Below are 115,343 nucleotides of genomic sequence, written 5' to 3' on the forward strand. Positions count from 1 at the left end.
CGCAACCGCAACCGCAACCGCAACCGCAACCGCAACCGCAACCGCAACCGCAACCAGCAAATGTATCGGTTTTTCGATTCCTGAGGTGTTAGCAGTAAAAAAGCGAAGCAGCCTGCAAGCTGCCCTGCTTTTTTTCTGAACTCGCCAGAGTTAGTGGCTCAGTGCTCAGTTTTCCTTGAACTGCAGCCAGCCGTCATCCAGCCAGGCATTCAGCATTTCGCGTTCATCTTCATCCAGGGCTTCAAAACTGTCGCCGGGAATCAAGAGTTCACGTTGGTCGGCCAGTTGTTTCAGGGCCCGGCTGGCGGGGCAGGAGGCGACCTCACCGTTGATATACAGCTCATCGCCGCGATACATCATGCGCGAGCAGCGATCCAAAACCAAGCGACCTGCAGGCAGCTCGGGATCGTGCAGGTCAACCGGGTCTTCGGCAATGTCGAACCAGCTATTGCTGGGCAATTCGGTCAGCCAGACGCCCAGGAACCGTGAGGCCAATGCTTCGTCAAAACGAATGGCGTTCAAGGCATCCAGCGACTTCTGAACAAGATTCTCCGGCAAGGCGGCAGGTGTGGTGCTGGCCTGTGCATCCGGGTCTGTGTAGCGCTGCTGCAGGCTCTCGGGCATGGGCATCGGTGGGTCGGCATACAAGCCAAAGCCTTCGCCGCTGGCGGCGGCCAACTGATCCGAGGCGGCATCCATCAAACCACGGGCCAGTGTTGCCTGGGTAGGCGAGCGAAAGCCGATGGAAATCGTCATGCAGTCGCCAATTGCAATCCCGTCATGTGCCACGTGCGGGGGCAGATACAGCATGTCGCCGGGTTCCAGCGTGAACTCTTCTTCTACCTGGAAATTGCGCAGAATCTTCAAGGGCAGGTCGGGCACCAGGCTCAGGTCTTTTTGCTGGCTGATACGCCAGTGACGTTTGCCGTGGGCTTGCAGCAGGAACACATCGTAGCTGTCGAAGTGTGGGCCTACGCCACCGCCGTCTGAAGCAATGCTGATCATGGCGTCGTCCAGACGGGCATCGCCAATGAAGCGGAACTGACGCATCAGGGCGGCGGTGTTGTCGTCGTGCAGATCCACGCTTTGTGCCAGGGCGGTCCAGTTGGGTTGCGAGGCGGGTGGCAGCTCGTCAAAAGGCCCGGTTTCCATTTCCCAGTCTTCGCCGTCATGGATGATCAGGCGCGACTCGACTTCTTCACGCGTTACCAGCTCGCGGATATTGTCTATGCTCAGCGAGTGCTTGAAATTAGGGATGGCGCCGCGTATCAATAAAGGTTTGCGTTGCCAGTAGGTTTGCATGAACTCATGCGCGCTGATGCCGCCCAAAAGGGTCAATGGCTGGTCGATAATCATGGACTGCCCGAACAAGAATTAAATTAGCCCGTAGCTTAACTGATCCGGCCTGCCCCGGTGTATGGCTAGCCTGCGTATCAGGCGTATCCAGCGCAAAGAATCCAGAGAAATACTCGCGAAATAGAGTGATTGACTCACGGTGGGGAGGCTAAGAATGATTGATTGTCGATCTGCTCGCCAACGGCCCTCGGAAAACTGCATAAAGAAGGGAGCCTCTTGGGCTCCCTTCTGGACTGTTTAACCCGTCGCCTTCATCTCTTTTTTCCAGCGATACAGCAAATCCAGAGCGTCGCGTGCGCTCAAGTCATCCACATCCAATTGCTTGAACTGATCCAGCAAGTCCAGTGCTTTTTCTGTGGTCGGATCAGGCTCGGCGACCGTGACCTCCGGAGCGCTGCCTGCATTGAACAAATCCAACTGTGCGCTTGGATCGTTTTGTGCTTCCAGACGGCTCAGTTCACGACTGGCCTGACGAATGACCGCAGAGGGAATGCCGGCGCGCTGTGCAACCTGAATCCCGTAGCTGCGGCTGGCGGGGCCTTCCTGAACTTCGTGCAGGAACACAATGCCGGAGGCCGATTCTGCGGCGGCCAAGTGCACGTTGGCGGCGGCAGGTAGCTCGTTGGGCAGGCGCGTGATCTCGAAGTAGTGCGTGGCAAACAGGGTCAGAGCCTGATTGTGGCTGAGCAGGCGATGCGCGATGGACCAGGCCAGGGCCAGACCATCATAGGTGGAGGTGCCGCGACCAATTTCATCCATCAGCACCAGGCTGTAGGGGGTAGCACCGGCCAGAATGGCTGCTGCTTCGGTCATTTCCATCATGAAGGTGGAGCGGCCACCAGCCAGATCATCCGCCGCACCGATACGGGTAAAGATACGGTCGATCTGTCCAATACGGGCTGTGCTTGCCGGTACAAAGCTACCGATGCGGGCCAGCAAGGCAATCAGGGCAACCTGACGCATATAGGTGGATTTACCGCCCATATTCGGGCCGGTAATCAGCAACATGCGACGTTGCGCGTGCATTTCACAATGGTTGGGCGTGAAGCGCTCGATGCTGTGCTCCACCACAGGGTGACGGCCTGCTTCAATCCAGATGCCAGCCTGCTCGGTCAGCTCGGGAGCGACCCAATTATTGTCCAGTGCGTGCAAGGCCAGGGAGGACAGGGTATCCAGTTCGGCCAGGGCGCTGGAGCACAAGGCCAAGGGGCCTGCGTAGCTTTGCAGCTTGTCCAGCAACTCATCGAACAGGAACTTCTCGCGGCTCAGGCTGCGGTCCTTGGCGGACAGGACTTTGTCCTCCCACTCTTTCAATTCAGGCGTGATGAAGCGCTCGGCGTTTTTCAATGTCTGGCGGCGGCGGTAGTCGTCGGGTACCTTGTCGGCCTGACCGCGACTGACTTCAATAAAGAAGCCATGCACACGGTTATATTCGACGCGCAAGGTAGCAATGCCGGTGCGTTCGCGTTCGCGGGCTTCGATCTTCACCAGCACATCGCCGCTATCGCTGGCCAGGCTGCGCAGCTCGTCCAGATCCGCGTCGTAACCATCGGCAATGACACCACCATCGCGTATCAGCAAGGCGGGCTCGGAGGCGATGGCGGACTGCAGCAAGGAAGCCAGCTCCGGGTCCAGAGCCAGACTTAACAAATGTCCATGCAAGTGTTCAGACTGAGCAAAGTTCTGTTCCAGCTCCCGACGTAGTTCAGGCAGTGTTACCAGCGCATCGCGCAAGCTGGCCAGCTCCCGAGGACGCACGCTGCGTAGCGAAATACGCGTGGCAATACGTTCCAGGTCCGGGAAGCGACGCAGGGCATGACGCAGCACACCCAAAGGATCGCCTGCATTCAAGCTGGCGCTTTGCTGGGTTTGGAAGAACAGGGACACCACATCCTGACGCTGCTGAACGGCGTGGTTCAGGCGCAAGGGGTGATGTAGCCAGCGGCGCAGCAAACGACTGCCCATGGGGGTCTGGCAATGATCCAGCGTGGAGAACAAGGTCGGGCTGGTTTCACCACTAATGGTTTCGGTAATTTCCAGATTTTTGCGCGTGACGGCATCCAGCACCAGAAAGTCCGAGCTATGTTGAACGCGGATAGCGGTGATGTGAACCAGAGACTGGGATTGTGTGCTGCCTACATAACGCAGCAAGGCTCCGGCTGCCGCCGTCGCCGCAGGCAGATCGTCCAGACCAAAGCTGGCCAAGGAATCCAGATCAAAATGGTCCAGCAGGGTTTCGCGCGAACCATCTTGCGCAAAGTGCCAGTCTGGCAAGGTGTGGCAGCTGGCTTGCGGCAGTTCCGGGGCAGGGCGCAGCGATTCGGGATAGACCAGTTCTACCGGGCCGATACGGTTCAGTTCCGTATCCAGCATGTCCGGTTCGCACTGGCTGACCAGAAATTCGCCACTGGCCAGGTTCATCCAGGCCAGTCCCACCATTTCCTGACGTTGCACCTTGATTAGTGTGCAGGCGGCAATCAGGCGGTCTGCCTTGGGAGGCAACAAGGCGTCATCCGTCAGTGTGCCGGGGGTGACCACACGCATGATCTTGCGCTCCACTGGGCCTTTGCTGGCAGCCGGGTCACCGACCTGCTCACAGATGGCGACGGACTCGCCCAAGGCCACCAAACGCGCCAGATAACCTTCCATGGCGTGAAAAGGCACACCGGCCATGGGGATAGGCTCGCCGTTGGAGGAACCGCGCTTGGTCAGCGTCAGGTTCAGCAGGCGTGCGCCGCGTTCGGCATCGGCGTAGAACATCTCATAGAAGTCCCCCATCCGATAGAACAGCAGATGCGAGCCAGCCTCCGCTTTGAGCTGAAGGTATTGACGCATCATGGGCGTGTGGGCGGACAGATCGGCAGCAGAAGTCATAGCGCAGTACAGGTCAGGGAATTCAACAACAAGGCCGCCCAGAAGGCGGCTGAGTCGATATTGTAGCGAGGGCAGTCAAGTGGGGGATAGGGAAGCGGCTGATTTAGTCCCGCGTGTTTCCCCTTAAGGTGCAGGGATAACCCGATTTTGAGCGTGGAAGTGCTTAATGCAATAATACAAATGATAATCACTTCTATTTCTAACACGGGATATTGAAATGTTCACACGTCGCCTTGCTTTGTCTGTCTTGTCTGCCGCTTTGCTAAGTGCCGGATCTCTTGCCCATGCACAGCCGTCCGAGTCGGTCTCGCTGCCCTTGACGCCGGAGCTGGCGCAAAAGACTTCTATTACGGCAGAAGGGGCTTTGCGCAAGGATCTGGCTTATGGGGTTTATCAAACGGTTTACAGCCCGTTTGATAAGTCCTTGTATGTGGCCTCGGCAGAGCGTGCGCCTTCGGTTCGGGGAGGTGTGATCTATAAACTGGACCCGATCACCCTGGATGTGAAGGGGACGATTTATACCGATGAAAGTAACTTCGGCCTGGCGACGAACGCGTCGGGCGACACCCTGTACGTCACCAATAGTCTGGCTGCTGCCGTCTCCAAAGTTGAGTTGAAAGAGGACGGGAGCCTGGAGCGAGTCCGCTTCAGCAATACCAGTTTTGATGACACCAAAATGGGGCCGCGCACGATTCGTCACGATCCCCAGCAAGGTCGTGTGTATGTGGGAGCTGTAGGTGCGCCGGCCGTGATCTGGGTGCTGGATGATCGTAATCTGGAACTGATCGACACCATTGAAAACGCGGGCAAATGGGTTACCGGCCTGCTGATAGATTCGGGATCGCATCGTCTGTATGCCGCGAACGGGGACGGCGAAGTGATGGTGATCAATACCCAAACCAACAAGATTGAACAGCGCTGGAAACCGGCGGGCGTCAAACCTGCCTTGCTCTTGAATTTCGCGCTGGATTCCAGCCGCAATCGTCTTTACGTGACCGAGACCAAGGATCAGAAAACCGTGTATGTGCTGGATGCCCGTAACGGCAAATTGCTGCAGGAACTGCCGGTGGGGGACGCCATGGATATTTTGTATAACGCTGATCGCGACGAGCTGTATTTGACTCACCGCGAGCAAGGCAAAGTGTCTGTGCTGGATGGCGGCAGCTATGCGATCAAGGCGCAATACAACTTGCCTGATAACCCCAACAGCCTGGAGCTGGGCCCGGACAGCCAGTTGTACGTCACCGTTAAAGCTCCTTCCACTCCGCAGTACAAAGCCAGCAAGCGCGAAAGTGTGGTGCGTATTGATCTGAAGAACATCAAGGCTTGATAGGTAATCGTGATGACCAGCTTATTCAAGCCTTGCCTGGGACGCTCTCTTGTCCTGTCTCTGTTTGCTCTTCATTATCAGGCTCAGGCGCAAGACCAGAGGGATGTTGCCCAGCCGCAGGAGTTGTCCACCATTACCGTTAATGCCAGTGCGGATGCGTCGCGTCAGGGCTTGTTGCCGGAGTATGCGGGCGGTCAGGTCGCCAGCGGCGGGCGAGTGGGGATATTGGGTTCTCTTGAAAACATGGACTCGCCTTTCAGCGTCAATAGCTACACCAGCCGCTATATCGAGCAATTGCAGGCGTCCACAGTAGCCGATGTGGTACGCCATGATCCTTCTGTACGCGTAGCCCGTGGTTTTGGCAATTTTCAGGAAAGTTTTTTCATTCGGGGCTTTTTGACGGCGTCCGATGATATTGCCTACAACGGTTTGTTTGGTTTGCTGCCCCGGCAAGCGACGGCTGCCGAACTGGCCGAGCGTATTGAGGTGCTGCATGGCGCGGGTGGCTTTCTGTACGGTGCCGCACCTTCCGGCGGTGGTATTGGGGGCACGATCAATGTGCTGCCCAAACGGGCTGGTGAGAACCCGCTGACCAAGGTCGGTGCAGGTTATGGCAGTGGCGGACAAAGCCAGATCAAGGCGGATATTGCGCGTCGTTTTGCCGATGATGCGGCTGGCATTCGCATCAATGCCATCAAACGCAGTGGTGATACGGCGGTCGACAATGAGCACACCAGTCTGGACCTGTACACGGTAGGGGTGGATTGGCGTGGTGAGCGTGTACGTTTGTCGGCTGACTTGGGCTATCAAGAGCATAAGCTGCGTGAAGTTCGGCCTAATGTGGCTTTAAAGGCGGGCTTGTCCGCTTTGCCGGGCTTGCCCTCGCACACGCGCAACTTCGCCCAGCCCTGGACCTACTCTAATGAGAAAACCATTTTTGGGACGTTACGCGGGGAATACGATCTGAATGATTCCATAACCCTGTGGGCTGCTTTTGGCATGAAAGATGGCAAGGAAAAAAATCAGCTTGCGACCCAGACGGTAACGGATGCCGTTTCTGGAAAAACCACCTTTTCGCGTTTCAACAACTCCCGACGTGATGACGTGAAAACAGGCGAGTTGGGTTTGCGTGCCAGTTTTGAGACCGGGTCTGTGTTGCATGAGCTGGTCGCTGCTGCTTCTTTGTATGACCACAAAGAGAAAAATGCCTGGGCTATGGGCAGCGTGCAGGAAAGTAATCTTTATGATCCTGTGAACCACGCCTTGTCACCCTTCGCCTATACAGGGGGAGATTTGGGTTCACCCGCTTTGGTGGGCCGCAGCAAATTGACCAGTTATACCCTGGGCGATCTGATGTATCTCTGGGATGACAGGCTGGAAGTCATGTTGGGGCTGCGCCATCAAATTATGGAAACGCGCAGCTATGACTATGGCACCCAGGCCTTGCAGCGCAAAGATCGTCAGCAGCACACCAGCCCTGCTGCGGGTGTGGTGTTCAAGCTGACTGATGAATGGGCTTTGTACGGCAACTACACGGAAAGCCTGGCGCAAGGCGATCTGGCACCGACTCGCTTTAACAATAAGCCGGTTCAAAACGCCGGGCAGCGTTTGTCGGCCTTTGTGGCCAAACAAAAAGAGCTGGGGGTCAAGTACGACAATGGTTCCATGGGTGGTGGGCTGACCTTCTTCACCACGACCAAACCGCGTGGTGTGGTGAACGACGATCTGCGCTTTGTGGAAGCCGGCAAGGATCGCCATAACGGGTTGGAGCTGAGCTTTTACGGCCATTTGACGGACTCCCTGCGCATTCTGGGTGGGGTGACCGCCTTGGATACCAAGCAGAAAAACACGGGTGACCCGCTGAGCGAAGGTCAGCGCGTGATTGGCGTGCCGCGCTGGCAAGGCAGTCTGGGCCTAACCTGGGATGTGCCGCAGGTGACAGGCTTGTCGCTGGATACGCAATTGTTGGCAACCGGGGCCCGTTACGCGGATTCGGCCAATTCAATCCGTGTGCCAGGTTGGGTACGTTGGGATCTGGGGGCCAGCTATCAGCGCAAGGTCTCCGGTGTGCCCATGACGTTCAGGGCCAGTGTCGAGAATGTGGCCGATACGGCGTATTGGGCTTCGGTCGGTGGTTATCCCAATAATGGCTATCTGGTCTTGTCGCAGCCACGCACGTTCATGCTGAGTGTCTCGGCGGAGTTTTAAGGAGAGGACCGGGCAGGGGGCACACTCCTGCCTGTTCTCCACCACATAGGGTGTCCAGCCAATGTTTGACGCCCTTATTTCAAGCCCATCGCTATAACTTTTACAAAATAAATGTCCGGAAAGTGGGCTCTCAAACGTCTTTATAAGGAAGGCCTGGAAAAGGACCTCCTGCCCTGTCCGCTTGAATGCACGGTTTGGGTGGGAACCTCCTTGTCTGCTAAGCGGCGTGGAGCCGGTTTTGGTCTAAGCAAGTACCTGCCTTCTTGACCACTTTTGTTTTTTGATCACCTGCCGCCCATGATACGGCGGGTGCGGATCTACGGTTTTTTGGGATTAGTTATGAAGTCCAAAGCAGTAAAGCGCCGCTGGGCGTTGGCCCTGGTGGCGGTGCTGGTGCTGGGGGCGCTCGCCGCACAGGCTGGGCGCTCTTCAGAGCAGTTTGAAACGGTGGCCGTGGAGCAAAGTGATATACGCGCTACCGTTGCTGCGGTGGGAACTTTGAAGCCCAGTCGCTATGTGGACGTGGGTGCACAGGTGTCCGGGCAAATTACGGCTTTGCCGGTAGCGCCGGGCGATCAGGTCGAGCAGGGCCAGTTGCTGGTGGAAATTGACCCCAGCGTACAGCAGGCCACGGTCGATGCAGGCCGCGCTTCCTTGGCCGCGTTCCGGGCCCAGTTGGCCGAGCAGCAGGCTCAGCTTTTATTGGCGCGTCAGCAATTGGCTCGCCAGCGCCAATTGGAGCGCCAGCAGGCCAGCCGTCAGGAAGATATTCAGATTGCCCAAGCCAATCTGGCGACTGCGCAGGCTCGGGTAGCACATGTGCAAGCGCAGATGGAGCAGACTCAGGCTACGCTGAAAGCTGATGAGGCGCGCTTGGGCTATACGCGCATTTATGCGCCCATGAGTGGCGCGGTCATTGGCGTGCAGGCGCGTGAAGGCCAGACGCTGAATGCCACGTATCAAACTCCCAACATTCTGCGCATTGCAGACCTGAGCACCATGACAGTATGGACCAGCGTGTCCGAGGCTGATATTCGTCGTATCAAGCCCGGTATGGCCGTTACCTTCACGACTCTGGGAGAGCAGGGCGAAACGCAGGCGCGTCAATGGCAGGCCAAGGTTCGCCAAATCATGCCTGCGCCAGAGGGCAGCACTCAGGATGAAAGCACGGCGGCGGCACCGACTGCCACGCAGGCCATCATGTATACGGTGCTGTTTGATGTGGACAATGAGGACGGCGAATTGATGCCGCAGATGACGGCGCAGGTGCTGTTTGAGATTGATCGTGCCGACCAGGCCTTACTGATACCCCTGGTGGCTTTACGTCCAGACCCTGATCGTGGTCCGGATGCTTTTACGGTGCCGGTGCTGGAGCGGGGCAAGGTGCAGGAAAAGCCGGTCGACCTGGGAGTGCGCAATCGTCACCAGGTACAAGTCGTGAAAGGGCTGGCTAAAGGAGAGCACGTTGTTCTGGCGGTGCTCACTCCCGAGCGTGGCTGGCGGTGGCTGCAATGGTAGGGTCTGCACCTCCTTTGATTGAGCTGCGGGACATTAGCCGTATCTATGGCGGCCCGCCCAGCACCAAGCCGGCTGTGCAGGTTCTGTTCGATGTCAGCTTGAGTATTGAGCCGGGCGAGTTTGTGGCGATTGTGGGGGCCTCGGGGTCCGGTAAATCGACGCTGATGAATTTGCTGGGTTGTCTGGATAAACCCAGCAGCGGCACCTATCTTTTTCAAGGTCGGGATGTCGCGCAGCTCAGTCCTGATGAACTGGCCCAGTTGCGCCGTGAGACCTTTGGTTTTGTCTTTCAGGGCTATCACCTGATTCCGACTGAAAGCGCCAGTGAAAATGTCCAGATGCCTGCCATTTACGCGGGAATGGATGAGGGCGCGCGCGTGGCACGGGCCGCAGAGTTACTCAGTAGCCTAGGTCTGGCGGACAAGCTGGATAACCGGCCCAATCAGTTGTCGGGCGGCCAGCAGCAGCGGGTGTCGATTGCTCGTGCCTTGATGAACGGTGGCCGTGTCATTCTGGCCGATGAACCCACGGGTGCGCTGGACTCGCGCAGTGGCGCAGAAGTGATGGCCTTGCTGCGCAAGCTCTCGAACTCTGGTCACACCATTATCCTGATTACGCACGATCATGAAGTCGCGGCGATGGCAGACCGGATCATTGAAATTCGTGACGGCTGCATCCTCTCGGATAGCCGCCCAGAAACGGCCACCGAGCCCAAGCTTGAACAGCCCTTGCCGTCGCCCGAGCACCGCCGCTCGCCCTGGGTTTCGGAGATCAAGGATGCCACCCGCAGCGCCTTGCGCAGCATGTTCATTAACCGCCATCGCACGGCCTTGACCTTGTTAGGTGTGATCATCGGGGTGGCCTCGGTCATCGTGATGCTGGCGGTGGGCGAAGGTGCCCGCCAACGGGTCATGGATCAGATGGGCACGATGGGGACCACGATCATTTACTTGAGCAGTTCATCGCCGCCCAATGGGGTCGCCAAGGGACAGCTGACAGAAGAGGATCTGGAGGCGATTGGCGAGCTGCCGCTGATACGACGTGTCATGCCGGTGATTGGAGATCCGATTACCGTGCGGCGTGGGAGCGTGGACCGCCAGGTGTATGTGTTTGCCGCCAATGAAACCATGCCGGATATTCACCGCTGGAAGCTGGCACAAGGCCGTTACTACACCGACGCCGAGGACAGTGATCTGGCTCCCCTGGTGGTTCTGGGACATCGTGCCGCCAAGCAATTCTTCCCTGATATGGACGTGCCTTTGGGGCAGCAGCTCCTGATCGGCAATTCACCTTTTGAGGTGGTCGGGGTAATGCAGGAGCGCGGTGCCGATTCGGGCGCGCAGGCTTACGACGATATGGTGTTTGTGCCTTATCACGCGGCGCGTGCCCGTGTGTATCAGGCCCAGACGCAGCCCGATTACGTGGTGATTGACGCGCAGGACAGCTCCACCGTTCTGGAGGCGGAACAAGACATGCGCCAGTTGCTGACACAGCGTCATGGTGGGCGAGAAGACTTTTCAATCGGGAATGCGGCGGCTCGCTTGCAGGCAGAGGCTTCCACGCGTCAGGCCATGAGCATGATGCTGGGCCTGATTGCCGCCGTGTCTTTGGTGGTGGGCGGTATCGGGGTCATGAATGTGATGTTGATGACGGTGCGTGAACGTACACGGGAAATTGGCATACGCATAGCAACCGGTGCGCGGCAAAGTGACATCATGCGCCAGTTTCTGACCGAGGCGGTTTTGTTGACGATTACAGGCGGTTGCCTGGGCGTGCTGGCTGGTGCTGTGGTGGGCATTGGCCTGATTTTTGGTGGGGTGGATGTGGTGTTTTCCTTGCGGGCGGCCTTGGGCGCCTTTGGCTGCGCCGTGGTGACGGGCATGGTTTTTGGCTATATGCCAGCACGTACGGCGGCCGCACTGGACCCCGTTCAGGCTTTGGCAGGAGAGTAAGCATGGCTCATTACCGATGGATAGTAGGGGCCATGAGCACGCTCCTGCTGCAAGCTTGCGGCTCCTTGTCCTCTGATCTGGACAAAACCCCGCCGACGCTGCCCCAGGCGTATCAACAGCAAGCCAAGGCGACACCTAGTCCTGTACTGGCTCAGGTAGAGCCGGAGTGGTGGCGTGCCTATAACAGCCCCGCCTTGAACAGCCTGATGCAGGAAGCCTTGAAGGACGTGGCGGTGCTGCGTCAGGCACAGGCCCGGATCTTGCAAGCGCAGGCTCAGGCACGCATGGCCGGAGCCAGTTTGCTGCCGGAATTGCAGGGCAATGTCTCTGCACAAAGAGATTCGCCGTTTTCTTCATCTCATGGCGATTCCCGCTCGCAATATGTGGCTGGTGTGTTCATGAGCTACGAACTGGATGTGTGGGGACGCAATCGTGCTCAGGCCGACAGCGCCGTGTTCCTGGCTCGGGCGGCGAATTACGAGCTGGATGTGCTGCGTGTCAGTGTGCAGGCGCAGGTGGTGCATTTAAGCCTGCAAGCCTTGGGCGACAAACAGCGCGTGGCCATTGCTCGTCAAAACCTGGCCCTTGCGCAACGCTTGTTGAGTCTGCTGGAAGCACGCTTGCAGGCGGGGGCGGCTTCGCCTTTGGAACTGGCACAGCAACGTCAATTGCTGGCTTCGCAACAGCGCAAATTGTTTGTGATTGAAGAGCAGGCCATTCGTACGCGGGTAGAGTTGGCGACCTTGTTGGGCCGTACTGAAATCATGCCTGAACCGCAGGAAGATATTGCCAGCTTGCAGGTGCCGGAGCTGGAGGCAGGTTTGCCTTCACAGCTACTGTCGCAACGTCCTGATATTGCGCGCATCGAGGCCCAGTTGTCAGCGGCTCATGCCGATGTGCATGTGGCGCGCGCTGCCCTGTATCCCAGCCTGACCTTGGGGGCGCGGGCAGGGGCATCGGGCAATCATTGGGAAGAAAGCTTGCGCCATCCGGTCTACAGCCTGATCAGTGGGCTGGTGGCGCCCATCTTCAATGCTGGTCGTCTGCAGGCGGGCAAGGATTTGAGCGACGCCCGTTTGCAGGAATGGTTGGCGCAGTATCGTCAGACCATTGTGCAGGCTTATATGGATGTGGAAGGCGTGCTGGCACAACTACATAGCCTGGATGCTCAGGCGCAGACCATGGAACTGGAGTGGGAGCAAGCCAGGCTGGCGTTTCAACTGGCCGAAGCACGTTATCGCTCCGGCTCGGAAACCTTGCTGTCTTTACTGGATGCGCAGCGTACCTTGTACGCCGCTCAGGATGTGCGCGTCAGCTTGATGCAGTCGCGTTTGCAGTCCCGCGCGGCGCTCTTCCGAGCGCTGGGCGGGGGCTGGCAAGCCAGTTCAGGCAGCCTGACTGATCAGGGGACGGTGGCAGAGGTTGGGGTCTAGCAGGCTGGCAGCCGCCTCATCCAGCAGGATGTGGGTGTTGGCGTGTTGCTTCAAGGCCGTGAAAGGCAGTTCGGGCGTGACACCGCCTTCCTGATAATTGAGCATGGTGCGAGCCTTGTGCTCGCCCGTCACCACCAGGGCAATTTCACGAGCGCTCAGAATATCGGCAATCCCCATGGTGATGGCCGATGCCGGCACTTCGTCCATGGAATCAAAAAAGCGGCTGTTGTCGATACGGGTGCGCTCGGAAAGGGCCACCACATGGGTGCGGCTGTCAAAGGGAGTGCCGGGCTCGTTAAAGCCGATATGGCCGTTGGTGCCTACGCCCAGCAATTGCAAGGCGACGCCCCCACTGGCTGCAATCGCTGCGGAGTAGTCCTGGCAGTGCTGTTCCAGTTCTTTGGTCAGGCCATTGGGCAGATGCAAACGGGCGGCATCAAAAGGCAGTTGGCCGAACAGGTGCTGGCGCATGTAGTAGGCGTAGCTTTGTTCGTGCTCTGCCGCCAGACCCACATATTCGTCCAGATTGAAGCTGTTGATCTTGGAGACATCCAGCCCATTGGCTCGTACGTCCTGTACGAAACGGGCGTAGACGGGTTCCATGGTCCCCCCGGTTGCCAGACCCAGAGTCGCTTGTGGATCCTGACGAATAATGTCCTGAAGACGGGCGCTCAGGTGTGCCGCAATGGCGGCGGAATCGGGGAAGACTAAAAACATAATCTTGTTCTTCGTATGGGCTGAATAAGTTGAAAAAAACTTCGCCGCAAGCACGGCGAAGTTTGATCTTCCGAAATTCTAATGGGACAAAGACGTAACGTCAGTTTTTTTTTGCAAGCAAGTGACACCTTTTAGACATCTTGCTTGCCGGTCTCTCCCAGGAATCCGCCACTTTGACGTGCCCACAAACGAGCATACAAACCACCTTTTTCCAGCAACTCCTGGTGGCTGCCTTGTTCGATGATGCGGCCCTGATCCAGCACAATCAAGCGGTCCAGAGCCGCAATGGTGGACAAGCGGTGGGCAATGGCAATGACCGTCTTGCCGTGCATCAGGGTGTTCAGGCTTTCCTGAATGGCGGCTTCCACTTCGGAATCCAGTGCGCTGGTGGCTTCATCCAGTAACAGGATGGGGGCGTCTTTAAGCATGACGCGGGCAATCGCCACACGCTGACGCTGGCCGCCAGACAGTTTCACACCGCGCTCGCCCACATGTGCCTCCAGGCCTTCGCGGCCCTGGCGGTCATGCAGTTGCGGGATGAAGTCGGCAGCAGCGGCACGCTCAACCGCCATATGCAGCAGCTCGTCGTTGGCATCCGGGCGGCCATACAGAATGTTGTCGCGCATGGAACGGTGCAGCAAGGAAGTATCCTGCGTCACCATGCCAATGGCGGCACGCAAACTGTCCTGCGTGACGTGGGCAATGTCCTGGCCATCAATGCGGATGGTGCCGCTATCCACATCATGAAAACGCAGCAGCAAGTTGACCAGCGTGGACTTGCCCGCGCCAGAGCGTCCAATCAGACCAACGCGCTCGCCTGGTTTGATCACCAGATTGAGCTTGTCGATCACCTGACGGCTTTTATCGCGGTAGGCAAAGCTCACGTCCTGGAATTCGATGCGACCTTGCTCGATTTGCAGGGGCTTGGCGTCGGGAGCATCTACCACTGTGGGTTTTTGCGTCAAGGTGTTGATGCCGTCCTGAATCGTGCCTACGTTCTCGAACAGATTGGTCAGCTCCCACATCAGCCAATGGGAATGGCCGGACAGACGCAGTGCCATGGCAATGACGGCCGCCACCACACCGGCTGTGGATTGATCAATCGACCACAGGTACAAGGCCAGGCCTGCCGAACTGATCAGCAAGACAGTAGCCAGCACATGGTTGGTCACTTCAAACATGCTGATCAGACGCATCTGGGCATGGCCGGTTTCCTGGAAGCGGCGCATCGCGTTCTTGGCATGGTCAGCTTCACGGCGTGTGTGGGCAAACAGCTTGACCGTGTTGATATTGGTGTAGGCGTCGGTAATACGGCCTGTCATCAGCGCACGGGCGTCGGCCTGTTCAGCCCCGACTTTGCCCAGACGGGGCACAAAGTACACGCAGGCCAAAGCGTAGCCCACCAGCCAGAGCAGGAAGGGCAGGATCAGCAGGCGGTCAAAGCTGCCCGCCAGAATCAGAATACCGATCAGGTAGGCGCTCATGCCCACGACCACTTCCACGGCCATGAACAGAGTTTCACGCACCGCCAGAGCGGTTTGCATGATCTTGGTGGTGATGCGACCGGCAAACTCGTCCGCGTAAAAGGACATGCTCTGATTTAGCATCAGCTTGTGAAACAGCCAACGCAGGCGCATGGGGAAGTTGATGGCCAGCACCTGGTGCATGACCAGTGTATGCAGGCTGATCAGCACGACGCTGCCCAGCAGAACAGCGGCAATGGTCAACAGCGTGCCACCCTGCTGGCTCCAGAACTGGGCAGGTTCAATCGAGGGCAGCCAGTCCACGATATAGCTGAGCAGGGCAAACAGCATGGCCTCGTAGGCCGACAGGCCAATCGAGGTTAGGGTCATCAGGCCAATCCAGCCGCGTGAATTTTTCGTACAGGCCCAGATGAAGGGGAAAAATCCTTTGGGAGGAGGGGCGGCGTGTTGTTCGGGATAGGGATCTAATCGACGTTCAAAGAATGACAGCACCGAATGGGCTCCAGCGTACGGCCCTCTGGATGACAGGGCCGTTTAGACAAATAGAAAACCGCTTCCGGGGTATGAAGCGGCAATTTTTGATGGTACAGCAGTCATTCTGTCTGGCTGAAGAAAACCTGATAAAAACACAGTCTTTGTGTAGGGAAAGTGTCAGATATTGACCACGGTGTACGTTTAGTGGGCCAAGCTAATGTTGGCGTCTGCTTTGGCAGAGCATGGCTCTTTGGTGGATAGTGCAGAGCGTTGAAGGAGACTGAAGGGATAGGGCCTTGGGACGCGTGTCTTTGTTCCGTTGAGCGGATTGTCTACATAGAGATAAGGAGGCCCAAAGGTATTTGGGGTCTGGATAAGGATATCCAGACCCCAATCAGAGAGCGGCAGTGATCTCTTGAAGGTAAGCAGGCTTAGTAAGCCACCACCTGCCCGTCTTTACGCGGATCGGAGCCACCCACGTAATGATTGCCCTGACGCAGAATCAGCTGTGCACCGCCAAAGGCGAACACACCGCTGCCGGGTTCAACGACGACTTCATGACCGCGCTCGCGCAAAGCCTGAACCAGGGCTGGATCGAAAGTGGGTTCTACCGCCACCCCACGGCCACCCGTCACGCGCCAGCGTGGGGCATCGGCAGCGGCCTGCGGGTTTTGACCGTACAGCAGAACACGCAGTGCCATTTGCATGTGGCCTTGCGACTGGAATGGGCCACCCATCACACCAAAAGACATTTGAGGGGTGCCATCGGCATTCATGGCAAAGGCCGGAATGATGGTGTGCGAAGGGCGCTTGCCACCGGCCACTTCATTCACATGACCGGGGCGCAGGGTAAAGCCATGACCACGGTTCTGCATACTGATGCCGGTGCCGGGAACGACCACGCCGGAACCAAAACCCATGTAGTTGGACTGGATCAGGGACACCATCATGCCGCTGGAGTCGGCGGCGGTGACATAGACCGTGCCGGAGGGGCCAGGCAGACCGTGCTTGGGGTCGCCTGCCTTGTCCATCTGAATCAGGGCGGCGCGCTCGCGCAAATAGGCCGGGTCCAGCAAATGCTCGGGATGATGAATCATGTGCTCCAGATCTGCGTGGTGCTCGTACAGATCGGCAAAAGCCAGCTTCATGGCTTCAATGCTCAAATGCACCGTGTCGATATGGTCCAATGGCTGCTGGCCCACACCAGCTTGTTCCATGATGCCCAAGGCCATCAAGGCCGCCAGACCTTGTCCATTGGGCGGGATCTCGTGAATCACGGACTGGGCAAAAGGATGGCTGATGGTGCCGCACCAGTTCGCGCGGTGCTCGGCCAGATCCTGCTCGTCCATGGCGCCGCCATGCTGGCGGGAGAAGTCGGCAATGCGTTTGGCCAGCTCGCCGGTATAGAAGTCCTGACCCTGGGTGGCCGCAATGCGTTCCAGCGTATTGGCCTGGTCCTGGTTCTGATACCACTGGCCAGCGACTGGGGCTTTGCCATCACGTAAGAAGGCTTCGGCAAAACCGGGTTGATCGCCCAGACGCTGACGACCTAGCTCCCACAAGCGCGCGATTACGGGCGAGACCGGGAAGCCTTCTCGGGCGTAATGAATCGCGGGGGCGGCCACTTGCTCCAGACTCAGACGGCCCAGCTTGCTGGATAGCTCGGCCCAGGCAGAGACCGCACCGGGCACGGAGACACTTTCCCAACCCTTGTCGGGGATGGCATCGTGACCTTTGAAACGATCCGGCGACCAGCCACGGGGCGAGCGTCCGGAGGCGTTCAAGCCATGCAGCTCCTTGCCGTCCCAGACGATGGCAAAGGCATCACTGCCTATCCCGCAACCCGTGGGTTCGACTACAGTCAGTGTGATGGCGGCTGCCAGGGCGGCATCGACGGCATTGCCACCGGCCTGCAACATGCGCAGGCCCGCTTGCGCAGCCAAGGGGTGGGAAGTGCTGACCATGTTCTGGCCAAGTACCGCAGAGCGGGCGGACGGGTAGGGGTTGTTCCAGTCCATACAGGTGTCAGTCTTGTTCATTGAATCTGTATTCCAGTCAGTTGGATCAGGCCTTGCCAGCGTGCGCTGTCCTCGCGGACCAGAGAGATAAATTCTTCTCGGCTGGTGCTGCGGGGTTGGTCCACGCCCAATGTTTGCAGGCGTGAACGTACTTTGGGGTCCTGAACGGCATGTGAAAAAGCCTCATAAGCCTTGTCACGAATTTCGTCGGGCAGGCCTGCGGGGGCGTACAGACCAAACCAGGTTACCGACTCATAGCCCGGCAGGCCGGACTCCTGAAAGGTGGGCAAATCGGGTGCCAGCGGCGAGCGCTGCTGGCCGGTTACTGCCAGAGCGCGCAACTGGCCGCTGTTCACATAGGGCATCCCGGTGGGGATGGCGTCCAGTAAAACATGAATGGAGCCGCCCAGCATATCGTTAATGGCCTGACCGGTTCCGCGGTATGGAACGTGGGACATGACGATATTGGCCTGATTCAAAAAGGCTTCGGTGCCCAGGTGCACGATGGTGCCATTGCCACTGCTGGCGTAGTTCAACTCATCGGGATGGGCGCGCGCGTATTCAATCAGTTCCGGCAGAGTTTGCGCGGGTACGGACGGGTTCACCAGCAGGACGCTGGCGGCATCGCCCAAATGAGCGATGGGCGTGAAGTCTTTTTCTGCATCGTAGGGCAGGGACTTGTACAGGTGCGGAGCAATCGCGTGGGTGCTGCTGGTGGTGAACAGGAGGGTGTAGCCATCGGGCTTGCTGCGAGCGACTTCGCCTGAACCAATCGTGCCGCCTGCGCCCGTGCGGTTGTCCACAATAATATTGGCGTTCATCGCTTTGGCCGCGCTTTCGGCAATCAGGCGGCTGATGACGTCGGTGGCACCGCCAGTGGGGAAGGGTACGATCAGGCGAATGGGACGATCAGGCCAATCGCTGGCATGGGTCGCCACGCTGCTGACGGCCAGAACAGCACCTAGTAAGGTTTGGGCAAGACGCCGCCAGGGGCGACGGGTCGATGGGGGCTGCACGTTGCTTGCGGCGTTGCTGGGTCTTGTCATGGCTATCTCCTCAATCAAGAGATGATAGGAAAGGCGATGATGCCGAACCAGCAACAAATAAGCAGGACAGCGTTGCTATTTTGGCAAGGCTTGCGGGTCGACTTCAAGCTGCGGCAGCAACTCGTCCAGAAAGCGGCGAACAATAGAGGGCAAGCGGCGGCCAGCCAGGGCCTGCACTTCAATTTGACGATTCAGCAAGCCGCGTTCATGGATGAAACTGGCTTGCAGCAAACCTTGCTCAATCAGGTGACGAGCCGAGAGCAAGGCCGACACCGTCACGCCTGCGCCGGACAAGGCAAATTGATGCAGTGATTGCATGTGATTGCTGCTGAATACCGGGTCCAGACTCAGGTTCTGTGCGCTGCAGGCCACATCCATCATTTGCCGCACGGTGGTGTCGGGGCCGGGCAAGGCCAGAGGGTGTGCCAGAAGGCTTTTCAGGCTGATGCGTTCGGTACGGGTTACCGGGTGGCCGGGAACCGCCAGAGCCATGACGGGCGCATCGCGGCGGAACAAGGTCTTGATGTCTTTTTCAGCCGTCTGGGTGAATTTGATGCCTATATCAATCTGGCCGCTTAGCAGCAGCATGGTGATACGGTGTGGTGGCAGTACGTCCAGCTGAAAGCGTATGCCCTGATGCTTTTCACGAAATTGTGCGATGCACTGCGGCAGCAACTGGGCGGCCAAACCTTCAGAAGAGGCGATGCGTATCAGGCCGGTTTGCAGTCCTTGCAAGGCGGCAATATCGTGCAAGGTGCGCTCGGCATCCATAGCGCTGCGACGAGCATGGGCCAGCAGCAGTTCTCCCGCAGCGGTCAGATTCATGCCACGGGCATGGCGCTCGAACAAGGCCATGCCCAGGTTTTCTTCCAGTCCGCTGATCTGGCGGCTGATGGCCGATGTGGCCACATGCAGATTGCTGGCCGCTTGCGAGATAGAGCCACAACGCGCTACTTCCTGGAAGTAGCGCAGTGCAGTCTCTTGAAGGTGGCGTGGGTTCATACCAGACTGCCGCGCAGCTCGGCGGCAATCTCGTAGGAGCGCAAGCGCTTGTTGTGGTCAAAGATATTGGCGTTCAGCATCAGCTCGTTGGCGCCGGTCAGTTGAATGAAGCCTTTCATCTGTTCAAGCACTTGTTCCGGATTGCCAATGGCCGTACAGCTGAGCAAGGAGTCCAGCAGATGCTGGGCCGGTGGGCTGCATTGCTCGTAGTAGTCGCGCACGGGGGGTGGCAGTTGGCCGGGACGACCACTGCGCAGGTTTACAAAAGACTGTTGCCAGGAGGAGGCCAGTAGTTTGGCTTCGTCTTCCGTCTCGGCGGCAAAGACGTTGTAGCCCAGCATGACATACGGTTTTTCCAGATGCACGGAAGGCTGGAACTGACGGCGGTAAACCTCAATAGCATCCATCAATTGAGCAGGTGCAAAATGCGAGGCAAAGGCATAGGGCAAACCCAAGGCGGCGGCCAGTTGAGCGCCAAACAGGCTGGAGCCCAGAATCCAGACCGGCACATTCAGACCACGACCGGGCACGGCCATGATGCGGTTGCGCGGCTCGTCGGACATATAGTCCATCAGCTCCAGCACGTCGCGCGGAAACTGGTCAGGGTCGCTGTTCAGATTGCGGCGCAAGGCGCGGGCGGTTTCGGGGTCGGAGCCAGGGGCGCGACCCAGGCCCAGGTCAATACGGCCGGGGTACAGGGAGGCCAGCGTTCCAAACTGCTCGGCAATCACCAAAGGTGAGTGGTTGGGCAACATGATGCCGCCCGCGCCTACACGAATGCGGCTGGTTTGGCCGGCAATGTGCCCGATCAGAACCGAGGTCGCTGCACTGGCAATACCGGGCATGCCGTGGTGTTCGGCCAGCCAGTAACGGTGATAGCCCCACTGCTCGACATGATGGGCAATGTCCGCCGAACAGCGAAAGGATTGGGCCGGGGTGGAGCCCTGAACAATAGGGGACAGGTCTAGTACGGAGAGCGGATAGCTAGGCTTCATGGCATCAGATTCAAATTGGACTCAGGATATAGTCGATCCATCGTTAGGCAGCGTCAAGTAAACCCATAGCATAGGCAAGGATGTTCAGATGAAAGAAACCAGTCGTCGCACCGTCAATCATTACCAGGACCATGCGCAGGCCTATCGGGACGGCACGTGGGACCATGACGTCAGCCAGAATCGGGATGCTTTGCTGGCGGCTATCGGCTTGCCAGGACCTGTGGATATTCTGGATCTGGGCTGCGGACCGGGGCGGGATCTGGTCGCGTTTCAGGCCATGGGTCATCACCCGGTGGGGCTGGATGGCTGTGCTGCTTTTGTGGACATGGCCCGTCAGCAAACCGGCTTGCCGGTGCTGCACCAGGATTTTCTGGATTTGAACTTGCCCGCTGCGGCTTTTGATGGCGTGTTTGCCAATGCGGTTCTATTCCATATACCCAGCGCGGAGCTGCCTGCTGTTTTGACCGCTTTGCGGCACAGTCTGCGACCGGGCGGCGTGCTGTTCTCCTCCAATCCGCGTGGTCAGGGACAAGAAGGCTGGAATGGTCAGCGCTACGGTTGTTACTACAGTTGGGAGCAGTGGTCGGAGCGTTTGGAACAGGCGGGCTTTGACTATATAGATCACTTTTACCGACCCACAGACAGGCCGCCGCAGGAGCAACATTGGCTGGCTTCCCTGTGGCGCGTACCGGCTTGAACAGGTGCAAAATGGTGAATCCCTGACCTGACTACTTAGATGATTGTTTTATAAGTCTATTTTTTGCTAATACAGGGGTTTTCCCTATTTTTATGCACATCTTTTGTGGATAAGCCGGTTTTCAACGAGCAGAGGCTTGCCCGAGGAAAAAAATGGTAAAGAATTGTCGATTCTCTGCTCGCTATTTCTAAGTCCTTGATTGTGCGGGGATAAGTGCAGTGATTCACGGTTTATCCTGTGACTTGTCCACATTTTATGGGGATAAGCTGGCGTCTGTTTCCGGATTTGGATGTTTTCTGTTCTAGGTTTTCAAGTGGCTGATACTACGGAAGATTTTTCTGATTTGCCCAGTTTTTCCTATGAGCTATCCACAGTTTTCGGGGATAAGATGGCGGGCTTGCTCAACTTGGGTTCAGACCCGTCCCAAGGCTATGATGCGCACTAGCAATGTTTACCCTTGGCGGCCAGTCCCTTCGGTGCTTTGCCTTTTAATTGAGGAGATTGAAACGTGGAAAAATTGCAAGCCTGGATGACAGAGTTTCCAGCCGTTGTCGCGATTGCGCTCAACGTCGTGATTGCTTTTTTGATTCTGATTATTGGCTGGTGGCTGTCTGCCGTCGCTGGTCGTGCCATCAAGCGCATGGCAGCCCGCTCGCCTCGAGTGGATCCGACGATTGTGCCTATGGCCCAGTCCGTAACGGTCTGGACAATCCGCATCTTTGTGCTGATTGCCGTGTTGGCCCGTTTTGGTGTGCAGACCGCCAGCATTATTGCGGTACTGGGTGCCGCTGGTTTGGCGGTGGGCTTGGCCTTGCAGAACACACTGCAAAATATCGCCGCCGGCATCATGTTGCTGATGCTGCGTCCCTTGCGTGCGGGCGAGTTTGTGTCGGTTGTTGGTAAAGGTGACGGCACCGTGCAGGAAGTGGGTTTGTTCCTGACCCGCTTTGAGCAAGTGGATGGCATTCAATTCACGCTGCCCAACAGCCTGATCTGGGGCAACCCTATCATCAACTACAGCCGTAACACCACTCGTCGTCTCGACTTTGGTGTGGGCGTACGTTATGGCGATGATCTGGACCTGGCCATCAAGCTGCTGCAAGACCTGCTCAATGAACATCCTCAGGTGCTGAAAGACCCTGCTCCTTTGGTCATGGTCATGGAGTACAAGGACAGCGTAATCACCGTCAATCTGCGTGCGTGGATCAATGCGGCTGACTTCTGGGATGCCCGTTTTGATCTGTTCCGCCGTGCGGTCCAGGTGCTGAATCAGGCTGGTTTGCAGACGCCCGTTCCCGTACGTGAAATCGTGCAAACGGGTGGCGAGAAAAAGGCTGCTTAAGACTTGGGTTCAGGGCCTGATTTCCAGATCCTGAACACGATCTTGCCGGGTTCAAGCCCGTGCTGTTCTGACCTGACATAGAAATGCCCCAAGCCTTGCTTTTAGCGGCTTGGGGCATTTTTTTCGGGTTAGCCTGCATTGGACTTACTGCGGGCTTCTCCCATACTGTACTCTTTGCTCTTGCGCTGTTTTTCCACCTGCCCTCACGATGTTTCTAATCGACGAAAAAATCACGGTACGACGCCTGGAGGTTCTGCTGGCTTTTCTGGAAGCCGGCACGATTGCCCGTGCCGCTGAACAATTGGGCACCAGTGCGGTGAGCGTGCATCGGGCCTTGAAAAGCCTGGAGGAAGGGTTGCGCTGTCCCCTGTTCTTGCAGGAAGGCCGCAACCTGGTGCCACAGGAGTCGGCGCGCGAGCTGGCCGAAGCGGCCAAGGAAACTATACGTACCTTGCAGCACGGCATTGATGCTGCCCGCGAAGCCGGGGGATATTCGTCGGATCAGTTGCGCATAGGCTCCATGTACTCGCTGACGATACGTCTGGTGCCGCGCCTCTTGGTAGAGCTGAAGGTTCACAAGCCTTTATTGCAGATTGATCTGGTGCTGGATTCCAACGAGAAGCTGCTGCAAAAGTTGCGGGGCGGTCATATCGACGCAGCCCTGATCGAGTTGCCACAGGAGCAACCGGATGATCTGGAAGTACTGCCCATTTTTGATGATGAACTGATGTTTGCTGCTCCCATGGATTGGCAAGGATCGGACTCGTCCGTGGTGGATCTGGAGCGTTGTTCCAAGGAACGTTTTGTGTCGCTGACCGATGATTTTGCAACGGGACGGGACATGCAGCGCATGTTGGCCAAAGCCGGGTTTGATGCCGATATTGTGATGCGCACCGGAGACATCTTTTCCTTGATGAGCCTGGTCAGTGGTGGTGTGGGATGCTCCCTTTTACCTGCGCGAGCCAAAGCGGTTTTTTCTGACAAAATTCAGTGGCTGAGCCTGGAGCCGAAGTATCGACATTCACAGCGTATCGGCCTGGTGTGCATGAAGTCGCGCGAGCGCAGCCCGAATGTGTTGAGCTTGTTGCGGGCTTGCCGGATTGTGCGTACTCAGTTGGAAAAGGAAGGGCCGACGTCGGGCTGATGCGGGTCTGCGCAAGCCGCTGTCGCCCTTTTCTTCGTACTTTCTGATAGCTCGTTCCTGGTCATCCACGGTTGGCTGGGGCGCATTGTGGATATTATTTTCAGCCCCTGCATTGCACCAACGGTTTACTGACTTTTGATGCGTGAATTCCGAGAGTCGACGAGATTGAACACATTGTGTTGGGTTTATCCGGCCCAGCGAGACAGCCAGCGCTGCAAGCCATCCAGGGTTTGGAACTCGTCTACACTGCGCGCAGGAGTCTCTGGATAGCGTTGATTCCACATGGTCGCCAGACTGCGGCCCGGACTAATCTCCAGCACCACATTGGGCTGTCGCTCTTCAATCTGCTCCATGCAGGAATCCCATTGCACGGTTTGCATCAACTGCGCTGATAAGGCCTGGGCAGCGGTAGTGGAGTTATGCACCCATACACCGGCATTGGTGGGCCAAGGCAAGGTTGGGGCAGTCAGTTCGCTTTGATTTAGTTGCTCTTGAAAGGCCTGGGCTGCGCTGCTCATCCAATGGGTATGGGACGCAATATTCACAGCCAGGGGTGTGCAGCGTGCCCCTTGTTCTTGAGCGAATTTTTCCAGGGCAGCAAGCTTGTCACGTGGTCCCGCACAGACAGCACTATCAGGACCATTGCGTATGGCCAGGGCAGCGCCGTGCGCTTGGCACCATTGCTCAATCGTCCGGATTGAAACCCCACTTATGGCCACCATGCTGCTGTCCTGTCCGGCCCCGGCTTGATCCATCAAGGCGGCTCTTAGTCCGGCGAGCTGGATGGTATTGCTGGCAGATAACACACCCGCTACACAAGCGGCTGCCAGTTCACCAATGCTGTAGCCCGCCACGGCCACCAAAGATCGCCTGGAGGTTTGCAGAGCAGGGACGTGCTCCTGCAATTCCTGCCAAGCGGCCAAGGCGCAAGCTGTCAGCACAACTTGGGCATGGGCATTGGTGCTGGCCCAACGGTTATCGCGCATGGCAGCGCGCCAATCGGGAACGTGCAACTGTTCCTGCATTTGCAGCAGCAAGGGATTGGCCGGATTTATCCAGGGCAGCATGTCTGCGTATTGCATGCCTTGCCCGGAAAACAGCAGGGCGATTTTCATAGTCAGGCTCCAGTAGGGCGACGCTGGCTGGCACTGCCGGGTGTATAGGCTTGCAAGCGATCCAGCCAACAGCAGGCCGACAAGGTGTCGGCCGCGCCGCCGGGGGACAGGCGACGCTTCATGAAGGCTTGATGCAAGGCTTGCGCGCGTTGCACCGCATCGGGGCTGAACGCACTGCCTGCTTGCAGGTAGTGCATGGCGCAGCGGCGCGCGTAGTGTAGCCCCTCCAGTCCGCCACGATGGGCCAGATTACTATCGTCAAGGACCGCCATAACAGAAAAGAAGGTATGCAGACCCACGGTTTGCAACTGCTGTTCTGCCACTGGTGTGCTGTGCGGAGACAAAGTTTTGACAGCGACTTGCCAGGCGGGCCAGGCCGTTTCAAACAAGGTGGGAAAGCCCTGGGCTGCTTCCTGGTTCGCGCCTTGCAAGCCATAGCGGCGTACCGCCCGTCCACCCGGCAGTGCGGACGAAGCTTGCAGGCTGCGGGCCTGTAAAGCCGCCCCCCATAATGTTTGAAGTTGGTCCCGAATCGTGGCGGGAGTCAGGGTGCGAAAAGGTAGGCAAGCGCCTGCGGCTGCGCACAACAGGCCCAGCATGAAGATGGCGCCACGGTGGGTATTGATGCCCCCGGTTGCCGCCTTCATGCGAGCCTCCGCTGCAATCCCGCGAGTTTGCAGCTGGCTGAATGGAACACGCTGTTGGCCCAGGGCCGCCATGTCAGAAAAATAATGGCGCAGAGCAAACAGACTGCGATAAAAGGTGCTGGCATCCATATCGTCATGGCTGCCGCTGTCGATCAGGGAAACCAGCCCCGGTTTGGGGGCCAGAATCAGCTCGTCATACAGCGCCAGAACGGCTGCCCGGCCTATGGCTGTGCAACTCCAGGAACGGGATGGGTCCATGGAGTAGGGGGCAGTGGGTAACTGCGCCAATGCCCTTGTTTCAATTGCATCAAGCAGCATGAGAAGACTCCAGGGTAGGGGCGTGCTCGGGCCAGTCCGAGTGCGCCTGAATACGTAAACCATGTGTGTGTTTGATCATGACTTTGCTGCTGGCACCACTGCGCCATTGCTGCCATTCACGCCAGGCGATGGCGGCGTCATCCGGAAACAGCAGCTCGCCATCCAGACGGGGCAAACCGGGTAATTCGCTGGCCGCACGTACTAGCTGCACCAGACGATCGGCTTGCGTGGCGCACTGCACGGGCAGCAGCAAATCCAGGTCCGAGCCTTCACGCACATAGTCTTGCCCCGTGATCAGCTCCCAGCCATAACTGCCATAAACCTGAGCCGTGCAGCCGTGTGCCTGCATCTGCTGGCATAAGCTCAGCCAGTCTTGTGCCAGGGAAACCGGCAGCAAGGTTTGGGCTTCGTGGGCGGGGGGAAAACTGCCCCAAGACAGGCTCTGGTTCTGGGGAACGATCAGGGACAGACGTTGCCGCCCCCAATCGCTCGGTAAAGGAATGCCCACTTGCAACTGCCCGCTACGTAATTCGCCTGGCTGACGGCTGACGACCAGCGGCCAGCCCCGAGTCTGCCATTGACGCAGGCTCTGGCAGGTGTGGCTGGTCGGCTCCAGATCAGCCAGCACCTGATCCCAGGCTGTGTTGTCCAGCGTGATCAGGTGGTGACGGCGAGCGAGCAGTTGGGCTGTCATCAGGATGCCTGCAAAACCTGTTCAATGATCTGGGCAGCCAGACGGCGGCCGCCACGTTCGGCACCATCGCTGGCGCGGCGATCCTGATCATTGGATTGAGCCAGTGCCGCCCGCAAGGAAGCACGCAGTTGCTCTGGCGAGCTGCTGTCCCAGACAGACTGAATGCCTCCCATGGCCACATAATTGCCTACGCCGGGCGCAAAGACCGGATTGGACTGCGCCAGCTCTTCCAGCATGGCTTCGGACAGCTTGGTGACGCGGGCCATGGCAGGAATGCGCATGACGCGAATTTCGGCTTCGGGCACGGCATAGCAGGCATCGGCAATCAGGCCGGAGGTGATGAAGCCACCGGACAGGGCCTGGTCGTACACCAGCCCAATGACCTTGTGGCCTTTGCGTCGGGCCAGATCCAGGCACATACCCAAGTGAGCCATGGCGCGGTTGATGCCCAGCAGCTCATCGCGGCGGCGCAGTTGCTGGCCTTGGGTATCGACCAAAAGCAGCAGACTGCGGCCAGGATGGTTCTTGATAGTGTCCAGCACAGCTTGTGCCTGGGTCAGTGCCAAGGCGACGCCAATAGGGGCGTGTTCCGTCGTGCCGATCACAGCCAAGGTCTCGCCATCAAACTGGGCATCACCCTGCAAAAATAAATCCTGTTCGCTAATACTGTGCTGCGTATCGAACAGCGATTGCACCAGTGTTTCCCATTTCATGACAGCGCCTCCTGGCTACGTAATGCTTTGACGGCTGCAGCATCCATCTGCCCGACTTCATCGCTTTGCTCCAGTCCTAGTGCTTGCCACAAGGCTTGGGCCTGATTTTCAGTTTGGTCCCATTGCTCCTCAGGCAGCAGGGCTGCGCGGTGTGTCAGCAACTGATGTTCCTGTTCCAGCTCTTCCAGGGTGACGGGGCCACGGGCCGGATTCTTCAAACCTTGGACGGCAGCGGCGCGGAACGCAGCCACGGTGTCAGGTACAAGGTCGTCGCAATCGGCGGTCAACCAGCGGTGTTTTCCGCCACTGGTTTGCCAGACCAAAGCACGGTCCTTGGAGTCGTATTCCTCTACTCCGTGGGAGGCTTCAATCACTTCCGGGCCGGACATGGCCAGACGGCCTACGTCACTCATGATCAGGTGGTTGGTGCAGCGGGCCACAATGCCCATGCCACCAAAGCAACCGTTTTGCCCGCCTACCAAAGCAATCACAGGCACTCCGGCATTACGCGTATCCAGCAAGGCGCGCATCACTTCCGAGACGGCAATCAAACCGGCATTGGCTTCGTGCAAACGCACACCACCGGACTCCAGCAGCAGCACCACACCTGCAGGGCGGTCGATCATGGCTCGACGCAGCAGGCCCACCAGCTTGGCGCCGTGGACTTCGCCCACACCACCGCCCATGAATTCGCCTTCTTGCGCCGCCACATAAACGGTCTGCCCCTCCAGCAAAGCACGGCCGATAGCCACGCCATCATCAAAGGAAGAAGGCACTCCCAACTGCGCCAGATGGGGGCTGCTCAAGCGTTGGGCAGGGGGCAGCCATTCGTGAAAGCTGTTGGCGTCAAACAGAGCCTGAACGCGCTGGCGGGCAGAACATTCCAGATAACTGCTCATGACTGTGTTCCTTGTGCTTGGCTGCGTGCCAGGGCTTCGCTGGCCGCCTGGTCCAGGCGCAGGCTGACCACGGCAGGGGTGGCCCCCATATCGTTGATGTCAAAGTGAATACCGGCCAGCGGATGGCGCTGATGAAAGTCCCGCACCACCGCATCCCAGATCGTGGAGAAACCACGTGCCGAGGTATGAATATGGATGGTGCATTCTGGGCTGTCCTTGGGCTCGGCCAGCACTTCCAGATTGCCCGAACCTACCACGCCCACCAGCACAGGCTGGAAGGTGCCAATAGGCTCTTGTCCTTTGAAGCTATAGGCCAGGGTTTCCAGGCCGTGAGGAATGTTTGTCATCGTGATCTCCTAATGCAAATAGCGTGGCGGGCCATTACCAGTTACGGAAGCGTGCCGGAGGTTGATACAGCCCACCGGAGGCTTGAACCAGATCCCGCATGCTGCGTGCGGCCAATAGATTGCGGGTGGCCTGGCGTGGGTCTATGCCCAGATCCTGAGGGCGACGGATAATGCCGCGATCACGCAGGTTCTCCACCATGCGGGCATCTCGGCCCAGGCCTACTTGCGTGTAGCCGGCAACGCCCCGTATGGCTTGCTCGCGTTCTTCGTCGGTACGGCACAGCAAGAGATTGGCGATGCCTTCTTCAGTCAGGATATGAGTGACATCATCGCCGTACACCATGATGGGCGGCAGATCCATGCCGGTCTGTTCCTGCAGGGTCCAGGCATCCAGGGTGTCCACAAAAGCGGGCGTCATGTGCTCGCGGAAGGTTTCCACAATCTGCACCACCAGCTTTTGACCACGCGGCGTACCGGCTGCACCTTGGCGTCCTTGGCGTGCCTCTTGCCCGGCTTTCAACCAGGCGGGGCTGGCGTGGCGACGACCGCGTGCATCCGCGCCCATATTGGGTGCGCCACCAAAACCGGCAATACGGCCCAGCGTGGCGGTGGAGCTGTTGCCATGCAGGTCAATCTGCAAGGTGGAGCCGATGAACAGGTCACAGGCGTAGTGGCCAGCCGCCTGACAGAACGCGCGGTTGCTGCGCATGCTGCCATCCGGGCCGGTGAAGAACACATCGGAGCGGGCGCGCAGATAGTTTTCCATGCCCAGTTCGGAGCCGAAGGAGTGCACCGATTGCACCCAACCGGCTTCAATGGCCGGGATCAGGGCAGGATGCGGATTCAAGGCCCAGTGCTGGCAAATCTTGCCTTTCAGGCCCAGTGATTCGCCGTAAGTGGGCAGCAGCAATTCAATGGCGGCGGTGTCAAAACCGATGCCATGGTTCAGGCGTTGCACGCCGTATTCCGCGTAGATGCCCTTGATCGCCATCATGGCCATCAAGACCTGGATTTCGCTGATCTGGGCTGGGTCGCGGGTAAACAGCGGTTCGATAAAGTGCGGGCGGGGAGCGGGCACGACAAAGTTCACCCAGTCGGCGGGAATGTCCACGCGCGGCAGGCGGGTGGTCTTGCTGTCGACCAGCTCGTTGACCTGGGCGATGACAATGCCGCCGGAAAAAGCGGTGGCTTCCACGATAGCCGGGGTGTCTTCGGTATTGGGGCCGGTGTACAGATTGCCGTGCTCATCGGCGGCCTGGGCCGCGATGAGCGCGACATTCGGGGTCAAATCTACAAAGTAACGGGCAAACAACTCCAGATAGGTATGAATGGCACCGATGTTCAGCCGTCCTGCCGAGGCCAGCCTGGCCAGGCGCGCACCTTGCGGGCCGGAAAAGCTGAAATCCAGGCGGTTGGCAATACCTTTTTCAAACACATCCAGATGCTGGGGCAAGGCCAGTACGGATTGCACCATGTGCAGGTCATGAATCTGCGCTGGGTCGACGCCCACCAGTGCGTCGGCCAGAAAGTCGGCCTGCTTCTGGTTATTGCCTTCCAGACATACTCGATCTCCTACTTGTAATACGGCTTCCAGCAAGGAGCTGGCTTTATCCGTGCTGCATATCTTGCCTTGCAAAGAGTCTCCCAGTGCGCGGCTGGCACGTTGCAGTCTTTGCTGGCGGGCTTGATTCTTAAGATTCCAGTTGCTGTCCGTCATTGGGTTTCCCTGTCCTACCTCTGTCGATGTGATCCGTTGATTAAGCTGCCCGACCCTTCAGGATCGGAGTTCAGGCAGCGCGATAGTTAATGTGCCCAGGCGATGGGCAATGCGGGTGGCCGCCTCCAGTAGCAGGTCATCTTGCCCAGGGCGGGCAGCCACTTGCAGTCCTAAAGGAAGCCCGTGGCTGCCAAAGCCGATGGGCAAGTTGATGCATGGAATGCCCAGTGCCGTCCAGGCGCGGCACAGCACGGGATCGCCCGTGGTGTCGCGCTTGGGGGCCTCGCCCAAGGCGGCTGCGCTCAGGATCAGGTCCGCGTCGCCGAAGATCAGTTCGGGTTGGCGCTTGACCTGATTGATCAGGCCTTGGGCCTGGATCAGTTCGGCGGGCTGGGTCTGCGCGCACTTGTCCAGATAGGTCTGCAAAGCAGGCGAGAGCAGTTCCAGGTGCTGCTGGCGCTCATGGCTTAAATGGGCCAGTACTTCAGCTCCCATGATGGCTTGCTGCGCGTGGGTCAGTTCACCAAACAGACTGTCCCTGTCGCTAAGCTGAACTTCAAACTGGCCGTCATCTGTTTTCAGGTGAGTCACGGTCGCCTCCAGTCGATCACGTAGTTCCTCGGCAATATCCTCCCACCAGGGTGTGTGCAAAAAGCTCAGGCGCAAAGGGGCTTGCTGCAGGACTTGCGATACTTCCGGCGTGCTGCGTAGTGCGTTGAACACACGGCGAACATCCTCCAGACGCTGGCCCAAAATTCCCAAGGTGTCCAGAGACGGGCTGATGGTTTTCAGGCCGCTGCTGGGCAAGGCGCCGAAGCTGGGTTTGAAGCCATAAATTCCGCAGAACGTGGCGGGGCGCACCACGGACCCCGCTGTCTGGGTGCCCAAAGCTACCGGCACCACATTGGCAGCCACGGCAGCGGCCGAGCCGGACGACGAACCGCCCGGCGTGTGCTCCAGATTCCAGGGGTTGCGTGTCTTGGGTGGACTAAACAGCGCAAATTCTGTGGTGACGGTTTTGCCAAAAGGCACGGCACCGGCCGCACGCAGGGCCTGCACAATGGCAGCGTCCTGGGTGGGGCGGTTGTCGCGATAAATGGGCGAACCATAGGTGGCTGGAGCGTCCGCCGTATTGATCAAATCCTTGATGCCGATGACCAGCCCCTTCAAGGGGCCGGTGTTGTTCTCCTGCTCTTGGGCGACATGCCGTACCTGCTCCTTGTCCAGATGGGCAAAGGCCTGAATCAGATCCTCGGTTTGCTCGTAGCGGGCAATTGCTGCCTCTGCAGCCTCCTGGCTGGATGTCCTGTTTCGGGTAGCGAAATCATTCACAGACATGGCAAGTCCTTAGAGCGTGAAGGGTGCGATAAGAATAGCAATCGTCAAAATGACGGTGCCAATCAGAAAGGCCACCACGGTAAAGCCCATCACTTGTCGTACATTCAGGCGCGCAATGGCCAGCACAGGCAAAAGCCAGAAGGGCTGGATCATATTGGCTACCGCTTCACCAAAGGCCACGGCCATGGACATCAGGCCCAGGTAGGCGGGTCCGTCCTGACCAATGGCCAGGGCCGATTGCACGGCGATGGGGCCTTGCACACCCCAGTGTCCGCCACCGGAAGGAACAAACAGCGAGATGATGATGGAGGCGATAAAGGTCAGGAAGGGCAGGGTGTATTCATTGGCCCCGGTCACCAGCGCGGAGGACAGGATTTCTTCCAGGGCACGACCGCCTTCCATGGGGATATAGGCCAGCAAGCCCATGATGCCGCCATACAGCGGGTACTGCAGAATCAGCGGGCCTGCCGTTTTGGCGGACTCGACAAAGGATTTGATAAAGCGGATAGGCGTCCAGTGCAGCAGGGCACCGGTGACGGTAAACAGCATGATCATGGATGAGATGTTCAGCGCAAAACCGCTGCGCACGAAGTAGTACATACCCGCGGCAAAGAACAGCACATTCAGAATCCACAGGTTTTCCAGCTTTTCAGCTGGGGTGCTGGGCTTGGTTTTGGGCAGGTCTTTTTCGATGTCAGCAAAGACGGCGGGGTCGGGCGGCAAGGCGTAGTCAGGCTCCATGCGCCAGATCGTCAGAAACAGCAGGATGATCAGGGCCGCAACTGGAATCCAGCTATAGGGCTGGAAAATGGTCAGGCTGAACGGCACCGTCATGCTGGTCAGTTGATGGATGACGTTGATGGGGCTGTTGGGGTCGGTATTGGCCAGGGCAATCGAGCTGGACAGACCTTGAGTCCAGAGCAGGTAACCCATATAACCCGAGGCAATCAGATAACCAAAGTGCACATTGGGCAGACGGCGGGCAACCTGGCGTGCAACCAGGGCACCGGCCACCAGACCCAGGCCCCAGTTCAGCAGGCAGAAGATCGCGCCCACGGCAAAGCACAGCAGGGCACCTTCAACTTGTGTGCGGGCACGGGAGGCCAACCAGATGATGGCGCGTTTCAAGGGCGGTGCTTCGGCCAGGGTGTAGCCCGTTACCAGAATCAGCACCATTTGCAGGGCAAAGGTGAAAATGCTTTTGGGGCCCCATACCCCGCGATACCAGGCATCCACCATTCCTCCGGGGGTGGCGCCATCGACAAACAGGGCAATCAGTCCTACAACCAGCAAGCTCAGGATGACGGCGAACAGATACGGGTCCGGCATCCACTTTTCTACGTAACGCACGCAGATATTGGTAAAGCGGGTCAGCAAGTTTGGCCTGGGTTTGGCCGAGAGGGTAGCAGTGGTGTTCATGATGAACTTATCCTTGTTTTTGTCTCCCCGACCTGGCTAGTGGGTCGGCTGATGGATGTGGATGCTGGATACACAGTCCCGCTAGCGCGTACTCCTCGGTAATGACTGTTGCCTGTATCTCGCCTTCCTTTTTTATGGTGTGCCCCTTAGGGGGCTTATCGTTGTGCCCACAAGATAGCGACAGGCTAGTGCGTGGATCAATAAAGCAAATGTTGTTTTATTTACGCGCGGCGAAACGATGGCGCGTTAACCCTAGGGAGAAAAGGGCGAGTGCGCGCCGCGACAAGCGGCTTTCGATATAAAGCCGACTGTTTTTTGAGAAATGGGGATATTTAGCTAAAACGAACTGATTAGAGGATCAGTTTGAATGACGGATAGGGCACTGTTTGAAACGGCACTGCTTTTTTCAGAAGCCAAGCTGGGATGAGTGCGGCTTGGGAAGGGACCAGGCTTATCGCCAGCGTAGTTTCCCTTGTTTTGACAGGCTGAGTCTGGAAGATCCACCTGCGTTGATGATGAAAGCAGGCGGAGGGGGGAGGTTCGAGGTGTAAAAAAGCACACAGGGCAGACTGTGTGCGGATGAGGGTGTTAACGGTCCCGGCACCGTTCAGGGGGAGAAATCCGCTCAGATTTAAAACTTGTCGGCGACCGAATCCAGCGCGTCGCGCAGCAAACCGGCAATTTCTTTTTGCCGTGGCGCAGGCATGCGCTCGGTAATGGCCGTGACACTCATGGCCAGAATGGGGCGGCCTTTGTGATCGCACAGCGCGCAGCCCACACCCAAAGCACCGCGTACGGCGTAGTTGCCTACAACCGAGTAGCCCCGGATACGGGTGTTGGTGACCAACTGGCGCATCTCGCGCTGAGTCATGCCACCGTACTGATCCAGTTGATTGGCATTTCGTTCGATAATCTGCTCGATTGCTTCGTCCCCAAGTGTGGCCAGATAGGCCATGCCACCCGAACCCACGCCCAAAGGCTGACGCTTGCCTACATAAGTGGCCAGAATCTGTACCGGGTAGGGGCCAATTTCGCGCCACAGGCTAACGGAGTCGTCGCCATCGCGGCCCACCAGAAAGACCGCGTCGCCAGTCTGTTGAGCCAGCTCTTGCATGATGGGCTGCATGATGGTGACACGCGGGTCCAGTCCAAACAGGCCCTGATCCTGGCGCGTGGCGCTGTAGCGACGGCTATGACTGCTGTTCTGGACCAGACCGTGATCGATCAGGGCGGCCAGCAGCCGGTAGATGGTAGGGCGCTGTAACTGCGTGGCGCGTGACAGGTCGGTGACGCTCAGCCCTTTGCCTTGATGATTCTGCAAAGTCTTGAGCACCAGCAGGCCGCGTTGCAAGGTACGCGGCCCGGCCTGATCCTGCGGTTCTACGGTCTCGGGAGTGTTCATGCTTGAAAACAGCTATTGCTTACCGAAAAAGTAACTTAGTAAGAATATACGCCCGCCAAGAAAGTGTCCACTGTGTGATCGCTCATAAAAGACAATGCCCGCTGGGTGCAGCGGGCAAGAGGGGTAGCGCGTTTGAATGCAGGTTTTAGCGATGTTCCGGGCCTGCCGATTCGTCTTTACGCTGTTCGGGGATGGGGTGGCCCGCTGTTTTGGCGGTTTTGATCATGGCGGTACACAGGCCGCGCAACATATCCACTTCGTCCAAACTAAGCTGGGCGCGCCCGAACAGGTGCTGCATGCGGGGCACCAGTTTCTTGGGGTGCTTGGGGTCCAGGAACTTGACGCTTTCAATGGCCTGTTCCCAGTGTTGCAGCAAGGCTTGCACCTTGGCTTGAGGAGCCAGCTCCTTGCCGGGGTCTGCCTTGCCCTCCGTATTGGGCAGCAGGCTGGCACCGCTTTCAGCCAGCAGGGCGTAGCGCAATTCCCAGGCGGCCAGTTGCAAGGCCTGGGCGACATTCAGGGAGCTGTACTCAGGATTGGCCGGAATATGGCAGACGTATTGGCACTGACTGATGTGATCGTTGGTCAGGCCCACGCGTTCGGTCCCCAGCACAATGGCGACGGTTCCGGCGTGCTGGCGCAGATGCTCTCGGCTCAGTTCGGCAGTCTGACGTATATCGGCGGCTGGCGGTCCCAGGTAGCGGGGGCGGGCCGTCAGGGCAAAAGCCAGAGTGACCGGTTCCAGTGCATGCGCCAGAGTGGGAACAATAGTTGCTTGCTCCAAAACGTCGACGGCACCGCTGGCCAGCGAGATTGCCTGAGGGTTTTGTGCAACGTCCGGGTCTAGCGGGTCGACCAGACATAAGTCGCCAAAGCCCATGGTTTTGATCGCCCGCGCTGCTGCGCCCACGTTTCCAGGGTGGCTGGGTTGCACCATAATGAAGCGAACCCGGTGAAAATTATCATCAAATGCCGATGCTTGCGTCTGAGTCATTTAAAATAGCTACTTTGAAGCTACGCTTCCTGTGTCTGCTCACGCGATTTTGCCCTGCCACAGGGCACGCCAGGCAGGCTCAATTATTGTTAAAAAAACGGAATTTCCATGCACCCGATGCTCAATACCGCCATCAAGGCGGCTCGCCGTGCCGGCACCATTATCTCTCGCGCCAGTCTGGACCTCCAGCACCTGTCGGTTGCGCGTAAAGGCCCTAAAGATTATGTCACGGAAGTGGATCGCGCAGCAGAGGAAGCCATCATTGAAGTGTTGAGCGAAGCCTACCCCGATCACGGTTTTATCGGAGAGGAAACGGGCGAGCGACCACCGCTGGAACCCGCAGGTGAAGGTACTCCCGAATACCAGTGGGTCATTGATCCTCTGGATGGCACCACCAACTTTATCCACGGCTTTCCGTGCTACGCGATTTCGATTGCCTTGATGCACCGTGGTCAGGCTGCCCATGCCGTTATTTACGACACCAACCGTAATGAAATGTTCACGGCCAGCCGTGGCGGTGGTGCTTTCCTGAACGACCGTCGTATTCGTGTCTCGGGCCAGACCCGTTACCACGATGCCTTGATCGGTGCACACGTGCCGGATTCGGGTGCAGGCGTGAAACCCACCTCTCCATTTGCCGATATGCTGGCCGAATGTGCTGCAGTGCGTCGCGTGGGTGCAACGGTTTTGGATCTGGCTTATGTGGCTGCAGGTCGTCTGGATGGCTTCTGCGCCGTCAACCTGCAACCTTGGGATCTGGCTGCCGGCACTTTGCTGGTGACCGAAGCCGGCGGTCTGGTGGGCGACTTTGAAGGCGAACAAACCTGGAAAGAGACTGGCAATGTGATTGCCGCCAGTCCGAAGATCTTTATTCAGATGCTGTCGCACCTGCAAGATTAAGAACCTAGACCCCGGCATTGCCGGGGTGTTCTTTTAATCACAGCGCCAAGGAGCTGAGATGGAGTGGTTGATGGACCCGACCGCCTGGGTTGGGTTACTCACACTGGTAGTTCTGGAAATTGTGCTGGGCATCGATAACCTGGTGTTCATTGCAATTTTGGTCGACAAGCTGCCTCCGGCGCAGCGTGACCGGGCTCGTGTGTTGGGCCTGTCACTGGCCTTGCTGATGCGCCTTGGCTTGCTCACGGCCATGTCCCATCTGGTGCAGCTGACCGACCCCTTGATCTCCATATTCAGTCTGGATTTTTCAGGCCGTGATCTGATCATGATCGTGGGTGGTTTTTTCCTGCTGTTCAAGGGCACACTGGAGCTGCACGAACGTATTGAGAACCGCAGCGCTCATGCTTCCGGCTCGCGCATGTATGCCAGCTTCTGGGTCATCGTGGCGCAGATCGTGGTGCTGGATGCCGTGTTCTCCATCGATGCGGTCATTACTGCGGTGGGTATGGTCGAGCACCTGCCCATCATGATGGCGGCGGTGGTCATTGCCATTGGCATCATGCTGGTTGCTTCCAAACCCTTGACGGCTTATATCAATAGTCGCCCCACAGTGGTGATCCTGTGCCTGGGCTTTTTATTGATGATCGGCTTCTCCTTGCTGGTGGAAGGCTTTGGCGTACATGTACCCAAGGGTTACCTGTATGCGGCCATTTCCTTCTCCATTCTGATCGAAATGTTCAATCAGCTGGCGCGTCGCAAGTTGCGTATGCTGCAGGCAGGTCGTCCCATGCGTGAGCGTACGGCCGAGGCTGTGCTGCGCATGTTGGGCAAGCGTCCCGCTTCCGGTGAAACGGCCATCGGGCCGGATTTGCCCGGTGCGGCGGCGCAAATGGTGTTCGGTCAGGAAGAGCGCAATATGGTCAGTGGTGTATTGACCTTGTCCGAGCGCACGGTGCATTCGGTGATGACGCCACGCAATGCGATTACCTGGGTGAATGTGCAGGACGATCCTGAGGTCTTGCGCGAAAAGATGACACATGAGCCTCATAGCATGGTGCCAGTGTGTCGTGGTTCGCTCGATGAGGTTATTGGCATTGGTCGAAGCAAAGAGTTACTGGCAGACCTGCTGATTCATGGTCATATCCGTCTGGACCAATTGCGTCAGCCGGTTTTTGTGTATGAGTCCATCGGGATTTTGGACCTGATGGAAACCATCAAGCAAAGCCGTGGGCAACTGGTTATGGTGACGGACGAGTTCGGAACCATTGAAGGTTTGGTCACGCCTTTGGATATTTTCGAGGCGATTGCCGGCGACTTCCCCAGTGAGGACGAGACACCCGATATTGTTCAGGAGTCCCAGGACCATTGGCTATTGGATGGCTCTACGGACTTGCATCATCTGGAACAGATGCTGGGCGTGGATGGTCTGGTGGATGAAGAGGAAGAATATGCCACCCTGGCCGGTTATCTGCTGACGCGTTTCGGACAATTGCCCAAGGTGGGCGATGTGTGTGTGCTTGAGCAAAGCGATGCGGTGTATCGCTTCAAGGTGGAAGAGCTGGAAGGGCGTCGCATTGCCCAGGTCAGCCTGGAACGTGTGCCTTACGATGATGAACAAATCGATCCATTTCTGGCATCTTAATTTTTATTGGCTTTGATTCGGACAACATGACTGAGCAAACTCTCTATTTGTTGAAAGCCCTGTTTCTGGGGATTGTTGAGGGCATCACGGAATTCATTCCGGTTTCCAGTACGGCGCACTTGCTGATCCTGGGTTCCTGGATTGATTTTTCCTCCGGTGATGCCAAGGTCTTCGAGGTTGTCATTCAGTTTGGTTCGATTCTGGCCGTGATCTGGATTTTTCGCGCCCGTTTGATTCAGCTGATCACCGGGGTCTTGCGCGGTGATCGCACCGAGCTGATGTTCACTCGCAATCTGCTGATTGCCTTTTTGCCCGCTGCCGTTATTGGTGCCTTGACGATTCAGTACGTTAAAGCGCTGTTCCATCACCAGATTGTGTTTGTGTTCACGCTGGTATTGGGTGGTTTGTTGATGCTGTGGGTCGAGCGCAAACCGCAGTACGCGAAGAACACGTCGGAGCTGGATCAGGGTGAAACCGCTACCTCGCAAAAGGCCACCGCCTTTGCCTTGGAAGAGATCACCTGGAAGCAGGCTTTGGTGGTTGGTTTTGCCCAGTGTATTGCCATGGTGCCAGGTACTTCACGTTCGGGTGCCACCATTATCGGCGGCATGCTGGCCGGTATTCAGCGCAAGACTGCCACGGAGTTTTCTTTCTTTCTGGCCATGCCCACCATGCTGGCCGCCACGGTTTACGACCTGTATCGCAACGGCGCGTCCTTGAGTGCAGATCAAAGCACCGCGATTATTGTGGGCTTTGTTGCTGCTTTCTTTAGCGCCTTGTTCCTGGTGAAGGCCGTGCTGCGCTTTGTGTCCAGCCGTACCTATCGTCCTTTTGCCTGGTATCGGATTGCGTTGGGCGGAGTATTGTTTGTGTGGCTGATGACTTAGGTCTTTGCCGCCTTAGAGGTTTTGAAATCCCCGCTTGGTTTATCTGCCAGCGGGGATTTTTCTTTTCAGGGAGGCTCGGTAAATGTCGTCTTTCACTTACATACTTTGCCTACCTACCTACCTACCTATCTATCCGTCTGTCTGTTCGCTTATCTAGCGATGTACCAACTTGATAGGCACTTTTCGGTGACTATTGTGTTCTGGGGTTTGTTAGTAAATAGCGGGTTTGTCGCCCGTCATTTAGTCTGGCCTGGTTTGTCTTGTCTTGCCTTTGATACGCTGCGGTTCATTGAAGGGAGCTTGGTCTCAGCAAGACGCCTCTCGGTTCGTCTGCCCCGGTATCCGGGCTGACTACTTGCCGGTGCTGTGCACCGGTGCCCTTGTCGGTGTTCGGATACGGGCGCGCCCTTAACTCGCGGGGTGTCTTGTCCCCCGGACAAGACACAAGCGCCCCGCTCAAACAGAAGGGCGCTTGCACCCCGTATCCGAGCACCGCCTGCGGCAAGCAGTCTGAACCGCCCCGGATACCGGGGCAGACGAACCGAGAGGCTCACAGTGAGGAGGGGACAAGCAGCCTTGCTGATCATGGTGCTGATGGATTGTGTTGGGGCCCGATACCAGTTTTCGGTGGTTCTCTTTAGTAGCCGCGAGTGAAAGTATCTTGTTGGCAAAAATCACGGTCTCTTTTGCGTTTTTGAGGGGGCAATTGGGCTCGACGGGCGAGTCAGGGCTCTGGCCGCAGGCTCTTGCAGTATCCAGGATGCAAGCCCTGTGCTGTTTGAGCGGGGCGCTTGTGGTTCGTCCGGGGGACGAACCACCCCGCGAGTTCACAGGGCGCCTGGATACTGCAAGAGACCAGGGAACCCGTGCGTAGCACGGGCCGGAGACCCGCCAGGTCGAGCCCAATTGCCCCCTCAAAAATGCTTATGCAGCCACCTTGATTCCTGCCACCAGCACCGTGTGAGGAAAAACAGGTTTTATCGCAAGAAGGTATAAAAAGACGCGGAGCTCAAATTTAGCTGGCTGTAGGTGAAGTCACTCTTACTGAGGTCCCAGTGTCTGACACTGATCCTCTTGCCCCCACTGGTGCAAGCAGATCTGTACACCTTCAATGCTGATATAGCCGCCCCGTCGTCCTCCTTCCGAGGAGTCAGATTCCCAATCCGGGAGTACCCAGCGGCGTACCGGCTCAAAGCCGGGAATGTCATGTACTGCAGGGCGATGTGTATGGCCATGAACCATGGCCTGCACAGGATGCGCCTCGCAGGCTGCCACAATAGCTGCAGGCTGCACATCCATAATGTCTTTGGACTTGTATTGCTTGCCGCGCTGGCTACCCGCACGGGCAGAGTCGGCAATGCGCTGGCGAAGACTTAACGGACAGGCCAGGTACAGCTTTTGCAGCCAGGGTTTGCGTACCCAATAGCGAAAGCGTTGATAGGCCAGATCGTCCAGGCAATACTCATCGCCGTGTGACATCAGAATCAAACCGGCCGAGGTGTCCAGGATGACTTGATCGGGCAATAGCGTGGCATGGACATGGCGGGCGTAGGTTTGGCCCAGCAGGAAGTCGCGATTGCCGCGCATCAGATAAAGCGGGTGCTGCTGCGCGAATGTGCGCAGCGCCTCACTGACTTGAGCAAGCCAGGGAGCAGGGTGGGCGATTTGATCGTCACCAATCCAGGCATTGAAAATATCACCGCCCAGGATCAAGGCATGAGCTTGATGCTGGGCGGAGTGCAGAAACTGCAGGAAATCCTGGACGGTGTCTGGATTGTCCGGACCCAGATGCAGGTCCGCGGCAATCCAGATGTTGCCCGCAAGCGTGAGCTTATTCGACAAGCGTGGCTTTTTCCAGAACGACGTCCTCAACAGGCACGTCTTGGTGGAAGCCCTTGTTGCCGGTGCGCACGGTCTTGATCTTGTCGACCACGTCCATACCTTCGATCACGCGGCCAAATACGGCGTAGCCCCAGCCATTGGCGGTAGGAGCGGTGAAGTTCAGGAAGTCGTTGTCAGCCACGTTGATGAAGAACTGAGCCGTAGCCGAGTGTGGGTCGGAGGTGCGAGCCATGGCCAGGGTGTACTTGTCGTTCTTCAAACCGTTGTCGGCTTCGTTCTTGACAGGAGCGTTGGTCGCTTTTTGCTTCATGTCGGCCTCAAAGCCGCCGCCCTGGATCATGAAGTTGTTGATCACACGGTGAAACACGGTGCCATCGTAAAAACCGCTGGACACGTAGTCCACAAAGTTGGCTACGGTGTTGGGGGCTTTTTCTGCGTTCAGTTCGATCAGGATGGTGCCCTGGTTCGTCTGCAGTTGGACGCGTGGAGAGGTGCTCATAGAAGTGCCTTCAGAAGAAGTGGAAGAATCTGCTGCCATAGCCGGACTGCTCATCATAGGCATAGCCATACAGGCAGCAATAAGCAGGGTGCGCAAGCTGCGAGCCTGATCACACCATTGAAATGTGCTTGCAAACATAAGATAGGGACAACCCAGTCAAGGAAAAAATCTTATTGTTGCAGAATTTGGCCAGTTTGTTGCGCACGCTGGGCTGCTTTGGGCACACCACTGGCGGCGGCCTGACGGTAGGTGTCATTGGCCAGCATCAGTTGGACTTCACCCATATTGGCGCGGGCCAGTGCGTAGGAGGGATCGGCGGTCAAAGCCATTTTCAGGGCTTCCAGGGCCAGGTCCAGCTTGTCCTGCGCAATGTACTCGGCTGCCAGATTATTCCAGGGTTCGGGCAACTCCGGGTAATAGGTGGTCATGTTCTGGTAGAGGCTGATGGCGCCATTGTGGTCACCACTGGCCGACAGGGCGCGTGCCTTCAAAAACAGCAGTTGCACATTGGCACCGGGCTCGCCCCGGTCCTTGCGTTGCTCCAGCTGTTTTTCGATCGCCTGCAAGGCGTCGGCATGGCGACCCTGGGCAATCAAGGTGCTGATGCGCTGGCTGACTTCAGCGGCGCTAAGCGGCAAAGAGGTATCGACGCTGGGGGCCAGCACGTCCAGGGCACGGGCCAGACCTTTCCAGCCACGTTCAGGTTCGGGGGCGATATCCAGCAGGGGATCGTTCACTCGCGCGCTGGACGGGGGCGAATCGGGCAGGGATTGGGCGCTCACGGCTTGACCCAGGGCCAGAAAAAGGGCCAGGGTGCAAGGAGCGAGAAACCGAGTCCGTCTAGGTGTACTGAACACAGAGGGGGCGCCTATAAAATCTGGCTTGAAGACCAGGAAGGTTGGTAGATTGCTGCCTTTAACGAGGTCTGCTTGCTATACTTATTGACCATCATTCTAACCTTGCCTCTTGCCGGGCGGGAAATACGGAACCTGATCCAAGGGCAATTGTTCTGGCACAAGGTTCCGATTTTATGACGATTACAGGCCATGTTGCGCATTTATAACTCGTTGTCACGCTCTAAAGAGGTGTTTTCTCCGGTTGAACCGGGCCACGTACGTATGTACGTCTGTGGCATGACGGTGTACGACTTCTGTCACCTGGGACACGCTCGTATGCTGGTCAGCTTTGACATCGTGCAGCGCTGGTTGCGAGCAAGCGGCTACCGCGTCTCCTATGTGCGCAACATTACCGATATTGATGACAAGATCATCCGCCGTGCCGTCGAGCGCAAGCAATTGATGTCTCAGGTGACGGACTTCTATATTGCAGCCATGCATGCCGACGAAAAGGCGTTGGGCGTGCAAAGCCCCGATTCGGAGCCGCGTGCCACACAGCATGTGCCCGATATGCTGGGCATTATTGCCAAGCTGGAAGAAAACGGACTGGCTTATCAGTCCGAAGACGGTGATGTGAACTACGCGGTGCGTCAGTTCCCCGGCTACGGCAAGCTGTCGGGCCGCTCCCTGGATGATCTGCGTGCCGGTGAGCGTGTTGCCCTGAACTCGGCCAAGCGTGACCCTCTGGATTTTGTGCTGTGGAAGTCGGCTAAAGAAGACGAGCCCGCTGAATCCAAGTGGGAATCCTCGTACGGCCTGGGTCGTCCAGGCTGGCACATCGAGTGCTCGGCCATGAGCAAGGCACTGCTGGGTCTGCCCCTGGATATTCACGGCGGTGGCCCGGACTTGAAGTTCCCTCACCACGAAAACGAAATTGCCCAAACGGAAGGCGCCTTTGGCGGCCAGTTGGCCAATGTCTGGATGCACTGCGGTCCCCTGATGGTGGACTCGGAGAAAATGTCCAAGTCCCTGGGCAACTTCCGTCGCATTCGCGATACCGTGGCCCCCGAAGGTCTGGCCGACGAAGAAAGCAGCTACATCGCCAATCCGCGTGAAGCTGAAATGCTGCGCTTCTTTATTGTGCGCAATCATTACCGCAGCTTGCAAAACTACGCGCCAGATAATCTGCGCGATGCTCAGCAGGCTTTGGACCGTCTGTACCAGACCCTTCAACACGTTCCTGCCGCCGATGTCCAGATTGACTGGACTCAAGGCCCCGCTCTGGCGTTTGCCGAAGCCATGAACGACGATTTCAATACGGCTGGCGCTGTTGCCGTTCTGTTTGAACTGGCAGGGCAAGCCAACCGCGACAAGGATGCGCAGGCCGCCGGTTTGATGCGCGCTCTGGGTGGCGTGATTGGTCTGTTGCAAGTGGACCCGGCCGTCTACTGGCGAGCCAGCACTCGCTTTGGTCAGGCGGCCAGCGTGGCCGGTGCCGATTCCTTGAGCGACGCTCAGATTGACGAGCTTCTGGCTGAACGCGGCCAGGCTAAACAGAACCGCGACTTTGCGCGCGCCGACGCCATCCGTGAGCAGCTTAAAGAGCAGGGCGTAGAGCTGGAAGATCGGCCAGGTGGAGCAACACAATGGCGCAGGGCCTAAGCGGCGTTCAATCCGGCCCTCAAGTTCGTTTGGTGGGCAAACCTGATTACTGGGACGACGCGTGCGCCCAGCTGATGAAGCGCGATCGTATCTTGCGCAAGCTCATCCCCCAGCATGGCGACTACTGGCTGCAACATCAGGCTCCGGCTTTCACCACTTTGGTGCGTTCCATCGTGGGCCAGCAACTGGCCTCGCGTACGGCGGACCAGCTGTGGCGCAAGCTGCTGGACGGCTGCGGCCAGGCGCTCTCGCCTGAACTTATTTTGGAGCTGGGTTACGAGGCCCTGCATGGTTTGGGTTTGCCCAAACGCAAGGCCGAATATATTGTTGATTTGGCGACTCACTTTGATGCTCGTAAAATCGACCCCCAGGCATGGCAGTCCCTGTCTGACGAAGCCGTTATTGCGGACCTGTGCGCCATTCGTGGCGTCGGTCGCTGGACGGCTGATATGTTTCTGATTTTCAACTTGCACAGGCCCGATGTTCTCCCTTTGGATGATGCGGGCCTGCTCAAGGCAATCTCTCAGCACTATTTCAGCGGCGAGCCGGTATCCCGGTTCGAGGCGCGTGAAGTTGCTCAAGCGTGGGCACCGTGGTGCACGGTGGCTACCTGGCATCTGTGGCGCAGTCTGAACACAGTTGCGGTACGATATTAAATTAGGCCTAAACCTTAAGAACCGACATGCGAAATACATTCCTGGAATTTGAGCAGCCTTTGGCCGAGCTCGAAGGCAAAATCGAAGAGCTCCGCTATGTGCAATCTGATTCCGCTGTGGATATTTCAGAGGAACTCAGCCGTCTGCAGCAAAAAAGCCAGACGCTGGCCAAGAACATTTACGCCAAGCTCACGCCTTGGCAAACGGCCCTGGTTGCTCGCCATCCACAACGTCCATACACCCTGGACTATGTAAACCAGATCTTCTCGGACTTTCACGAACTGCATGGCGATCGCATGTATGCGGACGACCTGGCAATTGTGGGTGGTCTGGCCCGTTTCAACGGTACGCCTTGCATGGTGATTGGTCACCAGAAAGGTCGTGATACCAAAGAGCGTGCCCGTCGCAACTTCGGCATGCCGCGCCCCGAAGGCTACCGTAAAGCCCTGCGCTTGATGAGGTTGGCGGAAAAATTTGGTATCCCTGTCTTTACCTTCATTGATACTCCCGGCGCCTACCCTGGTATTGGCGCTGAAGAGCGTGGTCAGTCCGAGGCAATCGGTCATAACCTGTTTGCCATGGCCAAACTGCGTGTACCTATCATCTCCACCATTATTGGTGAAGGCGGTTCGGGTGGTGCGTTGGCGATTGCCGTGGGTGACGTGGTCTCCATGCTGCAATACTCCACCTACGCCGTGATCTCGCCCGAAGGTTGTGCCTCGATTCTGTGGCGTAGTGCGGACAAGGCGCCCGTGGCGGCTGAGGCCCTGGCCATTACCGCTCCCCGTCTGAAAGAACTGGGCCTGGTCGATCGCGTGATCAACGAGCCCATTGGTGGCGCACATCGCGATCCCACCATGATGGCGCGCCAATTGGGCCGTGCCCTGGCTGATGCCTTGCGTCAGGTCTCGGGCCTGAGCACCGAACAGCTGCTGGCGCAGCGTATGGAACGTCTCCTGGCCTACGGCCGTTATCAGGAAGCTCGTGCCTGATCCATTGCCTTCCAGTCAGCTGGGGGGCTTTAGCCCCTCACCCCCGCTGCTGGAGGCGCTTAACCATCACCTAAGTTTTAAAAGCGGCGACACAGTCGCGGTAGCCTTGAGTGGTGGTGCGGACTCGGCAATGCTGGCGGTACATGCCCATTTTTGGGCCAGCCGCCGCAAAGTCACACTTCATTTTTTCCATATTCATCACGGCCTGCAAGCCATTGCCGATCAGTGGCAAGCGCATGTGCATGACCTGGCTGCGCGTTTGCAGCGACCCTGTCACAGCTTGCGGGTCCAGGTACAGTCCCGCCGTCTAAGCGCTGATGGCATGGAATCCGCCGCGCGTGATGCCCGTTATCAGGGCCTGGCTGAACTGGCGCGCTTTGTTGGCTTGCAGCATGTACTGCTGGCTCATCATCAAGATGATCAGGCCGAAACAGTTCTGATGCGTTTGCTGCGTGGCACGGGTACAACCGGTCTGGGGGCGATGGCACCCCGTATGCAGCGCGATCAATTGCAGTACTGGCGACCCTGGCTGGAGCAGCCCAGGGCACTTATTCTTCAAGCCAGTGATGCGTTTGCCGCAGCCACGGGCTGGCATGCGGTACAAGATCCCACCAATATCAATCCTGATTACACCCGTGGCGCAGTGCGCGATTTGCTCACGCCTGTACTCGACGCGCGCTGGCCGGGCTGGCAAAGCCGTTTGCAGCGTCAAGCCCAGCTAAGCCGCGAAACGCAGGAAGTATTGGATAGTGTGGCCAGCCAGGACTGGCAGACACTGGAACCTGATGAAACAGGACGCAGTTTCAGTTTGGTGGCGTGGCGTAGCCTGGAGCCAGCGCGGCAAAGCCTGGTGCTCCGTTATTGGTTGCAGGAGCAGGGCGCTGGCTTGCCTACGCACGCGCGTCTGGCAGAACTGCTCAAGCAACTGCGCGGGCTGCATGCCCGGGGGCACGACAGAAATTTGATGTGGAAGCATGGACAGAACCTGGTGCGCTGTGTGCGAGGCCGGGTGCAGATCGAATCTGCCGGTCCAGGCGACCAGCAAGCAGGCCTGGTGGCCGATCAAGCAAGTAAGTAGTTTGGGGTGGCCTGTGGCAGGAGCGTGGGCTATGGTGTTGAGTCGACAAAGTATGTGTTTTTTTGCGTGTGTATGTGGTAGAGCCTGCGCTTGGGGCACAGAAAGTCGTTAGAATAGTTGGGTTTTGTGTCTATCCCAGACCTTAGCCCTTTGATGCAGAGTAAAAGATGTCCCTGATCGTACATAAATATGGCGGCACGTCGATGGGCTCGATCGAGCGCATCCAGAATGTGGCGCGTCGGGTTGCCAAATGGCATGCCGCCGGGCACCAAGTTGTGGTGGTTCCTTCGGCCATGTCCGGTGAAACCAACCGTTTGCTAGGCCTGGCCAAAGAACTGAGCATTCAGCCTGATCCACGCGAGCTGGATATGCTGGCCGCTACGGGCGAACAAGCCAGTAGCGCTTTGTTGGCCATGGCCTTGGCTGCCCAGGGCGTTCCCGCCCGCAGCTATGCCGGTTGGCAAGTTCCCGTCAAGACCGACAATGCCTACACCCGTGCCCGCATTAGCTCTATTGATGACACCCGCATTCGCCAGGATCTGGACGCAGGCCGTGTGGTCGTTGTGACCGGTTTCCAGGGTGTGGATGATGAAGGCAATATCACGACCCTGGGTCGTGGTGGCTCGGATACTTCCGCAGTGGCTGTTGCCGCTGCCATGAAGGCCAGCGAATGCCTGATCTTTACCGATGTGGATGGTGTCTACACCACCGACCCGCGCGTCGTGCCCGAAGCACGTCGCATGAAAGTGCTGTCCTTTGAAGAAATGCTGGAAATGGCCTCTTTGGGCTCCAAAGTTCTTCAAATCCGGTCTGTAGAATTTGCTGGCAAGTACAAGGTGCCTGTGCGCGTCTTGTCCTCCATGACCGACCCCATGATTTCGCTCGAAGAAGAAATGTCTTCGGGTACGCTGATTACTTTCGAGGAAGACCAAAAAATGGAAGCTGCCGTTGTCTCTGGCATCGCCTTCAGCCGTGATGAAGCCAAGTTCACCCTGCGTGCCGTTCCCGACACTCCCGGCGTGGCCTATTCCATTCTGGGCCCCATCGCAGCGGCCAACATCGAAGTCGACATGATTTTGCAGAACCTGTCGGTTCAGGGCACCACAGACTTTTCCTTTACCGTCAGCCGCAATGACGCGCTGCGTACCAAGGAACTGCTGATGAACCAGGTCGGCCCGGCTGTGGGTGCTGGCGAAATCGTATTTGACGAAGCCGTGTGCAAAGTGTCCATCGTCGGTATCGGCATGCGTAACCACGCTGGTATTGCCAGCTCCATGTTCCGCGCCTTGTCCGAAGAGGGCATCAACATCCAGATGATCAGCACCAGCGAGATCAAGACCTCGGTGATTATTGCCGACAAGTACATGGAATTGGCGGTGCGTGCTCTGCACAAGACGTTCGAGCTGGATCAGGAAAAATAATCCCTTTAGCTATTTGCATTGGTTTTTTAAAAATGCTATAGTTACTTCTTTCCTAGAGCTGGAGACGTGGCCGAGAGGTTGAAGGTACTCCCCTGCTAAGGGAGCATACGGCTTATACCCGTATCGAGGGTTCGAATCCCTCCGTCTCCGCCAGCTGGAATTAAATTAAGCCCTTGTTTTCAAGGGCTTTTTTTATTGTCTGGCGCATAGCGCTGCCCGTGTTCGGACCCGCGCTCAAGTTTGGCTTTGTGCAAACCTGGCTCTGGTTCAGGCAGCAAGAGCGACAACAGGACGGGCATTACGCCTTACCAAACACAAGAACAAAAAATAATTGTTACTTTTTTATTTTTGCCAACTCAGGCGAAGTGAAATCGTAGAGAGTCCTTGGCGGCAGCGTTTCAAACAGCATGAATTTTTAAAGTGCAAGGCTTTTCAATCCAGGGCGGTTGAGGATTGAAAAGGCTGTGTCGTTTTTGGCACAGGCAAAGAAAAGCAGTCATTCCCGTGCTTACAATCGACGAATGTGTTTTACGTCGTTCAAGACGGGTGGTCTTGTTTTTTAGGGCGAGCGATGATTAAACGAGTCCTCTGTATCTGTAGCATGGCCTTGATGGGCCTGCCTTTTTTGGCATCGTCAACTGAGCTGGCATTGGATGACCAGGTCGTGACTCGTTATGTGCAAAGCCTGGGTGAGATCTTGCCGGTGCTGCAAACCGTGGAGCGTAGCGAGCCGGTTTGGGATGGCGGTCTGCCAGACGGCTTCCCACCCATGCTGGAGGTGGATCAGGTCGAGCGCGGTTCGGACATTTATCGTCAATTGAACAGCCTGACGCAAAAGTATGGCTTTGCCGGGCTGGAGCAATGGGATAGCGTGGGACGCCATATCTGGCTGACTCGTCTCTATATCCAGGAGCGCGAAGATCTGGACTCGGTTTACGAGCAACTGGATGCGCTGGAAGCGGCTTTGCGCGATAACGCACGCCAATACTCCACGGCTGAACTGGAGCAGTTGATGCGTACCTTCCAGATCAGTAAAAACCATATCCTGCGACTGGTTGCAACCCGTAGCGATGTACCGCCGGTACAGGCTCATCTGGCTGAGCTGGACGCTGCCCTGGCTTCCCTCGAATAAGCAACGAATCCGCTTTTTCCATTTTCACGGGCGTCGCCATGGCGCCTGTTCAAGATTTGTTACCAGCAATACTGTCCATTTGTCATATTTTGACGCTTCTTTTCTGAGCGTGACAGAAGGAATCGGGGATAATTGCGCTCTGACTGAAATCTAGTGGGAAGACTGAAGCGTCATGCGTATCATCTTGATTTTGTTGGGGGCCGCTGTGCTGGCCTACCTGATTGCCAAAGGCATACGGCAACTGATGGTGGAACGTCGTCAATTAAAAGACCAGACGCGTCAGCCACATAAAGGAAGCCGTGATGAGCACTGATAAAAATCCATTTACGAAACTGGCTGCTAAAACAAAGCCAGAAGGTGGCACTGCCAACTACTCCAAGGGACTGGGTTTCCTGGGAGCGGCGGTTGTTATTTTCCTGATCCTGATCGTGGCCTCCATGGGCTCGTTCTTGCAGGTAGACCAGGGTGAACGTGGCGTGGTGCTGCGTAACGGTAAGCTGGTTCGCGTGGCCGAACCTGGCCTGGACTTCAAGGTTCCGTTCTTTGACACGGTACGTACCATTTCGGTACGTGATCACACGGTTCGCATGCAGCTTGAGGCGTATAGTTTTGACCAGCAGTCCGCCTCCATGGTGGCTTCGGTAACGTACCGCGTGCCTGAAACTGATGTGGCTCAGCTGTATTCCGAGTACGGTTCACTTGATGCCCTGGAAGCCCGCTTGCTGGAACGTAAGGCTCTGGACGTGATCAAGAACGTGTTTGGTAAGTACACTGCTGCTCAGTCGATTCAGAATCGCGAGAAGCTGGGTGCTGACATCAACGAAGCCATGCGCGTGACCCTGGAGTCCGCTCCATTGCAAATGATGGGTGTGCAGGTTGAGGAAGTGTCGTTCTCCAAAGCCTACGAGCAATCGATTGAAAACCGCATGTTGGCTCAGGTTCAAATTGAAACCACCCGCCAGCAAAAAGAAACTGCTTCCATTCAGGCTGAAATCAAAGTGGTTCAGGCTGAAGCAGAAGCCCGCGCTCAGCGCGAACGCTACATGGCCGAAGCGGACGGTATTCGCCTGCGTGGTGACGCCGAAGCCAAGGCCATTTCTGCCAGGGCCCAGGCATTGGCCCAGAATACCAATCTGGTCAATTTGAATGCGGTGGAAAAATGGGACGGTAAGTTGCCAGAAAGCCTGGTTCCCGGTTCCGCCATGCCATTTATTGGACTGCGTTAATCTCCGGGCAGTCACTGACCTGAACAGGTTTTCTTCGGTAGCGTTACGGGATAGGTAACGCTACCGTTTGTTTTTCCAAGGAGTTACGGATGAATGAAGAAATGAACCCGGTCCCACAAGGCGACGGTACAAACCAGTTGGTCAGTCTGCGTAATCTGACTCTGATCAATTACGCGCTGTACATCTTGTCCATGTTTGGCGGCATCACCGCCCTGGTCGCCATCATCATCAACTACATCAAGCGCGATGAAGTGCGCGGCACCTATCTGGAATCGCACTTTGATTGGCAAATCCGTACGTTCTGGTGGGGATTGCTTGGTGTGGCGCTGTCTGTCTTGTTGATGGCGATTCTGGTCGGTTTCGTGACCATCGTGATTGTCAGCGTGTGGATTCTGTACCGTCTGATCAAGGGCCTGCTGGCTCTGAATGACGGCAAGGCGATTGCCTGATCGCCTGATCGCTGGACCGCCGGATCAGATAGGCATCGTGTTTGTTTGGACCTGGGCCCGCATACTTTCGCGGGCCTCTTTAGGCGGCACACCAAAGCGCTGCCGAAATGCCCGGCTGAAATGGGCAGAGCTGCTGAAGCCCCAGTGATACGCAATTTCAGTGATGGTCTTGTGGTGATAGGCTAGACGGCGCAAATCCTGTTCAGCGCCTTGCAGGCGCATGGACCAAATCCAGTTTGTCAGTGAGTCGGCCTCGCCTTCCCAGGCGCGATGCACGGTGCTGGCTGTCAGGCCCAGGCGATTGGCAATCTTGCCTATATTCAGCTCGGGGTCGCGCAGATTCTCCAATACATAGGCTTTGATCCGGTCGCGCCGCACGGTTCCCGTATCGTCCTTTAAGGACGGGCTGCCCAGATTCTCGGCCAGCGCTGCCACCAGAATACCGACCAGGCTGTCGGCAAGTGATAGATCCACAATAGGCCCGCCGGTTGGTGGGCAGGCCATCAGCTCGCTCACCATATAGGCGAGCAGGCGTGCCGTGCCGGATTGGGCGCTGGTTATTTTGCAGGCTGTCATATCTTCGGCATTGCGCAAACGCTTGCGCAGGATGGAGCCGGGCAAAGACAGGACATACTGCTCAAAGTCCTGGTCAAACAGGAGTTGATAGGGGCGGGTGGAGTCGTACAGGGCCAGATCGCCGGGTTTCAGTTTAGCGGTCTTTTCATCCTGAATTAGTTGTCCCGCTCCTGCCACTTGAATACTGAGCAGAAAAATATCCTCAGATGCTCTGGAAATTTGCAGTGGCGTGCGCAGCACGGTCTGGGTGGTCGAGGAGATACGAGATAGGCTCACCTCTGCCAGTTCACGTCGCGTAATGGCCCCGAAGAAAGGGGTAGCGGAACGGGAGGGGACGGCGCATTCCAGCTGCACGTAAGCTTTGTTGACGGCCTCCATCCAATAGGGGGCGCGCCGAGTAGCGGGAACTGCCGTGGTGGACCATTGCTCCATTGATGATCTCTCCGTCTTGGGTCCAAAGGCTGACGGCAGGGACTGCGATCAACTGGACTGACTAAGTATCAGGCAAGATCTCTGGTTTGAGCCAGACCAGAAAGAGTGGCAGGGGTCGATAATTTCCGACCAGGACGATGCGGATGCAGGGCCGGGGAGCAGAAGGAATCAAGGCCCGGGCAAACTGTCCGGGCCTTGTCATCTTTTGGGATCAAGACGGCTCTTGCACTAGCAGTGTGTCCGAGTCCTGTGGATGGCTGATAGCGACTGAGGCAATCTTGCTTTGCACACCTTGCTCGGGAGCCTCTTCCCTGGTCACGCTTTTGGAGTGCACCCGAGTCATGGGGTCTCGGTGCCCCAAGTCCAGCACCAGACGGGTGGCCTCGGGTTTGGAATAGTGGCCCACGGGGTCATTGATCGCTTTGGCGAAGGCAATCTCCTCCATATTCAGATCGGCAATGATCAAGCCCTCGGCATCGTGAGGCAGGTAGGGAGCCAGTGTGCGTCCGTCCGGCGCAAAAATCATGGAACTGCCGCCGCCCACTTTCAGCAAGGAGGCGTTGTGTTCACCCACTTCCAGCATGTCTAGCGTCTCTTGGGTGACCACACTGCTGGCGGCGATGGTAAAGCACTGGCCTTCAACCGAATAGATTTGCGAGGCAGCCATGTTCACCTTGGCACTGAGGGCGTGGGCCTGTTCGCTGTATAGCGAAAACGACGGCCAGGCAGCAATGTGAATGGCTTCATGCTGGGAGTACAGCGCGTACTTGCTCAAGGGCGACAAATGCTCCCAGCAGCATAGAGCACCGACGCGTCCCAGTTCTGTGTCGGACACAATCAGATCACGGGCATAACCTTCACCAAATACGGTGCGCTCTACATGCGTGGGTTTGAGTTTGCGACGCGACCACAGCATCTCGCCCTTGTCGTCGATCAGGCATTGGCCCAGGTAAAGGCTGCCGCCGCTGCGCTCGCTATAACCCAGTGCGATGAAAATACCCAAGGTCCGTGCGGCCTGGGCAATGCGTTGAAACTCTGCACTGTCCAGCGAGAGCGAGTTGGCATAGTAGCGGGCACTGTATTTCAGCGACCAGGCCGGTGCGCCCAGCCAGACGTGGAAGGGATAGCCGGGCAGCCAGGTTTCACCAAACACGATCAGGTCACAGCCCTCATCGCGGGCCTGACGAGCCAGCTCAATGGTTTTATCAACACCCGTTGCCAGATCGTAGTTGGGAGAGGCGGCCTGTACGGCGGCTGCCCGGACGATTTTTCTTGTCTGCATACATCCTCCTTGTCGCGGTATCCGCGATCCTGATCGCCAGACCGCGCTGCTTACCGAGCCCGGTCGTCTTGGTTTGCGTCAGTGTAGGAGGGGAAGGTGGCGATGAATTGACTGACAGGCGCAGGATGCTTGACTGGGAGTCGCAAGCAGGGGGAGCGGGAGTCCCCCATCCTGGCCGTCCGTGCAGTGAACAAGAGGGTTGGGGGCTGCCTGGCTTAAAGCGCGAAGCTGTATTGCACCGTCAGCCCCATGCCCACGACCCACAGAATCAGGGGGATGGGGCGCATCAGCAAGCCGGGAATGGTGCGCAGAATAAAGCCGATCAGGCGGGTGAACAGCCAGAGCAGGGGCGGCGATTGATCTTTTTCCTTCATGTAGAGGATGCCTTGCGACAGCAAAAAGGACTGCGACAAGTAGGCGGCGTAAAACACCATGCCCAAGGAAAAAGCCAGCCAGTAATACAACATGCTCATAGGATGCAAAAAGAAAGAGTACGGCGCATTATATCGGTCTGTAGCAGCTATGATCGTATTTTTGGCCGGACCTGGGGCCGGCCGTGGGTGCAGGCTTTTTGTACGAGGCAGGTATGCAAAATATTTATTCTATTGATGGGCTGGTGCCCGTGGTTCATCCCACGGCCTATGTTCATCCTACCGCTGTACTGATTGGTGACGTCATTATTGGTGAGGGCGTGTACATCGGCCCTCTGGCCAGTTTGCGAGGGGACTTCGGGCGCATCATCATGAAGGCCGGCTCCAACATTCAGGACACCTGTGTTATTCACGGCACGCCTTATCAGGACACGGTGGTGCATGAGGATGGCCACGTTGGACACGGCGCAGTGCTGCACGGCTGCGTCATTGGCCGCAATGTGCTGGTGGGCATGAATGCGGTCGTCATGGACGCGGCGGACATCGGTGCAGACAGCATTATTGGTGCCATGGCCTTTGTGAAAAAAGGCATGCAGGTGCCTCCGCGCAGTCTGGTGGCGGGTTCTCCGGCTACGGTGGTCAAGGAGCTGGATCAGAAAGCCATTGATGGCAAGTTCTTCGGTACGCGCATGTACCAGCGTCTGGCCCAGCGATCCCTGGCAACCATGCAGCGCGTGGAGCCTCTGAAGGAAGTGGAAGCAGACCGCCCGCGTTTGCGTGAAGACCAGATCTATCCAGTGGATAAATAAGGCGGCTCAGTCTTTCTCCTGGCTTGTTGCTTCCCGAGCGCAAGGCAGTTCTGGAGCCGGTCTGAAAGTGCTTGGAATATGTCACCAAGCAGCCGTTTTTGCTCACGTATTTCAGGCAATAAAAAAACCCGTTGAGGGCCGGATGAGAATCCAGCATCAAGGGGTTTTTCCATTCAGTGCGGACCAGCAGGCGGGTGGGGCAGGCCCACCACGCCTTGCTATTGCGCTCTGAACTTCTCCGGCTTATTTGCCTGCTGCAGCCAAAGCCTGTTTCCAGGCTTCGATGACCGTTTCGTACTCGGCAGCAGCCTTCAAAGGATCGATGTTGGCCACTTTGATCTGATCCAGGTTAGGCAACTTGGTCAGCTCGGCCACATTGATGTCGCTGCGAGTAGGACGGCGGAAGTTCTCCACCAGTTCGGCTTCCTGGACTTCTTTGGACAGCAGAACGTCGACCAGTTTGCGGGCTGCTTCCTGACCGTTCTTGGGGTTCTTGATCACGGCCACGCCTTCAGGGGCGATGAAGGTACCGTCTTCAGGGTAGATCAGCTCAATGCCTTTCTGACCACCGGCCACGTAAGCGTAGGCCGCGTATTCCATGGTCACGCCCAAGGGGTACTCACCGTTAGCCACGCTTTTGTAGACCTGGCCCGAGCTCTTGGACACGATTACGTTAGCTGCCAGCTTTTGCAGGCCTTCAGCACCGTACAGTTGGTAGATGCCGTAAACCTGGTCATAAGCACTGCCCGACGAGGCTGGGTCACCAATAATGACCTTGCCTTTCCACTGGGGATCGAACAGATCGGACCAGGTTTTGGGAGCGGCCTGGCCTTTCAGTTGGCGCTCGTTGGCCATGATGACCATGACGTGGGCGTTGGAGCTGGTCCACAGGCTGTCCTTGCCATGAAAGGCTTCAGGAATGGCCTTGTTCTCGGGCGATTCGTAGGCTTCAAAGTTCTGCTGGAAAGCCGCCATGGTGCCGTAGCCAGTGCCCCATACCACGTCACCCAGCGGGTTCTGTGCTTCGGCTTCGATACGTTTCATCAAGGCACCAGCGCCCGAGGTCACTTGTTGAATGGACAGGTCAGGCGCGGTCTTGCGAGCAATTTCCAGCGCCGTATCAATGGTTTGCACATTGTTGGGTGTGTACATCACGGCATTGGCGGCCAGGGCGGCACCGGACAGGGACAGGGCGCCGACACTGAGGGAGAGTGCCAGACCAGTTTTCAGAAAACGTGTAGTCAGCATAGTGAGCCTTTTTAGATTAGCGGCTGGAAAACAGATCCAGCTTGAGAAAACGGATAGCCAGATAAATCGGCACCAGAATCACGACCATCAAGATCACCCCATAGGCCGAAGCGCGGGCCAGGAAGCCTGCGTCGATCTGACGGAACATCTGGATGGGCATGGTCTCCATACCACCGTAATACAGCACGATAGTGGCGGAAATTTCAGCCAGTGAAGTGACCCACATCAGGATGGCCGCACCCAGAATGGCAGGCTTCATCAAGGGCAGAACCACTTTGAAGAAACTCTGGAAGGGGCTGACACCCAGATTGATGGAGGCCTCCTCGATAGAGTCAGGAATGTTGTAGAGCGAGGCCGAGGCCGAGCGAATGGAGAAGGGGACTTTACGCACAAAGTACGCGCCGGCCATGATCACCCAGGTGCCAGTCAGCACCAGCATGCCGCTGTTGTAGGTCTGGATCAGGGCAATACCCAGCACGGTGCCGGAAATAGCCAAAGGCAGCATCACCATATAGTCCAGCGCGGTCACCACGAACAAGCGCTTTTTCACGATCAGGTAACTGCAGATAGTGGCAAAGCAGGTGCCAGCAATGGTGGCGACACTGGCCAGCATCAGCGAGTTCAAGATGGGCTCGGGGGCGTAGCGCAGGGCACGCTCCATATTGTCCAGCGTGAAGGTGCCGTATTGCATGACCGGGCCGCTGGCTTTGGTGAAGGCACCAATCAGCACGATAAAGGCCGGAATCAGCGAGAAGGTCACAAACAGCACCGCACCGATGGTCAGCAAGATACCGGCCAGCCCTTGAGCACGAACCGGGCGCGGGGCGCGGCCTTGCTGCATCTGGAAGGTCTTGCGCTCCAGGACCCGCTTCTGGATGAACAACACCGCGCCGACCAGAATCACGGACACCACGGCCAGCACACCTTGCATGGTGGGGTTGCCGCTCATCTCGGACAGAAAGGTGGTGTAGGTCAGCGAGGACAGCACATCGACCTGACCGCCCAGAATCATGGGGATGGAGAAGTTGTCCACGGCCAGCGTGAATACAATCATGGCGTTGACCAGCAAGGCAGGCATCAGCACCGGGAAGGTGACGCTAAGCGCACGCTTGAAGTTGCTGGCACCCAGGTTCACGGCGGCTTCTTCCAGCGTGCCGTCAATGGCCTTGAGTGCAGCCAGCATGCCGATATACACATAGGTGTAATCGTTCAGGATCAGCACATAGGACATGCCAAACCAGCCGTAGAAACTGGGCAGGTCAATACCAATGCTTTCCAGGGCCAGACGCACCACACCGTTATTGCCCAGCAGCATCAGCCAGGCCTGCGAGACGATGATGTCCGGCAGCACAATGGTGGTCAGGGGCAGGATGGCCACAATGGCCTTGCCGGGGAAGTCGTAGCGAGCCACCACATAGGCCAGTGGCGCACCCAGCAGCAGCGTCCCTATCGTGGAGATCAGCCCCAGCTTGATGGTGTTGAAGAAGGCCTCAACATAGCGTGGGTCGCTAAAGAAGGTTTCAAAGCCGTGCAGGCTGGGCATGCCCGTTGCCGGGTCGATCACGCTTTGATAGAACAGGGAGGCGAGTGGCCAGACAACCCAGAACACCAGCACCACCAGACAGACCAGGGCGGGCAGGAACCAGGGAGAACGAAGGGCCAGGGGTCTTGCAGCAATAGCCATGGGTCTTACGCCTCGACCAGACGACATTCAGGGCTAAAGCTCAGGTTCACCGAAGCACCTGCAGACAGATGCGGGTCCTGGGCAGCGGCAACGTCGGCAATAATTTGCTTACCATCGCTCAGTTTCAGGCTGTAGGCCGTTTTGGTTCCCAGATATTGGCGAGCCACAACCTGGGCCGGAATGCTGCTAGCCAGGGCTTCGGTATGCAAAGTGATGTTTTCAGGGCGCACTGCCAGTAGTACCTGGCCGGCAGGCGGCGGGTTGTTCACCATAATGTGCCCACCGGCAATGCTGACGGTGGTGTGATCAGCTTCCACATGCACGCCCAGGGTGTCGATCAGGTTGGCCGCACCAATAAAGTCGGCAGCATAGGCAGTGCGTGGTGTGGAGTACATGGCTTCGGGGGTATCGAGCTGGTCGATACGGCCCTGGCGCAGCAAGGCAATACGGTCCGACATGGACAGGGCTTCTTCCTGATCATGCGTCACGAAAATAGCCGTGATATTGGATTCCTGTTGCAACTCGCGGATGACCTGGCGCATTTGAATACGCAGCTTGGCATCCAGGTTGGACAAAGGCTCGTCCATCAGCAGAACACGGGGTTCGATTACCAGGGCGCGGGCCAGGGCTACACGCTGGCGTTGGCCTCCGGACAGCTCAGCCGGGTAACGCTCGCCCATGCCACCCAGTTCCACACGCTCCAGAATGTAAGCGACTTTTTTCTTGATCTCGCTGCTGCTGACCTTGCGTACCCGCAAGCCGTAAGCCACATTGTCAAACACGGTTTTATCGGGGAACAGCGCGTAGTCCTGGAACACCATGCCGGTCTCACGCTTGTGCGCGGGCAGGTAGGTAATGTCTTCCTTGTCCAGAAACAGGCGGCCTTCATCAGGAATGATGAAACCGGCAATCATGCGCAGCAAGGTTGTTTTGCCGCAGCCGCTGGGCCCTAATAAAGTGAAGAACTCGCCATGCCGGATTTGCAGGCTCAGTTCATTGATGATGGTATTGCTGCCGTAGCGTTTCACTACGTGATCGATGTGGATGTCTGCCATGGGGATAGATCAGCCTGGGACTGAGTAGTGCAGGTAAACCGCGCATCAAGGGGGCGGTTGCCTAGGCTTTAAAAAGAAGTGGTTCAGCGGCCAGTAGCGACGCAAACATCACCGGGGCGTGAACACGAACATTAATTACAAGTTAGTGACAAGTTTTATAGGAAGTTGCTATCTTAGCAGCAGGCCAATGCTTGTAGTTTTAATTATCAGGCGTCTAAGTCCGTAGCAAAGGCTGATGTACTCAGTGTTACCCAGTGGGCAAGAAAAAAAAATCCCGTCGAACAGGCATCATATTGCGATAATCAGGTGGTAGTAATGTGTCTTGCTTTTTCGTCTAAAGCGGTCTAGTGCGGGTCGGGGTTTCTTGTGTCAAATAAAGGCCCTTATAGTGAGTTCAAAAAGAATGACAGTTTCCTGCAAGGGGCAGGAGTGGGAGAGGGACACTAAAGGGTAGGTTTCTATCCTGTTCAGGCCGGTCTGCGCCAGGCCTGTTTTTTGCACATCCGAATTTATAGATGGTGTTCCGGTGTTGAGGGCAAACACACACCGGGCCGGAGAGGTTGTTGGGTCGTGTCCACGTGGTGACAGACTCACCCATCCGGGTACTGCACGTCGTCAGAGATCGTAGAAGTTAGTTAATTAACTGGAGATTGAAGATGCGACTGGGTGTACTAAGCCCCCGGGAGACCGGGGAAAAGAGGGTAGCGGCCACGCCCGATACCATCAAGGCATACCGAAAGGCGGGCCATGATGTGATTATCGAGGCGGGTGCCGGACAGGGGATTGCCAGCTCGGATACTGATTACGAGGCAGCAGGGGCAACGATAGGAGATCCCTATCAAGCCACCGTGCTGCTGGTAGTGGGCCCGGCTGATGTGGATTCGGCGCGTTTACGTGCCGAGCATGTGGTCGTCGGTATGCTGGACCCTTACGAAAGTCAGGGTCTGGACAGGCTGGCTTCTTCGGGCTGCCAGGCGTTCGCCCTGGAGCTGATCCCGCGTACCACGCGGGCGCAAAGCATGGACGTTCTGTCCTCTCAGGCCAATATCGCGGGTTATGCCGCAGTGCTGAAAGCGGCCACCTTATATCCCCGATTCTTTCCCATGATGATGACCGCGGCAGGTACCGTCAAAGCGGCCCGTGTTGTGGTGCTGGGCGCGGGTGTGGCCGGTTTGCAGGCGATTGCCACGGCACGTCGTCTGGGGGCGGTGGTAGAAGCCTCTGATGTGCGTCCTGCCGCGCGTGAGCAGATCGAGTCCCTGGGCGGCAAGTTTATTGATGTGCCCTACGAGACCGACGAAGAGCGCGAAGCAGCGCAAGGGGTTGGCGGTTATGCCCGTCCCATGCCGGCTTCCTGGTTGCAACGGCAGGCGGCGGTAGTGGCGGCGCGTTGCGCCCAGGCCGACGTCATCATCACCACGGCCTTGATTCCGGGGCGTCCTGCCCCGCGTCTGATTGCCGAGGAAGTGGTGCAGTCCATGCGGGCAGGTTCGGTCATTGTTGACCTGGCTGCGGCGCGTGGCGGTAACTGCGCCCTGACTGAAGCCGACCAGATTGTGGAGAAATATGGCGTGACCCTGGTGGGCGAGACCAACTTTCCGGCCCGTGTGGCGGCGGATGCGTCTGCCTTGTATGCACGCAATATTCAACAGTTCCTGGGCTTGATGCTCAAGGATCAGTCTGACGAGCTGCATATCCCTGCGGACGACGACATTGTGAATGCCAGCCGTGTTGTACAGGGTGGCAAACGACTCTTTCCACAGCAGGGAGCCTGACGCCATGGATATTATTTCTCCCCTGGTCATTAACCTGATCATCTTTGTGCTGGCCATTTACGTGGGTTACCACGTGGTCTGGACCGTAACGCCCGCCTTGCATACGCCTTTGATGGCGGTGACCAACGCGATTTCGGCCATCATTATTGTGGGCGGGATGCTGGCCGCGGCGCTGACTGAAAGCCCTTGGGCCCAGGCGATGGGCATTATTGCCACCGCGCTGGCCTCGGTAAACGTGTTTGGTGGTTTCCTGGTAACCCGCCGCATGTTGGAAATGTTCAAAAAGAAGGGCGCTAAAAATACGCCCAAGGAAGGGCAGTCATGATTTCCATGAATACCGTTACCTTGTGCTATTTGCTGGCCTCGGTGTGTTTCATTCAGGCCCTGAAAGGCTTGTCGCATCCAGCCAGTTCGCGTCGTGGCAATCTGTTCGGCATGGTGGGGATGGCCTTGGCCATTGCGACCACAGCCGTGCTGATCTACAGCCTGGCTCCTGAAGGCAAAGAGCTCTCTGGCCTGCTGCGGGTTTTGATCGGTCTGGTGATTGGTGGCGTGCTGGGCACCGTCATGGCACGCCGTGTCGAGATGACCAAGATGCCGGAACTGGTGGCCTTCATGCACAGCATGATTGGTCTGGCGGCGGTAGCCATTGCGATTGCCGTGGTGCTGGAGCCGGTAGCCTTCGGGATTGGTTCGGCCGAGGTGGCTCTGCCCATGGGTAACCGTGTGGAGCTGGCTTTGGGCGCGCTGGTCGGTGCCATTACTTTCTCTGGCTCGGTGATCGCGTTTGGCAAGCTGTCGGGCAAGTACAAGTTCCGACTGTTCCAGGGCGCACCCGTTACCTTCAAGGGTCAGCACATGCTGAACCTGCTGCTGGGTCTGCTGGCCCTGGCTTGCGGCGTGATCTTTGTGATGACTCAGGCATGGTGGGCCTTTGGTGTGCTGCTGGCCTTGTCCTTCCTGCTGGGCGTGATGCTGATCATCCCGATTGGCGGGGCAGACATGCCCGTGGTGGTGTCCATGCTGAACAGCTATTCGGGCTGGGCGGCAGCGGGGATTGGTTTCTCCCTGAACAACTCCATGCTGATCATTGCCGGTTCGCTGGTGGGCTCCTCCGGTGCGATTCTGTCCTACATCATGTGCAAGGCCATGAACCGTGCCTTCTTCAACGTGATTCTGGGCGGCTTCGGTGCCAATCCGGAAGCGGCTGCGGGTGGCGTGGATCAGGGCAATCGCTCGGTGAAATCCGGCAGTGCAGAAGATGCCGCTTTCATGATGAGCAATGCCGAGTCCGTGGTGATTGTGCCTGGTTATGGTTTGGCCGTGGCCCGTGCTCAACACGCTTTGAAAGAGCTGTCGGACAAGCTGACCAGCCAGGGTGTGAATGTGCGCTACGCCATTCACCCGGTCGCCGGTCGTATGCCTGGCCATATGAACGTCTTGCTCGCCGAGGCAGAAATGCCTTACGAGCAAGTCTTTGAAATGGACGACATCAATAGCGAGTTTGCGCAGACGGATGTGGTGCTGGTTCTAGGCGCTAACGACGTGGTCAACCCGGCCGCTAAAAACGATCCGGCCTCGCCGATTGCAGGCATGCCGATTCTGGAAGCCTACAAAGCCCGAACCGTGATCGTGAACAAGCGCTCCATGGCAGCCGGTTATGCTGGTCTGGATAATGAACTGTTCTATATGGACAAGACCATGATGGTGTTTGGCGATGCCAAAAAGACCATCGAGGATATGGTCAAGGCGCTGTAAGACGCTTGCGTCATTGCGCTGAAAGTAAAAGCGCTCTGGTTCCTTGCGGGCCAGAGCGCTTTCTTGTTGGGCAGAGCGAATTTAGAACTTGGGGCCGGAGCGCAGTTGCTCGCACATCTGATTGCGCTGGGTGTTGGTGGCGCCCTCAAGGTCCTTGCGGCCGCGCTGCAGGCCTTGCTCGAATGCCACATCGAAATCGGCCTCGCTAAGGCCCATATCCTTCATGGCTTCTTTCTGCTTGTTCTTCATGTCCTGTAATTGCGTGTCAGTGTAGTCGCCGCAGACCTGGGCGGCCGCATGCATGGCGCCGCCCATCTGGGCCAGTTGGGCCGTAGGGTTGGCCTCTTGCGCGACCGACAGGCTGCAGGCGAGGAGCAGGACGGCGGGCAGAAAATGGATAGTGCGTGAGATCATGATGAGTCTTGTTGCCTTGCTGTAAAAACGCCTGGGCCTAACAGCTCAGGCGTTTTGAGTGTAGCGAGTCTCAAACTAAGAGATTTTTAGTGGTGCGATAAGCTGTAGTCGGAGACTTTATGGTTTTCAAAATGGATATATAGTCTGCGGCCATCTTCTTGTGTTGCCCCGGTGATGCTGCTGGCGGCGCCCAGCCCGAAGGCACCCATGGCAGAGGACAGCAAGTCAGAGGTTGCTTTGTTAGAGGGTGAATAGGTCCACATCGACGGACCTCTTGGGCCTTCTTGAGTGGTATCTGGTTTGCCGTAGAGTTGGCGTACTTGCTCGACGGTGGTCACGCCTGGTTTTAGGTGTGTTTGCATGTAGGTGGCAGTGAACTTGTCTTCGCCTCCCGTTCCACCACCTTGTAGGGTCTGGCAGGCAGCAAGTGGAATGGACAGTAAAAGCGCAGCGAGCATGCGACGAGTCATGGGTTTCCTCTTTAGATTAATGAACAGATCTGCTTTGTTTGTTTTTCGGGTCTATTCAAAGATGGGAATAGCCTAAGATGTGCCAACGACAGGCTGCACCGGGTATCGGTCTCAGTAGGTACAAGCTGGAAGGCTCAATTTTCTCTGTCGTATGTGACTGCGTGTTGTACGCAGCCCATAGCATAAGCTCTTGGAATGGTATGTCCCCTCTTTTAATTAGTGTTGGCAATAATAGAGAGGTTTTACCCTTATTTTTTGAAATTAAAAGAAAGTTTCAATTGTTACATCTCATTTGTGGCATTTGTGATGTTCAGTTTATAAACGTCTGGGCAGGGGCTTTAGGATTGGTTGTGTGCTTTTCTACCCAACAAGGCTGATGGGTGGAAACAATTGACTTTATCCGCTGCCTGCAAATCACAGGAAAAAAGCAGATAAACCGGGAAAGTCAGGTTGGGTAAAAAAGCGGAAAGACAAACGAAAAAAGCCACTTCCGAAGAAGTGGCTTTTTTCTTTATATGGCGCGGCTGGCAAGATTCGAACTCACGACCCCTTGGTTCGTAGCCAAGTACTCTATCCAACTGAGCTACAGCCGCTAAAGAAGTGAAACTATAGCAGACTATTTATCTGTATGACAAGCCTAAAAAGCATTTTTCTTTAAATAAATACGAAATTTTTCTGAAAACACGGGGAAATAAGGCTTTGACGGCGTGTGCGGAGCAGGGGGCTGCGGATTTAACCCGGCACTTTGTAGTGTTTTTAAGCCATGGTATTGATGGTTTTGCCGATGCAGGAGTGACTTGCTGCTTGGGGAGTAGAACCATTACTCTTGGTGGCGGCTGAGTCAGAATCGAACGCGATGATGCAGCAGCCATAAGTCAATTAGCGGCAATTTAGCTGCATCAGGAGTTACAGGCATGGTTCCATTCGGCTTAAGTCCGGCACAGTTTCAGCTTCGTTATAAGCGGTGTTTGGAGCGTGCTTCAAAACATCTTATTGCCGAACTGCGTACCTTGTTCGCCTTGCCTGTCCCAGACAGCGTTGCGGATGCCGAGGTGCAGATCTTCTTTGGTGACGACGGCCTGGAAACCCCGTCGGCATGGATTTACTATCGTGGCGACAATAATAAAGTAGATAGCAACGACCCTTCTATTTTTCCAGGTAGAACTATGGAGCTTTCTATAGGTTTGGACAGGATGGATGCCTTCCATGAAGACTATTTCTTGGATGAAGCGTTTGACGGCCTGAGTATTGCAGCCAATACCACCAAAGCATGGTTTGCTGAATGCTGGTGGAAAGCGGGTGGGTGGAGCTATGCCGTTCCCGTGACCGGATGGGTGCACGATGGTTTTGGGGATGCTGCGGGTATTGAGTTGTCAGAAAGGCGATAAGGCTGCGAAGGAGCAGTTCCTGGCCATATAACGCCATGACCGGCATTGCTCATTCTATTTTTTTGTTCAGGCCTGCTCGTATTGCTACTGTGGATGGAGGCATGAACGCCGCTCGGCAGTGTAGTGGATCTTTTTGCCGTCTGATTTCCGAGTAGAAAGTAAAAAAGCCATTTCCGAAGAAATGGCTTTTTTACTGAATATGGCGCGGCTGGCAGGATTCGAACCCACGACCCCTTGGTTCGTAGCCAAGTACTCTATCCAACTGAGCTACAGCCGCTAAAGAAGTAGAACTATAGCACGGCTATTTTTGCTTGTCACCAAAATATCATCGTTTTTTTGCTGAAATAGCCTCTTTTTGGATTTTCCGGGATGCGAGAAGGCTGGAAAACCGCCAGCCACAAGGTTTGTAGCCCTTTCGGGAACTGGTCATCCTCTTTATTTGGCAGGCGCAGGAAAACCGAGCAGGCAGCAACATCGAACAGTCTGTACTGGATGACTTGCCCCACCGGGCACAAAGTCGCATTATTACGCCATTGTTTTGGAGCCCAATGTAATGGATCTGTCGAAAATTACCTGCACTGAAGATTTCCGCCTGGCGGCCAAACGCCGCGTGCCCAAGATGTTTTATGACTACGCCGACTCCGGCTCCTGGACGCAAGGCACGTATCATGCGAACGAGCAGGATTTTCACAAACTGAAATTCAAACAGCGCGTGGCGGTGGATATTGACCATCGCAGTCTGAAGACCAAGCTTCTGGGCCAGGATGTTGCCATGCCCGTGGCTATTGCCCCTACCGGTCTGACCGGCATGCAGCACGCCGATGGTGAAATGCTGGCGGCTTTGGCCGCACGGGATTTTGGTATTCCTTTCACCCTGTCCACCATGAGCGTGTGCTCGCTGGAAGACGTGGCCCAGGCGACCCGTGCCCCGTTCTGGTTTCAGCTATACGTGATGCGCGATCGCAGCTTTATTGAAAATCTGATTGCGCGTGCCAAAGCGGCTAATTGCTCGGCGCTGGTCCTGACCCTGGACTTGCAGGTTTTGGGGCAGCGTCACAAAGATATTAAAAATGGCCTGACCACGCCTCCTCGCCTGACTATTCCTAATTTGCTGAATCTGGCGACCAAGCCGTACTGGTGCCGCAATATGCTGCGCACGCATCGTCGCAGTTTTGGCAATATCGTCGGCCACGCCAAGGGAGTGTCGGATCTGCGCTCCTTGTCTACCTGGACGGCCGAGCAGTTCGACCCGAGCCTGAACTGGAAAGATATCGAGTGGATCAAGAATGCCTGGGGCGGCAAGCTGATTGTGAAAGGCATTATGGATGCGGACGATGCACGTTATGCCGTGGATAGCGGGGCTGATGCCTTGATCGTGTCCAATCACGGTGGCCGTCAGCTGGATGGCGCGCCATCCTCAATTTCCTGCCTGCCTGCGATCAGCAAGGCGGTAGGTGACAAGATCGAAGTGCTGGTCGATGGTGGTATTCGCAGCGGTCAGGATGTGTTGCGTGCCCGCGCCTTGGGCGCTCAAGGTGCCATGATTGGCCGTGCTTTCCTGTATGCCTTGGGTGCGGCGGGGCAGGCCGGTGTGGCCCGTTTGCTGAAACTGATGGCGAATGAGCTGGACGTGTCCATGGCGTTTTGCGGTCGTACCGATATCAATCAGGTAGACCGCTCCATCTTGCTCAATCCCGATATTTTCGATCGCCCCGGTTACTGAAGACCGATATGCAAGGGCCCTGGCTGGACGGGTAAATGACCTCGTCCGTGGGGCCCGTTCAGATCCAGCACCGGGCCAGCCGGCACAATACCCGTCGGGTTCAGATGGCGGTGACTGCTGTAGTAATGGGTCTTGATGTGATCCAGGCTGACCGTGCTGGCCACGCCAGGCATTTGGTACAGCTCCAGCATGTAGTTCCACAGATTCGGATAATCAATCAGACGGCGCAGATTGCATTTGAAATGGCCAACATAGACCGGATCAAAGCGAATCAGGGTAGTGAACAAGCGCCAGTCGGCCTCGGTCAGTTGCGTGCCAGTCAGGTAGCGCTGCTGGCTCAGGCGAGCCTCCAGCCCGTCCAGGCTGTCAAACAGGGCATGAACTGCTGTGTCGTAGGCGGCTTGTGAGCGGGCAAAACCTGCTTTGTAGACCCCGTTATTGACGGTGTCATACACATGGGCATTGATCTGGTCGATTTCGCCCAGCAGCTCGGCAGGTGCCATATCCAGGCTGCGCGCGCCCAAAGTATCAAAGGCGCTATTGAAAATACGCATGATCTCGGCCGACTCGTTATTGATGATTGTGCCGCGCTGCTTGTCCCACAGTACGGGCACGGTAATGCGCCCTGTGAATTGCGGGTCCGCCTTGGCGTAGAGCTGATGCAGGAACTGGGCATCCATGACCGGGTCCGGCACCACGCCCTCCGCCGGTTCAAAGGTCCAGCCCTGATCGCCCATGATGGGGGCCACCACTGACACTGAAATCAGCTTTTGCAGCCCCTTTAATTCGCGCATGATCAAGGTGCGATGCGCCCAGGGGCAGGCCAGCGAGACATACAGATGATAGCGATTGGCCTGGGCAGGCTGCGCTGCCTGGCCGTCCGGGCCGGGGCCGCCGTCGGCGGTAATCCAGGCCCGGAAGGCAGACTGGGCACGTTGAAATGTATCGGACTGGGTGCTGCTGACAGGCTCTTTGCTATGCCATTGTCCATCTATCATCATGCCCATCTGTGTACTCCGTTTTAGCCTTTCAGCTTGATTGCAATTTCAGCGATATGACGGCCCTGGTAGCGGGCGCCGTCCAGCTCGTTCTGGCTGGGCTGACGTGAACCGTCGCCACCGGCAATGGTGGACGCGCCGTAGGGGCTGCCGCCAGTCACTTCGTTCAGCAGTGTCTGGCCTGCAAAGCTGTAAGGCAGGCCCACCACAATCATGCCAAAGTGCATCAGGTTATGAATAATGGACAGTAGCGTCAGCTCCTGTCCGCCGTGTTGGGTGGCGGTAGAGGTAAAGGCACCGCCTACCTTGCCATTGAGTGCGCCGCGCGCCCACAGGCCACCGGCCTGATCCAGAAAACTGGCCATTTGCGAGCTGATGCGCCCGAAACGGGTGCCGGTGCCGACAATGATGGCGTCATAGTTTTCCAGGTCGCCAATAGTGGCGACCGGGGCGGCTTGATCCAGCTTGAAATTCGCTTTCTGGGCCACGGCTTCCGGGACCAGTTCGGGGACACGCTTGATGTCCACCGTTGCGCCAGCGCTTTGTGCACCTTCGGCAACCGCTTGGGCCATTTTTTCTACGTGGCCATAGGCGGAGTAATAGAGAACCAGGACTTTTGCCATTTGAACTTCTCCAGAAAAGCGATCAACAAGGAATCGGATGGGACAGCGGCCACAGTGCTAAGCCGGGGCGCAGCTGCTATAACGATGATAGTCGTGCCACGCCCGCTCTGCCAAACCCCTGGACGGATTGTTTTGTGTCAGAGTCTGTCTTGCAAAGCGGGTGGCCGTCCCGGGGAGCATCAGCCTGGCAGCAGGGCGTAGGTGGTGGTGGCGTGGGCGGCCAGTCGACCTTGCTCGTCCAGCAGCTTGATGTCGCCAAAGACCATGCTTTTGCCACGCTTCAGCACTTGGGCGTGTACCAGCACATCCCCTTGGCTAACCGGGCGGACAAAGCTGGTGTTCAGCGAAACCGTGGTCATGGGACGAAATTCCCCCAGGCTTTGACTGACGGCCAGCACCATGGCGGTATCGGCTGCCGCCATATACACCTGACCGCAGACCACACCGGCCACGTGTGTCAATTGATCCGAAAAAGGCAGGCGGAGAACCACGCCGTCTTCGTTCAGATTTTCTACGCGCAGCTTCAACGCTTGGACCCAGGGGGCGAACAGCGTGTCCAGCAAGTGTTGGCTTTGTTCGTGAGTCATCAGGGATCAGCCGCAGTAAACGGAGGTGATTTTGTTCTGCTCGTCCACGCGAATGTTCAAACGGGTGGGGTCATAGTCGGTGGTGTACATGCGGTCCGGAGCCAGGACGCGAGCTTTGGCTGCACCGGCCTGTTTGACCAGACGCTCAACCTGGCTTTGGCTGGCGGTTTGACCGGCTGGATTCAAGGCGTCCGCATTGCACAGACCACCAGAGGAGTCGCTGAACGAAGAGGTCGAGCCTGTTTGTGCGCTATTGCCCGTGGCCGTGCAAGCAGCGAGCAAAACGGCGGGAAGTACGCTAAGTAGTACGGAGAGTCGCATGGGAAATCCTTAAAAACAGCTGGGAAGCATTCAGCTTGAAGGATTAATAATACCTGTTCTAGGCGGGGCGTTTAAGGCCTTTGGCACTGCGTTTTGTGGTGGTTTTGCCCGGCTTGACCGATACCTCCGGATGCTGGGCAATCGAGTAGCGCAAGGGGGCCTGGGCCCAAAGGCCGGCATAGTCCACACCGATGCGCGGGCCGACCAGGATTTGCTCTGGCGGCAGGGCGGGGGCGTCCAGCAGATGCAAGCTTGGGCCGCAGGCATCCGCGCCGTTATAGCTCTTGTCGATACCCAGTCCCTTGCACAGACGGCCGGGGCCGGACAGGGAGGGACCATCGACGGGTGACGTCCATTGCGCGGCCCGCAGCAAGACGGCCGTTCCGTCACCTTCCACGCCGCTGACGATATTCATGCAGTGATGCAGGCCGTAAATCAAATACACATAGGCGTAACCTGCCGGGCCAAACATCAGCCGTGTGCGCTCGGTAATACCGCGACGGCTGTGGGCAGCCTGATCCTGGGGACCCAGATAAGCTTCGGTTTCCACAATGGTGGCGCAGCGCTGCCCGCGCTCGTCATTCAAAACCAGGGTTTTGCCCAGCAATTCCAGGGCAACGTAACGCGGATCACGGGCAAAGAACGCACGTGGCAGGTACAGCGCGGATTCAGTCATTTCCGGGAGTCTGCTCCAGCTTGTTCAACCAGGCCTGCTTTTGCTCCTTGGGTAAAAAGGAAGAGCGCAAGCTATTGGCTGCCAGAGTGCGTAAATCGGCCTCCCGCAGATTCAGGGCCTGGGCGGTTTGCAGGTAGTTGTCCAGCAGATAGCCGCCAAAATAGGCTGGGTCGTCCGAGTTCACGCAGACATTCAGGCCGCGATCCAGCAAATGCTTCAGATTGTGCTGGTGCAGGCTATCAAAAACCTTGAGCTTGATGTTGGACAGCGGACAGACTGTCAAGGAAATGGCGTGGTCGGCCAAATACTGCATCAGGGCCGGGTCGTCCTGGCTGCGCACGCCATGGTCGATGCGTTCTACTTTCAGAAGCTGAAGGGCATCGCGTACATAGCTGGCCGGGCCTTCCTCACCCGCGTGGGCGACCAGTCGGAAACCCAGCTCTCGGCAACGGGCATAAACCTTCTCGAATTTGGCGGGCGGGTTGCCCTTTTCCGAGGAGTCCAGGCCAATCGCAATCCACAGGTCGGAATACTGATTGCGCAAGGGCAAGGCGGCTTCCAGGGTGTCAAACGCCTCGGCTTCGCTCAGGTGGCGCAGGAAGCTCAAGATCAGATAGCTGCTGATCCCCAACTCGGATCTGGCCTGGCGGGCGGCGCGGGCAATCCCGGCAAACACGGTTTCCATGGCGATCCCGCGTGCCGTGTGCGTCTGCGGGTCAAACATGATTTCCGTGTGGACAATGCCATCGGCCTGGGCGCGCAGAAAGTAGGCCCAGGTCATGTCAAAGAAATCCTGCTCGGTGATCAGAACCCCCGCCCCGGCGTAGTAGAGGTCCAGAAAGGACTGCAAGTCGGTGAACTGATAGGCGGCGTGCAGGCTGGCCTGATCGGGATAGGGCAGCGTAATGTGATTGCGCTGGGCTAGCTTGAAGATCAAGTCCGGTTCCAGCGTGCCTTCAATATGAAGATGCAGTTCGGCCTTGGGCAGTTGGCGGGTAAATTCGCGTAAAGGAAAAGCGGAATCAGACACGGAGCGCTCCTGGTAGGCAGACTATGCGCCCCATTATACGAAGGCAATAGCTCTGGGGTCAGTTGTCCTTGCCAAGCAAGGCGGCAATGGCCAGAAAGAGCCAGGCCAGAATCATGGCCACCCCGCCAATGGGGGTGATTGCGCCCAGCCATTTCACGCCGCTAAGCACCAGAATGTACAGGCTGCCGCTAAAAATCAGGACGCCAGCCAGCATCAAAATCGCACTGCGAGACTGCCAGGCCGCATTCAGTTGGGGGCCCAAAGCGGCGATCAGCAGCAGGCCCAGGCCATGCAGCAATTGATACAGCACGGCGGTATGCCAGGTTGCCAGTGCTGAAGCATCAACCATGGCGCGCAAGGCATGGGCACCAAAAGCGCCCAGGCCTACGCCCAGCGCCATAATCAGTGTGCCCAGGCACAGGATGGATCGTGATTTCATGTCTTTCCTTGCAAGTCGCTGCACTCGCAGCGCGGAGGGAGGCCAGTGCTATTATCGAACAAAAAAATTGGCTTTGTCTGCAAGGAGGCAGCATGCAAGAAATAGCTCCGGTCGCCCCTGATGCACAAGACGTTGTGGTGGCCGCGTATCGCTATCAGTCTGGCCAGCCTGCTCAGGCCTTGGATATTCACCACCTGCCTGCACACAACCCCTTGAAGGACGGCTTTATCTGGATTGGTTTGAAAGACCCCAGCGAAGCAACTTTGCGCGAAGTGGGGGCGCAGCTGGGCCTGCCCGACAATGCGGTTGAGGAATTGATTGCTCCCCATCGCCGTCCCAAATTGCTGGAGTTCAGCAATTGCCTGATTGTGGTGGCGGTGACTCTGGGCCTGAAAGACCTGCGCCCGCTTTTTGGTACTACGCAGATTCTGATTGCCCATGGTTTGTTGCTGACAGTACGGCGCGGTTCCAACAGCAGCTATCTGGAGTTGCGTTCCCGTCTGGAAAGCACACCAGCCTTGCTGGAACGGGGCAGTGATTTTGTGGCCTCGGAATTGCTGGATCTGATTGTGGACCAGTACCAGACTTGCCTGGAACAAACTGAAAAGGCGGTAGAAGCTATTGAACAGCAATTCCTGATTCGGGGCTTCAAGGAAAACGATGTGCGGCGTATTTATCGTTTACGACGCGATTTGCTGCGTGTGTATAACGCGGTTACGCCTTTGGCGGAGCTAAGCCGTCGTTTGTCGCGCATCGAGCTGGCGTATGTGGATGCAGAAAGCCGGGCGTATTTTGGTGAAGTGGCAGACCGCATTGCCCGCACTTCCGAATTTATTAACAGCCTGCGGCAAGCCCTGGCCTTCGCCTTTGAAGGTGGCTTGATGATAGGGCAGATGCAGCAGACTGACACTACCCGCAAGCTGGCGGCCTGGGCGGCCATTTTGGCCGTGCCGACCGCGGTGGCGGGGATTTACGGCATGAACTTCAAATTCATGCCCGAGCTGGAATGGACGCTGGGCTACCCTCTGGCCTTGGGCCTGATGGGCAGCGTGTGCGGATTTTTGTACTGGAAATTCAAAAAGGCCAAATGGCTCTAGATTAAGAGACGGGGCAGGAAGGCCGGAATCAAGGAGGCGAGATGGGTCTGGAACAGCAGTTACAGAATCAGGTGCCGGATTTGATGAATGACGATCTGTTTGGCGAGGATCCGGCTTTACAACATTGGCAAAGCAAGCTGGCCTCCCAGGAGGCCCGGCAAGCGCTGGCGGACTACGGCAAGAAACTGGGCTCTGCCCATTGGCGCGAGCAAGGCGCCTTGGCTAATCGTCAGCCGCCGCAATGGCGAGGCTGGTCTGCTCAAGGGCAACGAGTCGATCAGGTGGATTTTCATCCCGCCTGGCATCAATTGATGAGCCTGGGCATGGAGCAAGGCCTGCATATCTGGCCCCATCAGTCCGAACCTGGCCAGCACCTGCAACGAGCCATGGGCTTTTACATGCATGGTCAGATTGAGGCGGGCACCTTGTGTCCCTTGACCATGACGCGCGCCGCTGCGCCTTTATTACAGGCTGAGCCGTTTCAGGAATGGGCCGCCAAGCTGGACATCAATCAGTACGATTCTTCGGACCAGTTGATGGCAGAAAAAAGCAGCGTGCTGCTGGGTATGGGCATGACGGAAATGCAGGGCGGCTCTGATCTGCGCGGCTGCACCACCGAAGCGCATCCCCAGGCTCAGGCGTTTCGTCTTTACGGGCACAAATGGTTTTTCTCCGTGCCGCAGGCGGACGGGCATCTGGTACTGGCGCGTGAGCACGAGCAGTTTTCTTGTTTCCTGATGCCGCGCTATACCGAATATGGCTTGAATCGCCGGTATATACGCAGGCTGAAAGACAAATTGGGCAACCGCTCCAACGCCAGTGCCGAAATTGATTTTGATGGTGCACTGGCCTGGCGCGTGGGCCAAGCCGGTCGCGGTATTGCTTTGCTGGCCGGAATGGCGGCCCGTACCCGTATTGATTGCGTGCTGGGCAGTGCCGCCCTGATGCGGCAGGCTTTGGTGCAGTCCCTGCATTACTGTCAGCATCGACGCTGCTTTGGCAAACAGTTGATCGATCAGCCCTTGATGCAGGCGGTATTGCTGGATATGAGCCTGGAAAGCGAAGCGGCCACCCATCTGGCCCTGTTCCTGGTGGACTTGCAGGAACGGGCTGATGATCCTGTGGCGCAGGCGGTGCTACGCGTGCTGGCCCCGGCTGCCAAGTTCTGGGTATGCCGTCGGGCCATCGCCCTGTGTGCCGAAGCCATGGAAACCTGGGGCGGCAACGGCTATATCGAGGATGGCCCCATGCCGCGCTTGCTGCGCGAAGCTCCTGTCAATTCGATTTGGGAAGGCTCAGGCAATGTGATGTGCCTGGATGTGCAGCGCGCCTTGAGTCAGGAAGGCGTATTGGAGGCCTTGCAGGCAGACTTGCGTGCTCGTACCGGGGATGATGCGGAACTGGGTCAGGTTGCACAGGATTTGTTGAGCACGGTTTCCCAGGCGGGAGGCCGTGTCTGGACGCAGAAACTGGCTCTTCTGTACCAAGCCTGCCTGATGCGCCACGTGGCTCCCGATGCCGTCGCGGATCTGTTCGCGACCCATCGTCTGCAACAAGGTCCGGCTACCGTATTCGGGCTGGAAGGTGTGGAGCAGGCTTCCTGGTATTTGCATCGCATCTGGCCCCGCCTGCAGGCGTCTTGATGCAGGCCTGCCTACTAGGGACATTGCTCTGGACAGGCGGTGCGCAGTATCTATAATTTGTTAGCCTAGTTTCTGCTACCCGCCTGGAGTGTTGTCCGCATCATGACTGTGTTTTCCCTGTCCGGCTTTTCTTCTTTGACGCGGCGCACAGCCGTTTGTGCTGGCTTGACGGCTGTGATGGCTGTCTGGGCCCTGCCTGTTCAGGCTCAAGACTTCGAGCTGACAGGGCGCGTGGTGCGGGTGGCCGACGGCGATACGCTGACGATTTTGCCCAGCAATAACAGGCAGGTGCGCGTGCGTCTGGCCAGTATCGATGCTCCCGAAACCACCAAAGACAGCCGTCGTCCCGGCCAGCCCTTTGCCGTGGCCTCACGGCGCTTCTTGTCGGATTTGGTCTCCGGTAAACATTTGACCCTGTCCTGCTATGAGAGCGACCGCCACGGTCGCGCTGTATGCGATGTGCCTTTGGCCGATGGCGAAACCGCCAACCAGAAACTGGTACGGGCTGGAATGGCCATGGCCAACCGTGAAAAACGCGGCCGTTTCCTGCGCGACCCGCGTATTGATCAGCTGGAACGCGAAGCCAAGGAAGCCGGTATAGGCATCTGGTCCGAACCCAGCCCTGTCCCGCCATGGAAATGGCGCTATGACTGCTGGCAGCAAGGGCAATGCTAAGCCCTTTGCGGCGGATGGGGCTGGCCCTGTTGTGCGTCGGATTGGCAGCTTGCTCCAAACCCGTTAACAGCCCTTATCAGGAAGGCAGCGCAGCAGAAAACACGCTCTACAGCGCGTTCACGACCCGCTCCCCCAATCACCTGGACCCGGCCTTGTCCTACTCCGGTGACGAGACACCGTTTACGTATTCGATTTATGAGCCGCTGTACGGCTATCACTATCTGGACCGTCCTTATCGTTTGATCCCCAAGGCGGCTGCCGAGCTGGTAGAGCCTGTGTATCTGGATGAGCAGGGCAATCGTTTGCCTGCCGATGTGCCGGGTGAACAGGTGGCAGTCAGCCGTTACGATATTCCAATCAAGCAAGGCATTCGCTTTCAGCCGCATCCGGCCTTTGCCTTGGATGAGCAGGGCGAGTACCGCTATTACCCCATGCGGGCGCCGGACCTGAACGATGCTTTCAGCATTGCGGACTTCGCCCATACCGGCTCGCGCGAGCTGACGGCTCACGATTACGTTTACGCCTTCAAGCGATTGGCCAGCCCGCGCTTGGCATCTCCTGTGCTGGGGGTGATGGCCGAGCATATCCGGGGCTTCAAGGAGTTCAGTGAAGAGCTGGCCCGTATCGACAAGCAGGAGCCGCGTCCACAGTGGCTGGATTTGAGGCCCTACACTTTGCCGGGTGTGCGAGCGCTGGATAAACACACCTTGCGCATCGAGGTGAATGGCAAGTACCCACAGTTCAAGTACTGGCTGGCCATGACCTTTACCGCGCCCATGGCCTGGGAGGCCGAGCGCTTTTATAGCCAGCCGCGCATGGCGCAGCACAATCTGACGCTGGATAGCTGGCCGGTGGGCACGGGTCCGTTCATGCTGACGGAGTCCTTGACCAACCGCCGTCATGTCCTGAGCCGTAACCCCAATTACCGGGGCGAACCCTACCCCTGCGTAGGTGAGCCGGGCGACCAGGAGGCGGGACTGCTGGAGGATTGCGGCAAACCCATGCCTTTTCTGGATAAAGTGGTGTTCTCTCTGGAAAAAGAGGGCGTCCCCTTGATGGGCAAGTTCCTGCAGGGCTATTACGACATTCCGCAGGTGGAGCGGGGCGAGTACGGTGTCGCCATGACGGTGGCTGCACAGGACTCGGTAGACAAAGCCAATCTGTATCAGGAGCGTGGCCTGCAATTGCGCACGGCTCCCGAAGCGCAATTGTTTTATATGGGCTTTAACTGGCACGACCCGGTGGTCGGTCAGGGCGACACGCCCGAGCAGTTCGAGAAAAACCGCAAGCTGCGTTTAGCCATCAGCATTGTGTTCGATTGGGAGCAGTACGTTTCCATTTTCATGAACGACCAGGGGGAAGCCGCGCATAGTCCTTTGCCGCCCGGCGTACCGGGTTACCAGCCGCTGCCACAAGGCGCCAACCCTTATGTCTACACCAAGGACAATGGCGTGGTAAAACGCCGCAGTCTGGACGAAGCGCGTGATTTGCTGCGACAGGCGGGCTATCCCGATGGACGGGACAGCCGTACCGGCAAGCCCTTGATTCTGTATTACGACTCCATGATGGGTATGGGCTCGGATGCCACGGTGGACTGGATGCGCCGTCAGCTGGCCCAGGTAGGCTTGCAGCTGGAAGTGCGCGCTACCGATTACAACCGCTTTCAGGACAAGATGAAGCGGGGCGCGGCACAGCTATTTCTGTGGGGCTGGGTAGCCGACTACCCGGATGCCGAAAACTTCTTCACCTTGCTTTATGGCCCCCAGGCCAAGAAGGATTTTGGTGGTGAGAACGCCGCCAATTACCAAAGCGCGGAGTTTGATCGCCTGTACGAGCAAATGCGCTTTCTGAACGACGGCCCGGACAAGCAGGCGGTGGTGCAGCAGATGATCCATCTGGTCCAGCATGATGCCCCCTGGATGTTTGGCTATGTGCCCAATGCGGGTGGTGCCTACCAAAGCTGGGTGCGCAATGCCAAGCCGTCCATGATGGTGCGCGACAGCATCCAGTATTACCGTATCGACCCCGAACAGCGTGTGGAGCGCATTGATCGCTGGAACCGCCCCGTCTGGTGGCCCGCCATTCCGCTGGGCTTGCTGGCCTTGATTCTGGTGGGGGTGGTGCGCTCGCAGGCTCAGGCGCGTCGTCGCCATGTGGCTCTGCGCAAGGAGAAAGACTGATGTTTTCCTATATGCTGCGGCGCATTCTGTATGGCGTGCTGATTCTGATAGGGGTCAATCTGCTGACCTTTGTGTTGTTCTTTGCCGTGAACACGCCTGACGATATGGCCCGTTTGTCCATTGGCGGACAGCGCGTCAGCCAGACGGCCATTGAAAACTGGAAGGCAGAGCGCGGTTATAACAAGCCGCTGTTTTATAACGCGCAGGCGGAAGGTTCCAAAACCTTTACCGACACGATTTTCTACGAGCGCTCGGTTCCTTTGTTGCGCCTGGATTTTGGCTTGTCAGACCAGGGGCAGGATATTGCCTATCAGATCAAGCAACGCATGGGGCCCAGTTTGGCGCTGGCCTTGCCCACCTTCTTTTTAGGCTTATGGGTGTGTATCAGTTTTGCCTTGCTGATGGTGTTCTTTCGGGGAACCCGACTGGATTTTTCCGCCGTTGTGCTGTGCGTCGTGTTGATGTCCATTTCGGGCCTGTTCTACATCATTGCCGGGCAATGGCTGTTTGCACGGGTGCTGCGCTGGGTGCCGTTCTCGGGCTGGGTGGAAGGGATGGATAACTGGCGCTTTCTGGTCTTGCCGGTGCTGGTGGGGATTTTGTCGCGCATCGGTGCAGAATCCCGCTTTTACCGTAGCCTGTTCCTGGAAGAGGCCAGCCGTGATTATGTGCGTACGGCGCGCTCCAAGGGGCTGACGGAATCCACCGTCCTGTTCCGCCACGTTTTGCCCAATGCGCTATTGCCCATTCTGACGGGCACCGTCTCGGCCTTGCCCTTGCTGTTCATGGGCAGCCTGATCTCCGAGTCTTTTTTTGGTATTCCGGGTCTGGGCAGCTTCACCATTGATGCCATCAATGCCCAGGACTTCTCCATTGTGCGTGCCATGGTGTTTTTAGGATCGATGCTTTATATCGCCGGTTTGATTCTGGCCGATATCTCCTACACCTTGGTCGACCCCCGCATTCGTTTCAGTTGAGCCCGCCATGCCACAGTTCGTCTTTCTCTGGACCGATACCTTTGTGCTGGCACTGTTTCTGGCCATGGCGCTCTACACCTGGCGTGTCGTCAAGCGGCCTGCCTTGCGCTCGGCCTGGGCCAGTGTGGCGCGTACGCCATCGGCCATGTGTGCCGCGGTTTTTCTGGTCTTTTTTCTGCTGGTTGGTTTGCTGGACTCCATTCATTATCGGCCGCTTTTGCCTGCAGCTCCCGGGCAGGAAGCCAGCACACCCAGTTATGCTCCTGTGGCCCGTTCAGCCCTGGATGATGTGTTGAAGATGGCAGGTCTGACCGAGGTGGAAAAAACCTATTCTGCTCCCTTGGCCCGCTTTCAACTGACCAAAGAAAGCATGCTGATAGATGGCAAGCCCGTGCGGGACTTTCCGCGTCTGGTCAATGCCGGGGTGGGTATGGATACGCCTGCCGCGCATAGACACGATATTTTGCAGCTAGGCGCCAAAGGTTTGGCCTGGGGTGTGCTGGGCAGCGTGCTACTGGCTGTTCTGCTGACGCTTTGGGGGCGCAAGCAATCCATGGAGCCGGGTTGGGGCGCGGCTTGGCGTTATTGGTGGCAAGGGCAGGGTTTGGTGAATTGGCGATTGGTCTGGTTCAGTGCCTGCGTGCTGGTGATACTGCTATGCTTGGTGCTGAGCCTGAGCGCGAATTACTACGTGCTGGGCACGGATCGCACGGGTAACGACATCATCTGGCAAGCCTTGAAAAGTGTACGCACGGCTTTGGTGATTGGCACTTTGACCACCTTCGCCATGCTGCCACCTGCCATCATTCTGGGCTTGGCCGCTGGATACTTCCGGGGCTGGGTGGATGATGTCATTCAATACATTTACACCACGCTGACTTCCATCCCTGGCGTGCTGCTGATCGCCGCTTGCGTGTTGATGATGCAGGTCTATATCGACACCCATCCCGATAGCTTCGACACCGTGGCCGCTCGCGCAGATCTGCGCTTGTTCATGCTGTGCCTGATTCTGGGGTTAACCGGATGGGCGGGCCTGTGCCGCCTGCTGCGGGCCGAGGTGTTGAAGCTGCGCGAGCTGGACTACGTTCAGGCAGCCCAAGCCTTTGGTGTCGGTCATCTGCGCATCATGTTCCGTCACCTGCTGCCTAACGTCATGCACATTGTGCTGATCACCCTGATTCTGGAGTTCTCCGGCCTGGTGCTGTACGAGGCTGTGTTGTCTTATCTGGGTATTGGTGTGGACCCCAGCATGCCATCCTTTGGGCGCATGATTGACGCCGCCCGTAGCGAGCTGTCCCGCGACCCGATCATCTGGTGGGGCCTGGCCGGGGCTTTTGTGATGATGCTGGGTTTGGTTCTGTCTGCGAACATTTTTGCCGATGCGGTGCAAACGGCGTTTGACCCTCGTACTCGTCGCTTCAAGGCTTTGCGAGTACGTCGTCCAGGAGGAGCCAAGGTATGAGCGAGCTTGAAAATGTCTCCGCCGTGAAGCCCGCTGCAACGCCTGCCGTGCTGAATATCGAGGGTCTGGAACTGCGTGTGCAGTCCGATGCCGGTGTGCAAAGTGTGGTGCGTAATCTGTCTTTGGCCGTGCAGCGCGGTGAAACCTTTGCCTTGGTGGGGGAGTCCGGCTGCGGCAAAAGCATGACGGCCATGGCGATCCTGCGCCTCTTGCCCGAAGCCGCCTGGATGCAATCCGGTCAAATTGCCTTGGAGGGGTTGGAACTGCCCCTTTTGCCTGAACAGCAAATGCAGGATGTGCGCGGTAAACGCATCAGCGTGATTTTTCAGGAGCCGTCCACCAGCCTGAATCCGGTCATGTCCATTGGCCGGCAGATCAGCGAGGTGATTCGTCGTCATGGTGTGGCTCCTGCGGGGCAGGAAAGGGCAAGGGCCATCAAATGGCTGGAACGTGTCGGCATCCCCGGTGCCGCACAGCGTTACGATGACTTTCCATTCCAGTTCTCTGGCGGCCAGAAGCAACGCATCATGATTGCTATTGCCTTGGCGGCGGAACCTGATTTGCTGGTGGCTGACGAGCCAACCACCGCGCTGGATGTAACGGTTCAGGCGCAGATTCTGCAGTTGCTGGCTGATATACAGAAAGAGATGGGCCTGGCTATCTTGCTGATTACGCACGATTTGCTGCTGGTCAAACAGTATGCCGACTATGTGGCCTTGATGCGGCACGGACAAATAGTGGAAGCCGGGCTGGCAAGCCAGTTCTTTTTACGTCCTAGTCATCCTTATGCTCGTGAATTGCTCAATGCCATTCCCACTTTTGAGAAACGTGGGCGTCCCTTGTCCCGTGCCCCTGCGCCCATTGAAGCAGTCCCCCCGCGCAATAGCGGCAAAGAGCTGGTGCTGGATATTCAGGGCTTGTCTGTTTCCTATAAGCAGGCTGGCTCCTGGTGGCGACGCCTGCCTGTCATTCCCGTGGTCAAAGACTTGAGCCTGCAACTGCACAAGGGCGAAACCCTGGCTTTGGTCGGCGAGTCGGGCTGCGGTAAAAGCACGGTCGCACGTACCTTGATGCGCTTGCTGGATCATCAGGCTCAGATCAGCGGGCAGGTGCAGATGCAGGGGCAGAACGTCTTGCAAGTGAAAGGCAAGGCCTTGCGGCAACTGCGCTCACGTTTGCAGATCATTTTTCAGGATCCCTATGGATCGCTGGATCCGCGCATGATGGTGGGGGATATTCTCCTGGAAGGCCTGACCGCGCTGCGTCCCGAGCTGGACACTAAGGCGCGTCGTAAACGAATTGAAACTTTAGTGGACCAAGTCGGTCTACCCAAGAATGCCCTGGATCGTTACGCACATGAGTTTTCGGGCGGGCAACGTCAGCGCATCGCTATTGCCCGTGCCTTGGCGGTAGAGCCCGCCGTTCTGATTTGCGATGAACCCACCTCGGCCCTGGACGTGTCCGTACAAGCGCAGATTCTGGATTTGATGCGTGAGTTACAAATGGAACTGGGGCTGGCTTATTTGTTCATTACCCATAATTTCGGGGTTGTGGAGTATCTGGCCGATCGAATTGCTATCATGGCCAAGGGACGCATCGTGGAGCAGGGCAGCGCACAGCACGTTCTGTTCCATCCGCAGGAAGAGTTGACGCAGCGTCTGCTGGCCGCTGTTCCCCGTTAAGCCGCGCCACATGCCGGACTTGCCATAATTAGTCCGGCACTTCTATGTCACAATACGGCGGTCTGTCCGCCCATTGATACACACATTATGAGTCTGAAGGTTTTTGATCTTGAATGCGAACACGGCCATGTGTTCGAGGGTTGGTTTAGCTCACGCGAAAGTTACGATGAGCAGATCAGTCGTGGGCTCTTGTGTTGCCCCGTCTGTGACAGCCACGAGGTCAAACGCAAACTTTCGGCTCCACGTATCAATGTAGGTGCGCAGGAAAGCCTTGGCGCTCCTGCCAGTGCTCCGGTTCCGCCTCCCTTGCCTTCAACCATGCCTACCGAAGCGCAAATGCGGGCGATTCAAGGTCAGCTTTTACAAGAGCTGCGTTCGGTAATACGCAAGTCGGACAATGTGGGCACCCAGTTTGCCCAGGAAGCACGCCGCATGCACGAGGGCGACATTGAGCCACGCGCAATCCGTGGTCAGGCCACGGTGCAGGAGTATCAGGAACTGGCCGACGACGGCATTATTGCCATGCCGATTCCGGACTTTCTGGATGATGACCGCCTGCAGTAAATAACTGCGACATTTCTTTCAGTCTGCGATGCAAGGTGCTGCGATGCAGTCCCAAGGATCGTGCCGCCCGTGAAATATTTCCCCGATGTTGTTTCAAAGCCTGCTGCACGGCGGCGTATTCCTGTTCCTTCAGGGTTTGTGGCTTGGGGGAGTCAAGGGAGCTGGTTTCCAGAGTGTTCCGAATCTCCGGTATGGCAGGCTCTTGGACCAGCACCGGGTGTTCTGCATTCAAGCATGGCAAGGCAGGCAGGTCCTGGGCCAGCCAGAGCCGCCCCGGAAAATCTTGCACAATGATTTGCAGCAGCACCGATCGTAACTGGCGGTAATTGCCCGGCCAGTCGTAGTCCTGCAGTATTTGCAGTGCTTCGGGATGTAGCTGTGGAGCAGCCTGGCCTTGTGCCAGAATAGCCAGTTCTTTAGAAATATAATCGCCCAGATCGTTGCGCTCTCTAAGGCTGGGGACCGTGCAGATATAGTCTTGCAGCCGGAAGTACAGGTCGGCACGGAAGCGGCCATCGCGTACCAGTTTTTCCAGCGGTTGATGGCTGGCGCTGATCAGCTGGAAGTCCAGCCTGTGTGTGCGTTCCGAACCCAGTGCCTGCACCTCGCGCTCTTGCAGAACCCGCAGCAGACGGCTTTGCAAACCCACTGGCATATCGCCAATTTCATCCAGAAACAGCACACCGCCATGGGCCTGACGGAATTTGCCTGCATAGCCCTGACGGCGCGCACCCGTAAACGCACCGGCTTCATACCCGAACAACTCGGCTTCGATCAGGGTTTCGGGCAGGGCGGCGCAGTTAATCGCCACAAAAGGACCGGACTGCGACTTGTGACGGCGATGCAGCTCACGCGCCATACGCTCTTTGCCCGAGCCGCTGGGGCCGCTGAGCAAGATGGACAGGCCCATTTGCATGGCTCGCAACGCCGGTTCCAGCGCCTTTTCCTGTTGAGGGGACAGTTGTGTTGCTTCTGCTGTCTCGGTCCGAGCCTGTACCGCGCGGGCCGGAGCCGGGGTTTTAGCGGCCGTGCTCAGGTGCAGCGTTACGGGCCGACTCGTGCTTTTTGCCTGTTCCAGTACTGAACTTAAGTCTTGGCCGGGTAGCTCTTGCCAGTCCTGGCGCAACATGCGGGCGGCCAACTCATCGGCCGCCACAATGGTGTCGTCCTCCAGAACCAGTCGACCACTAAAAGCACTATTGAGCAGGCCGGGGTCGGTATGCAGATGCAGCAGACGGCGGGATGGCGTGCACAGCGACTCCAGCATCTGGCGGCTGATCTGGCGGGCATACAGCTGCGCCAAATCCAGCGCGTAGTGATGTTCCAGCTCCGAGGGTCCGGAAATATCCAGCACTCCAATGATCTGGCCGTAAGGGTCGTAAATGGGGGCGGCGTGGCAGCTAAGAATCCGGTTGTCAGGCAGATAGTGCTGGCTGCCGTGAATCTTGATGGGCTGTGCGCAGACCAGCGCGGTGCCAATTGCATTCGTGCCACGATGGTTCTCGGCCCAGCTCACGCCTGCACGCAAGGCCACCTGCTCGGCCCGTTGTAGAAAATGCGGATCGCCCGCCTGTTGCAAGACCGTGCCTTGTGCGTCGCACAATAAAACCAGACTGCGATGCGGGTGCACCAGCGCCGCCAGATCCTGTACCGCTGCCGAGGAGTGATGCAACAAGTGATGCTGTTGTTCCAGCAACTGTCGCAGCGCACCTTGGCTCATGTCCCGAGGTTCCGCGCTTAACTCCGACTCCATCGTCTGACAGCGCTCCCAGGACTGACGCCACATGGTTTCGTTGGTCTGCGGGCAAAACGAGTGTAGAGAAGTCATGAGTGTGCTCCGGGAGGGGTGTCGCATTCTGCAACAGTGCTCGCGTTTTGCGACAGTAGTTGTCGCAGCCTGCGACTGGAGGTCGTTCCATTATGGAGGCGGGCGAGCTCAGGATCGAGTCGGGACAATCGCTAGCTAGTTTGGCACGTTATTTGCTTTAGTTAAATCAGGATAAAGGCACCCCTAACCTTTCCCTGCGGTGCACCTCTTGTGGCACCGAACTAAATCAATAAGGAGACATCATGAATCTGTCCGATCTCAAATCCATGGGCCTGGATCTGGAATTCCCTTTCAAATCCCGTTACGACAACTACATTGGTGGACGTTGGGTGCCGCCGGTCGAAGGCGAGTACTTTGATAACGTCTCGCCCGTCACCGGGCAGGTGTTTTGCCAGGTGGCCCGCTCGGGTGCAGCGGACATTGACCTGGCTCTGGACGCCGCGCACAAGGTGCGCCACCAGTGGGCCAATACCCCGCCTGCCGAGCGCTCTGCCGTTTTGCTGCGCATTGCTGACCGTATCGAACAAAACCTGGAACGTCTGGCGGTTGCCGAAACGATCGACAACGGCAAACCTATCCGTGAAACCCGCGCGGCCGACTTGCCTTTGGCCGTCGACCATTTCCGCTACTTTGCCGGTTGCCTGCGCGCCCAAGAGGGCAGCATCTCGGATGTGGACAGTACCACGGTCGCTTACCACTTCCACGAGCCTATCGGCGTGGTCGGCCAGATCATCCCCTGGAACTTCCCGCTGCTGATGGCCGCCTGGAAACTGGCCCCCGCCCTGGCGGCCGGTTGCCCCATCGTCCTGAAACCCGCCGAGCAAACTCCCGCTTCCATCCTGCTGCTGATGGAAATCATCGGTGACTTGCTGCCCGCTGGCGTACTGAACGTCGTCACCGGCTACGGTAAAGAAGCAGGCCATGCCTTGGCCAACTCCAAGCGCATCGCCAAAATCGCCTTCACCGGCTCCACCCCCGTCGGCCGAGAAATCCTGCACGCCGCAGCTGACCGCCTGATCCCCGCTACGGTAGAGCTGGGCGGCAAGAGCCCCAACATCTTCTTTGAAGACGTGATGCAGGCTGATGATGCTTTCCTGGACAAGGCCCTGGAAGGCTTGAGCATGTTCGCCCTGAACCAGGGCGAGATTTGCACATGCCCATCGCGTATCCTGATTCAGGAATCCATCTACGAGCGCTTTATCGAGCGTGCCGTCGAGCGAGTCAAACGTATTCAGACCGGCAACCCGCTCAATGCCGGGACAATGGTGGGCGCGCAGGTGTCCGAGAAACAGATGGAGCGCATCCTGGGCTACATCAATATCGGTCGGGAAGAGGGCGCACAAGCCCTGACCGGTGGCGAACGCAATCGTTTGGGTGAAGGCCTGGATAATGGCTACTACATCAGCCCCACCATGCTGCTGGGTAAAAACAGCATGCGTACCTTCCAGGAAGAAATCTTCGGACCGGTGGCCGCTGTGACCACTTTCAAGGACGAAGAAGAAGCCATCGCCATCGCCAACGACACCGAGTTTGGTCTGGGTGCTGGTGTCTGGAGCCGCGACGGCTCGCGTGCCTACCGCGTAGGCCGTGGGGTTGAAGCTGGCCGAGTCTGGACCAATTGCTATCACCTGTATCCTGCTCACGCCGCTTTCGGTGGCTACAAGCAATCCGGTATCGGCCGCGAAACCCATAAGATGGCCCTCAATAACTACCAGCAAACCAAGTGCCTGCTGGTCAGCTACAGCCCGAACGCCCTGGGCTTCTTCTGATCCTTTGATCTATTCGTAGTGTTGTCCGACCTCCCCCCATGCAATATGGGGGGATGCCCTTCTTGCGCGCTTGCTATGTCTTTATCTCAGAGGGCCGCAAGGAATCTCTTCGATCATCAATAAGGAATACGCACCATGACAGTCTCGGAATTCTTTATCCCTTCGCACAATATTCTTGGCCCCGGCGCACTGGATCAGGCCATGCCTATTGTCGGGAAAATGGGCTTTAAAAAAGCTCTGATCATTACTGATGCCGATCTGGCCAAGCTGGGTATGGCGAAACTGGTGGCTGACAAGCTGATTGCACAAGGTATCAATACCGCGATTTTTGATCAGGTGCAGCCTAACCCCACCGTGGGTAACGTCAATGCAGGCCTGGATGCCTTGAAGGCACACGGCGCAGACCTGATCGTGTCCCTGGGCGGTGGTTCGTCGCATGACTGTGCCAAAGGCGTCGCCCTGGTCGCCAGCAACGGCGGCAAGATCGCTGACTACGAAGGCGTAGATAAGTCCGCCAAGCCACAACTGCCATTGCTGGCTATCAACACCACAGCAGGCACCGCGTCGGAAATGACACGCTTCACCATCATTACTGATGAAACCCGCCACGTAAAAATGGCAATCATCGACCGCCACATCACACCTTTCCTGTCAGTAAACGACTCCGACCTGATGGAAGGGATGCCCGCATCGCTAACCGCCGCCACTGGCATGGATGCACTGACTCACGCCGTCGAAGCTTACGTTTCCACAATCGCTACTCCCATCACCGATGCGTGTGCGGTGAAAGTGGTAGAGCTGATCGCTAAATACCTTCCTGTTGCTGTACGCGAGCCACATAACAAGAAAGCCCGTGAACAAATGGCCTATGCGCAGTTCCTGGCCGGGATGGCATTCAATAACGCATCGCTGGGGTATGTACATGCCATGGCGCACCAATTAGGGGGCTTCTATGACCTGCCGCATGGTGTCTGTAATGCTCTGCTGTTGCCGCATGTCCAGGCTTTCAATATGCAGGTGGCAGGGGAGCGCCTGAATGAAATCGGCAAGCTGCTATCGGATAACAATGCCGATCTGAAAGGTCTGGATGTTATCGCGGCGATTAAAAAGCTGGCGGATATTGTGGGGATTCCGAAGTCGCTGGAAGAATTGGGGGTGAAGCGGGAGGATTTCCCGGTTCTGGCGGATAACGCGCTCAAGGATGTCTGTGGTGCGACTAATCCGATTCAGACGGATAAGAAGACGATTATGGGGATATTTGAGGAGGCGTTTGGGGTGAGGTAATGCTGTGCTAAGAGCAAGGGGCAGATAAGTATTTTGGTGCTAAGTGAATGCTGCCCCTTTCTCGGTTGCTCAGTATTTTTAGCAATCTGGCAGGCAGGAAAAAGGGGCTGTAAAAACAGCCCCTTTTTTTTGCGCGTACCGCACTGGGCGGCACGACGTCTTTCTTACATCACGCGGCTGCGGTATTCGCCAGTGCGGGTGTCGATTTCGATCTTGTCACCGATGTTGCAGAACAAAGGCACGCTGATTTCGGTGCCCGTGTTGATCTTGGCGGGTTTCAGCACTTTACCGGAGGTATCGCCTTTCACGGCAGGTTCGGTGTAGGTGATTTCGCGCACGATGATGGTGGGCAGTTCAACCGAAATAGCACGACCTTCGTAGAAAACGGCCTCAACGGACATGTTTTCTTCCAGGTAATCCAGGGCGTCGCCCATGCTTTCAGCTTCGATTTCGTACTGGTTGTACTCTTCATCCATGAAGACGTACATGGGGTCAGCAAAGTAGGAGTAAGTGCATTCGCGCTTTTCCAGCTGGACCACTTCAAATTTTTCGTCAGCTTTGTGCACGGCTTCGCTGTTCGAGCCGGTCAGCAGGTTCTTGAACTTCAATTTGACAACGGCGGAGTTGCGACCGGATTTGTTGTATTCCGTTTTCTGAACGACCAGAGGGTCGCCATTGACCATAGCGACGTTACCAACGCGCAGTTCTTGTGCGGTTTTCATTAAAAAAACTCCGAATGGGACAGGCTCCGCCAAACGCAGTGTCAGGGAGCTTTTAAGAGGTAATCTGCTATTTTAGCGTTTTCGGGCGACTTGGGTGTAAAAACTCAGCAAACTGCTGGCCAAATCGGCTTGTTCAGCCAGTTTTTCACTATAAGCACGGGCTTCTTGTTGCCATAGACGCAACACCTGGGGTTCCAGGCAGCGGCTCAAGGCAGCGGCCGCGCCGCTCTGATCCGCACTGCTCCAGGCCAGATGCAGGGCTTGAACTGGCTCGGGCAAATTGCCGGTATCCAGCCAGGCTTGCAGCTTGTCCAGATGGGCCTGTTCTTCCTGCACGTAAGGCTGCCATAGCATGGGCTGAGCGGCCCAGATGGCGCGTACCAGGGAGTCCTCGCCACGCACAATATTCAGTGCGCTACGCCAGAGCAGGGCATCAAAATCGGCCTGATTCACGGCGGGGATGCGCTGAACTTGCAAGTGGCCTTGCTCCAGATCCGGGATACCTTGGGCAACAGACTCGGGCACCAGCAGCAGGGTTTTCTGCTTTAGCGTGGATAGCACTTCGGGCAGAGCCAGGACGGGCGCATCGGGATAGCAGAACAGGAACATTTGCTGCATCTCGCCCCGGAGCAGGGCTTGAATGTGCTCCTGCGCCATGCCCAGACGACTCAGCATGGCCTGGTAGGCGACATCGTCCTGTTGAAAGGCATCGCGACGGGCCAGCAGATCGCTTTCACGCAGCAGCCCCCCTGTTTGCGGGACAAAGCCGGGAAAGAAAAAATATTTGTTCGCACCACCGGCTTGTGGGGAGGGCAGGCCGTGGCAGCCCTGTACCCAGGGTTCGGCGCTCAGGTAATCCAGATTGATCCACACATGGCTATCTGCCGTCAGTTGCCGTGTCATGGCTTCGGGCGGTTCGCAGGCAAAGGCCTCGATCACGAAGGGATGTGCTGCGGGGTATTCTTGGCGCGCGTCGTGCCAATGCTCAATATCTACGCCCTGCAGTTGCTGGCTTTGCCGTTCGCTTTGAATTTCGGACTGGATACGGCTGAAGCTGTGCAGATCATCTACCCACAGGCGTAGCTGGGCGACCTCGGGTTTGGCAGCTAACTGACGGGCCAGCCGCCAGCACACGCCTATATCCCCCAGATTGTCGATAACACGGCAAAACAGGTCTATGGATACAGGTTGGGAAACAGTAACGGTGTTCAATTTAGTGCAGCTGTACGGGGTCCAGATCGATTTCGTCCGGCAGTTCCGGGTGCTGCATCTCGCCGTTGATGTCCGGGAAGAAGGGCGCGTTGCAATCGTCGCAGGTCTCGGTGGAGTGCAGGCCGGGCAGGCGCTGAATCTGCACCAGGCCCAGGGTGCTGAGCAGGGCGGCAATCACGTCCGGAATGTCGATATGGTCATCGCTGTGGAAAGAGGACTCGGCCTCCTCCTGGCTCAACACCGGCCAGATACAGCCATAAATCACGGTGGGCGAGGAAATGGTGCTAAAGCCCACGCGATACTCTTCGATCTGCTCTTCGCCGCAAGCGATGATGACCGCACGCAAATGGTCAGGCGGGAGTTTCACCGCTGTTTGCAGCCAGGTGATGCCAGCCTTCAGGGCCAGTGGGCGAATCTCGCGGTCCGACTCGCGGTTATTGACGTAATAAGCGTTGGGAGCCAGAAACTGCAGCTGGCAGCCGGTAAATAACGGTGTGACGATGGCGGAGTAACGCTCCACCCATTGCTCTACCCAGCGCAGATGGTCGGCTTGCAGATTGTCGCTGGATTGCTGCCAGCGAAACAGGGGCTGACCGACCGGAGCCATAACCACACCAATCAGAAAGCGGGCGTCGGCCAACAGGCTGCTGGCTTCTTCGGGTTTGTTCAGTGGAGCAGGCTCCTGGCTGCGGCCCAAGGCTTGCGCGGTCAGGCTGCGCGTCCAGGCGTAAGCCTGCTGGTAGGTCTGCGGCATCTCGTCGTAATTGACCAGATTGGGCAGCAGGGCGCACATTGTGCCTTCGGCCAGAACTGTGGCGCGCAAGGCTTCTTCCAGTTCCTTGTGTTGCTGGGGTTTCAGGATTCCCTGAGGAAGTTGATAGCGTGTCCAGGCGGTCAGCGGGGCTGAAAACAGCAGGGCGTCGTACAGCACGCCGTCATGCTCGATTTGCTGGCATTCGGCGTGGGACTCGGCCAGCTCCATCAGGATTTCGTAATGCTGGTTTTGTTGCTGGCTGCCCAGCAGTTCCAGTGTCTGTTCAACCGCTGTATTGCGGCGTCCGCTATAGAGCTTGTCCAGCAATTGAGCAGTCAGCCCTTGCCAATAGCGATCTTCGATCTGCGAGCCGGAACGTACCAGTGCGTCGGTGTAATTGATCAGACGCTGGATTTCTTTGGGTTGTTGGGCGAGCAGTTTGGAATTGAGTTGCGACATGGACATACAAAACCGAGAGAGGGACAAGCTAGTTTACCCTTTGCCACGACCGGGGTGTGTGAATGAGGGTAGCCCCTAGGGGGCGGCTAGTAGAGTTCTGGTGCTTGCAAAATAGAGGCTGGCGATAATTTGTGACCTATCAGGCATGTACGCGAGGGGCTGCCTCCTTGCACCCGACGCCTCCCCTGCGATAGAGGGGGAGGCGTCGGGCCCGGTCCGATGTTGGCAGGTTGCGATCAATACAACACGCTAGGTAGCCACAGGCCGATGCCAGGGAACAGGTACAGGATGATGATCGCCAGGATCTGGATACCCATGAAGGGCATCATGCCCAGGAAAATCTGGTTCAGGGTGACATGGGGTGGCGAGACGCCCTTCAGGTAGAAAGCCGACATGGCAACCGGTGGTGACAGGAATGCTGTTTGCAGGTTCAGGGCGACGAGCAGGCCGAAGAACAGAGGATCGATCTGATAGTGCGCCAGCAGTGGCAGGAAGATGGGCATGAAGATAATGATGATCTCTGTCCATTCCAGCGGCCAACCTAGCAGGAAAATAACAATCTGCGCCAGGATCATGAACTGGATGGGGGTCAGATCCATGGACAGCACCCAGCCATTGATCAGTTCCTGACCGCCCAGCAGGGCGAAGGCGGCCGAGAAAATACTGGATCCGACGAACAGCCAGCAGACCATGGCACTGGTCTTGGCGCTGAGGTAAACCGATTCGCGCACCATGGAGAAGTTCAAGCGGCGATAGGCGAAGGCCAGCAGGATACCGCCCAAGGCACCCAAGGCCGCCGCCTCGGTGGGAGTGCACAGGCCAGCGATAATACTGCCCAGCACGGCAAGGATCAGCATGGTCAGCGGAAAGAAGGAGCTGAGCAGCATCTTGAAGATTTCCAGCCGTGCGAAGTTCAGCATGGCGTAGTAGCACAACAAGGCCAGACTGCCCACGATCAGAAAGATCCAGAATGTCATGGGCGCGGCCTGGCGCTCTGCTGTAGTGGTTTCTTCGGTGGCTTCTGCTGCAGCTGCGGGAGCTTCTGCGCCCGGTTCGCTGGCACCCAGCGCCACGAGAGGTTCGCTGCCTTCAGGTTCGGATAAACCGCCGGCACCCGGAGGTTCTGCCAGCCCACCGCCACTGTAGTCATTGTCGAAGTTATTGAAACCGCCGCCCATTTCCTGCAGCTCGTAGTGCTCGGCTACTTTGGGTGCAGTGACCGACTGATAGCTAAAGCCCATGACAGCGATGAAGATCACAGCGGGCAGCAAGGCCACGCCCAGATTCTTGAAGAGCAGCGTCATGGGCACGTCGACGTTGCGAGGGCCCTTCATGGCGCTGATCAGGCCGGGTACAGCACGGTCTGTAATGGTCTCCTTGATGGTTTGTGCGAAGGCTGGCAGAGGCACGATCCGATCTTCCGCGGAAAGCGGAGGCGCGACACTGGGCTTGAGCTTGGCCAGAATGATGACGTACACCACGTACAGGACAGCCAGCATCAGGCCGGGGAAGAAGGCCCCGGCATACAGTTTCACGACCGAGACACCCGCGACGGCGCCGTACAGGATAAGGAGTACGGAGGGGGGCAGCAAAATGCCCAGGCAGCCCCCTGCGGTAATGGAGCCAGCCGTTAGCTGTACGCTGTAGCCCGCTCGCAGCATGGCGGGCATGGCCAGTAGACCCATCAGAGTCACCACTGCACCCACAATACCCGTGGCCGTGGCAAAGATGGCGCAGGTGGCAATAGTGGCTACAGCCAGCGAACCTGGAATTCGTGCCATGGCCAGGTGCATGCCCTGGAACAGGCTCTGGATCAGGTTGGCGCGTTCAACCAGGTAGCCCATGAAGATGAACAGAGGCACCGCAATCAGCACATCGTTGGTCATGACGGCGTAGGTGCGCAGAACCATCAGGTCCAGGGTCTGCTGGATCGCTTGCTGTGTCCCCATGTCGCGGTAGGCAAGCCAGGTGAAGATCACTCCCATTCCCATCAGGGTGAAGGCAGTGGGAAAGCCCAGCATGATGGTGACGACAATCAGGGCCAGCATGAGCAGGCCCAAATGGCCATTAGTCATATCTGCTGGGGACGGCATGAATACGGCAATGCTCAGGACGATGCCGATCAAGATGGTAAGTCCGAACCAGATCTCTTTTCTCATGTTGGACTCCCTTTCTTGCCGTCGCCTGTGACAAAGGCATCCAGCTTTTTAATATCGTCGCTGTTGACGTCCACCATATCCATCAGCTTGTCTACATCGACCTCTTCAACGTCCTTATCGCGCGAAGGCCATTTCCCGTCCCGCAGACAGCGCACGCAGTACACCATTTCCACGAAACTTTGCAGCAGAAGGCAGAAACCGGCCAGCGGGATGATGGCCTTGAATGGGTAGATGGGCGGCCCGTTGGCTGTGATGTTCGAGTGCTCCGTGATGGCCCAGGATTCGGCAGCGAAGTAGTAGCCGGCCCAGAACATGGCGACCACCCCGGGAATGAAAAACAGGATGTACAGGATCAAGTCCAGACCCGCCTGCAGGCGGGGCGGGAAAAAACCGTACAGCACATCCCCGCGGACATGGCCGTTCTTGGAGAGCGTATAGGCACCGGCCATCATGAACAGGCCGCCGTACAGCATGTTCATCATGTCAAAGGCCCAGGCATGCGGGTTGGACAACACGTATCGAGAGAAGACTTCGAAGGAAACGAACAGGGTCAATGCCAGGACTAGCCAGCCGAACAACTGGCCTATCCACGTATTGAACCGGTCGATGAAGACCAGGATTTTCTGCATGGTAGGTTCACCTTGCTAGCGCGGAAAGGGTCTGATGCGTGTCGGCTGCGGGGTGGAACGCGGCCGGCCTGGGGTAGGGGGAGACGTCATCCACATCCGGCTGGACGGGATGACGCAGTGCGATTGCCGCTAGGGATCAGCTCTTGGCTTGGGTAGCCTTGCGACCGAAGTAGTGGTTGTAGGCCATACGGCGGTTATTGTTGGTGTCCATGTCCCACGCCATGGCGCGTGCCGCGAACGCTCGTTGCGATGCGTCGATTTCCTTGAAAAGGGGGTTGGTTTCGGCCTTTTTGGCAACGATCTGGTCCCACACGACCAGTTGTTGCTGCAGGATGGTGTCGGGCGTTTTGTAGAATTTGACGCCGTCTTCCTTTTGCAGGCGTTGGTAGTCCTGCGAGTAACGGTCAACTGCTTTCCAGGACATGTCGGCCGATGCGGCCTCCACAGCGTTGTCGACGATGGCTTTCAGCTGTGTCGGCAAGGCGTTGTACTTGTCCTTGTTGAACATGATCTCGAAGGTTTCCGAGGCCTGGTGAAAGCTTTGCAGCATGCAGACCTTGGACACGTCCGGGAAGCCTAGAGCGCGGTCCGAGGCGGCGTTGTTGAACTCCGCACCATCGAGCAGGCCACGGTCCAGCGCTGGCACAATCTCACCGCCCGGTAGCGCATTGACGGCAGCGCCCATTTCGGTGAACAGATCGATCGCCAGGCCATTGGTGCGGAACTTCAAGCCCTTGAGGTCTTCAGTCTTGGTGATGGGCTTCTTGAACCAGCCGAACGGTTGCGTGGGCATCGGGCCGGTCAGGAAGGAGACCACATTGCCACCGATGGCATCGTAAAGCTTGGCCAGCAACTCCTTGCCACCGCCATATTTGTGCCATGCCAGCACCATATTGGCGTCCATGCCGAAGGCCGGTCCTGACGAAAACAAGGCCAGGGCGTTCTGCTTGCCGTAGTTGTAACCCAGCACGCCGTGGCCCCCGTCCAGCGTTCCCTTGGAGACGGCATCCAGCAGGCCAAAGGCTGGTACAACAGCCCCTGCGGGCAAAACTTCGATTTTCAGATCTCCACCGGTCATGTCGTTGATCTTCTTGGCGAAATCAAGAGCGAATTCGTGGAAGATGTCGACGGTGGGCCAAGTGCTTTGGAAGCGGAAGTTGACGGGACCCTGCGCGCGAGCGATGGCAGGAAAGCCCATCGTTGCTGCAGCCGCGGTGCCGGCTGCAGCACCGCTCAGGAACTTGCGCCGGGATGCGCCAGTTTGTGCTTGAGGCGCGGTGCTTTTTTTGATCCTGTTTCTCATTGGGTGTGTCTCCGAAGTGGCTGTGAGCGTTCGAGAGCAAACTGCAGCAATCTGATTTTTCAGCGTTATTTCAGTTTTCTTTCAGTTTGCTTTCAGCTTTATATGCGATTCGAACACTGGCCGTACATAAGGAGTAACCACAATGATGATAGGGGTATACCCGTGGGCAGATAAGTGTGGGTGAGCGCACCGTTAGCGACGGGTGGACCGTGCTGAGCAGGCTTTTTACAGGCCTCTTGAGAGGGAAGTCATTTCAAACAGGCAAAGAAAAACGCCTTCGCCGCATGCAGCGGCGAAGGCGTTATTTGCAAGCGCTAGGGCTTACAGACCTACGGAGTCAGCAATTTCCTTGAACTCTTCGATCTGGTCGAAGTTCATGTAGCGATAGATGTCTTCGCTATTGGCTTGCAGTACGCCCATGTCGGCCAGGTACTCTTCGCGGGTCGGGATGCGACCCAGACGCGAGCAGATGGCGGCCAGTTCAGCCGAACCCAGGAACACGTTGGTGTTCTTGCCCAGACGGTTGGGGAAGTTACGGGTACTGGTGGACATGACGGTGGCGCCTTCGCGAACCTGTGCCTGGTTACCCATGCACAGCGAGCAACCGGGCATTTCCATACGAGCACCAGCCACGCCCAGAACGCCGTAGTGGCCTTCTTCGCTCAGCTGTTGCTGGTCCATCTTGGTCGGAGGAGCGACCCACAGACGGGTTGGAATGTCGCGCTTGCCTTCCAGCAGCTTGGACGCGGCACGGAAGTGACCAATGTTGGTCATGCAGCTACCGATAAACACTTCGTCGATCACGGTGCCGGACACGTCGGACAGGGTTTTCACGTCGTCAGGGTCGTTCGGGCAAGCCACGATAGGTTCGTGAATTTCAGCCAGATCGATATCGATAACAGCAGCGTACTCAGCGTCTGCATCGGGTTCCAGCAGTTCCGGGTTGGCCAGCCAGGCTTCCATGCCCTTGATACGACGCGAGATGGTGCGCTCGTCTTCGTAGCCATTGGCAATCATCCACTTGAGCAGCGTGATGTTGCTGTTCAGGTATTCGATGATGGGCTCTTTGCTCAGACGCACGGTACATGCAGCGGCGGAGCGCTCGGCCGAAGCGTCGGACAGCTCGAAAGCCTGTTCGATCTTCAGGTTGGGCAGACCTTCGATTTCTAGAATGCGGCCGGAGAAGATGTTCTTCTTGCCGGCTTTTTCCACGGTCAGCAAACCTTGCTTGATGGCGTACAGAGGAATGGCGTTAACCAGGTCACGCAGGGTGACGCCGGGCTGCATTTCGCCCTTGAAGCGCACCAGCACGGATTCTGGCATGTCCAGAGGCATCACACCGGTAGCCGCAGCAAAGGCCACCAGACCGGAACCAGCGGGGAAGCTGATGCCGATAGGGAAGCGGGTGTGCGAGTCGCCACCGGTACCCACGGTATCGGGCAACAACATGCGGTTCAGCCAGGAGTGGATGATACCGTCGCCTGGACGCAGGGAAACACCACCGCGTGTGCTGATGAAAGCAGGCAGTTCGTGGTGAGTTTTAACGTCAACAGGTTTGGGGTAAGCAGCGGTGTGGCAGAAGGACTGCATCACCAGATCGGACGAGAAGCCCAGGCAAGCCAGGTCTTTCAGTTCGTCGCGGGTCATTGGGCCAGTGGTGTCCTGGCTGCCAACGGTGGTCATGCGTGGCTCGCAGTAGGTACCGGGACGTACGCCCTGGCCTTCAGGCAGACCGCAAGCACGGCCAACCATTTTCTGAGCCAGGGAGAAGCCTTTACCGGAATCGGCAGGGCTTTGTGGCAGGCGGAACAGGGTGGTTGGGGGCAGACCCAGTGCTTCGCGAGCACGGGTAGTCAGGCCACGGCCAATGATCAGGGGAATACGGCCACCGGCGCGTACTTCGTCAAACAGAACGTCGGATTTGACCTGAAATTCGGAGATCAGTTCGCCATTCTTGAAGGCCTTGCCTTCGTAGGGACGCAGTTCCACCACGTCGCCCATTTCCATTTTGGAAACGTCCAGTTCGATAGGCAGAGCGCCGGCATCTTCCATGGTGTTGTAGAAGATAGGAGCAATCTTGCTGCCCAGACACACGCCACCAAAGCGCTTGTTGGGAACGAAAGGAATGTCTTCGCCGGTGAACCACAACACGGAGTTGGTGGCCGATTTACGCGAAGAACCGGTACCGACCACGTCGCCCACGTAGGCAACCAGGTGGCCCTTTTCTTTCAGGGATTCGATAAAGCTGACAGGACCTTTCTTGCCGGGCTCTTCTGGTTCGATACCTGGGCGTGGGTTCTTCAGCATGGCCAGAGCGTGCAGCGGAATGTCCGGGCGGCTCCAGGCGTCAGGGGCGGGGGACAGATCGTCCGTGTTGGTCTCGCCGGTGACTTTGAAAACGGTCACGGTCAGGCTTTCGGGTACTTCAGGACGGCTGGTGAACCACTCGCCGTCGGCCCAGCTTTGCAGCACTTCTTTTGCAAAGGCATTGCCCTTTTCGGCTTTTTCCTGAACGTCGTGGAAAGAGTCAAACATCAACAGGGTGTTTTTCAGGCCGTTAGCGGCGATCTGGCCCAGTTCGGGCGAATCCAGCAGATCGATCAGCGGGCTGATGTTGTAGCCACCCAGCATGGTTCCCAGCAGCTCAGTGGCACGCTCGCGGCTGATCAAAGCACAGGTTTCTGTGCCCAGCGCGATGGCGGCCAGGTAGGAGGCTTTCACTTTGGCAGCATCGTCCACACCGGCGGGGACGCGGTGCGTCAGCAGGTCGACCAGAAATGCTTCCTCACCGGCAGGTGGGTTCTTGATGAGCTCGATCAGCTCGGCGGTCTGCTGAGCCGACAAAGGCAGCGGGGGAATGCCCAGAGCAGCGCGCTCGGCAACATGTTCGCGGTAAGAGTCCAGCATAGTGCGGGTGCCTATCGGTAAATGGTTGATATGAAAATGCAATAAATCGCGTGTTGCCCCAATTGTAATTTGAAGCGCGCAGCGAAGCAATGGTCTTATATCTTATATAAGACTTACGGGAAGCTGAATGCTGCCGGGCTCAGGCCAGCAAGTCGGCGTATTCAGGGTGGCGGCGGAAATAGACCACGGCATAGCTGCAAACGGGGCGTACTTTCCACTGTTGGTTTTTTGCCGTTTCCAGCGCAAAGCGGGTCAGTTGCCCCGCAATGCCGCGGCCTTCCAGCTCGGGCGGCACACGGGTGTGGGTGATGCTCATGACAGCATCGTCCAGTTCGTATTCGATCACGCTGCGGCGGTTTTCAATGTCGCAGTAAAACAGACGCGCTTGCGGGTCGTGGTGGATCTCGGTAGTCATGGCAGACTCCTTCAAGTGGGGTTGGAGTGCAGGGCGATCAGAACCCAAACAGCCAGCATGGCGATCATGCCCAGAAAGCAGCCGCCCCACAGCCCCATCAGGGGCCATTTGATGCCCATGGGGACATCATCGGGTTGCACGTGCTTGAGTAGCCGGTTGGCATTGCCAAACAGAGAGTTTTGGCGTTTGGGGAAGTTCAGACGTAAAAAATAATCCAGCAGTACGCCTGCCTTCAGCGAAAAACTGAGTTTTTCCCAGGGGTACTGATCCAGATAGGGATGACGCAACACCTGGTTGCTGCGGCGCAGATTGAAAAGCAGTAAATATGCACCGGAGACCAGACTGGTCAAGGCACAGGCAATCATCAAGGTGCCGGCCAGCGGCAGGGCGTAGCGTACAAATTCAGAGAGCATGGAAGTCACCAGCAAGACGGCCCCGCGTGCGCAATGCAGCGGGGCCGTGGGTTAGATCACAGGCAAATAATAGCCCAGGATCTGTGACTTATGGGCGCTGATCCAGAGGCACAAAGCTCTGATTTTCAGGGCCAATGTAGTTGGCGGTAGGACGAATAATCTTGTTGTCCACGCGCTGTTCAATGATGTGAGCCGCCCAGCCAGCCGTACGCGCGATCACGAACAAAGGCGTAAACATGGCAGTAGGGACACCCATGGTGTGGTATGACACGGCCGAGAACCAGTCCAGGTTGGGGAACATTTTCTTCACTTCCCACATCACGCTTTCCAGGCGTTCGGCAATGTCGAACATGCGGGTGTTGCCATCGGCCACGGCCAGCTCTCTGGCCACCGATTTGATCACTTCGTTGCGTGGGTCGGAGATGGTGTAGACGGGGTGACCGAAGCCAATAATGACTTCCTTGTTTTCCACGCGCTTGCGGATGTCTTCTTCCGCCTGATCGGGGTTCTCGTAGCGCTTCTGGATTTCAAAAGCCACTTCGTTTGCGCCACCGTGCTTGGGACCGCGCAGGGCACCGATCGCACCGGCAATCGCGGAGTAGAAGTCCGAACCTGTACCGGCGATAACGCGGCTGGTAAAGGTGGAGGCGTTGAACTCGTGCTCGGCGTACAGGTTCAGCGAGACATGCATGGCTTTTTCCCACTCGGCCGATGGCTTCTCACCGTGCAGCAGGTGCAGGAAGTGCGCGCCGATACTGTCGTCGTCGGTCTGTACGTCGATCATCTCGCCGTTGTGGCTGTAGTGGTACCAGTACAGCAGGGCCGAACCCAGGCAAGCCATCAGACGGTCGGCGATGTCGCGTGCGTCGGGCAGGTTGTGGTCGTCTTTTTCAGGCAGCACGCAGCCCAGAACCGACACGGCAGTACGCATCACGTCCATGGGGTGGCTGTGGGCAGGCAGGGTTTCCAGCGCGGTTTGCAGGGCCAGAGGCAGGCCACGCAGACGCTTGAGCTTTTGTTTGTACGCGCGCAGTTCGTCGCGGTTGGGCAGTTTGCCGTGGATCAGCAAATGAGCCACTTCTTCAAATTCGCAAGCCTGGGCCAGGTCCAAGATATCGTAGCCGCGGTAGTGCAGATCATTGCCACTGCGACCGACCGTGCACAAGGCGGTATTGCCTGCAACAACGCCAGACAGGGCAACAGATTTCTTGGGCTTGAAGCCAGTGCTAGGGGTGTTCTCAGTACTGCTCATAAAGGTCTCCTGGTTGCTGGGCAGCCAGCACGAGGCTGGCTGCTGAATGGGGTTTTACCCGCGCGACGGCCCAGTCAAGGGGCCGGGCGGGAGCCTGTGGTGGCTCAGGACTTCTTGTTTTTCTGGAACAGCTTGTCGAGGCTTTGCTCGTAAGCATGGTAGCCGATACGATCGTACAGTTCTTCACGAGTCTGCATCAAATCGATGACATTTTTTTGATGTCCGTCACGACGGATCGCCTGGTAGACAGTTTCGGCGGCCTTGTTCATGGCGCGGAAGGCGGACAGGGGGTAGAGCACCATGGCGACATTGGCCGAAGCCAGCTCTTCCACCGTGAACAATGGGGTTTGGCCGAACTCGGTAATGTTGGCCAGCACGGGGACATCCAGTGTTTCGGTAAAGCGGCGGTAAGTGTCCAGGTCATAGCAGGCTTCAGCAAAAATGCCATCTGCACCTGCTTCCACGCAAGCCTGGGCACGTTCCAGAGCGGCTTCCACGCCTTCGACCGCAATCGCGTCTGTACGAGCCATGATGAAGAACTCGGGATCGGTACGGGCGTCAACAGCGGCTTTCACGCGGTCGGCCATTTCACCAGTGCTGACGATTTCTTTGCCGGGGCGGTGACCGCAGCGCTTGGCGCCAATCTGGTCTTCAATGTGGCAAGCGGCAGCGCCGAACTTGATCAGGCTTTTGATCGTGCGGGCAATGTTGAAGGCCGAAGCGCCAAAACCGGTGTCAATGTCCACCATCAAAGGCAGATCGCACACATCGGTAATGCGACGAATGTCGGTCAGCACGTCGTCCAGCGTGTTGATGCCCAGATCAGGCAAACCCAAAGAGCCAGCCGCGACACCGCCACCCGACAAGTAGATGGCGCGGTAGCCGGCGCGTTGGGCCAGCAAAGCGTGGTTGGCGTTGATGGCGCCGATGATTTGCAAAGGCTGTTCTTCACGCAGGGCCTGGCGGAAACGGGCGCCTGCCGATGTCAGTTGGTTTTGGCTCATTTGGGGCTCCAGATCACAAGATATAAAAATGTCGTCAGCGTGATGCTGCGATGGGTTGGTTCTACTAAAGCAAATGCTGTGCCAAGTTCATATAAGGGGGCGATGAAAAGCCTGAACCCAGAGGAGGCGGGGATTTCTCGCGTGGTGTGATGTCGTCGCTCCCTTCCAGGAATATTGTCTTTTCCTGTTTTGTGTTTCAATATTGAAACGTAATTTGAAACAGTGTCGCATTATTGATGCCTGGGTGAAACCATATGCCTTATCCTTCCTCCCCGCCTGCGCGTCTGCGTCTGGTAGCTTTTGGCCTGCATGGACTGCGTTCTCTATTGGAAGAGTTGGTGCCGCAGTTTCGCGCCCAGGCCGAAATACTGATTGTGGACAAAGCCTATGGCGAGGCCGTGGAGGCCGTGCAGGTTTTGCGACAAACAGGCGAAATTGACGTGCTGGTGTCCGCCGGTTCCAACGGCAGTTATTTGCGCGAACATCTGGACTTGCCGGTGGTGTTGGTCCATCCCGGTGGTTTCGACATTATGGGCAGTCTGGCCTCGGCACAGGCCGAGCGCAAAGCCGTGGTGACCTACGGCGAAATGCCGCTGGAGCTGATGGAGTTCGTGCAGCGTTTTGATCTGCCTGTGGAGTTACGCAGCTATCGCAGCGAGGCTGATGCACGTAGCTGTGTTCAGGATTTGAAAGAGCTGGGCGTGGAGTGGGTGCTGGCACCCGGTCTGGTGGTGGATCTGGCGCGCGAGAATCAGATGGAAGGCGTGCTGCTGTATTCACAAGGAGCGGTGCGACAGGCTCTGGAATCCGCTATTGAACTGGCCCGTGTTGCTCGTGCTGAGGCCGCTCGCCGGGATCGCTTGAATACGATTCTGGCGCAGTTGCGTGACGGCGTGGTGTCAGTGGACAGGGACGAGCGGATTGAAACCGTGAACCCGGCGATGGAAGCCTGGTTGGGGCAACCGGCCCAAGCCATGATTGGCCGCCGCTTGGGTTCCTTGTATCCCGAGCTGGATCTGGCCGGCACGCTGCGCAGTCTGGAAGTGCAGTTGGATACGGTGCAACAAGTAGGTGGCCGTACCGCGATTGTGACCCGCATGCCGATTCTGGAGCAGGGACGCTTGAGCGGGGCGGTATTGCTGTGCCAGGACCCGGCCGCGATTCAACGACTGGACCGCAGCTTGCGATCCCGCAGTCAGCAAGCTGCATCGCGTCATGCCCGCTACGAGCTATCTGATCTGGTGGGGCAGAGCTCGCCCATGCGTAAGCTGCGTGCCCAGGCTCAGGCTTGTGCACAAAGCACAGCGACGACCTTGATTATTGGTGAGAGTGGTACGGGTAAGGAGCTGCTGGCTCAAGGAATACACAGTGCCAGCGCCAGACGCGCGCAACCCTTTGTGGCCGTGAACTGCGCGGCTTTCCCTGACAGCCTGTTGGAAAGCGAACTGTTCGGTTATGTGGAAGGCGCCTTCACAGGCTCCAGCCGGGGCGGCAAAGTCGGGCTGGTGGAAGCGGCTCACACCGGCACTTTGTTTCTGGACGAGATCGGGGAAATGCCCTTGCCACTGCAAACCCGTTTGCTACGGGTGCTGCAAGAAAAAGAAGTCCTGCGTATCGGGGCGATTGAGCCAACGCCAGTCGATGTGCGCGTGATTGCGGCCACTCATCGCGATCTGGCCGCGCAGGTTAAAGAAGGCGTGTTCCGTCAGGACCTGTTTTATCGACTGAATATTCTGGTGCTGCGCTTGCCGCCCTTGCGTTTGCGCACACAGGATTTGCCAGAACTGGTGGAGCATCTCCTGGCAAAAGTGGCTCAACGTCTGGGTGGGGATGTAACACTCAACCCGGATTGGCTGACGGAGCTGCTGGAACTGGGCCGTCACTACACCTGGCCCGGCAATATCCGTGAGTTGGAAAACCTGATCGAACGCTTGATGGTCCTGGGCACAGTGCAAGGCGATCAGGCTGTGGTACTGGAAGATATTGCGCCGGAACTACGGGCAGTGGTGGCAGAGCCCGCTATGCCTGCGCTGCGTGATCAGCAAGAGCGCAGCGAGCAGGAGCATCTGGCCAAGGTGCTGGAAGAGTGTGGCGGTAACCGTGCTCTTGCAGCCCAGCAACTGGGGATCAGCCGCAGTACGTTGTGGCGGAAGTTGCGTAAAGGTTGATGGGCTCGTCAATACTCCTTGGGGTTCCAGCAAAGCCCATATGTCGCCATTTCCTTCAAGGCTGGTTTTAGTGCCGACTGATTCTGCTTAACGCTATCAAAAGCAGGCTGACCAGCAAGGAGGCCACCAGGTTGTACGTCAGCCCCATGCCAAAGGCAGAAACATAGTGCTCAGCCTGACTCAGGGCAGCGCTGTCTGTGTTTCGTCCGGCATTAAACAGGAAGCCGACCACGGCAACCCCTAGAGCGGCACCAATTTGCTGAATGCTGGAGATCACACTGGAGGCCATGCCAGCTTGAGTCTCGTCGATAAAGCCTAGTATCAGATTCAGTAAGGGCGTCATGATCAGGCCTTGGCTGGCCCCCAGGAAAATCAAGGCAGGAATCAGATGGGCAGGCTCCAGTTGTGCACCTGCCCATGCTACTTGGCCGATTAGCCAGGCAAAGGAGAGGGCGTAGCCTGTTGCTCCCGTCGTAATAGCCTGGGTGCCGTAGCGGGTGACAAGACGTGGCGCGTAGAGAGAGGCGGCAATAAAGCCCACGCTGGCGGGTGCAAAAATACTGCCTGCGTGGAAAGGACTTAAGCCAAAGCCGCTTTGCAGCAACAGGGCAAAACAGAGAAAGAAAGAGCTGGCGGTGGAGTACACCAGCAAGACCAGCAGGGCGCCCAGAGCAAAGCGGGGTTTTGCCAGCAGTTGCATATCGACCAAGGGCAAATATCCGATGCGTCGCCGTCTTTGCTGGTGCCGATAAAAAACAAACAGCAAGACAAGAGAGGCGGCCAGACTCGTCAGGCTGGCAAGGGGCCAGCCATGCTCCGAGCTTTGGATGATAGGGATCAGTAACAGGCTGAGGCTCAGACTGATCAGAATGACGCCTGCGCCGTCCAGTCCCTGGTTTTGAGGGCCTCGGGTTTCAGGGATGTAGCGCGCTGCCGCAATCGCCAGTAGACCAATCGGGATATTGATCAGAAAGATGTTGCGCCAGCCCAGGTCAAACAGATCGGCGTGAATCAGCCAGCCTCCCAGGACCTGTCCGGCAATAGCGGCCAGCCCCAGCGTCATGCCCAGCAGGCCGAAGGCGCGACGGCTGTTATCGCCGTCAAAGTTGACCCGAATGGAAGCATAGACCTGCGGGAAGAGCAGGGCGGCAGCCAGGCCCTGCAGTACCCTGGCAATAATCAGAAAAAAAGCGTTGGGCGCCAAACCGCATAGGGCAGAGGCGAGCGTAAAGCCTGCCATGCCGATGATAAAGAGCTTGCGTCGGCCAAATAAATCGCCCAGCCGTCCTCCTGTAATCAGCAGTACGCCAAAAGCCAGTTCGTAGCCCGCCACGATAAAGCCGATCTGACTAAAGCTGGCGCCAAGTTGGCTCTGAATATTGGGGATAGCGACATTGACGACGAACAGGTCAAAAATGGTGACGAAACCCGCCAGAAGTAGCACGGACAGGCCCAGCCAGGGCGGGGTGTTTGTGGAGGCTGTATGGGTGTTTGGGGAATGCGGCTTGGAGTTCATGATGCTTGTTTGAGGTAGAAACCCGTGTATTCTTGAACTCTTTTTAAGCAATTACAATTTAACTGTTTATGCTATTACTTAAAGCAATGGGGTCTTGAATCATGAGAACGCTGGAACGAACGCGCCCGGATCTGGCAGCCTTCTTGCGTGCATGCCGTGAACGCCTCTTGCCGGAGGAGGTGGGTTTGCCCAGTGGTGGGCGTCGTCGTACGCCGGGGCTGCGCCGTGAGGAAGTGGCCGCTTTGGCAGGAGTGGGGCTGACCTGGTACACCTGGTTGGAGCAAGGGCGTGATATTGGGGTGTCGGCCAGCTTTCTGGACAATTTGGCGCGGGTTCTGAAACTGGATGCGGCCGAACGTAGGCACTTGTTTTTGCTGGCGCATGAGCGCCTGCCTGCCGAGCCAGGAATTACCTGGTGCGTCTTGCCGCCGTTGGTGCGGCGCTTGATGCACGACTTGCCTCATCCGGCTTTTGTCTTGAATTTACGTTGGGATGTTCTGGGCTTTAATGCCTTGGCGGATGATTTGCTGGACTTGGGGGCGTATCCCGAGGGGCAGCGCAATCTTCTATGGCAGATGTTTACGAATCCCGCTTTGCACACACGCTTTGTGCCCTGGGAATCGCAGGCGCTGGAGATGTTGTCCAGTTTTCGTCGAGACTTTGCTCGGGCCACAGACGGTACGGATATTCATGAACTGGCTAATGAGCTCAAACGCGTATCACCGGAGTTCAAACTGTGGTGGGAGCAACATGATGTACACCCGCCTTGCGGTGCGCTACGCACATTGCTTGTAGATGGGGAGTTGCGTGAGTTTGAGCAGACCTCGCTCATCATTGATGAGAGTCGGCATTTGCGTATGGTGGTGTATGTGCCGCCTTTGCAGCAAGGTCAAGGCGATGGGGGCAGTTCACGCTAGTATTGTGCAGAGCTTGTAGAACGCAAGTGAGTGCTCAGTACTGCCGTGATGTTAATAGCAGGATCCTGGTTTTACGTGTTGAGTTCCAGCATTCAGCATCAAGCACTAAGCATCGAGCAGCAGGCGTTAGAGATCAGTCGTCAGGTCTCACCCATCAGGCGATAGGCACCAGGCAAAAAAATCCCCGCTGATCAGGCGGGGATTGCAGACACTGGCGGCTTAATTAGCCCAGCAAGTCTTTCACACCGTCACGCTCTTCCAGCAGCTCGTTCAGGGTGTGGTCCATGCGCTCACGCGAGAAGGCGTCGATTTCCAGGCCTTCAACACGCTTGTACTCACCGTTTTCGGTGGTCACAGGCACGCCGTAGATGATGCCTTCAGGAATGCCGTAGGAGCCGTCCGAAGGAACACCCATGGTGACCCATTTGCCGTTCGAACCCAGCACCCAGTCGCGCACGTGGTCGATGGCAGCGTTGGCAGCCGAAGCAGCCGAGGACAGGCCACGGGCTTCGATGATGGCGGCGCCACGTTTGCCCACGGTGGGGATGAATGTTTCGCGGTTCCAGGCCTGATCGTTGATGATCGCGTCGATCTTCTCGCCGTTCACGGTAGCGAAACGGGTGTCAGGGTACATGGTGGGCGAGTGGTTGCCCCAAACGATCAGGTTCTCGATGTCAGCAACAGCCTTGCCGGACTTGGTGGCCAACTGCGACAGGGCGCGGTTGTGGTCCAGGCGCAGCATGGCAGTGAAGTTCTTCGCTGGCAGATCAGGAGCGGACTTCATGGCAATGTAGGCGTTGGTGTTGGCAGGGTTGCCGACCACCAGCACTTTCACGTCACGGCTGGCCACTTTGTTCAGGGCACGGCCTTGTGCTGTGAAGATCTGGGCGTTGAAGGCCAGCAGATCTTTACGCTCCATGCCTGGGCCACGAGGACGGGCACCGACCAGCAGGGCGATATCAGCATCTTTGAAGGCGGTTTCAGGATCGCTGTGGGCGGACATGCCTTGCAGCAGCGGGAAGGCGCAGTCGTCCAGTTCCATCATGACGCCCTTCAGGGCCTTTTGGGCTTTCTCGTCGGCAAGTTCCAGCAGCTGCAGGATTACAGGCTGGTCTTTGCCCAGCATTTCGCCAGAAGCGATGCGAAACAGCAGGGCGTAGCCAATCTGGCCAGCAGCGCCGGTAACGGCGACGCGCATTGCGGGTTTGGACATGAGAGTAAGACTCCGTTTTTGGGTTTGAAGACGGTGACGAAAAACACAGTTTAAATCTTTTGCAGACCGGGAGGCTGGCGTGGAAAACGGTTTTTCGCAAGAGGAAAAGCCTCTTTTTTCACTGCGCAGACTAGACCAAAACGATAGCGCCGTCAAACGTCTTATATCTTATATAAGACATAAGAGCGTTAGACATTCGGGGCCGGTCATGCGAAAATTAGTGCACTGTCTATTTTATGAACAAATGCGCGTTCCAAGCTGTATCTGTCGCGCATTTTTTATGAGCCCCATGTCTGATAACGTGCCGCCGCTACGCACCCAGGAAATCGAAAAATCCGCTCCTAGCGCGGCCTATAGCCCTCTGTATCAACAGATCAAGGCTTTGTTGCTGCAGGGGCTGGATCGTGGCGAGTGGAAGCCCGGCGAAGCCATCCCCAGTGAACTGGAACTGGCCGCCCGCTTTCAGGTCAGCCAGGGCACGGTGCGCAAGGCTATTGATGAGCTGGCTGCCGACAACCTCCTGATTCGTCGTCAAGGCAAGGGCACCTTTGTGGCTACTCACCACGAAGCCCGTGTGCGCTTTCGTTTCCTGCGCCTGGCCCCGGACGATGGCAAGCCTGTGGCTTCCCAGAGCCGTATTCTGGATGTACGTCGCATGAAAGCGCCTACGGATGTTGCCATGCTGCTGGATTTGCGCACCTCCGACATGGTGGTGAACCTGCGCCGGGTTCTGTCCTTTGATCAGGTCCCGACCATTTATGACGATATCTGGCTGCCTGGCTCCGTCTTCAAGGGTTTGACCCTGGAGGCCGTCGAGCAGAACAAGGGCCCGATGTACGCCTGGTTCGAGAGCAAATTCGGCGTGAGCATGGTGCGCGCCGATGAAAAGATTGGTGCTGTCAGTGCCACCGAAGAGGCCGCCTCGGTCTTGCAGGTCGCTGCCGGTTCGCCGCTCCTGCAGGTGGAACGCGTGTCCTATACCTATGGTGATCGACCGATGGAGTTGCGCCGGGGCTTGTACCTGACTGAGCGCTTCCATTACCGAAACACGCTCAGCTAGTTCGGCGGCATACGGTATTTGATACTGCACCGTAGTGTCAAATAGGTGAAAATACCAAGGTTAAAAATTTTATGACTTTTTTTTATCTACTTCGAGGCCATCATGTCTGATACCGCACCCAAGCAGCGTCCGCAGTATCGCAATATCAGCGTGCCGCAGATATTGAGCTACCGCTTGCCCCTGGCTGCAAAATCGTCGATTTTGCATCGTGTCAGTGGTGCATTGCTGTTTCTTTGCCTGCCGCTCGTTCTATTGCCACTGTTCTCTTTGAGCGTCAGCTCTCCAGAGTCCTTCGAGACCTTGCGCAGCTACGTCGACAACCCTGTCTGTAAGCTGATCCTTCTGGTCCTGATCTGGGGCTACCTGCACCACTTCTGTGCCGGTATCCGCTATCTGGCACTGGACCTGCACCTGGGTAACGACAAAGAGTCCGCCAAGAAGTCGGCCGGTATGGTGTTCGGGGTCAGCCTGGCGCTGACCGTTGTGTTTGGTTTGAAACTGTTTGGGGTGTGGTAATGGCAAATCGTGAGCGCATTGGCGCAAACCGCCTGGTAGTGGGTGCCCACTACGGTACCTTGGACTTTCTGGCACAGCGTGTCACCGCAGTCATCATGGCCATCTACACCTTGGTCATCATCGGCGGCATCCTGTTTAGCAGTGAACTGAATTTCGAGACCTGGCGCGGCCTGTTCTCGTTCACGGTCGGCTCCCTGCCTTTGGGTCAGTTGCTGGCAACCTTGTTCTTCCTGTCTTTGTCCTGGCATGCCTGGATTGGTGTGCGTGACATCTGGATGGACTACGTCAAGCCCGCTGGTCTGCGCTTGTTCCTGCAAGTGTTGACCTTGCTGTGGCTGGTCGCCAGTGTCGTCTTTTTTGCAAAAATTATCTGGAGTCTCTAAACCGTGGCTTCCATCACAAAATCTTTGCCCCGCCGTCAGTTTGACGTAGTGGTGGTCGGTGCCGGTGGCGCCGGTATGCGTTGTTCCCTGCAATTGGCTCAGGCTGGCTTGTCCGTGGCCGTGCTCAGCAAGGTGTTCCCAACCCGCTCCCACACCGTGGCGGCTCAAGGTGGCGTCAGTGCTTCCCTGGGTAACATGAGCGAGGATCACTGGTACTGGCACATGTACGATACCGTCAAGGGTTCGGACTGGCTGGGCGACCAGGACGCCATTGAATTCATGTGCCGTGAAGCTCCACACGCTGTGTACGAGCTCGAGCACTTCGGTATGCCGTTTGACCGTAACCAGGACGGTACGATTTACCAGCGTCCATTTGGTGGTCACACTGCCAACTTTGGTGAAAAACCTGTTCAACGTGCCTGTGCCGCTGCTGACCGTACCGGCCACGCCATGTTGCATACCCTGTACCAGCGTAACGTTGCAGCCCGCACTCAGTTCTTCGTGGAATGGATGGCGCTGGACCTGCTGCGTAACGAAGCGGGCGACGTTCTGGGCGTAACCGCTCTGGAAATGGAAACCGGCGAAATCTACGTTCTGGAAGGCAAGCGCGTGGTGCTGGCTACCGGTGGTGCTGGCCGTATCTGGGCTGCTTCCACCAACGCCTTCATCAACACCGGTGACGGCCTGGGTATGGCTGCTCGTGCTGGTCTGCCTTTGCAAGACATGGAATTCTGGCAATTTCACCCCACTGGCGTAGCCGGTGCTGGCGTGCTGATTACCGAAGGCGTGCGTGGTGAAGGCGGTATCTTGCTCAATAAAGACGGCGAGCGCTTCATGGAGCGTTACGCTCCCACCCTGAAAGACTTGGCCCCACGTGACTTCGTGTCCCGTTCCATGGACCAGGAAATCAAGGAAGGTCGCGGTTGTGGCGACGGCAGCTACGTGGTTCTGAAACTGGATCACCTGGGCGCTGACGTCATCAAGAAACGTCTGCCCTCGATTCGCGAAATCGCGATCAAGTTCGGTAACGTGGACCCGATCAAAGACCCAATCCCCGTGGTTCCAACCATCCACTACCAGATGGGCGGTATCCCCACGAACTACTACGGTCAGGTTGTGACTCAAACCGCCACCGGCGAAAACAAGATCGTCAACGGTCTGTACGCCATCGGTGAATGTGCCGCTACCTCTGTGCACGGTGCCAACCGTCTGGGTACGAACTCCCTGCTGGACCTGATCGTGTTCGGTCGCGCTGCCGGCAACCACATTGTGGATTCGCACCCCGAGAAAACGCACGCTCACCAGGAAATTAACGAGTCCTCCATCGAGTACTCGCTGGACCGCGTCAACCGTCTGGAATCCCGTACATCGGGAGAAAAGGCACAGGACGTGGGCAACAAGATTCGTGTGGCCATGCAGGCTCACTGCGGCGTGTTCCGTACCCTGGATCTGTTGCACAAGGGGGTCGACCAGATCGAATCCCTGGTTCCCGAAGTCAAGGATATTTACTTCAAAGACAAGTCCAAGGTGTTCAATACCGCCCGTATTGAAGCTCTGGAAGTGGCCAACATGATCGAAGTGGCTCGCGCTACGACGAAGTCGGCCGCCAATCGTACTGAAAGTCGCGGTGCTCATGCCCTGAACGACCACCCGGAACGTGACGACGAAAACTGGCTGCGTCACACCTTGTGGTTCTCGGAAGGCAGCCGTCTGGAGTACAAGCCTGTCCAGATGAAGCCTCTGACAGCCGAAACGATTCCGCCCAAGGCCCGGACTTTCTAAGCAGGATACTGACATGAGCCAAAAACGTAAGGTCAAATTTGAAATCTACCGCTACGATCCTGACAAGGACGAGCGCCCCTACATGCAGAAGATCGAAGTCGAGCTGGAGCCCACCGACAAGATGCTGCTCGATGCGATCCTGCGCATTAAAAACGACATGGACGACAGCCTGGCGCTGCGTCGCTCCTGCCGTGAAGGTGTGTGCGGTTCCGATGCCATGAACATCAATGGCAAGAACGGACTGGCCTGCACCACCAATATGCGCGACTTGAAAGAGCCTGTGGTTCTGCGCCCACTGCCAGGTCTGCCGGTTATCCGTGACCTGATCGTGGACATGACCCACTTCTTCGATCAGTACCATTCGGTCAAGCCGTTCCTGATCAACGATGCTCCTCCTCCAGAGAAAGAGCGTTTGCAAACGCCTGAAGCCCGTGAGGAGCTCGATGGTCTGTACGAGTGCATTCTGTGCGCCTGCTGCTCGACCTCTTGCCCATCGTTCTGGTGGAACCCCGACAAGTTCGTCGGTCCTGCTGGTTTGTTGCAAGCCTATCGTTTCATTGCCGACTCGCGTGACGAAGCAACGGGCGAGCGTCTGGACAATCTGGAAGATCCATACCGCTTGTTCCGCTGCCACACGATCATGAATTGCACGGACGTCTGTCCAAAAGGACTGAACCCGTCGCATGCCATCGGCAAGATCAAAGAAATGCTGGTGCGTCGCAGTATCTAAAAAGGTGGGTATGTACCGATGAGAACATTGACGGAATTGGAGCGTGCGCGCCTGCGCTGGCGTGCGCGCCGGGGCTTGCTTGAAAACGACTTGATGATCACCCGTTTTCTGGATCAATACGAAAACGAGCTGACTGATCAGGACGTCTCGGCCCTGACCCGCTTGTTCGAAATGGACGATACAGTTTTGCTGGATGTCCTTCTGGCTCGCTCCGAGCCAGAAGGGCAGTACGCCACACCGGACATTCAGCGACTAGTAGACATTATGCGAAAGCTATAACCATTGAGGAAAAAAGTGATGGAATTGTCAGATAAAAAAGCCACGCTATCCTTCTCCGACGGTAGCCCTTCGGTTGAGTTCCCTGTACACAAGGGCACCGTAGGTCCGGACGTGATCGATATCCGTAAGCTCTACGGTCAGACAGGTATGTTTACCTATGACCCGGGCTTTATGGCAACGGCGGCTTGCGAATCCGGTATCACCTACATTGACGGCGACAAGGGCCAGTTGATGTACCGTGGTTACCCGATCGACCAGTTGGCACAAAAGTGCGATTTCATGGATGTGTGCTACCTGATCCTGAACGGCGAGTTGCCCAACGCAGATCAGAAGCAGGAATTTGACTCCCTGGTCACGAATCACACCATGGTTCAGGAACAGATGCAGCACTTTCTGCGCGGCTTCCGTCCGGACGCTCACCCCATGGCAATACTGACCGGCCTGGTCGGTGCCCTGTCGGCGTTCTACCATGATTCCACGGACATCACGAATCCTCATCACCGTCATGTGTCGGCTATCCGCTTGATCGCCAAGCTGCCTACTCTGGTTGCGATGGCGTACAAGTATTCTTTGGGACAGCCTTTCATCTATCCCAAGAATGATTTGTCCTACACCGGCAACTTCTTGCGCATGATGTTCGCTACCCCTTGCGAAGACTACAAGGTCAACGAAGTGGTTGAGCGCGCTCTGGACCGTATCTTCATCCTGCATGCAGATCACGAACAAAACGCCTCCACCTCCACCGTGCGTCTGTGCGGTTCGTCGGGTACCAATCCTTTCGCTGCGATCGCTGCGGGTGTTGCTTGCTTGTGGGGCCCTGCCCACGGTGGTGCAAACGAAGCTTGCCTGAACATGCTGGAAGAGTTGCAAGCCAACGGCGGCATCGACAAGGTTGGCGAGTTCATGGAGAAGGTCAAGGACAAGAACTCGGGCGTGCGCCTGATGGGCTTTGGTCACCGTGTCTACAAGAACTACGACCCACGCGCCAAGCTGATGCAAGAAACCTGCAAGGAAGTTCTGGAAGCTCTGGGCCTGGAGAACGATCCTCTGTTCAAGCTGGCCATGGAACTGGAGCGCATTGCTCTGGAAGATCCATACTTCGTCGAACGCAAGCTGTACCCCAACGTAGACTTCTACTCGGGTATCGTTCAGCGCGCTATCGGCATCCCAACATCCTTGTTCACCGCTATCTTCGCCCTGGCTCGTACCGTGGGTTGGATTGCTCAGTGGAACGAAATGCTGTCCGATCCAGATTACAAGATCGGCCGTCCACGTCAGCTGTATGTGGGCCCAACTCAGCGCGACGTACCTGCTCAACGTTAATGCCTTCGGGCTGCGATCCCTGGGGCGTGCCCCGGGTGTTCATGTAGCCCGTAGCGTTATGGAGCAGTAGCTGGAAGGTCAAGTGCACCATTGGTGCACTTTTTTTTGCCCGTTATTTTTTTATTGCTATGGCTACAGCCACAGCCACAGCGATCACCAACACTGCCCGCACCGCCAGAGTCGCTGGCATTGCTGTTAGCATTGTCATCACCCTATGCACGTCAACATGCAGCAGCCCCAATGTCTGACAGGCTAGGCTTCAAGGCTGAGACAGGTGGTTGTTGAAGCGGAAAATCCGCTGTTCACGAGCTTTGTTCTCTTCAGAAAATCGGACTTTGGCCTGGACATGATCCAGGTGGTGCCCGATTAGCTCGCGAGCCCGTTCTGCATCACCATCCAAAATAGCTTTCATGACTCCCGCGTGCTGTTCGGTCAAAATTTCCACTTCCCGTGCATTGTCGAACTCGAACATGGCGCGCCGGTTCTCTTTCACTGTAGAGAACACTAACTGGAACAAGCCATTCATCAGTTGCACCAGCACGACATTATGAGAAGCCATGGCAATTGCCAGATGAAATTGGGCGTCTGCGCGTGCCGACAGGTCCGCATCCTGGTTTTGTTGATGCCGAACCATCACTTGAAAACACTGTTCAATGCGCTTTTTGTCCGCATCTGTTGCGCGTTGTGCCGCATGCCAGGCTGTGCTGGCTTCCAAGGCCCGACGTGCCTCCAGGACATCATAGCGATACAAGGGGTCTTCATTGATCAGTTCCTCCAGAGGCGCAATGCTCTGGGCTGGCCAGTTGATCAACTCGCTGTCTTGAACATAAGTACCCCCGCCACGACGGGTAACCAGCAAGCCTTCAGAGCTTAGCGAGCGCAAGGCCTCCCGTATCGGTACACGCGACACATCCAGCCGTTCAGCCAATTGACGCTCGGACGGGATTCGGTCACCGGGTTGCAACTGTTCATCCTGTATAAGTTGCCGGATTTTTTCAGCAACCAGGTCCGACAGGCGAGTGCTGGGATTCATAGTCATATAAGACGCTTCTTTAAATTTGGTATTACCACTTTCTTGGTTTTTTAATCGTATTAAGGCCTTGAGGCGCCAAACTAGTCAGGGTTTCTGCTGGTAATGCAAAGGTGGTAATACCGCTATGATGCTCAAAAATACAAAACGGGAAGTGGTTGCGCTGCCCAGGGCCGGGCTCATAGCCGCATTTGTTCACCAACAAAACCTCTTCCTCCTATACGTGCAGTCACACAAAGGAGAATCCGGGATGAGTCTTTTATACACCTTGTTGGCTCTGACGCCATTATTGGTTGTTTTTCTATTGATGGTGGTGATGGGGCGATCAGCCAAACTATCGATGGGGGCCGCGTATCTTGTTACGGCGATTCTCGCTTTATTTGTATGGGGGAGCCAGGCCGAAGTTATTGCTGCAGCCACGATCAACGGTATTGTTACCGCATTGACCCTGCTGTTTATTGTATTTGGTGCCGTGCTGCTTTTGAATACGCTCAAGGTGGGCGGAGCATTAAGTGCGATTCGCCAGGGCTTTATGGATGTATCGCCGGATCGTCGCATTCAGGTCATTATTGTTGCCTGGTTGTTCGGCTCCCTGATCGAGGGCTCGTCGGGTTTCGGTACGCCTTCCGCTGTTGGGGCTCCCTTGCTGCTGGCGCTGGGTTTTCCTGCCATGGCAGCGGTGATGGCTGTGTTGGTGATCCAGTCCACGCCTGTGTCTTTCGGGGCGGTTGGTACGCCCATGCTGGTTGGGGTGCGTTCGGGTATTGATAACAAGGTTGATGTTGCAGCTGCCATTTCGCCCCTGCAGCCGCTTGAGTATTTGCAGCAGATCGTCGAGAACGTCGCCTTGATTCATGCCATGACCGGCTTTGTGATTCCACTGTTGCTCTGCGGTTTGTTGACTCGCTTTTTCGGTGAACGCCGCTCCTTTGCCGAGGGACTGGGGGCATGGAAGTTCGCTTTGTTTGCCGGCTTGGCCTTTACCGTTCCGTACTACCTGATTGCCATTACCCTGGGCCCTGAGTTCCCCTCCATGCTGGGTTCGATGGTCGGACTGGTAATCGTGGTGAGCGCAGCTCGGAAGGGCTGGTTTGCACCTCGCAAAAACTTTGATTTCCCGGATCGCAGTCAATGGCCGTCTCACTGGCTGGGCACAGTGGCGATGGATAACACGGAATCGCAGCAACGCTTTTCGGTATTGCGGGCTTTCTCGCCGTATGTGCTGGTGGTTGCACTCTTGATCTTTACTCGTACTGTTCCTGCCGTAAAAGCCTGGTTGACGGGGCCTTCGGCCACAATCAAGGTGGAAGGTATTTTGGGTACTGGTATTTCTACATCGGCTCAGTTGCTGTTCTCGCCCGGGGCCATCTTGATTCTGGTCTCACTGGCCTGCATTGCGATTTTTCGCATGAACAGTCAGCAGTATGTCGTCGGTGTGAAAGCATCGCTGCGTACCATGGGCAGCGCAGCTCCTGCTTTGTTGTTGGCCGTGCCTATGGTGCAGGTGTTTATCAACTCGGCAGCGGCTGATGGTTCCATTGCCAGCATGCCGCTGGTGCTGGCTCAAGGGGCCGCGTCGGCGGTTGGGCAGGCATGGCCTACGGTTTCACCCTGGGTGGGCAGTTTGGGGGCATTTATTGCGGGCTCCAATACTGTCAGCAACATGATGTTTTCGTACTTCCAGTTCTCTACCGCTCAGCAAATTGGCTTGAGTGTGGACCAGTCCGCTATTGTGGTTGCATTGCAGGCGGTAGGTGGAGCGGCTGGCAATATGATTTGCGTCCATAACGTGGTGGCTGCCGGTGCGGTTGTCGGCATGTTGGGACGTGAGGGCGAGATTGTTCGCAAGACCCTGATACCCATGGTGTATTACGTTATTCAGGCAGGCCTGATCGGTCAGGCCTTGATTACTGGTGCCATGGGCTGGTGGATAGCTGCCGCAGTCTTCCTGGCACTGACCATAGGGGGCTTGAGCCTGTCCCGGGGCCGTCAGATGACGCCGGCCATGGCTTGAAAATTTGGCTCTGTTTATTTGCGGCTTAAAGGAGTCGTTGTACAATTTCTTCCTGGAGATGACGTTCCTCCTTTAACCGCCGTTTCGTTCTGAAGCAGCTGATGACGTCTACAGTGACCTGACCACCGTCGGGGCTGTAGGCGTCTGCGTTTACATCTTCTGTTTGTGGTCAGCCCGATTCCATTGAGCTTACGACCCATGAACAGACTCAAAACCTCATTCTCGCTAAACCTGCTGGTCTATTACGGCAAATGGTTTGTGCTCGCTTGCCTGATTGCCGTGCTGGCAGGCAGCGCTTCTGCTTTTTTCCTTTTTTCACTCGGGCAGGCTACCTTCTGGCGGATGCAACATGCCTGGCTGATCTGGCTACTGCCGCTGGCAGGCTTGGCTGTGGGCTGGGTGTATGAACGCGTAGGGCAGTCTGTTAATGCAGGTAATAACCTGCTGATCGAGGAAATTCACGATCCCAGGAAAGTGGTGCCTTTGCGTATGGCGCCTTTGGTGCTTGGCGGAACCGTGATTTCCCATTTGTTCGGCGCATCGGTAGGCCGAGAGGGCACCGCCGTACAAATGGGTGCCGCCTTGTCGGACCAGCTAACCCATGTGTTCCGCTTGGGCCGGGAAGATCGACGCATTCTGTTGATGGCAGGCATGAGTGCTGGTTTTGCATCTGTCTTTGGCACGCCTTTAGCCGGAGCCGTGTTTGGCATGGAAGTGCTGGCGATAGGCCGTATGCGCTACAACGCCTTGTTCCCTTGCCTGATCGCCGCGATTGTTGCCGATCAGGTCGGCCTGGCCTGGGGCGTGCAGCATACTCATTACGTCGTTGAGCACGTCGTGCCATTGGATGGTTGGAGCATGTTGGCCGTGTTGATTGCCGGGATTCTGTTCGGTCTGATCGGCATGTTGTTTGCCACGTTGACTCATAAGCTGTCTGCCTGGATGAAGAAAATCATCAAGTACGCACCCATGCGCCCGTTCGGGGGCGGGCTGGTGGTGGCGATCGCTGTCTGGGCTTTGGATGCCTATCAGTACATTGGCCTGGGTATTCCGGAAATAGTGCGCTCTTTCCATGAACCTATGCAGCCTTGGGATTTCCTGGGCAAGCTGGGGTTTACGGTCCTGTCTTTGGGTTCCGGCTTTAAAGGAGGGGAGGTCACGCCCTTGTTCTACATCGGTGCGACCTTGGGTAATGCGCTGGCTCCCTTGCTGGATATGCCTTTTTCCATGATGGCGGGCCTGGGTTTTGTGGCGGTCTTTGCCGGTGCAGCCAATGTGCCGATTGCTTGCACACTGATGGCGATGGAGCTGTTTGGTATCGAACTGGGGCCTTTGGCGGCGATCGCTTGTGTAGCAGCCTATGTGTTCTCGGGGGATGCAGGGATCTATCATGCGCAACGTGTGGGTCATCGCAAGTTCAAGCATCGTCGGCCTGTTTGAGCTGGGTCAGTCGGTCGGCCACTCGGTGAGCGAGTGGCTAGGGATGCCTCATGTCAATGCTTAAAAATAGTCTCTTTTTTACGCTGGTTTCCAGGCTCCGCGTTTAGACTCTGTTGGATCAGGCGACAGCTTTGTTCAGTGAAACTGGGTGCCAAAGTCATCATGAAAAAAAACCGGATGCCGCTTTACGCTGCATCCGGTTTTTATTCAGCTAAACAGGCTTAGCTGTTTTGCTGGGCTTCTTGCTGAGCATCCACAACAGCCAGGGCTGTCATGTTGATGATGCGACGCACCGTAGCGCTGGTGGTCAGGATGTGGATGGGGCGAGCCGCACCCAGCAGGATGGGGCCCATGGCCACACCGTTGCTGCCTGTCATCTTCAGCATGTTGTAGGTGATGTTGCCGGCGTCCAGGTTAGGAGTAATCAGCAGGTTGGCCGAACCGCGCAGCGTGCTGTCGGGGAAGGCCTTCAGGCGGATTTTCTCGGACAGGGCGGAGTCAGCGTGCA

At 57.1% G+C, this 115,343-nt stretch carries 100 protein-coding genes, 3 tRNA genes and 1 riboswitch (1 of these 104 running past the window's edge); of the genes, 48 read left to right on the forward strand and 55 right to left on the reverse strand.

Annotated features, from left to right (window positions below; all coding sequences use genetic code 11):
* Window positions 1-165 precede the first annotated feature (165 nt).
* Window positions 166-1,356: a JmjC domain-containing protein gene (locus tag U2949_RS16320; protein ID WP_321288865.1), complete on the reverse strand. Its 1,191-nt coding sequence runs from the start codon at window positions 1,354-1,356 to the stop codon at window positions 166-168.
* A gap of 237 nt (window positions 1,357-1,593) precedes the next feature.
* Window positions 1,594-4,230, reverse strand: a complete 2,637-nt coding sequence (mutS, locus tag U2949_RS16325) for a DNA mismatch repair protein MutS (RefSeq protein WP_321288867.1) — start codon at window positions 4,228-4,230, stop codon at window positions 1,594-1,596.
* Window positions 4,231-4,447: 217 nt separating this feature from the next.
* On the opposite strand from mutS, the gene U2949_RS16330 reads away from it, so the two are divergent.
* The 5 genes from U2949_RS16330 to U2949_RS16350 all read left to right on the forward strand — a co-directional run bounded on the left by U2949_RS16330 (window position 4,448) and on the right by U2949_RS16350 (window position 12,671).
* The gene (locus tag U2949_RS16330; protein WP_026484221.1) at window positions 4,448-5,560 is read left to right on the forward strand and encodes a YncE family protein; all 1,113 of its coding nucleotides are present in this window, start codon (window positions 4,448-4,450) and stop codon (window positions 5,558-5,560) included.
* A gap of 12 nt (window positions 5,561-5,572) precedes the next feature.
* A complete protein-coding gene (locus U2949_RS16335) occupies window positions 5,573-7,768 on the forward strand; it encodes a TonB-dependent receptor (protein ID WP_035275079.1) in 2,196 nt (731 codons plus the stop codon).
* Between the two features lie 339 nt (window positions 7,769-8,107).
* Entirely contained in the window at window positions 8,108-9,286 is a 1,179-nt protein-coding gene (locus tag U2949_RS16340; RefSeq protein WP_321288871.1) for an efflux RND transporter periplasmic adaptor subunit, read from the forward strand.
* Complete coding sequence (locus tag U2949_RS16345; RefSeq protein ID WP_321288873.1) at window positions 9,280-11,238, forward strand: ABC transporter permease; 1,959 nt, start codon at window positions 9,280-9,282, stop codon at window positions 11,236-11,238. Before U2949_RS16340 ends, U2949_RS16345 begins: the two co-directional genes overlap by 7 nt.
* Window positions 11,239-11,240: 2 nt before the next feature.
* Window positions 11,241-12,671 (forward strand): efflux transporter outer membrane subunit, encoded by a 1,431-nt coding sequence (locus tag U2949_RS16350; protein WP_321288875.1) that lies wholly within the window; start codon window positions 11,241-11,243, stop codon window positions 12,669-12,671.
* Here U2949_RS16350 and U2949_RS16355 read toward each other — a convergent pair.
* From U2949_RS16355 to U2949_RS16380, 6 genes are all read right to left on the reverse strand, one after another.
* The gene (locus tag U2949_RS16355) at window positions 12,624-13,388 is read right to left on the reverse strand and encodes a glucosamine-6-phosphate deaminase (protein ID WP_321288877.1); all 765 of its coding nucleotides are present in this window, start codon (window positions 13,386-13,388) and stop codon (window positions 12,624-12,626) included. The two genes, U2949_RS16350 and U2949_RS16355, sit on opposite strands and share 48 nt — an antisense overlap.
* Before the next feature lie 131 nt (window positions 13,389-13,519).
* The gene (locus U2949_RS16360; protein ID WP_026484226.1) at window positions 13,520-15,364 is read right to left on the reverse strand and encodes an ABC transporter ATP-binding protein; all 1,845 of its coding nucleotides are present in this window, start codon (window positions 15,362-15,364) and stop codon (window positions 13,520-13,522) included.
* A 413-nt stretch (window positions 15,365-15,777) separates the two neighbouring features.
* A complete protein-coding gene (locus U2949_RS16365; protein WP_026484227.1) occupies window positions 15,778-17,385 on the reverse strand; it encodes a gamma-glutamyltransferase family protein in 1,608 nt (535 codons plus the stop codon).
* A complete protein-coding gene (locus U2949_RS16370) occupies window positions 17,382-18,410 on the reverse strand; it encodes a Bug family tripartite tricarboxylate transporter substrate binding protein (protein ID WP_321288880.1) in 1,029 nt (342 codons plus the stop codon). The genes U2949_RS16365 and U2949_RS16370 overlap by 4 nt, the downstream gene beginning before the upstream one ends.
* A gap of 75 nt (window positions 18,411-18,485) precedes the next feature.
* Complete coding sequence (locus tag U2949_RS16375; RefSeq protein ID WP_026484229.1) at window positions 18,486-19,412, reverse strand: LysR substrate-binding domain-containing protein; 927 nt, start codon at window positions 19,410-19,412, stop codon at window positions 18,486-18,488.
* Window positions 19,409-20,407, reverse strand: a complete 999-nt coding sequence (locus U2949_RS16380; protein ID WP_321288883.1) for an LLM class flavin-dependent oxidoreductase — start codon at window positions 20,405-20,407, stop codon at window positions 19,409-19,411. Before U2949_RS16380 ends, U2949_RS16375 begins: the two co-directional genes overlap by 4 nt.
* Window positions 20,408-20,495: 88 nt before the next feature.
* Here U2949_RS16380 and U2949_RS16385 point away from each other — a divergent pair, with 88 nt between their 5' ends.
* The 3 genes from U2949_RS16385 to U2949_RS16395 all read left to right on the forward strand — a co-directional run bounded on the left by U2949_RS16385 (window position 20,496) and on the right by U2949_RS16395 (window position 23,590).
* A complete protein-coding gene (locus U2949_RS16385; protein WP_026484231.1) occupies window positions 20,496-21,104 on the forward strand; it encodes a class I SAM-dependent DNA methyltransferase in 609 nt (202 codons plus the stop codon).
* Window positions 21,105-21,633: 529 nt separating this feature from the next.
* Window positions 21,634-22,446 carry a mechanosensitive ion channel family protein gene (locus U2949_RS16390; protein ID WP_321289044.1) on the forward strand — a complete coding sequence of 271 codons (813 nt, stop codon included), beginning with the start codon at window positions 21,634-21,636 and terminating at the stop codon, window positions 22,444-22,446.
* A 208-nt stretch (window positions 22,447-22,654) separates the two neighbouring features.
* Window positions 22,655-23,590 carry a LysR substrate-binding domain-containing protein gene (locus U2949_RS16395; protein ID WP_026484233.1) on the forward strand — a complete coding sequence of 312 codons (936 nt, stop codon included), beginning with the start codon at window positions 22,655-22,657 and terminating at the stop codon, window positions 23,588-23,590.
* 185 nt (window positions 23,591-23,775) lie between these two features.
* On the opposite strand, the gene U2949_RS16400 is transcribed toward U2949_RS16395, so the two are convergent.
* From U2949_RS16400 to U2949_RS16450, 11 genes are all read right to left on the reverse strand, one after another.
* Window positions 23,776-24,705, reverse strand: a complete 930-nt coding sequence (locus U2949_RS16400; RefSeq protein ID WP_321288886.1) for an acyltransferase domain-containing protein — start codon at window positions 24,703-24,705, stop codon at window positions 23,776-23,778.
* A 2-nt stretch (window positions 24,706-24,707) separates the two neighbouring features.
* Window positions 24,708-25,670, reverse strand: a complete 963-nt coding sequence (locus tag U2949_RS16405) for a triphosphoribosyl-dephospho-CoA synthase (RefSeq protein WP_321288888.1) — start codon at window positions 25,668-25,670, stop codon at window positions 24,708-24,710.
* Complete coding sequence (mdcG, locus tag U2949_RS16410; RefSeq protein ID WP_321288890.1) at window positions 25,660-26,364, reverse strand: malonate decarboxylase holo-[acyl-carrier-protein] synthase; 705 nt, start codon at window positions 26,362-26,364, stop codon at window positions 25,660-25,662. The genes U2949_RS16405 and mdcG overlap by 11 nt, the downstream gene beginning before the upstream one ends.
* The gene (mdcE, locus tag U2949_RS16415) at window positions 26,364-27,077 is read right to left on the reverse strand and encodes a biotin-independent malonate decarboxylase subunit gamma (protein ID WP_321288892.1); all 714 of its coding nucleotides are present in this window, start codon (window positions 27,075-27,077) and stop codon (window positions 26,364-26,366) included. Before mdcE ends, mdcG begins: the two co-directional genes overlap by 1 nt.
* Entirely contained in the window at window positions 27,074-27,976 is a 903-nt protein-coding gene (locus U2949_RS16420) for a biotin-independent malonate decarboxylase subunit beta (RefSeq protein WP_321288895.1), read from the reverse strand. Before U2949_RS16420 ends, mdcE begins: the two co-directional genes overlap by 4 nt.
* Complete coding sequence (gene mdcC, locus U2949_RS16425; protein WP_026484239.1) at window positions 27,973-28,323, reverse strand: malonate decarboxylase acyl carrier protein; 351 nt, start codon at window positions 28,321-28,323, stop codon at window positions 27,973-27,975. The genes U2949_RS16420 and mdcC overlap by 4 nt, the downstream gene beginning before the upstream one ends.
* Before the next feature lie 34 nt (window positions 28,324-28,357).
* Window positions 28,358-30,040, reverse strand: a complete 1,683-nt coding sequence (mdcA, locus tag U2949_RS16430) for a malonate decarboxylase subunit alpha (RefSeq protein ID WP_009457830.1) — start codon at window positions 30,038-30,040, stop codon at window positions 28,358-28,360.
* Window positions 30,041-30,097: 57 nt separating this feature from the next.
* Window positions 30,098-31,378 carry an amidase gene (locus tag U2949_RS16435; protein WP_321288897.1) on the reverse strand — a complete coding sequence of 427 codons (1,281 nt, stop codon included), beginning with the start codon at window positions 31,376-31,378 and terminating at the stop codon, window positions 30,098-30,100.
* Window positions 31,379-31,387: 9 nt separating this feature from the next.
* Window positions 31,388-32,797: a short-chain fatty acid transporter gene (locus U2949_RS16440; RefSeq protein ID WP_321288899.1), complete on the reverse strand. Its 1,410-nt coding sequence runs from the start codon at window positions 32,795-32,797 to the stop codon at window positions 31,388-31,390.
* A 631-nt stretch (window positions 32,798-33,428) separates the two neighbouring features.
* Window positions 33,429-34,199 carry an IclR family transcriptional regulator gene (locus U2949_RS16445; RefSeq protein ID WP_022983524.1) on the reverse strand — a complete coding sequence of 257 codons (771 nt, stop codon included), beginning with the start codon at window positions 34,197-34,199 and terminating at the stop codon, window positions 33,429-33,431.
* Between the two features lie 145 nt (window positions 34,200-34,344).
* Complete coding sequence (locus U2949_RS16450) at window positions 34,345-35,193, reverse strand: RNA methyltransferase (RefSeq protein WP_257723479.1); 849 nt, start codon at window positions 35,191-35,193, stop codon at window positions 34,345-34,347.
* A gap of 108 nt (window positions 35,194-35,301) precedes the next feature.
* Between U2949_RS16450 and U2949_RS16455 the strand changes: the two genes are divergently transcribed.
* From U2949_RS16455 to U2949_RS16465, 3 genes are read left to right on the forward strand one after another with little or no spacing between them, the layout of a single operon-like run.
* The gene (locus tag U2949_RS16455; RefSeq protein WP_009457824.1) at window positions 35,302-36,093 is read left to right on the forward strand and encodes an inositol monophosphatase family protein; all 792 of its coding nucleotides are present in this window, start codon (window positions 35,302-35,304) and stop codon (window positions 36,091-36,093) included.
* 58 nt (window positions 36,094-36,151) lie between these two features.
* Complete coding sequence (locus U2949_RS16460) at window positions 36,152-37,735, forward strand: TerC family protein (protein WP_321288902.1); 1,584 nt, start codon at window positions 36,152-36,154, stop codon at window positions 37,733-37,735.
* Between the two features lie 26 nt (window positions 37,736-37,761).
* Entirely contained in the window at window positions 37,762-38,622 is an 861-nt protein-coding gene (locus U2949_RS16465; RefSeq protein WP_022983525.1) for an undecaprenyl-diphosphate phosphatase, read from the forward strand.
* A gap of 1,041 nt (window positions 38,623-39,663) precedes the next feature.
* Here the strand turns inward: U2949_RS16465 and U2949_RS16470 are convergent.
* From U2949_RS16470 to U2949_RS16480, 3 genes are all read right to left on the reverse strand, one after another.
* Window positions 39,664-40,464: a UDP-2,3-diacylglucosamine diphosphatase gene (locus U2949_RS16470; protein ID WP_321288905.1), complete on the reverse strand. Its 801-nt coding sequence runs from the start codon at window positions 40,462-40,464 to the stop codon at window positions 39,664-39,666.
* Entirely contained in the window at window positions 40,454-40,963 is a 510-nt protein-coding gene (locus U2949_RS16475; protein ID WP_045931048.1) for a peptidylprolyl isomerase, read from the reverse strand. Before U2949_RS16475 ends, U2949_RS16470 begins: the two co-directional genes overlap by 11 nt.
* A 170-nt stretch (window positions 40,964-41,133) precedes the next feature.
* Window positions 41,134-41,745, reverse strand: coding sequence for a tetratricopeptide repeat protein (locus U2949_RS16480; RefSeq protein WP_321288906.1), 612 nt, complete (start codon window positions 41,743-41,745; stop codon window positions 41,134-41,136).
* A gap of 264 nt (window positions 41,746-42,009) precedes the next feature.
* Here U2949_RS16480 and cysS point away from each other — a divergent pair, with 264 nt between their 5' ends.
* From cysS to U2949_RS16530, 10 genes are all read left to right on the forward strand, one after another.
* Window positions 42,010-43,461, forward strand: a complete 1,452-nt coding sequence (gene cysS, locus U2949_RS16485; RefSeq protein WP_009457813.1) for a cysteine--tRNA ligase — start codon at window positions 42,010-42,012, stop codon at window positions 43,459-43,461.
* Window positions 43,446-44,117 (forward strand): DNA-3-methyladenine glycosylase family protein, encoded by a 672-nt coding sequence (locus U2949_RS16490; RefSeq protein ID WP_042483969.1) that lies wholly within the window; start codon window positions 43,446-43,448, stop codon window positions 44,115-44,117. Before cysS ends, U2949_RS16490 begins: the two co-directional genes overlap by 16 nt.
* Window positions 44,118-44,143: 26 nt before the next feature.
* Complete coding sequence (locus U2949_RS16495; protein WP_257723473.1) at window positions 44,144-45,109, forward strand: acetyl-CoA carboxylase carboxyltransferase subunit alpha; 966 nt, start codon at window positions 44,144-44,146, stop codon at window positions 45,107-45,109.
* Window positions 45,110-45,239: 130 nt separating this feature from the next.
* Window positions 45,240-46,187, forward strand: a complete 948-nt coding sequence (gene tilS, locus U2949_RS16500; protein ID WP_276539612.1) for a tRNA lysidine(34) synthetase TilS — start codon at window positions 45,240-45,242, stop codon at window positions 46,185-46,187.
* 167 nt (window positions 46,188-46,354) lie between these two features.
* Complete coding sequence (locus tag U2949_RS16505; RefSeq protein ID WP_022983529.1) at window positions 46,355-47,608, forward strand: aspartate kinase; 1,254 nt, start codon at window positions 46,355-46,357, stop codon at window positions 47,606-47,608.
* Window positions 47,609-47,668: 60 nt separating this feature from the next.
* Window positions 47,669-47,761 (forward strand) — tRNA-Ser (locus tag U2949_RS16510).
* A 418-nt stretch (window positions 47,762-48,179) separates the two neighbouring features.
* Window positions 48,180-48,740, forward strand: coding sequence for a hypothetical protein (locus U2949_RS16515; protein ID WP_230940584.1), 561 nt, complete (start codon window positions 48,180-48,182; stop codon window positions 48,738-48,740).
* Between the two features lie 172 nt (window positions 48,741-48,912).
* Window positions 48,913-49,053 (forward strand): hypothetical protein, encoded by a 141-nt coding sequence (locus U2949_RS16520; protein ID WP_022983530.1) that lies wholly within the window; start codon window positions 48,913-48,915, stop codon window positions 49,051-49,053.
* Window positions 49,043-49,966 (forward strand): prohibitin family protein, encoded by a 924-nt coding sequence (locus U2949_RS16525; RefSeq protein ID WP_080655542.1) that lies wholly within the window; start codon window positions 49,043-49,045, stop codon window positions 49,964-49,966. The genes U2949_RS16520 and U2949_RS16525 overlap by 11 nt, the downstream gene beginning before the upstream one ends.
* An 89-nt stretch (window positions 49,967-50,055) precedes the next feature.
* On the forward strand, window positions 50,056-50,415 hold the full coding sequence (locus tag U2949_RS16530; RefSeq protein ID WP_257723471.1) for a DUF4870 family protein: 360 nt from the start codon (window positions 50,056-50,058) through the stop codon (window positions 50,413-50,415).
* Window positions 50,416-50,439: 24 nt separating this feature from the next.
* Here the strand turns inward: U2949_RS16530 and U2949_RS16535 are convergent, their stop codons facing one another.
* From U2949_RS16535 to U2949_RS16545, 3 genes are all read right to left on the reverse strand, one after another.
* Window positions 50,440-51,423, reverse strand: coding sequence for an AraC-like ligand-binding domain-containing protein (locus U2949_RS16535; protein ID WP_321288912.1), 984 nt, complete (start codon window positions 51,421-51,423; stop codon window positions 50,440-50,442).
* 211 nt (window positions 51,424-51,634) lie between these two features.
* The gene (locus tag U2949_RS16540; protein ID WP_321288914.1) at window positions 51,635-52,705 is read right to left on the reverse strand and encodes a nitrilase; all 1,071 of its coding nucleotides are present in this window, start codon (window positions 52,703-52,705) and stop codon (window positions 51,635-51,637) included.
* Between the two features lie 215 nt (window positions 52,706-52,920).
* Window positions 52,921-53,178 (reverse strand): hypothetical protein, encoded by a 258-nt coding sequence (locus U2949_RS16545; RefSeq protein ID WP_042484033.1) that lies wholly within the window; start codon window positions 53,176-53,178, stop codon window positions 52,921-52,923.
* Between the two features lie 113 nt (window positions 53,179-53,291).
* Between U2949_RS16545 and U2949_RS16550 the strand changes: the two genes are divergently transcribed.
* On the forward strand, window positions 53,292-53,885 hold the full coding sequence (locus U2949_RS16550; protein WP_026484253.1) for a phenylacetic acid degradation protein PaaY: 594 nt from the start codon (window positions 53,292-53,294) through the stop codon (window positions 53,883-53,885).
* A gap of 243 nt (window positions 53,886-54,128) precedes the next feature.
* On the opposite strand, the gene U2949_RS16555 is transcribed toward U2949_RS16550, so the two are convergent.
* From U2949_RS16555 to U2949_RS16565, 3 genes are read right to left on the reverse strand one after another with little or no spacing between them, the layout of a single operon-like run.
* Window positions 54,129-55,133: an extracellular solute-binding protein gene (locus U2949_RS16555; RefSeq protein ID WP_257723468.1), complete on the reverse strand. Its 1,005-nt coding sequence runs from the start codon at window positions 55,131-55,133 to the stop codon at window positions 54,129-54,131.
* Between the two features lie 16 nt (window positions 55,134-55,149).
* On the reverse strand, window positions 55,150-56,817 hold the full coding sequence (locus U2949_RS16560) for an ABC transporter permease (protein WP_080655543.1): 1,668 nt from the start codon (window positions 56,815-56,817) through the stop codon (window positions 55,150-55,152).
* A 5-nt stretch (window positions 56,818-56,822) separates the two neighbouring features.
* Window positions 56,823-57,872: an ABC transporter ATP-binding protein gene (locus tag U2949_RS16565; protein ID WP_257723467.1), complete on the reverse strand. Its 1,050-nt coding sequence runs from the start codon at window positions 57,870-57,872 to the stop codon at window positions 56,823-56,825.
* 656 nt (window positions 57,873-58,528) lie between these two features.
* Here U2949_RS16565 and U2949_RS16570 point away from each other — a divergent pair.
* The 3 genes from U2949_RS16570 to U2949_RS16580 are packed head-to-tail and all read left to right on the forward strand — an operon-like array spanning window position 58,529 to window position 61,405.
* Complete coding sequence (locus U2949_RS16570; protein ID WP_321288920.1) at window positions 58,529-59,647, forward strand: NAD(P) transhydrogenase subunit alpha; 1,119 nt, start codon at window positions 58,529-58,531, stop codon at window positions 59,645-59,647.
* A 4-nt stretch (window positions 59,648-59,651) separates the two neighbouring features.
* Window positions 59,652-59,972 (forward strand): NAD(P) transhydrogenase subunit alpha part 2, encoded by a 321-nt coding sequence (locus tag U2949_RS16575; protein WP_009457776.1) that lies wholly within the window; start codon window positions 59,652-59,654, stop codon window positions 59,970-59,972.
* Entirely contained in the window at window positions 59,969-61,405 is a 1,437-nt protein-coding gene (locus U2949_RS16580) for an NAD(P)(+) transhydrogenase (Re/Si-specific) subunit beta (protein ID WP_257723465.1), read from the forward strand. Before U2949_RS16575 ends, U2949_RS16580 begins: the two co-directional genes overlap by 4 nt.
* Before the next feature lie 81 nt (window positions 61,406-61,486).
* Here U2949_RS16580 and U2949_RS16585 read toward each other — a convergent pair whose 3' ends face one another.
* From U2949_RS16585 to U2949_RS16595, 3 genes are all read right to left on the reverse strand, one after another.
* Entirely contained in the window at window positions 61,487-61,819 is a 333-nt protein-coding gene (locus U2949_RS16585; RefSeq protein ID WP_026484259.1) for a hypothetical protein, read from the reverse strand.
* 86 nt (window positions 61,820-61,905) lie between these two features.
* Entirely contained in the window at window positions 61,906-62,289 is a 384-nt protein-coding gene (locus U2949_RS16590; protein ID WP_026484260.1) for a hypothetical protein, read from the reverse strand.
* Between the two features lie 516 nt (window positions 62,290-62,805).
* A tRNA-Arg gene (locus U2949_RS16595) sits at window positions 62,806-62,882 on the reverse strand.
* Window positions 62,883-63,203: 321 nt separating this feature from the next.
* Here U2949_RS16595 and U2949_RS16600 point away from each other — a divergent pair.
* Window positions 63,204-63,677 (forward strand): hypothetical protein, encoded by a 474-nt coding sequence (locus tag U2949_RS16600; RefSeq protein ID WP_026484261.1) that lies wholly within the window; start codon window positions 63,204-63,206, stop codon window positions 63,675-63,677.
* A 200-nt stretch (window positions 63,678-63,877) separates the two neighbouring features.
* Here U2949_RS16600 and U2949_RS16605 read toward each other — a convergent pair.
* Window positions 63,878-63,954, reverse strand: a tRNA-Arg gene (locus tag U2949_RS16605).
* A gap of 276 nt (window positions 63,955-64,230) precedes the next feature.
* Between U2949_RS16605 and U2949_RS16610 the strand changes: the two genes are divergently transcribed.
* Entirely contained in the window at window positions 64,231-65,400 is a 1,170-nt protein-coding gene (locus U2949_RS16610) for an alpha-hydroxy acid oxidase (RefSeq protein WP_009457768.1), read from the forward strand.
* On the opposite strand, the gene U2949_RS16615 is transcribed toward U2949_RS16610, so the two are convergent.
* The 7 genes from U2949_RS16615 to U2949_RS16645 form a co-directional block, all read right to left on the reverse strand.
* The gene (locus tag U2949_RS16615; RefSeq protein ID WP_321288924.1) at window positions 65,394-66,407 is read right to left on the reverse strand and encodes a glutathione S-transferase family protein; all 1,014 of its coding nucleotides are present in this window, start codon (window positions 66,405-66,407) and stop codon (window positions 65,394-65,396) included. The two genes, U2949_RS16610 and U2949_RS16615, sit on opposite strands and share 7 nt — an antisense overlap.
* A 14-nt stretch (window positions 66,408-66,421) precedes the next feature.
* Window positions 66,422-67,021 (reverse strand): NAD(P)H:quinone oxidoreductase, encoded by a 600-nt coding sequence (wrbA, locus tag U2949_RS16620; protein WP_009457766.1) that lies wholly within the window; start codon window positions 67,019-67,021, stop codon window positions 66,422-66,424.
* A 179-nt stretch (window positions 67,022-67,200) separates the two neighbouring features.
* Entirely contained in the window at window positions 67,201-67,608 is a 408-nt protein-coding gene (locus tag U2949_RS16625) for a PaaI family thioesterase (protein ID WP_026484264.1), read from the reverse strand.
* A gap of 6 nt (window positions 67,609-67,614) precedes the next feature.
* Window positions 67,615-67,929, reverse strand: a complete 315-nt coding sequence (locus U2949_RS16630) for an I78 family peptidase inhibitor (RefSeq protein ID WP_042484061.1) — start codon at window positions 67,927-67,929, stop codon at window positions 67,615-67,617.
* Window positions 67,930-67,987: 58 nt separating this feature from the next.
* The gene (locus U2949_RS16635; protein WP_035275088.1) at window positions 67,988-68,605 is read right to left on the reverse strand and encodes a DNA-3-methyladenine glycosylase; all 618 of its coding nucleotides are present in this window, start codon (window positions 68,603-68,605) and stop codon (window positions 67,988-67,990) included.
* Window positions 68,598-69,635 (reverse strand): adenosine deaminase, encoded by a 1,038-nt coding sequence (locus U2949_RS16640; protein WP_321288926.1) that lies wholly within the window; start codon window positions 69,633-69,635, stop codon window positions 68,598-68,600. The genes U2949_RS16635 and U2949_RS16640 overlap by 8 nt, the downstream gene beginning before the upstream one ends.
* 58 nt (window positions 69,636-69,693) lie before the next feature.
* Window positions 69,694-70,074: a DUF423 domain-containing protein gene (locus tag U2949_RS16645; protein ID WP_026484268.1), complete on the reverse strand. Its 381-nt coding sequence runs from the start codon at window positions 70,072-70,074 to the stop codon at window positions 69,694-69,696.
* Between the two features lie 92 nt (window positions 70,075-70,166).
* Between U2949_RS16645 and U2949_RS16650 the strand changes: the two genes are divergently transcribed.
* From U2949_RS16650 to U2949_RS16685, 8 genes are all read left to right on the forward strand, one after another.
* Complete coding sequence (locus U2949_RS16650) at window positions 70,167-71,171, forward strand: magnesium and cobalt transport protein CorA (RefSeq protein ID WP_035275091.1); 1,005 nt, start codon at window positions 70,167-70,169, stop codon at window positions 71,169-71,171.
* Window positions 71,172-71,212: 41 nt separating this feature from the next.
* Window positions 71,213-72,814: an acyl-CoA dehydrogenase family protein gene (locus tag U2949_RS16655; RefSeq protein WP_026484270.1), complete on the forward strand. Its 1,602-nt coding sequence runs from the start codon at window positions 71,213-71,215 to the stop codon at window positions 72,812-72,814.
* A gap of 102 nt (window positions 72,815-72,916) precedes the next feature.
* Window positions 72,917-73,489, forward strand: a complete 573-nt coding sequence (locus U2949_RS16660; protein ID WP_257723460.1) for a thermonuclease family protein — start codon at window positions 72,917-72,919, stop codon at window positions 73,487-73,489.
* Window positions 73,483-75,669, forward strand: coding sequence for an ABC transporter substrate-binding protein (locus U2949_RS16665; protein WP_026484271.1), 2,187 nt, complete (start codon window positions 73,483-73,485; stop codon window positions 75,667-75,669). Before U2949_RS16660 ends, U2949_RS16665 begins: the two co-directional genes overlap by 7 nt.
* Entirely contained in the window at window positions 75,669-76,646 is a 978-nt protein-coding gene (locus U2949_RS16670; protein ID WP_063693492.1) for an ABC transporter permease, read from the forward strand. Before U2949_RS16665 ends, U2949_RS16670 begins: the two co-directional genes overlap by 1 nt.
* Before the next feature lie 7 nt (window positions 76,647-76,653).
* Window positions 76,654-78,108 (forward strand): ABC transporter permease, encoded by a 1,455-nt coding sequence (locus U2949_RS16675; RefSeq protein WP_026484272.1) that lies wholly within the window; start codon window positions 76,654-76,656, stop codon window positions 78,106-78,108.
* Window positions 78,105-79,790, forward strand: coding sequence for an ABC transporter ATP-binding protein (locus tag U2949_RS16680; RefSeq protein ID WP_051316343.1), 1,686 nt, complete (start codon window positions 78,105-78,107; stop codon window positions 79,788-79,790). The genes U2949_RS16675 and U2949_RS16680 overlap by 4 nt, the downstream gene beginning before the upstream one ends.
* 87 nt (window positions 79,791-79,877) lie before the next feature.
* Entirely contained in the window at window positions 79,878-80,354 is a 477-nt protein-coding gene (locus tag U2949_RS16685) for a DUF1178 family protein (RefSeq protein ID WP_026484274.1), read from the forward strand.
* On the opposite strand, the gene U2949_RS16690 is transcribed toward U2949_RS16685, so the two are convergent.
* Window positions 80,305-82,182, reverse strand: a complete 1,878-nt coding sequence (locus U2949_RS16690) for a sigma-54-dependent Fis family transcriptional regulator (protein WP_321288931.1) — start codon at window positions 82,180-82,182, stop codon at window positions 80,305-80,307. The genes U2949_RS16685 and U2949_RS16690 overlap by 50 nt on opposite strands.
* A gap of 242 nt (window positions 82,183-82,424) precedes the next feature.
* Between U2949_RS16690 and exaC the strand changes: the two genes are divergently transcribed.
* Both exaC and U2949_RS16700 read left to right on the forward strand, forming a co-directional pair.
* Window positions 82,425-83,951, forward strand: a complete 1,527-nt coding sequence (gene exaC / locus U2949_RS16695; protein WP_009457732.1) for an acetaldehyde dehydrogenase ExaC — start codon at window positions 82,425-82,427, stop codon at window positions 83,949-83,951.
* 135 nt (window positions 83,952-84,086) lie between these two features.
* Window positions 84,087-85,235 carry an iron-containing alcohol dehydrogenase gene (locus tag U2949_RS16700; protein ID WP_226348602.1) on the forward strand — a complete coding sequence of 383 codons (1,149 nt, stop codon included), beginning with the start codon at window positions 84,087-84,089 and terminating at the stop codon, window positions 85,233-85,235.
* Window positions 85,236-85,399: 164 nt separating this feature from the next.
* Here the strand turns inward: U2949_RS16700 and efp are convergent, their stop codons facing one another.
* The 11 genes from efp to prpB form a co-directional block, all read right to left on the reverse strand.
* The gene (efp, locus tag U2949_RS16705) at window positions 85,400-85,957 is read right to left on the reverse strand and encodes an elongation factor P (protein WP_003802564.1); all 558 of its coding nucleotides are present in this window, start codon (window positions 85,955-85,957) and stop codon (window positions 85,400-85,402) included.
* A 72-nt stretch (window positions 85,958-86,029) separates the two neighbouring features.
* On the reverse strand, window positions 86,030-87,169 hold the full coding sequence (gene earP / locus U2949_RS16710) for an elongation factor P maturation arginine rhamnosyltransferase EarP (protein ID WP_321288933.1): 1,140 nt from the start codon (window positions 87,167-87,169) through the stop codon (window positions 86,030-86,032).
* Window position 87,170: 1 nt separating this feature from the next.
* Window positions 87,171-88,382, reverse strand: coding sequence for a DUF2863 family protein (locus U2949_RS16715; protein WP_321288935.1), 1,212 nt, complete (start codon window positions 88,380-88,382; stop codon window positions 87,171-87,173).
* 236 nt (window positions 88,383-88,618) lie between these two features.
* A complete protein-coding gene (locus tag U2949_RS16720; RefSeq protein ID WP_321288937.1) occupies window positions 88,619-90,541 on the reverse strand; it encodes a TRAP transporter large permease in 1,923 nt (640 codons plus the stop codon).
* The gene (locus tag U2949_RS16725; RefSeq protein ID WP_026484281.1) at window positions 90,538-91,170 is read right to left on the reverse strand and encodes a TRAP transporter small permease subunit; all 633 of its coding nucleotides are present in this window, start codon (window positions 91,168-91,170) and stop codon (window positions 90,538-90,540) included. Before U2949_RS16725 ends, U2949_RS16720 begins: the two co-directional genes overlap by 4 nt.
* A 136-nt stretch (window positions 91,171-91,306) precedes the next feature.
* Complete coding sequence (locus U2949_RS16730; protein WP_321288939.1) at window positions 91,307-92,473, reverse strand: TRAP transporter substrate-binding protein; 1,167 nt, start codon at window positions 92,471-92,473, stop codon at window positions 91,307-91,309.
* A 321-nt stretch (window positions 92,474-92,794) separates the two neighbouring features.
* Window positions 92,795-95,380 (reverse strand): bifunctional aconitate hydratase 2/2-methylisocitrate dehydratase, encoded by a 2,586-nt coding sequence (gene acnB / locus U2949_RS16735; protein ID WP_022983544.1) that lies wholly within the window; start codon window positions 95,378-95,380, stop codon window positions 92,795-92,797.
* A gap of 139 nt (window positions 95,381-95,519) precedes the next feature.
* The gene (locus U2949_RS16740; protein ID WP_009457716.1) at window positions 95,520-95,795 is read right to left on the reverse strand and encodes a GNAT family N-acetyltransferase; all 276 of its coding nucleotides are present in this window, start codon (window positions 95,793-95,795) and stop codon (window positions 95,520-95,522) included.
* Window positions 95,796-95,806: 11 nt separating this feature from the next.
* Window positions 95,807-96,208, reverse strand: a complete 402-nt coding sequence (locus U2949_RS16745) for a hypothetical protein (protein ID WP_321288942.1) — start codon at window positions 96,206-96,208, stop codon at window positions 95,807-95,809.
* A gap of 88 nt (window positions 96,209-96,296) precedes the next feature.
* Window positions 96,297-97,460 carry a bifunctional 2-methylcitrate synthase/citrate synthase gene (gene prpC / locus U2949_RS16750; RefSeq protein WP_321288945.1) on the reverse strand — a complete coding sequence of 388 codons (1,164 nt, stop codon included), beginning with the start codon at window positions 97,458-97,460 and terminating at the stop codon, window positions 96,297-96,299.
* Window positions 97,461-97,564: 104 nt separating this feature from the next.
* Window positions 97,565-98,464 (reverse strand): methylisocitrate lyase, encoded by a 900-nt coding sequence (gene prpB / locus U2949_RS16755; protein ID WP_321288947.1) that lies wholly within the window; start codon window positions 98,462-98,464, stop codon window positions 97,565-97,567.
* A gap of 254 nt (window positions 98,465-98,718) precedes the next feature.
* On the opposite strand from prpB, the gene prpR reads away from it, so the two are divergent.
* Entirely contained in the window at window positions 98,719-100,632 is a 1,914-nt protein-coding gene (prpR, locus tag U2949_RS16760) for a propionate catabolism operon regulatory protein PrpR (RefSeq protein ID WP_321288949.1), read from the forward strand.
* Window positions 100,633-100,699: 67 nt separating this feature from the next.
* On the opposite strand, the gene U2949_RS16765 is transcribed toward prpR, so the two are convergent.
* Window positions 100,700-102,148, reverse strand: coding sequence for an MFS transporter (locus U2949_RS16765; RefSeq protein ID WP_321288953.1), 1,449 nt, complete (start codon window positions 102,146-102,148; stop codon window positions 100,700-100,702).
* Between the two features lie 101 nt (window positions 102,149-102,249).
* On the opposite strand from U2949_RS16765, the gene U2949_RS16770 reads away from it, so the two are divergent.
* Window positions 102,250-103,065 (forward strand): helix-turn-helix transcriptional regulator, encoded by an 816-nt coding sequence (locus U2949_RS16770; protein ID WP_063693516.1) that lies wholly within the window; start codon window positions 102,250-102,252, stop codon window positions 103,063-103,065.
* 223 nt (window positions 103,066-103,288) lie between these two features.
* Here U2949_RS16770 and U2949_RS16775 read toward each other — a convergent pair whose 3' ends face one another.
* The gene (locus U2949_RS16775; protein ID WP_022983546.1) at window positions 103,289-104,278 is read right to left on the reverse strand and encodes a malate dehydrogenase; all 990 of its coding nucleotides are present in this window, start codon (window positions 104,276-104,278) and stop codon (window positions 103,289-103,291) included.
* Between the two features lie 289 nt (window positions 104,279-104,567).
* Between U2949_RS16775 and U2949_RS16780 the strand changes: the two genes are divergently transcribed.
* The 7 genes from U2949_RS16780 (at window position 104,568) to gltA (ending at window position 110,351) form a co-directional block, all read left to right on the forward strand.
* A complete protein-coding gene (locus tag U2949_RS16780) occupies window positions 104,568-105,338 on the forward strand; it encodes a GntR family transcriptional regulator (RefSeq protein WP_321289047.1) in 771 nt (256 codons plus the stop codon).
* A 102-nt stretch (window positions 105,339-105,440) separates the two neighbouring features.
* Window positions 105,441-105,854, forward strand: coding sequence for a succinate dehydrogenase, cytochrome b556 subunit (gene sdhC, locus U2949_RS16785; RefSeq protein WP_009457694.1), 414 nt, complete (start codon window positions 105,441-105,443; stop codon window positions 105,852-105,854).
* Window positions 105,854-106,237 carry a succinate dehydrogenase, hydrophobic membrane anchor protein gene (gene sdhD, locus U2949_RS16790; RefSeq protein WP_003802535.1) on the forward strand — a complete coding sequence of 128 codons (384 nt, stop codon included), beginning with the start codon at window positions 105,854-105,856 and terminating at the stop codon, window positions 106,235-106,237. The genes sdhC and sdhD overlap by 1 nt, the downstream gene beginning before the upstream one ends.
* Before the next feature lie 3 nt (window positions 106,238-106,240).
* On the forward strand, window positions 106,241-108,019 hold the full coding sequence (gene sdhA / locus U2949_RS16795) for a succinate dehydrogenase flavoprotein subunit (protein ID WP_026484288.1): 1,779 nt from the start codon (window positions 106,241-106,243) through the stop codon (window positions 108,017-108,019).
* A 13-nt stretch (window positions 108,020-108,032) separates the two neighbouring features.
* Entirely contained in the window at window positions 108,033-108,749 is a 717-nt protein-coding gene (locus U2949_RS16800) for a succinate dehydrogenase iron-sulfur subunit (RefSeq protein ID WP_003802530.1), read from the forward strand.
* A gap of 18 nt (window positions 108,750-108,767) precedes the next feature.
* Window positions 108,768-109,028: an FAD assembly factor SdhE gene (locus U2949_RS16805; protein WP_003802528.1), complete on the forward strand. Its 261-nt coding sequence runs from the start codon at window positions 108,768-108,770 to the stop codon at window positions 109,026-109,028.
* Window positions 109,029-109,046: 18 nt separating this feature from the next.
* Window positions 109,047-110,351, forward strand: coding sequence for a citrate synthase (gene gltA / locus U2949_RS16810; RefSeq protein ID WP_022983549.1), 1,305 nt, complete (start codon window positions 109,047-109,049; stop codon window positions 110,349-110,351).
* A gap of 259 nt (window positions 110,352-110,610) precedes the next feature.
* Here gltA and lldR read toward each other — a convergent pair whose 3' ends face one another.
* Window positions 110,611-111,390, reverse strand: coding sequence for a transcriptional regulator LldR (gene lldR, locus U2949_RS16815; protein ID WP_026484289.1), 780 nt, complete (start codon window positions 111,388-111,390; stop codon window positions 110,611-110,613).
* A 241-nt stretch (window positions 111,391-111,631) separates the two neighbouring features.
* Between lldR and U2949_RS16820 the strand changes: the two genes are divergently transcribed.
* Window positions 111,632-113,395, forward strand: coding sequence for an L-lactate permease (locus U2949_RS16820; RefSeq protein ID WP_026484290.1), 1,764 nt, complete (start codon window positions 111,632-111,634; stop codon window positions 113,393-113,395).
* A gap of 45 nt (window positions 113,396-113,440) precedes the next feature.
* Window positions 113,441-113,513, forward strand: a riboswitch (Fluoride riboswitch).
* An 80-nt stretch (window positions 113,514-113,593) separates the two neighbouring features.
* A complete protein-coding gene (locus tag U2949_RS16825) occupies window positions 113,594-114,835 on the forward strand; it encodes a voltage-gated chloride channel family protein (protein WP_321288956.1) in 1,242 nt (413 codons plus the stop codon).
* Between the two features lie 221 nt (window positions 114,836-115,056).
* On the opposite strand, the gene U2949_RS16830 is transcribed toward U2949_RS16825, so the two are convergent.
* A protein-coding gene (locus U2949_RS16830; protein ID WP_026484296.1) for an NADP-dependent malic enzyme crosses the window boundary here: on the reverse strand, window positions 115,057-115,343 show its final stretch. 2,008 nt of this gene lie beyond the right edge of the window; only the last 287 of its 2,295 coding nucleotides appear in the window; its start codon lies off the right edge, out of view — the gene reads right to left on this strand; it ends in the stop codon at window positions 115,057-115,059.

Source organism: Alcaligenes phenolicus, from assembly GCF_032063905.1.
GTDB lineage: Bacteria > Pseudomonadota > Gammaproteobacteria > Burkholderiales > Burkholderiaceae_B > Alcaligenes > Alcaligenes phenolicus.

Bases quoted from the DNA above. Each gene is read 5' to 3' on its own strand.
- U2949_RS16460 (WP_321288902.1), top strand. From the start codon at position 36,152: ATGGAGTGGTTGATGGACCCGACCGCCTGGGTTGGGTTACTCACACTG.
- U2949_RS16610 (WP_009457768.1), top strand. From the start codon at position 64,231: ATGGATCTGTCGAAAATTACCTGCACTGAAGATTTCCGCCTGGCGGCC.
- U2949_RS16365 (WP_026484227.1), bottom strand. From the start codon at position 17,385: ATGAACAAGACTGACACCTGTATGGACTGGAACAACCCCTACCCGTCC.
- U2949_RS16330 (WP_026484221.1), top strand. From the start codon at position 4,448: ATGTTCACACGTCGCCTTGCTTTGTCTGTCTTGTCTGCCGCTTTGCTA.
- U2949_RS16630 (WP_042484061.1), bottom strand. From the start codon at position 67,929: ATGCGACTCTCCGTACTACTTAGCGTACTTCCCGCCGTTTTGCTCGCT.
- U2949_RS16580 (WP_257723465.1), top strand. From the start codon at position 59,969: ATGATTTCCATGAATACCGTTACCTTGTGCTATTTGCTGGCCTCGGTG.
- U2949_RS16535 (WP_321288912.1), bottom strand. From the start codon at position 51,423: ATGGAGCAATGGTCCACCACGGCAGTTCCCGCTACTCGGCGCGCCCCC.
- acnB (WP_022983544.1), bottom strand. From the start codon at position 95,380: ATGCTGGACTCTTACCGCGAACATGTTGCCGAGCGCGCTGCTCTGGGC.
- U2949_RS16540 (WP_321288914.1), bottom strand. From the start codon at position 52,705: ATGCAGACAAGAAAAATCGTCCGGGCAGCCGCCGTACAGGCCGCCTCT.
- U2949_RS16665 (WP_026484271.1), top strand. From the start codon at position 73,483: ATGCTAAGCCCTTTGCGGCGGATGGGGCTGGCCCTGTTGTGCGTCGGA.
- U2949_RS16465 (WP_022983525.1), top strand. From the start codon at position 37,762: ATGACTGAGCAAACTCTCTATTTGTTGAAAGCCCTGTTTCTGGGGATT.
- U2949_RS16615 (WP_321288924.1), bottom strand. From the start codon at position 66,407: ATGGGCATGATGATAGATGGACAATGGCATAGCAAAGAGCCTGTCAGC.
- U2949_RS16650 (WP_035275091.1), top strand. From the start codon at position 70,167: ATGCAAGAAATAGCTCCGGTCGCCCCTGATGCACAAGACGTTGTGGTG.
- U2949_RS16320 (WP_321288865.1), bottom strand. From the start codon at position 1,356: ATGATTATCGACCAGCCATTGACCCTTTTGGGCGGCATCAGCGCGCAT.
- U2949_RS16530 (WP_257723471.1), top strand. From the start codon at position 50,056: ATGAATGAAGAAATGAACCCGGTCCCACAAGGCGACGGTACAAACCAG.
- U2949_RS16555 (WP_257723468.1), bottom strand. From the start codon at position 55,133: ATGCTGACTACACGTTTTCTGAAAACTGGTCTGGCACTCTCCCTCAGT.
- U2949_RS16370 (WP_321288880.1), bottom strand. From the start codon at position 18,410: ATGACAAGACCCAGCAACGCCGCAAGCAACGTGCAGCCCCCATCGACC.
- U2949_RS16385 (WP_026484231.1), top strand. From the start codon at position 20,496: ATGAAAGAAACCAGTCGTCGCACCGTCAATCATTACCAGGACCATGCG.
- U2949_RS16400 (WP_321288886.1), bottom strand. From the start codon at position 24,705: ATGAAAATCGCCCTGCTGTTTTCCGGGCAAGGCATGCAATACGCAGAC.
- mdcG (WP_321288890.1), bottom strand. From the start codon at position 26,364: ATGACAGCCCAACTGCTCGCTCGCCGTCACCACCTGATCACGCTGGAC.
- U2949_RS16600 (WP_026484261.1), top strand. From the start codon at position 63,204: ATGGTTCCATTCGGCTTAAGTCCGGCACAGTTTCAGCTTCGTTATAAG.
- U2949_RS16685 (WP_026484274.1), top strand. From the start codon at position 79,878: ATGAGTCTGAAGGTTTTTGATCTTGAATGCGAACACGGCCATGTGTTC.
- U2949_RS16745 (WP_321288942.1), bottom strand. From the start codon at position 96,208: ATGCTCTCTGAATTTGTACGCTACGCCCTGCCGCTGGCCGGCACCTTG.
- U2949_RS16590 (WP_026484260.1), bottom strand. From the start codon at position 62,289: ATGACTCGTCGCATGCTCGCTGCGCTTTTACTGTCCATTCCACTTGCT.
- U2949_RS16390 (WP_321289044.1), top strand. From the start codon at position 21,634: ATGACAGAGTTTCCAGCCGTTGTCGCGATTGCGCTCAACGTCGTGATT.
- U2949_RS16765 (WP_321288953.1), bottom strand. From the start codon at position 102,148: ATGAACTCCAAGCCGCATTCCCCAAACACCCATACAGCCTCCACAAAC.
- U2949_RS16475 (WP_045931048.1), bottom strand. From the start codon at position 40,963: ATGAGCACCTCTCCACGCGTCCAACTGCAGACGAACCAGGGCACCATC.
- U2949_RS16635 (WP_035275088.1), bottom strand. From the start codon at position 68,605: ATGACTGAATCCGCGCTGTACCTGCCACGTGCGTTCTTTGCCCGTGAT.
- U2949_RS16490 (WP_042483969.1), top strand. From the start codon at position 43,446: ATGGCGCAGGGCCTAAGCGGCGTTCAATCCGGCCCTCAAGTTCGTTTG.
- wrbA (WP_009457766.1), bottom strand. From the start codon at position 67,021: ATGGCAAAAGTCCTGGTTCTCTATTACTCCGCCTATGGCCACGTAGAA.
- U2949_RS16440 (WP_321288899.1), bottom strand. From the start codon at position 32,797: ATGAACACCACTGCTACCCTCTCGGCCAAACCCAGGCCAAACTTGCTG.
- mdcC (WP_026484239.1), bottom strand. From the start codon at position 28,323: ATGACAAACATTCCTCACGGCCTGGAAACCCTGGCCTATAGCTTCAAA.
- U2949_RS16655 (WP_026484270.1), top strand. From the start codon at position 71,213: ATGGGTCTGGAACAGCAGTTACAGAATCAGGTGCCGGATTTGATGAAT.
- U2949_RS16780 (WP_321289047.1), top strand. From the start codon at position 104,568: ATGTCTGATAACGTGCCGCCGCTACGCACCCAGGAAATCGAAAAATCC.
- U2949_RS16730 (WP_321288939.1), bottom strand. From the start codon at position 92,473: ATGAGAAACAGGATCAAAAAAAGCACCGCGCCTCAAGCACAAACTGGC.
- U2949_RS16340 (WP_321288871.1), top strand. From the start codon at position 8,108: ATGAAGTCCAAAGCAGTAAAGCGCCGCTGGGCGTTGGCCCTGGTGGCG.
- prpC (WP_321288945.1), bottom strand. From the start codon at position 97,460: ATGAGCAGTACTGAGAACACCCCTAGCACTGGCTTCAAGCCCAAGAAA.
- mdcE (WP_321288892.1), bottom strand. From the start codon at position 27,077: ATGAAATGGGAAACACTGGTGCAATCGCTGTTCGATACGCAGCACAGT.
- U2949_RS16420 (WP_321288895.1), bottom strand. From the start codon at position 27,976: ATGAGCAGTTATCTGGAATGTTCTGCCCGCCAGCGCGTTCAGGCTCTG.
- U2949_RS16405 (WP_321288888.1), bottom strand. From the start codon at position 25,670: ATGCTGCTTGATGCAATTGAAACAAGGGCATTGGCGCAGTTACCCACT.
- U2949_RS16725 (WP_026484281.1), bottom strand. From the start codon at position 91,170: ATGCAGAAAATCCTGGTCTTCATCGACCGGTTCAATACGTGGATAGGC.
- sdhD (WP_003802535.1), top strand. From the start codon at position 105,854: ATGGCAAATCGTGAGCGCATTGGCGCAAACCGCCTGGTAGTGGGTGCC.
- tilS (WP_276539612.1), top strand. From the start codon at position 45,240: ATGCTGGCGGTACATGCCCATTTTTGGGCCAGCCGCCGCAAAGTCACA.
- sdhC (WP_009457694.1), top strand. From the start codon at position 105,441: ATGTCTGATACCGCACCCAAGCAGCGTCCGCAGTATCGCAATATCAGC.
- U2949_RS16625 (WP_026484264.1), bottom strand. From the start codon at position 67,608: ATGACTCACGAACAAAGCCAACACTTGCTGGACACGCTGTTCGCCCCC.
- U2949_RS16445 (WP_022983524.1), bottom strand. From the start codon at position 34,199: ATGAACACTCCCGAGACCGTAGAACCGCAGGATCAGGCCGGGCCGCGT.
- U2949_RS16515 (WP_230940584.1), top strand. From the start codon at position 48,180: ATGATTAAACGAGTCCTCTGTATCTGTAGCATGGCCTTGATGGGCCTG.
- U2949_RS16525 (WP_080655542.1), top strand. From the start codon at position 49,043: ATGAGCACTGATAAAAATCCATTTACGAAACTGGCTGCTAAAACAAAG.
- gltA (WP_022983549.1), top strand. From the start codon at position 109,047: ATGGAATTGTCAGATAAAAAAGCCACGCTATCCTTCTCCGACGGTAGC.
- U2949_RS16820 (WP_026484290.1), top strand. From the start codon at position 111,632: ATGAGTCTTTTATACACCTTGTTGGCTCTGACGCCATTATTGGTTGTT.
- efp (WP_003802564.1), bottom strand. From the start codon at position 85,957: ATGAAAACCGCACAAGAACTGCGCGTTGGTAACGTCGCTATGGTCAAT.
- mdcA (WP_009457830.1), bottom strand. From the start codon at position 30,040: ATGACGGACAGCAACTGGAATCTTAAGAATCAAGCCCGCCAGCAAAGA.
- exaC (WP_009457732.1), top strand. From the start codon at position 82,425: ATGAATCTGTCCGATCTCAAATCCATGGGCCTGGATCTGGAATTCCCT.
- U2949_RS16770 (WP_063693516.1), top strand. From the start codon at position 102,250: ATGAGAACGCTGGAACGAACGCGCCCGGATCTGGCAGCCTTCTTGCGT.
- U2949_RS16560 (WP_080655543.1), bottom strand. From the start codon at position 56,817: ATGGCTATTGCTGCAAGACCCCTGGCCCTTCGTTCTCCCTGGTTCCTG.
- U2949_RS16495 (WP_257723473.1), top strand. From the start codon at position 44,144: ATGCGAAATACATTCCTGGAATTTGAGCAGCCTTTGGCCGAGCTCGAA.
- U2949_RS16575 (WP_009457776.1), top strand. From the start codon at position 59,652: ATGGATATTATTTCTCCCCTGGTCATTAACCTGATCATCTTTGTGCTG.
- U2949_RS16395 (WP_026484233.1), top strand. From the start codon at position 22,655: ATGTTTCTAATCGACGAAAAAATCACGGTACGACGCCTGGAGGTTCTG.
- U2949_RS16660 (WP_257723460.1), top strand. From the start codon at position 72,917: ATGACTGTGTTTTCCCTGTCCGGCTTTTCTTCTTTGACGCGGCGCACA.
- U2949_RS16680 (WP_051316343.1), top strand. From the start codon at position 78,105: ATGAGCGAGCTTGAAAATGTCTCCGCCGTGAAGCCCGCTGCAACGCCT.
- prpB (WP_321288947.1), bottom strand. From the start codon at position 98,464: ATGAGCCAAAACCAACTGACATCGGCAGGCGCCCGTTTCCGCCAGGCC.
- U2949_RS16455 (WP_009457824.1), top strand. From the start codon at position 35,302: ATGCACCCGATGCTCAATACCGCCATCAAGGCGGCTCGCCGTGCCGGC.
- U2949_RS16355 (WP_321288877.1), bottom strand. From the start codon at position 13,388: ATGTTTTTAGTCTTCCCCGATTCCGCCGCCATTGCGGCACACCTGAGC.
- U2949_RS16350 (WP_321288875.1), top strand. From the start codon at position 11,241: ATGGCTCATTACCGATGGATAGTAGGGGCCATGAGCACGCTCCTGCTG.
- U2949_RS16720 (WP_321288937.1), bottom strand. From the start codon at position 90,541: ATGAGAAAAGAGATCTGGTTCGGACTTACCATCTTGATCGGCATCGTC.
- U2949_RS16565 (WP_257723467.1), bottom strand. From the start codon at position 57,872: ATGGCAGACATCCACATCGATCACGTAGTGAAACGCTACGGCAGCAAT.
- lldR (WP_026484289.1), bottom strand. From the start codon at position 111,390: ATGACTATGAATCCCAGCACTCGCCTGTCGGACCTGGTTGCTGAAAAA.
- U2949_RS16645 (WP_026484268.1), bottom strand. From the start codon at position 70,074: ATGAAATCACGATCCATCCTGTGCCTGGGCACACTGATTATGGCGCTG.
- U2949_RS16520 (WP_022983530.1), top strand. From the start codon at position 48,913: ATGCGTATCATCTTGATTTTGTTGGGGGCCGCTGTGCTGGCCTACCTG.
- U2949_RS16450 (WP_257723479.1), bottom strand. From the start codon at position 35,193: ATGACTCAGACGCAAGCATCGGCATTTGATGATAATTTTCACCGGGTT.
- U2949_RS16715 (WP_321288935.1), bottom strand. From the start codon at position 88,382: ATGTCGCAACTCAATTCCAAACTGCTCGCCCAACAACCCAAAGAAATC.
- U2949_RS16740 (WP_009457716.1), bottom strand. From the start codon at position 95,795: ATGACTACCGAGATCCACCACGACCCGCAAGCGCGTCTGTTTTACTGC.
- U2949_RS16675 (WP_026484272.1), top strand. From the start codon at position 76,654: ATGCCACAGTTCGTCTTTCTCTGGACCGATACCTTTGTGCTGGCACTG.
- U2949_RS16775 (WP_022983546.1), bottom strand. From the start codon at position 104,278: ATGTCCAAACCCGCAATGCGCGTCGCCGTTACCGGCGCTGCTGGCCAG.
- U2949_RS16545 (WP_042484033.1), bottom strand. From the start codon at position 53,178: ATGAGCATGTTGTATTACTGGCTGGCTTTTTCCTTGGGCATGGTGTTT.
- U2949_RS16825 (WP_321288956.1), top strand. From the start codon at position 113,594: ATGAACAGACTCAAAACCTCATTCTCGCTAAACCTGCTGGTCTATTAC.
- U2949_RS16505 (WP_022983529.1), top strand. From the start codon at position 46,355: ATGTCCCTGATCGTACATAAATATGGCGGCACGTCGATGGGCTCGATC.
- U2949_RS16335 (WP_035275079.1), top strand. From the start codon at position 5,573: ATGACCAGCTTATTCAAGCCTTGCCTGGGACGCTCTCTTGTCCTGTCT.
- U2949_RS16380 (WP_321288883.1), bottom strand. From the start codon at position 20,407: ATGAAGCCTAGCTATCCGCTCTCCGTACTAGACCTGTCCCCTATTGTT.
- U2949_RS16550 (WP_026484253.1), top strand. From the start codon at position 53,292: ATGCAAAATATTTATTCTATTGATGGGCTGGTGCCCGTGGTTCATCCC.
- cysS (WP_009457813.1), top strand. From the start codon at position 42,010: ATGTTGCGCATTTATAACTCGTTGTCACGCTCTAAAGAGGTGTTTTCT.
- prpR (WP_321288949.1), top strand. From the start codon at position 98,719: ATGCCTTATCCTTCCTCCCCGCCTGCGCGTCTGCGTCTGGTAGCTTTT.
- U2949_RS16800 (WP_003802530.1), top strand. From the start codon at position 108,033: ATGAGCCAAAAACGTAAGGTCAAATTTGAAATCTACCGCTACGATCCT.
- U2949_RS16585 (WP_026484259.1), bottom strand. From the start codon at position 61,819: ATGATCTCACGCACTATCCATTTTCTGCCCGCCGTCCTGCTCCTCGCC.
- U2949_RS16700 (WP_226348602.1), top strand. From the start codon at position 84,087: ATGACAGTCTCGGAATTCTTTATCCCTTCGCACAATATTCTTGGCCCC.
- U2949_RS16345 (WP_321288873.1), top strand. From the start codon at position 9,280: ATGGTAGGGTCTGCACCTCCTTTGATTGAGCTGCGGGACATTAGCCGT.
- U2949_RS16670 (WP_063693492.1), top strand. From the start codon at position 75,669: ATGTTTTCCTATATGCTGCGGCGCATTCTGTATGGCGTGCTGATTCTG.
- U2949_RS16690 (WP_321288931.1), bottom strand. From the start codon at position 82,182: ATGACTTCTCTACACTCGTTTTGCCCGCAGACCAACGAAACCATGTGG.
- mutS (WP_321288867.1), bottom strand. From the start codon at position 4,230: ATGACTTCTGCTGCCGATCTGTCCGCCCACACGCCCATGATGCGTCAA.
- U2949_RS16570 (WP_321288920.1), top strand. From the start codon at position 58,529: ATGCGACTGGGTGTACTAAGCCCCCGGGAGACCGGGGAAAAGAGGGTA.
- U2949_RS16375 (WP_026484229.1), bottom strand. From the start codon at position 19,412: ATGAACCCACGCCACCTTCAAGAGACTGCACTGCGCTACTTCCAGGAA.
- U2949_RS16805 (WP_003802528.1), top strand. From the start codon at position 108,768: ATGAGAACATTGACGGAATTGGAGCGTGCGCGCCTGCGCTGGCGTGCG.
- U2949_RS16435 (WP_321288897.1), bottom strand. From the start codon at position 31,378: ATGTCTGTGAATGATTTCGCTACCCGAAACAGGACATCCAGCCAGGAG.